The following is an 88008-nucleotide window of genomic DNA, read 5'->3' on the forward strand; positions in this document are numbered from 1 at the left end:
CGATCGCCGGCAGGCGCACCCGCCGCTGCAGCCAGGCGACGCCAAACAGGTCGACGATGCCTACCCACAGCCTGTTGTGCACGCCATATTTCGAACTGCCGCGCTCGCGGGCACGGTGACGGACCGGAACCGATACCACCGCGCCGCCGTTGCGCATCACCAGCGCCGGGAGGAAGCGGTGCATGTGGTCGAAGTTGGGCAACTGCAGAAAGGTTTCACGGGCAAACAGCTTGAGGCCGCAGCCGGTATCCGGTGTCTTGTCCTTGAGCATGCGCGAACGCACGCCATTGGCAATTTTGGACGACAGGCGGCGCAGGAAGGTGTCGTTGCGGCGGGCGCGCCAGCCCGCCAGCAGTTCCAGGTTGGCCGGCTGCGCCGGGTTGACCAGCTGGGCGAGCAGCGCCGGAATGTCGGCCGGGTCGTTCTGGCCGTCGCCGTCCAGGGTGGCGATCCATTCGTAACGCGCCGCGCCGACCCCGGTCGTCACCGCGCGGCTCTGCCCGCACGATTCACGGTGACGGATCACCCGCAGCATCGGGAATTCGCTCTTCAGCGACTGCAACCGCGCCTGCGTGGCATCGGTGCTGCCGTCGTCGACGTAGATGATTTCGAACGCGGTGTCGCCGGACAGCGCAGCCGCGATTTCGCGCACCAGCGGCTCGACGTTGTCCTGCTCGTTCTTGACGGGAACAACCACGGAAAGCCTGCCGTGGTAGGCATGTTTTGGCATGGCTATATGTGGGTCGCAGGGTTGCGGCGGCGGAAAAGGCTTCCGGGCCTGAAAATTTGACAGGCCCACATTCTAATTTATTTTCAGCGCCGAGTCCGGCGCGTCGGCTGCCTCTGCTCTGGCTCGTCAGCGACAGACACGGCGATCGACGGAATTGGACGCGCGTCCGCCCCGCTTCGGGCTGTTACAGGGGCAGCGCCGATGCAATCAGGCCCTTCCCCATCCGGCGTAGGGTGTGCAAACCCCAATCGAAAGCGACGCGCTCGATGCGCTTCGCATCGTCCCGATCCGGACAGGCGGCAAGCAACACACGGGCCTCCCCGTGTCCGGGGATGACGCAGTCCGGCGCGATTTCCAGCAGCGGCACCAGCACGAACGGACGCACGTGCATGCGTGGATGCGGCAGCGTGACGAAACTGTCTTCAAGTACCCGATCCTGGTAGAGCAGCAGGTCGAGGTCCAGTGTGCGCGGGCCATTGTGCTGGCCGCGCACGCGGCCATGGCGGGCCTCGCAGGCGAGCAGCGCGGCCATCAGCGCCCGCGGCGGCAGCGCCGTGTCGATTAGTGCCACGGCGTTGACGAAGTCGGGCTGCCCGGCGTACCCCACCGGAGCGGTGCGATACAGCGAGGAGGCACGCAGCAGGCGGGTCTGCTGCAGATCGTCCAGTTCGCCCATGGCCTTGAGCAGGCGTGCGGCGGGACGCTCAAGATTGCCGCCCAGGGCGACGAAGGCAAGGCTCATGCGGCTTTACCCAGAATGCGTTCGCGATGCTCGGTCAGCGCCTCGCTGACCAGGGGCGCGAGCGTTGTCGCGGTGCCCTGGTCGAAACCGGCGTAGAGATTTTGCCGCATACGTTTCTCCCAGAAGCGCACCAGATGATCGGCCACGCCATCGCGTGCGACGGCACGGTCGGGTTCGGCCGCAAAATAGGTGCCGATCTGGTTGGCCATCCGGATCAGGTGTTCGATATTCATGAACGTTTGTTCCTTGTTTATTCGATGATGCGTTCGGGATGCGCGTACAGCGTATAGCGCCGGTCGCGCACGAAGCCGGCCAGGGTCAGGCCGCATTCGCGCGCCAGGCGGATGGCGTAGCCGGTCGGCGCGGATACTGCCGCCAGCATCGGGATGCCGACGCCGGCCGCTTTCTGCACCATTTCGAAGCTGGCACGACTGGTGACGAGGGCGAAGCCGGTGCGCGGATCGCGGCGCTCGCGCGCCAGCGCGCCTATCAGCTTGTCCAGCGCGTTGTGGCGGCCGACGTCCTCGCGTACCGCCAGCAGGTTGCCTGCCGGATCGGCCCAGGCGGCGGCGTGCACACCGCCGGTGCTGGCATGCAACGGCTGGTTTTGCTGCAGGTGGACCAGCGCTTTTTGCAGCGATGCAGCCGCAATGGCCGGTTCCGCCGGCAACGGCGCCAGCACGCGCGCCACCTGTTCCAGGCTTTCCACGCCGCACAGTCCGCAGCCGGTGCGCCCAGCCAGCGCCCGGCGACGGTGCTTGAGCGCGGCCAGGCGCTCTTCAGCGATACGCATCTGCACGACGACGCCGCGTTCGCCCAGTTCCAACTCCAGGTCGTACAGTTCTGCGGCATGCGCGAGGATCCCCTCGCTCAGACTGAAGCCGAGGCCGAACTCCTCCAGATCGGCCGGACTGGCCAGCATCACCGCATGGGAAATGCCGTTGTACGACAACGCCACCGGCACCTCCTCCGGCACGGTGTCCACGCACCCCACGCCACCGCTATGGGTGGCCGTTTCCACCAGGGCGGGCGGCATGATCAAGGCCGGCTCGGGTAGATCACACGGGCGCATGGGCCGTCTTCGACTTCGATTCCGCCTCCAGCAGGGCCATTTGCTCCGCGCTGAAACGGGCGAACTGCTGTTGCCAGGCAGAGGGGTGCTCCACGCGGGAAACCTGCACGGCGGTCACTTTGTATTCGGGGCAGTTGGTGGCCCAGTCCGAGTTCTCGGTGGTCACCACGTTGGCTCCCGAGCCGGGCCAATGGAAGGTGGTGTAAACCACGCCGGGCTGCATGCGCTCGCTTATCCTGGCACGCAGCACGGTTTCGCCGGCGCGGCTTTGCACGCCGACCGAATCGCCGTCGCGGATGCCGCGGTCCTCCGCATCCAGCGGATGCAGTTCCAGAATGTCCTCCGGATGCCAGACGGTATTGGCGGTGCGCCGGGTCTGGGCGCCCACGTTGTACTGGGACAGGATGCGCCCGGTCGTCAGCAGCAGCGGGAAGCGACGACTGGCGCGCTCGTCCGTGGCCACGTATTCGGTGAGCATGAAGCGTCCCTTGCCGCGCACGAACGCCTCCACGTGCATGGTGGGCGTGCCGGCCGGGTGGGCCTCGTTGCACGGCCACTGGATGCTGCCCAGTTCGTCCAGCCTGGCGTAGCTGACGCCGTGGAAGGTCGGGGTGAGACTGGCGATCTCGTCCATGATCTCGGACGGGTGTGTGTAGTGCATGGGATAGCCCAGGGCATTGGCCAGCATCTGGGTCACTTCCCAATCCGCGTAGGCCGCCAGAGGGCGCATCACCTTGCGGATGCGGGAAATGCGCCGCTCCGCATTGGTGAAGGTGCCATCCTTTTCCAGGAAAGAGGCGCCGGGCAGGAAGACATGGGCGAACTTGGCGGTCTCGTTCAGAAACAGGTCCTGCACCACCAGGCATTCGAGCGACTCCATGGCAGCGGTAACGTGCCGGGTGTTGGGGTCTGACTGGACGATGTCTTCCCCCTGCACGTACAGGCCCTTGAAGCTGCCGGCGATGGCGGCATCGAACATGTTGGGGATGCGCAGGCCGGGCTCGCCGGACAGCGCCACCCCCCAGGCGGATTCGAACAGCTTGCGCGTGGCGTCGTCGGAGACGTGGCGGTAGCCGGGCAATTCATGCGGGAAGGAGCCCATGTCGCAGGATCCCTGCACGTTGTTCTGGCCCCGCAGGGGGTTTACGCCCACACCGGGCCGGCCGATGTTGCCGGTGGCCATGGCCAGGTTGGCGATGCCCATGACCATGGTGGAGCCCTGGCTGTGTTCGGTGACGCCCAGGCCGTAGTAGATGGCGGCATTGCCGCCGGTGGCGTATAGCCTGGCGGCAGCGCGCACCTCTGCCGCCGGCACGCCGCTGATTTCCTGGCTGGCTTCAGGGCTGTGGCGGGAATCGGCGATGAAGGCGCGCCACTTGGCGAAAGCCTCCGGCTCGCAGCGCGCCGCCACGAAAGCCTCGTCCACCAGGCCCTCGGTGGCGACGACGTGAGCCAAGGCATTGACCAGGGCCACGTTGGTGCCGGGCCGCAGCTTGAGGTGATGGGCGGCACGGACGTGCGGGGTATCCACCAGATCGATAGTGCGTGGGTCGGCGATGATGAGCTTGGCGCCCTGGCGCAGGCGCTGCTTCATCCGGGAGCCGAACACCGGATGGCCGTCGGTGGGGTTGGCGCCGATCACCAGGATCACGTCGGCCTGCATTACCGAATCGAAATCCTGGGTGCCGGCGGATTCCCCCAGGGTCTGCTTCAGGCCGTAACCGGTCGGCGAATGGCAGACCCGCGCGCAGGTGTCCACGTTGTTCACGCCGAAGGCGGCGCGGGTCAGCTTCTGCACCAGATAGGTTTCCTCATTGGAGCAGCGGGAAGACGTGATGGAGCCGACGGATTCCGCGCCGTACCGGGCTTGCAGGCGCCTGAATTCCGAAGCGGTGTACTGGATGGCTTCCTCCCAGCTCACCGTTTGCCACGGGTCGCGGATGGACTTGCGGATCATGGGCGCGGTGATGCGGTCGGCGTGGGTGGCATAACCCCAGGCGAAACGGCCCTTGACGCAGGCATGCCCATGGTTGGCGCCGCCCTTGCTGTCCGGCACCATGCGGATCACTTTCTCGCCCTGCAGTTCGGCGTTGAGCGAACAGCCGACGCCGCAATAGGCGCAGGTGGTGGTGACGCTGCGCTGCGGCTGGCCCAGCTCGATCACCGACTTCTCCATCAGCGCCGCCGTCGGGCAGGCCGCCACGCAGGCGCCGCAGGAGACACATTCGGAGGACAGGAAATCGTCGCCGCCCGCCGCTGCGATGCGCGACTCGAAGCCGCGCTCGGTGGTGGTCAGCGCAAACGTGCCCTGGATCTCGGAACAGGCGCGCACGCAGCGCGAGCAGACGATGCATTTGGCGGGATCGTAGGCGAAATAGGGGTTCGAGACATCCGCCGTCTCCGCCAGGTGGTTGTCGCCGTCGGCGTAGCGCACCTCGCGCAGGCCGACGCGGCCGGCCATGTCCTGCAGTTCGCAGTTGCCGTTGGCGGAGCAGGTCAGGCAATCGAGCGGGTGGTCGGAAATATACAGTTCCATGACGCCGCGGCGCAGGCGGAACAGGGCGTCGTTCTCCGTGGTCACCTCCATGCCCTCCTCCACCAGCGTGGTGCAGGAAGCGGGGAAGCCGCGCCGGTCTTTCACCTGCACCACGCACAGGCGGCAGGAGCCGAACGCTTCCAGCTGTTCGGTGGCGCACAGCTTGGGAATGTCGATGCCGGCCTCGGCGGCCGCGTGCATGACCGAGGTTCCTGCAGGCACGCGGACGGGGATCCCGTCGATGCGCAGGGTGACGTGCTGGGTGGACGTGCGTGCCGGGGTGCCCCGGTCGTGACGGCAATGCAGGCTCATGCTGAGGCCTCCTCTTGTTTCGGCGCCAGGCCGAAGTCCTCGGGATAGTGATCGAGGGCGGACAGAACCGGATACGGGGTCATGCCGCCCATGGCGCAAAGTGATCCTTCCAGCATGGTCTGGCATAGATCGCGCAACAGGGCGTCGTCGTTGCCCGGCTTCGCCCGCCCGGCCAGCATGCCGTCCAGCAGTTCCACGCCGCGCACCGAGCCGATGCGGCACGGGGTGCATTTGCCGCAGGATTCGATGGCGCAGAATTCCATGGCGTAGCGCGCCATCTTCGCCATGTCGACGCTGTCGTCGAAGGCGACGATGCCGCCGTGGCCGACCGTTGCGCCAACCGCAGCGAAGGCCTCGTAATCGAGCGGCAGATCGAAGCGCGACGCGGGCAGGTAGGCACCGAGCGGGCCGCCCACCTGCACTGCACGGATCGGCCGGCCGCTGGCGGAACCGCCGCCGTAGTCGTACAGCAGCTCGCGCAGGGTGGCGCCGAACGGCACTTCCACCAGGCCGGGGCGCTTCAGGTTGCCGGCGAGCTGAAACGGCAAGGAGCCGCGCGACCGGCCGACGCCGTATGCCTGATAGGCAGCGCCGCCGTGCGCCAGGATCCACGGCACGCTGGCCAGCGTGATGACGTTGTTGACCACGGTCGGCTGCCCGAACAAGCCTTGCAGCGCGGGCAGCGGCGGCTTTGCGCGCACCAGGCCGCGCTTGCCCTCGATGCTTTCCAGCAGCGAGGTCTCCTCGCCGCACACGTAGGCGCCGGCGCCCTTGACCAGATTGAGCACGAAACGGCGACCCGAACCGAGCACGTTGTCGCCCAGCACCCCCTCGCGCATGGCGTTGATGACGGCATCCTCGAGAACGTCCCAGGCATCCGGATATTCCGAGCGCAGGTAGAGGTAGCCGGTGTCCGCCCCCACCGCGAGGCCGGCGATGACCATGCCCTCGATCAGGCAGTAGGGATCGCCTTCCATCAGCATGCGGTCGGAGAACGTGCCGGAGTCGCCTTCGTCTGCGTTGCAGACAATGTATTTCTGGCCGCTGCCGGCGTTCAGCACCGTGCGCCATTTGATGCCGGTGGGAAAGCCCGCGCCGCCGCGGCCGCGCAGACCGGACGCTTCGACGGCGCCGACAATGTCGTCGGGCGCCAGCGCCAGGGCTCGCGCCAGGCCGCCAAGGCCGCCATGGGCACGATAGTCGTCGAGCGACAACGGATCGGTGCGACCCATGCGCGCAAAGGTCAGACGCGCCTGTTGCTTCAGATAGGGGATATCCTCGCAAGGGCCGTGACACAAGGCGTGCGCACCGCCCCGCAGCCAGCCGGCGTCGAACAGGGCGGGCACGTCCTGCGGCGCGACCGGGCCGTAGGCGATGCGCTGCCCGGCCACCTCGACCTCGACCAGCGGCTCCAGCCAGTACAGGCCGCGCGAACCATTGCGCACGATGTCGACCGGCGTGCCGTGCCGCGCCGCCTCGGCCGCGACGGCGGCGGCCACCGCCTCCGCCCCTACCGAAACCGCGCTGGAGTCGCGCGGAATGAAGATGCGCACTGTCATGCCGCACCGCCTTCCGCCAGCAGCTCGTCGAGCCGTTCGGCATCGACCCGGCCGTATAGCCTACCGTCCAGCATCAGCGCCGGGGAACAGGCGCAATTGCCCAGACAATAGGCCGCTTCCAGTGTGATCGCGCCGTCCGCCGTGGTGGCGCCGAAGCCGACGCCCAGCTTGCCGCAGGCATGCGCGGCCAGCGCGTCGGCGCCCATGGCCTGGCACGACTCGGCGCGGCACATCTGGAGGCGCCTGCGTCCCGGGGGCGTGCGACGGAAATCGTGGTAGAAGCCGATCACGCCCTCGACCTCGGCGCGCGACACGTTATATGTCCTGGCCAGATCGGCGACGGCATGATCGGGGATGTAACCGAGTTGATCTTGCAGCCGGTGCAAGGCCGGCAGCAGGCCGGCCTGATCGCTGCGGGGGGCGGATTCTTGAGACATGGAAAACACCTGATAGGGATTGCGCCGATATCAGCAATACGCATGCCAGCGCGCGCCCCCATCCCGGACGGATCAACAATTTCCAATATCAATCAAGAGCTTGAAAAGCCATTTCCAGAAACCGGCATGATTCGCCCGGCTCAAAGGCGTGACACTCTGTCACGTCCGGCCGCATCCGGCGCACAGTCCGGATTCGCGACATATTGTCACGCCCCTGAAATCCAGTCCGTCCCGCACCGCATACGGGAAAACCCTGTGCGACACCTGTAATCGATTGATCCTAAAGCAACAAAAATATTGGCATGGGAGTTGCTATAACGATGCGGAGTAGCTTCGTCCATCCCGGTCGTCACTCCGACTTCCGGAAGCGCGGCTCCTATAGGCTTTGATCAATGTTCTGTGGATTTTAAAAGGAGACTGACATGACTAAAGAAAACAACCGTTTTTCCATGAAAACCCTGGCGATCGCCGTTTCTGCCACTGTCGCTTTGGGCGTTGCCGCCCTGCCCAGCCTCTCGCATGCCGACGAGACCTGCAACTCGCCCTTCACCCCGCTGATCAAGGGGCAGGAAGACCTCGTCTACGTGTGGACACTGGGCGTGGAAGGCATCGGCGACGGTTCCGACAAGCTCGTCACCGTCGACGTCCGCCCCGGTTCCAAGACCTTCGGCAAGATCATTGCCACTCTCTCCACGGGCGACCGCGGCGAAGCGCACCACATGGGCTTCACCGACGACCGCCGCTACATGTGGGCGGGTGCGCTCGATTCGAACAAAATCTTCATCTTCGATATTCACAGCAACCCTGCCAAGCCAAAGCTGGTCAAGACGATCACCGACTTCGCCGAGAAGACCGGTTTCGTCGGCCCCCACACCTTCTACGCCCTGCCGGGCCGCATGCTGATCCAGGCGCTGTCCAACACCAAGGACCACGGCGGCCGCACCGGTCTGGTCGTCTACAACAACGACGGCGAGCTGATCAACACGATCGACATGCCGACCGGCACCTTCAATGGCGTGTACGCCGACGGCTACGGCTACGATCTGGGCATCAACCCGCAGCAGAACGTGCTGTTGACCTCCAGCTTCACCGGCTGGAACAACTACATGATGGACATGGGCAAGCTGGTCAAGGACCCCGAGGCGATGAAGCATTTCGGCAAGACCATGGCGATCTGGGACGCCAAGACCCTGAAGCCGAAGAAGGTCTTCGAAGTACCGGGTGCGCCGCTGGAAATCCGCTGGTCGCTGAAGGAGGGCGACAACTGGGCCGTTACCGCGGCTGCGCTGACCGGCAAGCTGTGGGTCGTCAAGCAGGACAGCAGCAAGGAATGGCAGGCCTACGACGTGGGCACCATCAAGACCGAAAGCCCCGTTCCATTGCCCGTCGACATCTCGCTCAGTGCCGACGGCAAGGGCTTGTGGGCCAACACCTTCCTGGATGGCGTGACACAGTACTGGGATTTCTCCAATCCCATGAAACCGAAGATGACCTACAAGAAAAAAATTGCCTCGCAGGTCAACATGGTGTCGCAATCCTTCGACGGCAAGCGTGTGTATTTCACCACTTCGCTGCTCGGCAACTGGGACAAGAAGGGCAAGGGTGACGAGCAACTCCTGAAGATGTACAACTGGGATGGCAAGAAACTTGCCGAAGTGTTCTCGATCGATTTCTACAAGGAAAAGCTCGGTCGCGCTCACCACATGAAGTTCCAGGCAATCAACCTGAAAGAGCTGCAGCCTCTCCAGGCCAGGCTCGACGGTGCAAGCACGCAGAACAAGCTTGCATTGACCGATCTGTTGAGCAAATAAACACCAAGAGGTTGTCATGTCATACCAGAGTGCCAATATCGTGATACGGGCACTCCCCCCCCCTCGCGGGGGGGGGGGAGTTTTCAAGTCTCTTTTGTCTCTGCTGTTTCCGCTTTCCCTGGCCTGCGCCTCTCTGCCTAGCCATGCGGCCGCCGTCCCGGTCAAAGACCCCAATGCAAGCGGCGAACTGATTTTCGATTACGAAATCCATCCGCCAGGAACCTATACCCTGCAAAAAATCCAGCACGCCGCCAGCGGCCAGGTTCTGGATACCGAAGGCCGCGTCCGTGCACTCGCCGATTCCTTTGGCAGCGGCAAGGTTACCCTGTTGTCTTTCATTTACTCCAGTTGCGCCGATCCCAACGGCTGCCCCTACGCCTATACGGTGTTCCACCTGATCAAGAGCCGGATGGAACGCGAGCAACCCCAACTCACCGGCAAAACCCGGCTCGTCAGTCTCTCGTTCGATCCCGAGCGGGATACGCCCGAAGTGCTCAAGCTCTATGCCGGCGCGAATGCGAACGCCGCAAAGGGTATACAGTGGGATTTTCTGACGACGGCCTCGCTGCGCGAACTGATTCCCATCCTGGACGCATACCGGCAGGATGTGTATTTCGATCTCGATCCCAAAACCGGGCAACCGCTTGGGACCATGAGCCACGTATTGAAGGTCTTCCTGATAGATCGCGCCGGAGATGTGCGTGAAATCTATACAGCTTCATACTTGAATCCGGACGTCGTTTACAACGACATTCTGACTCTCCTTCTCGAAGACGGGGCAGCACTGAAATGAAAAACATCCTTTTGATCGGGCTCGCGACCGCGGGTCTATTGCTCCCGCTCGCCATCTCGGCCGGCACCCCCATCAACCCGACGCCTCCGCTGGGCCTGCCCCCGCTGTTCATTCCCAAGGCCAACCCGCTGACCCAGGAAAAGATCGATCTGGGCCGGGAACTCTTCATGGATCGCCGCCTGTCGCACAACAACGTCATGTCGTGCGCCATGTGCCATGTCCCCGAACAGGGTTTCACCTCGCACGAACTGGGAGCCGCCATCGGTCTGCAGGGACGCAGCCTTCGCCGGAACTCGCCCGCCATGTACAACGTCGGCTACCAGCGCAGCCTGTTCCATGAAGGCCGCGAACTCCATCTCGAGGATCAGGTCTGGGCACCGCTGCTCGCCAAGAACGAGATGAACATGCCGTCCATCGGCTACGTCGTCGAGAAGATCAAGATGATGCCCGAATACAAAGGGCGGTTCGAGGCCGCTTTCGGCGGCGAAGCGACGGCCGAGCGCATCGGATTCGCCCTGGCGAGCTACCAGCGCGCCATGGTGTCGGGAAACTCCCGCTTCGACCGCTGGTATTACGGCGGCGAGAAGAATGCGCTCAACACCAGGGAGCAGCGAGGATTCGAAGTATTCCGCGGCAAGGGAAGCTGCATCGCCTGCCATACCGTCGGGGAGAAGCACGCCCTCTTCACCGACCACAAGTTCTACAACACGGGACACGGCTGGCAACGCAGCATGGCTCCGGTAAAGACCACTCACAAAGTACAGCTTGCGCCGGGGGTGTTCGTGGACGTAAGCGACGAACAACTGGACGACTTCGAGAAACCGCTGCCCGACGTCGGACGCTACGAGGTCACGCTCGATCCCAAGGATCGCTGGGCGTACAAGACCCCCTCCCTGCGCAACGTCGCCATCACCGCGCCCTACATGCACGATGGTGCTTTCTCCAGCCTGGAGGCGGTCGTCGAGTTCTACAACAAGGGCGGCGTGGACAACCCCGACAAATCTCCCCTGATCTTTCCGCTCAATCTGACGGAAGAAGAAAAGGCGGATCTCGTCGCGTTCATGAAGACCCTGACCGGAGACAATATCGACGCGCTGGCGCGCGACGCTCGCCGGGCGCGCGAGAACTATCCCGTACCGAAGCAGGATCCGAGCGATTTCTACATGGAGAGCATCGGCAACAGCCGTCCCTGAACGGCGGCAACCGGCGCGGCTCACCCAGAAGCTTTTGCGCCTCGCGCCCGAACCGCACCGCGTCCGCCGCCCCCATGGCCGCGGCCCATTTTGTAAAGGGAACCCCATGAACAAAATCGTTTTCAAGACCGGCGAGGCCACCGTCCTGGCCAGGGAAGGCCAGTACACCGACGCCATGCCGGAAATCCTCATCGGCAGCGTGGACGGCCCCGTGGGGCACGCCTTCGCCAACATGATGGGGCAGACCGCCGGCCATACCCGCATGTTCGCCATCCGTGCCTGCAACCAGCAGGTGCGCCCAGCCACGCTGATGGTGCCCAAGGTGACCATGAAAAGCATGGCCTACGTGGACCTGTTCGGCGGCACCGTGCAGGCCGCCACCGCCGACGCCGTGCTGGACTGCGTCATCGACGGTACCCTGCCGCGGGATCAGGTCAACGACCTGTGCATCGTCAGCCTGGTGTGGATCGATCCCCGCTGCGCCAGCGACCCCAAGCTGGACCACAAGGATCTCTACCGCACCAACTACGAGGCCACCAAACTGGCAATCAGGCGTGCCCTCGCCGACGAGCCATCCATCGATGAACTCATCGCCAACCGCCACGCGATCACGCACGACATGTACGATCCGACGGCCTGAGCGCCGCACCGGCCACGCAGTATCCCGCGGCCGGCCAAGTATTTTCCCCAATAGGCATTCCCCCGCCCAGGTTCAAGAATGCACGGGGTACCCGACGATGGGCGGGAATCCATTCCATTCACCAGAGAAAGAGGAAAACACCATGAAAGTTGTTTGGGACGACCAGGCTTGCTGCCACAGCGGCAATTGCGTAAAGACCCTGCCTGAAGTATTCAAGGTGGAAAACGGCCAGTTCCTGATCCAGCCGCAAAACGCCAGCGAACAGCAGGTGCGGCAGGTGGTGGCCGCCTGCCCGGCCAAGGCTCTGCGCATCGAGGCCAGCTGACCCGGAAGGCGCGCCGGCCATGCGTACAATTACGCATGGCCGGGCGTAGACATTCGGATTATCTTGAACGCGCGAGGTCGGTAGAGTCTCCCCCACATCCCCGCAACACGGGGATTGCCGCAGCGGGATCGCCCGCGCGGACGGGGTCCGGGCCCGCAGGATCAAATGGGCTCGGCAGTACTGTAAATTTGGGGTACACAGGAGATCGACATGCTCAAAACCGCTATGGAAAGGGACCAGCTGGCCCGTCCGTTCGAAAAATCCATCAAGCAGTTTGGCGAGGTCGTGATGAACGACCAGAGCCTGCTGGCCAAGCTCGACCAGACGCCGGACAAGGAAAGTTTCATCCAGCTCTATCGCGGCCTCGCTGCGGACCAGGGCATCCACTTCTCGCGGGACGATTTGCTCGTTGCCGTCCAGGAACAGAAGCAGGGCAGCAACTGGGTCATCCCTAGGGCGGTGCTGCGCATGATCGCAGACCGTTTTTAAGGGGGAACGACATGAGCGACGAAATCAAGACCAACGCCGGCCGCGTCATGGGCTACTGGGACGGCAAGCAAGCTGCCGAACTGATGTCCGAACTGGCCAACATCCGCCAGCAGATGCTCAAGGAAGGCAGCCAGGACAAACTCATCGCCCGGGAAATGCCGCACCGCGACCAACTTCCCGAGGACTTGCACAACTTCAAGGCTTATCATATCTGGGGCTGCGACGCTGGCGGCAACTGCGTAGTGGGAACCAATGCAAACCGTATCGAGCCAATACAAAAAGTACGGAGCTTCTCGCTCATCGAGCATCATTGATCGCGGGCAATGTCTTCACCCCGGCCCCTCAAACAGGCCGGGGTGAAGGCATTGGACCGGCCAACCCCAACTCGCCGCCCGGTGCGGCCCCATGCAGGAGGACTGCCCATGCAGGTGAAATCGATACGCGATCGGGTTACCGACAGGGCGTCGACGGGCACCGGGAAAAACCTCGAAGCCCTGCTGCACAAGGCGCAGGAGATTGCCCGGGAGGTGGTGGCCCCCGCTACCGAAGCGGTGGACCGCGACGCACGCTGGCCGGAGGCCGGCATTCGCGCACTGCAACAGGCGGGATTCGGCGGCCTGGTGGTGCCTGCGGCCTATGGCGGCCAGGGCCACGGCCTGCTGGCCCTGGCCCGGGTGTGCGAGGTACTGGGTCAGGAGTGTGCCTCCACCGCCATCTGCTTCGGCATGCACAGCGTGGGCGCATCGGTGATCTCGGCCAATGCCACCCCGGACCAGCAGGCCCGCTTTCTGGCGCCTATTTGCGAAGGCCGGCACATCACCACCCTGTCCCTGAGCGAGGCGGGCACCGGCGCTCATTTCTACCTGCCCCAGACCAGCCTGGAATCCCTGAGTGCCGAGCGCTACAGCCTGACCGGGACCAAGACCTTCGTCACCAACGGCGGCCACGCGGATTCCTATGTGGTGTCGGCGGTGGCGGCAGACCCGGACGCGCCGGTGGGGCAGTTCTCCTGCATCGTGGTGCCCGCCGACGCATCCGGCCTGAAATGGGGGCAGTCCTGGGATGGCCTCGGAATGCGCGGCAATTCCTCGCGCTCCATGGAACTGCACGGGGTGGAAGTGCCGCACAGCAACCTGCTGGGCAAGGAAGGCGACCAGATCTGGTACATCTTCAACGTGGTGACGCCCTACTTCCTGATGGCCATGGCAGGCACCTTCCTGGGCGTGGCCACCACCGCCCTGGAGGAGGCGCGCAAGCACCTCATGCGCCGCTATCACGCCCATACCGGTTCCAGCCTGGCCCAGACCTCGGTGCTGCAGCATCGCCTCGGTACCCTGTGGGGCATGCTCGAACGCACCCGCAGGCTCACCTACCATGCCGCCGCCAGCTTCGACGCCGGCGAGCCTGACGCCCTGATGGCGGTGATGGCGGCCAAGGTGGAGGTGGCCGACTGCGCCGTGGCGATGGTCAATGAGGCCATGACCCTGTGCGGCGGCATCGGGTACCGCAGCGGCTCGCGTCTGCACCGGCTGCTGCGGGATGCCCGTGCCGCCCATCTCATGTCCCCCACCACCGATATCCTGCGCGTGTGGATCGGCCGTGCTCTCATGGGCCAGCCCCTACTCACGGACTGAGTCCGACGAGCCATGACCGTGCCGCCCGCCGAGATTCCCGGACTGGTCAGCCTGGTAGGAGTGGATCGGGCGCTGGCGCGGCTGCTGAAAAGCCGGCTGCGTCCGGTGCTGGCGGTGGAGACCCTGGACGACCAGAACAGCCTGTTCCTCCACATGGAAGGCGGCGGCCTGCCGGTGGACGCAGTGGTCCTGGGAATGGCCCTGGAAGAACCGGTGCGGGTAGCCCAGCGCATCCACGTGCACGACAAGCACATCCCCATCCTCATCCTCAGCCGCCCCGCCGACTGCGATCAGCTCAAACGCACCCTCATGTTCAGCCCCTTCCTGGGCAACGAGGTGACGCCCTGGCCCACCGACGAACCGGACGGCCTGCCGGCAATCCTGCGCCAGGCGGCCGAGCGGCGGCGCCTGCGCATCCGCTATCAGAACGCCCTGTCTTCCGCCCAGATCCGTCTGGAGAAACTGCCCCTGCTGCAGCCCGAGGCATCCCACTACCTGGATCAGTTGCTCGACCACGCACCCATCGGCGTGGTGACCGTGGATCCGGCCGGCGCAATCCTCACGCTCAACCGGCAGGCCCAGGACACGCTGCGCGTTGCGGAACGCGGCGCGCTGGGGCGGCTGCTCGGCGATCTATTCCCGATCGCCGAACGGCAACGGCTGTGCGCCCTGCTGACCCGCTGCGCGTCGCACGGCCCGCGCCCCGGGCCCGAGGTATTCGAGTTCCACTCCGCCAACGGCACGCCCCGTTTCGTGGAGACAGGCTGCACCCCCCTGACCTACCGCACCGGCCAGCGCGGCATCATGCTCATCATGCAGGACGTCACCGACCGCATACGGGCGGAGCGGGAGCGCTGCCGGGCCGAGAAAGAACTGCGCCTGCATGCCACCGTGCTGCGCGGTTTTCACGAGATCAGCTCGGACCGTTCCCTGACCCTGGAAGAAAAGCTCAATCGCCTGCTCAAGCTGGGATGCGAGCAGTTCGGCCTGCCCATCGGCATCCTCTCCCAGGTCAACGGCGACATATTCAGAGTGCTTGACTCGGTGGGCGGAGAGGGCCTGTTCCCCGTGGGCGGCACCCGCGAACTGAGACAGACCTATTGCGGCGGCACCGTGCTCTCCAACGAGCCGGTGGCCCTGGAACATGCCGGGGCCAGCGAATGGCGCGATCACCCCAGCTATACCCGGGGCGGGCTGGAGGCCTACATCGGGGTGCGCGTCCAGGTCGAGAACGAACTCTACGGCACCCTCTGTTTCGCCAGCCCCAGCCCGCGCCCCAAGCCCTTCAGCTCGGCCGACCGCGAGATCCTCAAGCTCATGTCCCAATGGGTGGGCAGCGAGCTGCGCCGGGAACGGGCCGATGCCCATATGCGCAAGCTGTCGGGGGCCCTGGAGCAGGCCGCCGACGCGGTCATCATCACCGACCGCGGGCGCTTCATCGAGTATGTGAACCCCGCGTTCGAAACCCTCACCGGCTACCGGAAGGAAGAGGTGATCGGGCAGAAAACCTATTTCCTGCGTTCGGGCCTGCACGACGACAAGTTCTACGACGAGTTGTGGCAGGTCATCGGCACCGGCGGCGTATACCGGGGCGTCCTCATCAACCGCAAAAAGGACGGCAGCCTGTACCACGAAATGAAGACCATCAGCCCGCTCAAGGACGATCAGGGGCGCGTCACCCATTTCATTTCCACCGGGCACGACATCACCGAATTGGTGCGAGCCGAGGAGCAAGACCGCCTGCACCGTGCCGAGCTGGCGCACGTGGCGCGCCTGAGCACCCTGGGCGAAATGACCTCGGGCCTGGCCCACGAATTGAACCAGCCCCTGTGCGCCATCACCACCTACGCCCAGACCGCCCTGCGTGTCCTCACGGGTCCGGACGGCAGCGCGGAGCGGGCGCGCTACGGCCTGGAGCAGGTGGTCCGCCAGGCCGAACTGGCCGGCGAGATTTTCCGGCGCCTGCGCCATTTTGCCCGCAAGGGCGACATGAACCGCCGCCGTGTCTGCCTGAAAGAGGTGATACAGGAAGTGGCCGGATTCATCCACGCCGATGCCCAGCAGAGCGGTGTGCGGGTCGAACTGGCGGTGGCCCGCAACCTGCCCAGGGTGCTGGCCGATCCGATCCAGATCGAACAGGTGCTGCTCAACCTGGCGCGCAACGCCATGGATGCCATGGCCGGCGTCGAGGAGCCGCGCCGGCAACTGCTGATCAAGGCCCGCCGCCAAGGCATACGGGGGGTGCGGATGGAGATTCACGACCGCGGGCGAGGTTGCCCGCAGGAAGTGGCGGACCGTTTGTTCGAGCCCTTCTTCACCACCAAACCCGACGGCCTGGGCATCGGCCTCGGCATCAGCCAGAGCATCATCGAGGCCCACAACGGCCGGCTCTGGCTCGAAGGCAATTCCGACCAGGGCGCCACCTTCTGTTTCACGCTGCCTGGCGATGAGGATCAAGCGCATGCGATCCGTTCCTGCGATTAAACCCGTGGTCCACGTGGTGGACGACAACCCGGCGGTACGCGACGCCATCCGCTGGCTGGTGGAGCAGGTCGGCCTGAGCGCCCGCACCTACGCCACGGCCCAGGAATTCCTGTCGGCCTGCGATCCCGCCATGCGCGGCTGTCTGGTGCTGGATATCCGCATGCCCGGCATCAGCGGCCTCGACCTGCAGGACCGGCTGCAGGAGCAAGGCGTCCACCTGCCGGTGATCATCATCACCGGGCACGGCGACGTGCCCGTCGCCGTGCGGGCCATGAAGGCCGGCGCACTGGAGTTCCTGCAGAAGCCTTTCAACGACCAGACCCTGCTGGATGCCATCCATGCCGCGCTGGAAAAATATCATGCGATCTGGGAGCAGCAGGACCAGTGCAACCACACCACCCGCAACCTGTCCGCGCTCACCCCGCGCGAACAGGAAGTACTGGATCTGCTGCGCCACGGCAAGCCCAACAAGGTCATCGCCTACGAACTGGGGCTGTCGGTACGTACCGTGGAAGGCTATCGCGCCCGCATCATGGAAAAAATGGGCGCGCACTCCCTCGGACAGCTCATCGAGATGGTCGTGCAGGCCGTACCGAAAGGCTGAGAGGCATCGACGTCTCCGACGGCCGCATCCAACGCTGCGACCCCCGCCGCCCCGCAGCCGGGCAACTTTCCCGAACCCCCGTAAAACCACGTATCCGCGCGTAGTACTGCGGATTTTCCCGCCTACCGTTTCACCCTATAAATACGCCACAGACGGACTGCGCCATGCCATCGGGATAGCGCGGCCCGTCTCGATCCCGAACACTATCGAAAACGAAAGGAGCAAGACTATGCGCAATCTGATTTTCGGACATCTCGTCTATCTCTACACCCCATTGGGCATCCTTGCCTGCCTCCTGGGCGTGCTCATGGGCGGGGACTGGGTTTGGCTGGGCGTGGGCATTTTCGGCCTGAACATCATGCTGGACACCCTGAGCTCGGCCTTCCACACCAAGGGTGCGGCCACCAACGCAAAAGGCCAGCCCGTGGGCTCGCCCGCCTTCCTCAACCTGATGATGTACGCCCAGCTGTTCAGCTTCATCGCCTTGCAGATCGCGCTCGCCTGGCGCGTGTTCCAGTACGCGTCCGGCGCCCCCGTCGAAACCATGACGTGGAACGGATACGAATACCAGAGCGGCCTCACCGGCCTGCAACTGATCGGCGCCACCCTCTCCGTGGGCATGCATCAGGGCCTAGGCATCATGTTCGGGCACGAGCTGTCCCACACCAAGGGCTTCAGCTTCCTCATCTCGCGCGCGATGATGGCGCTGTCGGGCGCCGCCCATTTCTGCTTCGCCCACGTCTACAACCATCATCTGGAACTGGGGCGTGCCTGGATGGGACCCGAGGGCAACAAGATGGGGGATGACACCGACCCCGCCACCGCGCCCCGCGGCCGCAGCCTGTACAAGCACTTCGTGATTTCCCATATCGGCCAGTCCTACTTCGGCATCATGACCGAGAAGAAGCGCCTCAAGCGGATGGGTAAATCCTTCTTCTCGCTTTCCAATCGCTGGATCCGCGGCTATCTCCTGAGCCTGCCCACCGTGGCCCTGTTTCTCGGCGCCGGCTACCTGGCGGGAGGCGAGAACGGCCTGCTGATTGGCCTCGCCGTCATGCTGGTGGTGTGGGTGATCTCCAACTTCGAGCTCGAGGCCCTCAACTACATGGAGCACTACGGCCTGATCCGGGTCAAGGGCGAGCCCATCGAATACCGCCATTCCTGGGATAACGACAATGCCTTCACCAGCTGGGCCTTCATCGAAATCGGCCGCCAGGCGGATCACCATGACCGCGGCGAAACCCATTTCTGGGAACTGACCAGCGTGGGCAATCCGTCCACCCCGAGCGGCGCCCCCAATGCCCGCATCGGCTACTACACCGAGTTCGTCCTGGCCCTGATTCCGCCCCTGTGGCACGCGGTCTACAAGAAGAAGCTGGCCATCTGGGACCGCGACTTCGCCAGCCCCGAGGAGCGCAAGATCGCCGCCGCGATCAATCGCAAGGTGGGCTACGAAGTGTCGCCCGAGGCGATCAGCGGCGAGAAGCTGGAAGTCAGCTACGCCATGTAATCCCCCGCGCCGCCAGGCGCGACTTCGGGCGGCCGGAATGGTCCGGCTGCCCAGCCACCCAAGGAGATCGAGATGAACGCACCCACCGAAACCGCCCTGCAACAGGACACCGCCACCCTCTACGAGCGCCTGGGCAGCCGCCCCGGAATCGAGGCCATCGTCGAGGACATCTGGAACAACCACGTGAGCAATCCGCTGGTCAACAAGCGCTACGCCAATAGCGACCCGGCCACGGTCAAGCGCCTGGTCACCGAAATGTGCTGCGCCGGGTTCGGCGGTCCCGAGACCTACACCGGCAGGGACATGCTCACCACCCACAAGGGCATGAACATCAACGACACCGAATTCGTGGCCGTCTGCGACGACGTGCTCAAGGCCCTCGACAAGCACAACGTGGGCAAGCGGGAGCGCGACGAAATCCTGTGCATCCTCTACTCCCTCAAGGGCGACGTGGTTTATCAGTGAGGCAACCCGGCATCGCCTGGCATGCAGCCGGGCGATGCCCACTTATGCAGAAGGAGTCGTGACGTGTTCGGACTGTTCGCCCGCAAAGGGCCCTTTACCGCCAAGCTGTCGCCCAGTGGCAAGACTGTCGAGGTCAAGGCCGGCGACAACCTCCTCAAGGCCGCGCTGGACGCCGGCCTGCCCTGGCCCCACAACTGCCGCGTGGGTTCCTGCGGCCAGTGCCGCGCCCGCCTGGCCAGCGGCAAGATCAAACCCCTCAACGACTTCAGCTACGTCCTGGACGAGAAGGAACTGGATGCGGGCATGATCCTGGCCTGCCAGACCTGCCTGCGCAGCGACGTCGAGATCGAGGTGTGCATGGAGGAAAATCAGGCCCTGTCGCCCGCCAGAAGCGTGGTCGGCGGCATCGCCCTGTCGCGCCCCCTGACCCATGACATCCTCGAGATCCGGGTGCGCCTGGATGAACCGCTGCCCGCCTATCTGCCGGGCCAGTACGCCGAGCTTTCCATTCCCGGCGTGATCGAAAAGGCGCGTTCCTATTCCTTCGCAAGCGCGCCCGGGGATGCCCCCGTGGATCAGGTCAGCTTTTTCATTCGCCATGTCCCTGGCGGACAGATGTCCTCCTGGCTGCACGAAACCAACCGCGAAGGCGCCAGGGTTGCCGTCAATGGCCCGTTCGGCAGCTTCTGGCTGCGCGAATCGGAGGCGCCCATGCTGTGCATCGCCGGCGGCAGCGGCCTGGCGCCCGTCAAAGCCCTGCTGGAGCAGGTTTCCATGCAAGGATTCGGGCGCCGGGTAACTTTCGTGTTCGGTGCCCGCACCCAGAACGACCTGTATTGCCTGGACGATATTCAACACATCAAGGCCAGGGGCAACGGCCATTTCAATTTCATCCCGGTACTGTCGCAGGAGCCGGAGGACAGCGACTGGCAAGGCCTGCGCGGACGCTGCACTGACATTCTCCTGCCCGCGGTCCCCGATCTGGCCAGCAGCCACGCCTACCTGTGCGGTCCGCCCGGCATGATCGACAGCGCCATAGCACGCCTTACCGAGGCTGGCGTGCGCAGCGAAAACATCTATTACGACAAATTCCTGGACGCCTCCCATATGCCTGGCGGCCGGGCCTGAGCGCCACGCGCGGCCGGACCCGTGGCCGGCCGTGCGTGGATTCCCTGCCCGCGGCAGGTAGTTTCCCGAATGGCAGTTTTTCCACCGAAGTCCACAATGAAGCCTTCTTCCAGCGCTTCTTTCCGTGCCGGTTTCGACGGATGAAGTGATTGTCTGTTTTGCTTTGACGGGCCACGTCTCTTCGTATATCTCCTCCCGGCCCGTTAAATTTTGGCGGGCCCATTCCGGGCCCGCATTTTTTTGTCGCCGCGCGGAATAGCTATCGAAAGCGTCGCAGGCCTGCATCGCGGGCGGCATTCGAATGCGTAGCCGTGTTCCCGGGTTGCGGCCGCGCCGTCACGTCCGCACCTGAGTCACGTCGAAGCCAGCGCTCTTCCAGGCCTCGATCCCGCCCTCCAGAGAGGCCACGTTAAGGTAGCCCAGCTGTTTCAGGGTATGGGCGGCGAATGCGCTGCGCCCGCCTGTCTTGCAGTACACCAGGATTTCCAGCTGGCGATCGAGCAGCGTTTTCTCGCAGGCCGGATAGCCCGGGTCGACCTTGAATTCAAGCACGCCGCGCGGAATGTTGCAGGCGTTGCCAATGCACCCCTCGCCGAATTCCGCAGGCTCGCGCACGTCCAGAAGGATGATGCCTTTTCGCGCCGCCAGTGCGCGCGCGGCGGTAGGGGCATCCCATTCGGTGATCTGGGATCTTGCCTGGGCGATGAGGTCTTGCGTGGTAAAGCTCATGTGGGGTCTCCTGTAAATGAAAAACCGGCCTTCATGCTGCCAGGCCGATGTGTTTGCGATAACCGCCGGCCTCCAGCAGATGGCCGGTTTCCGCCGCTGCGGCCAGGCGGATGCGCAACACCCAGCCCTCGCCATAGGGGTCGCTGTTGACCAGTCCGGGCTCTCCGCGCAGGCGCGGATTGACCGCCAGCACGCTGCCGTCGACGGGTGCGATCATGTCGGACACGGCCTTGTGGGATTCGATGGTCCCGAGGGGAGTGTCCTGGCGAATGGCAGCGCCCACCCGGGGCAGGTCCAGGAATACGACCTCACCCAGGCTTTGCTGCGCGAAATGATTGATCCCCACCAGGGCTTCGTCCCCTTCCTGGCGCTGCAGCCAGAGGGCGTCAAGATGATACAGGCGGTCTTCAGGGTAATGTGCTGACATGATGGGTCTTCTCGCGTTTCATGGGTTTGTGCACGGCCTGGCCTAGCGCATCCTCGGCGGCTTCCAGCAGCGCTTCCGACAGAGTGGGATGGGCGTGCACGGTTTGGGTGATGGCATGCACGGTGGCGCCCTGGCGGATCAGCACCGCAGCCTCGTGCACCATGTCGGACGCGTGTGCGCCGACGATGTGGACACCGAGCAGGCGCCCGCTGACGCGGTCCGCCACCACCTTGGCCAGGCCGGTCAATTCGCCCATGGCCTGGGCCTTGCCGAGGCAGCGCAGGTCGAAGCGGCCGCAACTGACGATATGGCCTTTTTCGACGGCATCCCGTTCGGTGAGGCCGACGCATCCGATCTCCGGCATGGTGAACACGGCCCACGGGATGGCTGCTTCGTCGAGCGGCGTGGGATCCAGCCCCAGCGCGTGATCCACCGCCAGACGCGCCTGCGCCGAGGCGGCGTGGGCCAGTGCGAGGCGGCCGTTGACGTCGCCCACCGCATAAAGCCCCGCCAGGTTGGTGCGCATCAGGCTGTCGGTCATGATCTCGCCGCGCTGGCCCACGGCCACACCGGCCTCTTCCAGGCCAAGTCCCGAGCTTTGGGGGCGCCGCCCGACAGCCACCAGGGCGCGTTCGGCGGTGGCCACCAGCTGGCCGTCGGCATAGGCGGCGACGCCGCCCGGCGTGGTTTCAAGCCGTTCCACCAGGCAACCGCCGATGAATTCGATGCCGAGCTTGCGCATTTCCCGCTGCACGACGCTGGCGATATCCTGATCCAGGAAAGGCAGCGGACGCTCGCCCATGGCGGTGAGGGTCACCTGCACGCCCAGGGCGTGCATGATGAAGGCGAATTCGCAGGCCACCACGCCATCGCCGACGATGAGCAGGGAGCTCGGGAGAGCGTCCCATTTCAGCAGGTCGTCGCTGGTGGCGATGCGTTCGCCATCGACCTGGAAACTTGCCGGCCGGATGGGGCTGGAGCCGGTGCAGATCAGCACGGCGTCGGCTTCGACCATGCCGTGCCCCGGCACCTCGACGCGCCGGCCGTCGATCATGTAGCCGCGCCCCTGGATATGCGCCACTTTGCGATCCGCCATGAGGCCATCGATGCCGCGATTGAGCAGGCCGATAACCTGCCCGGCCTTGGCGCGCATCGCCGGCCAGTCAGCCTCGATGCTGCCGTTGAGGCGCAGCCCGTAGGTTTCCGCGCGACGCATCTTTTCAAGGAGATTGCAGACCTCGACCAGGGTCTTGGTGGGAATGCAGCCGCGATGCAGGCAGGTGCCGCCCAGGGAATGCGGGTCGATCAGGGTGACGTTCGCACCTTCCGCCGCGGCGTGGGAAGCGGCGACGTAGCCTGCGGGACCGCCGCCGATAATGGCGATGTGTTTGGGCATGGTGTGTCTCCTGTGTCCGTCCGCCCGCCCGGAGGCGCCGAACGAACACCTGTTTTCAGGTCAGGCCGAAAGCGCCTCGGCCTCCACCAGCTTGCCGTTGAGGGTGACCTGGCCGCTGACCTCGATGGCGCGCATCAGGCTATCCATCACCGGGCAGTGGCTTTCCACGGTCTGCACCAGTTTCATGAGCGTTTCGGTGTCGGCCGGGCTATTCACCTCGGTCTCGAAAATGATTTTCTGATAGCCCGGGGGGATGGCCCCATCCATGCCGAACAGGCCGCGCAGGTCGAGATAGCCGCGCAGATTGACCTTGACGCTATTGAGCTTGACGCCCATGACCGAAGCGTAGGCGCTGTACATGATTTCCTGGCATGCGCCCAGCGCGACCAGCAGCAGTTCCACCGGATTGGGTGCGGCGTCGGCCCCTCCCAGCTCGGGCGGCTCGTCGACGATGATGGTCGGAAAGTCGCGCACCCTGGCGCTGCAGCGCACGTCCTCTTCCAGTCGGGTATCGGCACGGAATACCACCTTGGCGGCGCCGGGGTTGCCCTGGATGCCGGCGATGGCCTGCATCAGGGCGGCTTTGACGGTTTCTTGCGACATGGTCAGTTTCCTCTCGTGTGTGGGGGGATCGGCGGCGCGCGACAGTGCATGCCGTTGACTGCATTAAATGGGATTGCGGCGATGAAAATAAGTCGGACGAGCGAGCATCCGGATGAGTAGATTCCCTTAATCCGGATTGGGTATGCAGGCGGAAACCGCCCGGCACGCGCCGCAAGGCTGCCTGTCCCTGACGGCACAGCCAGCCTTCCCGGGCAAAATGGCACGGACCGCGGCGGGCAGGTCGGTCTCAGGAAACCGGGCTGGCCTCGCTCGCCGCCGGCGTTTCCATGCGCATCCATACCTGCACCAGCTCGGGCAGGGAATTCACACGCATCTTGAACATGACGTTGGCGCGGTACACCTCGATGGTCTTCGGGCTCAGGCCCAGTTTGATGGCAATCACCTTGTTGGCCTTGCCGGCCACCACGTGCGCGGCGACTTCCCGCTCACGCGGGGTCAATTGCCGGTAGTTGGCCTGGATCCGGGCCAGCTCGCCGTGGCTGTGGCGGCGTTGCCGGCACAGTTCCAGGGCCAGCTGGATGCGATCGAGCAAGGCCTGGTCGTTGTAAGGCTTCTGCAGGAAATCGATAGCGCCGGCTTTCATCGCACGCACCGCCATGGGCACGTCGCCGTGACCGGTGACGATGATGACCGGCAGGCACCAGTCGCGCTCCAGCAGGTGACTCTGCAACTCCAGGCCGCTCATACCGGGTATGCGCACATCCAGCACCAGGCAGCCGGGGGAGGCGCCGTCGTAGACATTGAGAAATTCACGTGCCGAGGAATAGCCGCACACCCGATGGCCGACCGACTCCAGCAACCAGCGCAGCGATTCGCGCGCGGCCTGATCGTCGTCGATCACGAAAACGGTTTGCTGTTCAGCCATCTATTTCCTCCTCGTCAGCCAGGCACAGGGTGAAGCGGAACGTAAGGCCATCGCCGTTCGGGTTGGGCAAGGGAATCAGGGCACCGCCATGGGCCTCGACGATGGAGCGGCAGATCGGCAGGCCCATGCCCATGCCCGCCGACTTGGTGGTGAAGAACGGCTCGAAAATCCGGTTCTGCATTTCGCGCGGCAGCCCGGAGCCGGTATCGCGCACCTCCACCACCGCCTTCCCCTCCGCCACGTAGGTGCGCAGCGTGAGATAGCGTCGTCCGGGCGGCACATCACCCATCGCCTCGATTGCGTTGCGCACCAGATTGAGCACGACCTGCTCGATCTGGATGGCGTGGCCCAGCACGTGCGGCATGCCGGGTGCCAGATTCAGCCTGATGTCGACCTGGTGCAGCTTCACTTCCGGCCCGGCAATCAGCATGGCTTCGCGCACGATGGCATGCAGATCCTGCGGCTGGCGAGGGCTGTCCTCCTTGTTCACGAAACGGCGCAGGCTGCTGATAATGCCGCCGGCGCGCTCGGCCTGCTGGCAGACCTGCTCGATGGCCTGGGTCAGGTCTTCCACCGTGCCGCCGCCGGAACGGATGCGCCGCAGGCAGCCGCGCGAGTAGTTGGCAATGGCGGCAAGCGGCTGGTTCAGCTCGTGCGCCAGCCCGGAAGCCATCTCGCCCATCGTGTTGACGCGCGCCGCATGGGCCAGCTCGCGGTAATGCAGGCGCACCTCGTCCTCGGCGTGCTTGCGCGCGGTGATGTCGCGCGTGATGCCAAGCAGCGCGATCACGTTGCCGCGTCCGTCGCGCAGCGGCACGGCGTGGGTTTCCATCCAGCGTCGGCGGCCTTTCAGGCTGACGATCTGGAACTCCATGACGCCGGATTCGCCGGCAAATATCCGTTCGGTGAGCGCGCGGTATTCGTCGCGGAATTCCGGCGCGACCATGTCGTAGACCGAGGTGCCGATGATGTCGCCCGGCTGGCCGGCTTCGAGCAGCGCCAGTCCGGCCGGATTCATTTCCAGCAGGATGCCGTCGAGGGTTTGCAGCTTCACGCATTCCGGCTCCGAGGCGATGATCTGGCGCAGCCGGTTTTCGTTTTCCGCCAGCTTTTCTTCGGCCCGGCAGCGTTCACCGATTTCGTTTTCCAGCACCCGCTTGGAATGGCGCAAGCGCAGGTTGAGGCGGGTAACGTACAGTATCAGGCCCGCCATCAGCGTGAGAACGGTCGATAGCAGTGCCCAGGCAAACGGATTAGCGGGGTAATCCAAATGAATCGCTCCGGTCGGATCGGGTCATTCCGGAACTGTTTGGCCTGAAGCTACCGACAGCTATCCGGACGAATAACCTTATCAAGCAACAATCGAACCAATTTGCATGGCATGCCGAAAAGACCGGCCGGCACTGGATTCCGTCCCGGTTGGGCGGCCGCGATCTGTCCCGCGCTCAGGACAAGCGGATGACACTCTGTCATGCGGCCCCGCCGTCATTCCCCAGGGCGCGCGGATCGCCGGTTGGGCGCAGGCGTCCTGCCGGAATGAACGGGCCGTTTCCCTTGCACCTCTTCGGGGATCGGTTGCGCGCGCACCCGCCGTCCTCTCCAGTGCGGGCGCAGACGCCTCAGAAATGCCGTCCTACCGCCAGGCCGATCAGCAGCGGATCGAGCTTGAGGGTCTCGATCTTGGCGCCGCCGCCGCCCGGCCGCACGTCGGTTTCCAGGTAAAACTTCTTCACATCGAAATTGATGAAATAGTCCTTGTTCACGGCGTAATCGAACCCGGCCTGCAACACCGCTCCGGTATCCGCGGGAAACCCGCGCAAGCCGTCGAACGCCGGCCCGCTCTTGTCGAAGAACACGGTGTGATGGATGCCGGCGCCGACATAGGGGCTGAAATCCGACTTCGGCATGAAATGGTATTGCAGCATCAGGTGGAACGGCGCCATGCTTGCCTTGCCCAGCGTCGCGCCGCCGGCGCTGAAGGTATGGCGCGTGATCCCGGCAGCGGTGTTCAGCGCCAGGTTTTCGTTCAGGTAATAAGTCAGGTTCAGGATCGGCTTGGTCTCGTTGGTGGCATCCGCCCCGACCACAGGCGATTCGACGTCGGGACGGATGTTGACCAGCCCAAGGCTCACATCGAGCCGGTTGTCGGCATGCGCCAGCGTGGCGAACGCCGCCAGCAGCACACCTGTCAGCGCAGTGCGGGGAAAAGATTTGTTCATTGCGTCTCCTTATGGTTTATGATCCCGCGCGTCGCGCGAGGGGCCAGGCATCCATTACAGAGGCACGCCGGAGCGCCGTAAATTGGCATCAATACTGTGTCAATACAGTATTACTACTTAATCGGCGCAGGCATTCTCCGGGAGAGCAGCCGAACCGGAAGCAGCGGCCAGTTCAATCGATGGCTGCGCGTCGCGCAACCGGAAAGGAAATTCCCATGGCTCGCCTGCGTGGGGAGTGCTGCGTTGGGGGGTGCCGGGCTCGGGGAAGCGCCGATGAGCGGCGCCGGCGCAACTCGCTCTACACGGCCTCAGTCGCGCGGCGCCGGCACGGTCAATGTGATCCCGATCGTGCTCCGCTTGCCGGCGCCATCGCGCACGGTCAGCGTCATCGGCACGCTGTCACCGGCGCCGAGTGGCGCTTTCAACCCGATCAGCATGGCATGCAGGCCGCCGGGTTCCAGGCTGACGGTCTCGCCCGCGGGCAGCCTGATCGATTCCAGTTCGCGCATTTCCATCCGCTCGCCGTCCATGCGCATGAAATGCAACTCGACCGCTGCCGCCGCCGGCGTGGCGCCCGCCACCAGTTCCAGGTCGTGCGCGGCGGTGATGTCCATGAATGCGCCGGCCACCTGCTGGCCCGGCACCGTGGGGCGCGCCCAGGCGTTCTCGATCCTGACATCGGCCGCCAGCGCCGGGCCGGCGAACATCAGGGCGGTGAGCAGCGGAAGGGCATAAACACGCATGGCAGGACTCCTGGTCGGATCGAGGTCTCAGTTTTCGCTGCCCAGCACCTGCCAGACCTTCAGCGCATCCACCGTGGACGCAACATCGTGCACGCGCACGATCGCAGCGCCACGCATCGCGGCGAGCAGCGCCGCCGTGACGCTGGCGATCATCCGCTGCTCCAGCGTCCGGCCGGCGATCTCACCGAACAGCGATTTGCGCGACACCCCGACCAGCGTCGGCGCCTCGCGCGTGAAGCGGCGCAGTTCGCGAAACAGCGCGATGTTGTGCGCCGGCGTCTTGCCGAAGCCGAAACCCGGATCCAGCACCAGGCGCTCGCGCGCGATACCGGCATGGCGCGCCGCCTCGAAACGGGCGCGCAGATAATCCGCCACGTCCTGCGCCACCTCGCCGTACGCCGGCGCCAGTTGCATGGTTAGCGGCGTGCCCTGCATGTGCATCAGGCAGACGCCGCAATCGGAATCCGCCACCGCTTGCAGCGCGCCCGGCGCACGCAGGGCGTTGACGTCGTTGATCATGTCCGCGCCGGCGGCCAGCGCGGCCGCCATCACCTCGGTCTTCATGGTGTCGACCGAGAGGGCCGCACCGCACGCCGCGAGGCCGGCGACGACCGGCAGCACGCGCTGCAATTCCACCCTCGCATCGACCGGCGCGGCACCGGGGCGCGTCGACTCGCCGCCTATGTCGAGGATGTCGGCGCCCTCCTCGCGCAGCCTCAGGCCGTGCTCGATGGCGCGCCCGGCATCGGCGTAGCGGCCGCCGTCGGAAAACGAGTCCGGCGTCGCGTTGACGATGCCCATGACCAGTGGACGCGCCAGGTCGAAACGATAGCGGCCGCATTGCAGCATGATTCAGTCTCCCCCGAATTCGAGGGTTTCGCAGTTGTCGATCCAGACCTGCCACATGCGCGCCGGATCCAGGTTCTGAAAATGCCCGGCCACGGCCTGCAGCACTTCGTGATGCGTCACCACCAGCACGGCGGATTCGTTGACGCCGCGCAACTCGGCCAGAAAATCGTGCACGCGCGCCGCCATTTCGCGATAGGACTCGCCATTCGGCGCCTTCCACGCGAAAGGGTCGGGGGCGTCATGCATGGCGTTGAGGTACTGCGTCACCGGCAGCCCCTCGAAGCCGGTATTGCGGTCGTCGAGGCGGGCGTCGACATGGATCTCGGCGCAATGGCATGCGTTGACGATGGCCGCAGTTTCCTGCGCGCGGCGCAGGCGCGAGACGTAGACGCGGCCGATCGGCAGGCCGCGCAGACGTTCGGCGGCGGCCTGCGCCTGCAGCCGCCCGGCCGGCGTCAGCGCCACCGGCACGCCGGGATCGGCGTTGCACAGGCCGCGCAGGTTGTATTCGGATTCGCCGTGGCGCAGGAACACCAGTTTCATGCCGGCACCAGGATTTCGCCTTTGCCGCCGCAGGCAAGGTCGCCCATGTGGCGGCGCGCGCGCGACGAGTCCGGCACCACGCCGGGCAGGATGGCTTCGGCATGGCGGCGCAGCAGGCCGAGCCAGGACAGATCCGCCACGCCGGCATCGTTGTAGGTGGCCGGCATGGTTTCCGGCGTCCGGCCGAGGATCAGGCTGCCCCGCCGCAGACCGGGGCCGGGCACGCCGGCGCACCCCCCGGCGACCACCAGGGTGCCGGCCAGCAAGCGCGCCCCGCAGGCTGCGCCTGCCTTGCCGCGCACCAGGATCAGGCCGCGCCGCATGCGGTCGCCGAGGCGATCGCCGGCGTCGCCCGCCACCGCGACGACGCCGCCGCCCATGCCGGCTCGGTCGCCGATCAAGGCGGCGCCGAGCCAGTCGCCGGCATTGCCGGCGATGCGCAGCAGGCCGCCGCGCATGCCGTTGGCGGCGCAATCGCCGGCGTCGCCCGCGATGATCAGCTCGCCGCCCCGCAGGTCCTGGCCGGCATAATGTCCGGCCGGCCCGTCGACATGCAGCGTGCCGGACGTCATGCCCTTGCCGAGGCAATCGAGACGGCCGCTGCCGGCATCAATCCGCAGCGCGGCGCCCGCCTCGCCCGGCGTCACCGCGAACAGGTCGCCCAGCGCCACGGGGTTGCCGTCCACCCGCACGGTTTGCGCGGCGATGTCGCCGGCAGTGCGGCCGCCCAGGGTTTCGGGCAGCACGCCGCTCATGTCGATGCGGCCGGCCGGGGCGGCGCGCAAGGTCAGTGTCATGGCGCTCATGCCAGGATCTCCCGCAGACGATAGTGGAACTGTCCCAATTTGCCGCCATAGTTGCCGGCCGACAAGCGCACGATGCCGCCCGCCGCGCCGATCGCACACACTGCGTCGAGGCCGGCCTTCATGGCCGCGCGCATGTCGGCGTCGCTGACCGCGTCGATGACGATCTCCAGCACCGCTTCCACGTCGGCGCCCAGTTCCGACCGGGCCACGCCGCGCAAGGTCGGACAGAAGGCGTCGTTGGTGGACGCCGGCAACGCCTTGTACTTGGAGCCGATCTTGGAACCGGAACGCACCACGCCGCCGGGGAACGGCGCGATCGCGCCGGGCACCCCGGCGATGGCCGCCGCCGCCGCCTCGCAGGCGGCGAGTGCCTGGGCGCGGGAACGGGCGAGAACCAGGAAGTTGCCGCCGCCGACGGAACGCAGCAGGCCGGTGGATTCCTCGGCCAGGAATTCGCCATCCATCACCGGGATGCGCCAGTAGCGCCGGCCGCCGATCAGTTTGGACATCTGCCAGCCGTCGCCGAAATAGCGCAGGTTCTTGCCCAGCGGCAATTGCTCCTCGCCTTCGCAACCGGCGAACACGGCGGTGGTGGGACAGGTCAGCACGCACTGGCCGACGCGGCGTTCCAGTTGTTTGGCCAGTTCCTTGGTGGAGACCGCGAACAGCAGGCCGGCCACGCCGGGACGGCCGTCCGGGGTCTCTTCGGGGGCAAGTTCGCGCTCGATGCCCGCCTCGCAGCCGCAGGCGATCACCGAGGTGGCGAAGCCAAAAGCCGCATTGGCGGAATGCTTCGCCCAGGCCAGGCTGTCCGCGGTGATGACGATACGGGTGGCCTTCATGCCGAAGGCTTCGGCATAGGTGTCGTCGATGCTCACGCCGTTGCGGATCATGCGCGCCTCCCCGTGCAGTGGTGGGGGATCAGCTTGCTGGCGCCGCAGGCGCAGATCTCGTCGTCGCTTACCCGGATGTGTTCCATCTTCACGGTCATGTAGCGGTCGTAATATTCCTTGAGCGGTTTCTCGATCGCCTTGTCGTATTCCGGCTTCACCGCGTGCAAGGCGCCGTTGACCACCTTCACCACCCGGCCGTCGCGCACGACGAGCTGGCCGTCCTTGAACACGTACTCGGGCTTTTCGAACATCGCTTCGCGGTCGGCATCGTCGCGGTACACCACGATGTCCGCCGCCGCGCCTGCGCCCAGGTGGCCGCGGTCGGAAAGGCCGAGGGAACGGGCCGGCGCGGCGCGGGTCATGATGGCGATCTCGTACAGGCTGTATTCCCGCTCCAGGCTGCGCAGCTGGCTGTGGGCCGCCGCCTCGGCATTGATCTCGTCCAGTTTCGCGTTGCGGAATCCGCGGTCCATCAGCAGCCGGATCAGGTGGGGATAGCTGGTGAAGGGCGCGCCGTTGGGATGGTCGGTGGTCAGGAAAATGCGCCAGGGGTCGCTGACCCGCAGGAACAGCTCCAGGCCGATGGCCCATTGCAATGCGTTGACGAAGTTCTTGTCCTTGTACTTGAACGGCACCACGCCGCAGCCGGCATCGCACTCGATGTCCATGGTCACCCATTTGTCCGGGCTGGCGTGACGGTGATTGCGGTGCTGGCTCATGTTGTCGCCGGAGGCGGTGACGGTCTGGCCGAACAGGATCTGGCCGACGTCGGCCGACACGTTGCTCATGCGGTTGATGGCATCGGCGATGCGTTCCGCCTCCGAGGAGAACCTGCGCTCCCCTTCGGTGCCGTAGCTGTGGAACTGGATGTGGGTCAGGTGGATGGGCAGGCCTTCCGCCGCCGCCATGGTGGCGAGCGTGGTGTCGGCGTTGCCGGGTATGCCCAGGTTGCTGGCGTGCACGTGCAGCGGATGCGCCACACCCAGTTCGTGCACGGCCCGGGCCAGGGCGCGGATCACCTGGCGCGGGGTGACGCCGTAATGCGGGTGCGCCTCGTCCAGATCCAGGTTGCGGGCGTTGAACTTGAAAGCGGAGATGCCGCCCGGGTTCACCACCTTGATCGCCATGGCCTGGCTAGCATCCAGCGTCCAGCCGACGTAGTCGTTGATCAAGCGCTGGTCGCTGCCGGAAGCCAGCAGGCGCAGAAAGAAGTCGTCGCTGCCGAGCATGGCGTAGGCGCCCTTGTCCACCATCGGGATATCGCCCATTTCCAGATGGGCGTGGCGTGCGTTGGAGGGCAGCATGGCCGGTTCGAAACAGGCGGTATAGCCCATCTCGGCGTAGCGGTAGCCGGTGGTCCAGGTGGACGGCGCGGCGTGGCCGCAGCCGGCGTGCATCCCGCCCATGGCCGGCACCGGATCGGCGCGGTGGTCCTCCGGCAGCAGGGCGCGGGCGATGTTCATTTTGCCGCCGCCGATATGGGTGTGCAGGTCGATGGCGCCGGCCATCACGACCCGTCCGGAAAGGTCGATCTCGCTGTCGATGCGGGTTTCCGGGCCGGGCGCGGCAACGATGCGGCCATTCTCCACATAGAGGTCGCGCACCTGGCCGTCGACACCGTGCTCAGGGTCATAGAGGCGGCCGCCTTTAAGTCGCAACATGATTCATCTCCTGCTGGATCGCGGCCAGGGCCTGGGCCACGCTGGGCAGTTCGGTGGGTGTATGGCCTTGCAGCGGCAGGGCCACCACCCCGTCCATGCGGTGCATGAAGCCGGCGTGATGCACACCGGGCACGGCCACCGGAATAAATACGTCCGGCGGGTCGGCAAAGACCATGTCCGGCCGGCCCAGGACGATGCGCGGGCAGGCGGCGGCCGGTGGCACGCGTTCCGGATCGAGCGCGGCGATCCATAGCAGCGCATCCACCTCGCGCGTTTCCAGCAGACGCGCAGTGCCGAACAGCAGCGGCTGATAGTGCGGACCGGAAGCCTCGAAGGCGGTGCGCAGCGGATAGCCCGCCTGCCAGGTGCAGACCTGGGCTGCGGAAGTGTCGCCGTCGTTGCCGCCGAGCGGCAGACCCGACCAGCGCGTGGTCTGGTTGAGGTCCTTGACCAGATCGACCATGGCCTGGATCGCCAGGTCGGCGTGCGGAAAATCCAGTTCCGCCGCGTTCCACACCAGCACGCCGTAGCGCGCTGCGCGCAGCGTTTCCAGCAAGGCGTCGACCTGCTCCATCGGCACCCCGGCCACGCTGTCGGCATCGAGTCGCCGGCCGGCCAGGCGCGCGCGCAGGGCACCGCACAATTCGCCCAGGCGCGCGTTCGGGAGCGGGATGACGAGATCCGGTGAGACGGCGTGCGCCGCCTCCGGGGAAAGCCCGCTTCCCAGGACAACGAGCCGCCGGCGCAGCTCGCCGAACTGGGATTCCTGTGTCAGGCAGCGCTCGAAGAAACGCGGAAAACGGCGGGTATCGGTGCCGGCGAGCACGATCAGGTCGGCGCGGTTGCGCACTTCCGACAGCGTCGTGGTCATCCAGCCGCCATCCTGGAATGCCAGCCAGTTGCGGAACTGGGCAGCGCCGTTCATGTGCTCGACCACACCGCCGGTTTGTTCGGCCAGCGCCAGGGCGGCACGGTGGCCGGCGACGTCACAGGCCAGCCCGCCGATCAGGGGACGCTGCGCGCGCGCCAGCAGGTCGGCGGCGGCCCGGCAGGCAGCGGCAGGCTCGACAGGCTGGCCGGCGAGCCGGGCCGCCCCGCGCGCGGGCGCGGCGAACAGCTTGATAGCGCGCGCGCAGGCCGGGCTTCCGGCACGCGCGCCGGAAGCGTCGGCCGCGACGCGAAGGTCGTCGCAAACGAGGCCGCAGAAGGGACAGCAGGAATCGGACATAGAGGCGGGGGCGATGTGTGTGAAAGCGACCTCATCAAGCAGGTTCCGTGCCATACGCAAAGCACGACGGCATTTGTCTGGCGAATCAAGCGGTTTGCCGGCGCCTGCCTGCTCGCCGCACCAGCCGGATGTCACGCGGCCCGTCCGTCCGGCGTGACAGAGTGTCACACCGCGACAAACCCGAAGAAGCGCTAGCGCGCTGATTGGTATGGTTTTTTTTCATGGCATGGGGATTGCTTTCCGGAAAGTCTCAAGCAACCCCATTACATCGATCATGAAGCTCACCGCCAATCGCAGCGCAACCGTAAGAGCCCCCGCAAGGCTGCACATGGGGTTTCTCGACCTCAATGGCGGCCTTGGGCGGCATTTCGGCAGCCTGGGCCTGGCCGTGGAGGAACTTGCCACCACCGTCACCGCGCATGCCGATGACTGCATCTTGGCCGAAGGCCCCCAGGCCGACCGCGCCGAAGCCTACGCGCGTTCGGCCCTGCATGCCCTCGGCATCAAGAGCGGCGTGCGCCTGTTCATCCAGCAGGCCATTCCCGAGCACGCCGGGCTCGGTTCCGGCACCCAGCTCGCCCTGGCGGTCGGCACCGCGCTGGCGCGCCTGTACGGCATGACATGGTCGCCACGTGAGGTGGCCACCGCGCTCGGCCGCGGCGGCCGCTCCGGCATCGGCCTCGGCCTGTTCGAGCATGGCGGCTTCGTCGTCGACGGCGGCCGCGGGGAACAGGACCTGCCGCCCGCGCTGATCTCGCACCTGAAATTCCCCGCGCACTGGCGGCTGGTGCTGGCATTCGATCCCGCCTACCGGGGACTGCACGGCGATGCGGAAAAGCAGGCTTTCGCCAGCCTGCCGACATTCCCCGAGGCCAGCGCCGGACACCTGTGCCGCCTGGCGCTGATGCGGGCCATGCCGTCCCTGGCGGAAGGCGATATCGCGGGCTTCGGTGCCGCCATCAGCGAGATCCAGGAGGTGGTAGGCGACCATTTCGCGCCGGCCCAGGGCGGCCGCTTCGCCAGTCCGCGCGTGGCGCGCGCCCTCGACTGGCTGGCCGGAAACGGCGCCGCCGGAGTGGGCCAGAGTTCCTGGGGACCGACCGGTTTCGCGCTGGCGGATTCGGAAGCGCGGGCGCACGCCCTGGCTCAGTTTGCGCGCATCGAGTTCGCCGCCGACGGCCTCGAATTCATGGTTTGCGCCGGCCGCAATCGCGGCGCGGATATGCGCATCACGGCGAACACGGCGCTGGCTACGGCGCACGGTTAAGACCGCTACGGCAACCACAGACAAGAAACGATGAAGCCCATGGAAAAACCCTATCTGCTGCATTTCGCCACGCCGGGCACCCGGGTCAGCCCGTTCGACGTGAACATGGCCTACGACGCCGGCTGGAACGCGGTGATCCCTTACGCCGAGGTCGGCCTTGCCGACATCGCCGGCTTCACCCAGGACGCCATTTTCTCGCGTGGCCCCAAGGGCGTGAAGCGAACCGGCATTTTCATCGGCGGCCGCGACGCGATCCTCGCCACCGACATGCTGGACGCCGCTCACCGGGCCATGGTGCCGCCGTTTGAGGTTTCCGTGTTCGCGGACCCCAGCGGCGCCTACACCACGGCCGCCGCCATGATCGCCAAGGTGGAGCAGGCCCTGGCGCAGGTCCACGGCACGACCCTGGACGGCCGTCAGGTCGTGGTGTTCGGCGGCACCGGCCCGGTGGGCATGACAGCGGCAGTGCTGGCCGCACAAGCCGGCGCCCGGGTCACGATCCCCGGCCATGACGGCCTGGCCCGCGCAAGCGAAGCAGTGGACCTCCTCAATGGCCGTTTCGGCGTCGACATCCAGGCCGCCGACGCCGGTTCTGACACGGCCAAGCACGCCCTCCTGGCGCAGGCCGAGGTCGTGCTGGCTACCGCCAAGGCCGGGGTGCAGGTGCTCGGAGCCGCGCATCTCGGCCGTGCCACGGCACTCCTGGCGGCGGCGGACATCAACGCCGTGCCGCCGGCGGGCGTGGAAGGCATCGGCGTCATGGACGACGCCGCTCCCCTGCCCACAGCCGCTGGCAAGGCCGTAGGCATCGGCCCTCTGGCCATCGGCAACGTCAAATACAAGGTTCAGCAAGGCTTGCTGCAGAAGATGCTGGCGGCCGAAAAGCCCCTTTATCTGGGCTTCCCCGAGTGCCTCGACGAGGCCCGCCTGCATGCAGCCTGAATCCCGCCCCGAGGCTTTTCTCCTGGTCTCCCTGAGCGGCCGCGGCCTGGCGCAGGCAGCGGCACGCGCCGGCCGGATCGCGGTGGGCATGGACGGCTTCGCCGACCGCGACACCTGCGACCTGGCCCGGCTCTGGCAGCGGCTGCCGCTGGACGAAAACGGCGATCTGGCGCCCCTGGGCCTGGTCGAAGCCGCCGCGCGCCTCAGCCCGCTGGAGCATTGCCTCGGCCTGGTGTACGGCTCCGGCTTCGAGGCCCAGCCGGAGTTGCTGAAGCGGCTGGCCTGCGGTCGCCAGCTCCTGGGCAATCCCGCGGAAGTCCTGGCCGAGAGCGCCAATCCCATAGGTTTCGCCAGCCTAGCGCGCCGCCTCGAACTGCCCTTCCCCGAGGTGCAGTCCGTCCCGCCCGCGGACCCCGCCGGCTGGCTGGCCAAGCGCGCCGGCGGATGCGGCGGACACCACGTGCGCGAAGCGGCGGGTATCGCGGCTCGCCCCGGTGTCTATTTCCAGCGCCGCGTGGACGGCACGCCCTGCTCCCTGCTGTTTCTCGCCGATGGCCGGGAGATCCGGGCGATCGGTTTCAACCGCCTCCTGCCGGCGCCGGCCCAGGCGCCCGGACGCTGGGCCTACGCCGGCGCCGTGGCGCTGGACAATGCGCCAGGCGGCGTCGGCCCGGCCGTGCAGGCAGCGGCCCGCGCCCTCACCGCTGCCCTCGGCCTCAGGGGGTTGAACGGCATCGATTTCGTGGTGAACGGCAGCGACTGGAGCCTGCTGGAACTCAACCCCCGCCCCACCGCCACCCTGGAACTCTGGGATGTGAATCCGATGCCGGCCCTGTTCGACCTGCATGTCCAGTCCTGCCTCGGACGCCTGCCCGTCGCGCTGCCGAAACCGGAGGCGAGCCGCGCCGTCGCCGTGGCCTACGCCGGCGAAACCCTGCGCGTGCCCGCCGGCTTTCCCTGGCCGGACTGGAGTGCCGACCTGCCCCGCATGGACACCCTGCTGGAACCGGGCGACCCGGTCTGCACGGTGCACGCGACGGCTGCCGATGCCAACGCGGCGGAACAACAGGCCTTGAGTTTCCGCCAGCGCATTCTCGAACGTCTGTCGCGGCATGGCGAGGTCGAAACCGGCCGCGCACGCCTCCACACCCAACGCGTTTCACCTCTCCTTTCCACCACCGGGCAGAACTGAAGCACCATGACCCTGAACGCCACCCCTGCCTTGCCCAGCCTCAACCAACTCGCCGCTCCACTGGTGGAGCAACTGGTGCGTGAGGCGCAAGCACTGCGTCTGTCCGTTTCGCACCAGGCCAACGGCACCCGCATCGTCGACGCCGGAATCCAGGTGCAGGGCGGGATCGAGGCCGGCCGGCGCATCGCCGAGATCTGCCTGGGCGGCCTCGGTCGGGTCACCCTCGGCCCATCGGGCAGCTTTGCCGGCTGGCCCTGGGAGCTCGCCGTGTCGACCGCGCAGCCGGTGCTGGCCTGCCTGGGCAGCCAGTACGCCGGCTGGAGCCTGTCGCATGGCGAAGGCAAGGAAGGTTTTTTCGCCCTGGGCTCCGGCCCTGGCCGCGCCCTGGCCGGCAAGGAAACGCTGTTCCAGGAACTGGGCTACCGGGATCAGGCCGAATCCGCTTGCCTGGTGCTGGAAACCGGCAAGGTTCCCCCCATCCCGCTGCTCGACAAGATCGCCGAGCAATGCGGCGTGACGCCGCAGCAGCTGACCCTGATCCTCACCCCGACCAGCAGCCTGGCCGGTTCGGTTCAGGTGGTGGCGCGGGTGCTGGAAGTGGCCCTGCACAAGGCGCATTTCCTGGGTTTCCCGGTGGAGCATATCGTCGACGGCATGGGCACGGCGCCGGTCTGCCCGCCATCTCCGGATTTCCTCGTCGCCATGGGCCGCACCAACGACGCCATCCTGTTCGGCGGCCGCGTACACCTGTTCGTCTCCGGCGAGGAAGGGGCGGCGGAAGACCTGGCCCAGCGCATGCCCAGCGAGGCATCCAGTGACTATGGCCAGCCTTTCGCCCAGGTCTTCAAGGCGGCCGGCCATGATTTCTACAAGATCGACCCCCTGTTGTTCGCCCCCGCCTGCGTGAGCGTCACCTGCCTGACCACAGGCCGCACTTTCCGGGCCGGACATCTGAACGGGGAACTGCTGGAGCGTTCGTTCTCATGATCGGCCGCATCGCTATCTTCACTGATGACCCGGGCTGGCACGGCAAGAAGCTCGCCCGCGCCTTCGCCGCCCGCGGCTACCAGGCCGTGAACCTGTCGCTGAGCGAATGCCGGGTGGATCTGGAGCGCGGCATCGCCGGCCTGGTGCTGCCGGGTTTCGAGGATCGCCTGCCGGACGGCGCTTTCGTGCGCGGCGTGTCCGGCGGCACCCTGGAGCAGGTGATCCTGCGCCTGGATTTCCTGCACGCCCTGCCCGCCGCCGGCGTACCCGTATACAACCCGGTGCGCGCCATCGAAACCAGCGTGGACAAGGCCATGACCAGCCTGCTGCTGCACCGGGCCGGGGTGCCTACCCCGCCCACCTGGGTAATGGAGTCCGCAGCGCAGGCCCGCGCCCTGCTGATACGGGAAGCCGCCAGCGGCCACGAGCTGGTGCTGAAGCCCCTGTTCGGCTCCCAGGGCAACGGCCTGCGCCGCCTGACCGCGCCCGCCGACCTGCCGCCGGCAGCCGAATACCGCGACGTCTACTACCTGCAGCGCTTCGTCGGCTCGGCCACCGGCAACTGGGAGGACTACCGGGTCCTGGTGGTCGGCGGGCGCAGCCGCGCCGCCATGATCCGCCGTGGCGCCAGCTGGATCAACAACGTGGCGCAGGGCGCCCGCTGCCTGCCGGCGCCGGCGGACCCGGCGTTGTTCCGGATGGCGGAGGCGGCCAGCCAGGCCCTCGGCATGGCGTACGCCGGCGTCGACCTGATGCGCGACCGGGACGGCCGCCTTACGGTGATCGAGGTCAACAGCATCCCGGCCTGGCGCGGTCTGCAAACGGTCGTGAAAGACGACGTGGCCACCCTGCTGGTGAACGATTTTCTCGACCAGCACGTGAAAACCGCCTTGCGGGAGCGTTACGCATGAACGTGCGCCTGTCCCCCCTGCCCGACACCACCGAGTTTGCGGAAGCCTTCCGCACTGCCTGCGAACTCGACGTGCTCGCGTTCAAGCCCGGCAACGTCAGCGTCGAATCGCCCGGACACGGCATGCAGGCGCGCGATTTCCAGCTCAGCGCCGAAGCCGCCGCCCCGCACGTGACCGATCGCACACTGCCGCTCGGCGAACGGATCTATCGCGCGATCGCAGCGACGCGCCAGGCGGTCGGCTGCAACACCAACCTCGGCATCGTGCTGCTGGCGGTGCCGCTGATCCGTGCCGCACAGCACCGCCTGCCGCACGAATCCCTGTCGCAGCGCCTGCGCCGCGATCTCGACGAGACGACGCGCGAGGACACCGAATGGGTCTATCGCGCCATCCGCCTGGCCGCGCCGGGCGGACTCGGCAGCAGCCCGCGCCACGATGTCCACGCCGCCCCCACCGTGAACCTGCTGTCGGCCATGCGCGAAGCCGCGCAGCGCGACCGCATCGCCGGCCAGTACGCCAGCGGCTATGCCGATGTCTTTCGCTTCGGCGTGGACGCGCTGAGACAAGGGCGCACTCGCTGGGGCGAGGAAACGCAGGCGCTGACCGACGTCTACCTGGCCTACCTGAGCGGCTTCCCCGACAGCCACGTGCTGCGCAAATTCGGTGCGCCTACCGCGGCGCAGGTGCAGCGCATGGCCTGCGGCTGCGTCGCCGACATGGCGCCATGCCCCGACTGGAACCGTGCCCGGCGGCACCTCGCGAATCTCGATCGAGGCTTGAAATCGGCCGGCGTCAACCCCGGCACCAGCGCCGATCTGACCGTCGCCACCTGGCTCGCGGATCGCCTGCTGTCGGCGGCGGCAACCGACCCCGCCGAGACCAGCCGGCCCGCGGGAGGGCAACCGGATATTTGATGTTTCGAAACGTCTTCCAGGCGTTGCAACAAGCGGCCCGCCGGCGGATAACTCGGCGCCGGCGGGCCGCTCCAATCCAACCGAGTCTGTGCAATTCAAGGAGAGAGAAAGATGGCTAAAATCGATCGCGTAATGGTAGGCGAGTCCCTGGTGGGCGACGGCAACGAAGTGGCGCACATCGACCTGATCATGGGACCCCGCGGCAGCGCCGTCGAAGCGGCGTTCTGCAATGGTCTGGTCAACAACAAGGACGGCTTCACCTCGCTGTTGGCGGTGGTGGCCCCCAACCTGCCCTGCAAGCCCAACACCATGATGTTCAACAAGGTGACCATCAAGGGCGCCAAGCAGGCAGTGCAGATGTTCGGCCCGGCCCAGCGCGGCGTCGCCATGGCAGTGGCGGATTGCGTCGAAGACGGCACCATCCCCGCCGACGAGGCCGACGACCTCTTCATCTGCGTGGGCGTGTTCATTCACTGGGAAGCCGCCGACGACGCCAAGATCCAGGACTACAACTACGAAGCCACCAAGCAGTCCATCAAGCGCGCCGTTGCCGGCACGCCCACGGCAGCGGAAGTCGTGTCCAAGAAAGGTAGCGCGGGTCACCCGTTCGCCGCCCACAACTGATCGGGAGAGCGTCGTGCGTTGCCTAGAGTGCGGAACCACGGTAATGGAACTCGACAACGAGCATCTGTTCGCCTGCTGCGGTCTCACCTTGCAGGAGTACGCCCTGCGCCACGCGCTGCCGCTCGACCTGTTGGTGACGCCGGACAGGATCGGGGCGGCGGATGCCGCTCCCCTTCCGCCCATGCCCGTCGCCGTGCCGGACGAAACCGCGCGCGCGGTTCTCGCCGGCCTGCGTCTGGCCGGCAAGGTCGACGACAGCGGCGCGCTGTGCCGGGTCGAGGGCGAGATCGCCTGGCTGGATCTGCTGTTCTGCGATCTGGCACAACTCGCGCCCTACGGTTTCCGCTTCCGCCAGGAATATCACTACGCGCCCGGTACCCACCGGGTCGTGGCGAAGAACCGTCTGGTAACGCAAAAACGCAATCTGGTCGGCCCCTGGCTACCCGCCAGGGTGCCCCCGCCGGAACGGCGTATGAAATACGCAACCTATCTGGCCCATGCCGGCGAATTGCATGCCGGCTACCTATTTCTCCCCTTCGCATCGCCCGACGATGCGGAGGATGCAGCCGAATATCTGGCGCGCGAGCTGGGCGTGGCCACCCGCGCCCTGAGCCACGACCTCGGCATCGGCGCGCCCCTGCTGCGCACGCTGACACGCGCCGACACCGCGCGCCTGCTCGACGGCCTGCAGGCCGAGCTGGAGGCGATGCCCGGCGTCTGGGCGCGCCTCCATCCGGATACTCCGGAAGTGACGGTAAGCAAGGAAGTGGTATTCGATTCCGCCCACTTCCTCACCGACCATCCCGCCAAGTGCAGCAACCTGCACGGCGGCCGCTACGTGCTGCATGTGAAGGTGCGTGGCCGAATCGATCCGATCACCGGCTGCGTGCTCGATTACGGCTACCTCAAGCGGGTGGTGAACGCCCGCGTGGTCGAACGCTTCGACCACCACACCCTGAACTACGCCGGCCCGGAGCTGGCCTGGCGCTCCACCACCGAACTCCTCAGCGTCTACATCTGGGAGCGCCTGATCGATTTCCTGCCCGAGCTGTGCGAGCTCACCCTCTACGAAACGCCGCAGTCATGGTGTCAATACGCCGGCCCCGATCTGGAAACCTGGCACAGCCAGGGCAGCCAGCCCCTGCTCGGCCGCTTTACCGATCCGGCTCTGGGGCGCTCGCCCTGGCGTCAGTGGTTGCGTTCCTGGGACGATCATCATGAAAAGCGGCGAGCTCGGCGCGACTGAGCGCACCATCGTGGAGAGCCGAGGCCAGCAGCACGCCGGCCATCCCGGCCCTGGCCAGCGCGGCGAGATCCGCCGCGTGGCGCACGCCGCCGGCCGCATACAGCCGGCAGGCCGGATTCAGGCGCCGCAATTGCGCCAGGCGTGCCAGGTCGGGGCCGGCGCCGGCCCCGACCCGCGCCAGCGTCATGGCGACCACATCGTCCGGCCAGCGCGCCGCATCGCGCAACAGATCGGCCGGTCCGAGAAAATCCTTGCCGCGGTAATCCAGCGACAACACGCTGCCATCGGGGTAATCGCCGCGTGCGGGCGCTTCAGCCAGGCTCTCGCTGCCCAGCACCGGCCGCCGCAAGCCGCCGCGTCGCCAGCTTGCGGCGGCAGCGACATCGGCAAAACCGGCATCGACCCACCATTCCAGAGCCGGATGGGCACGCTGCAGACTTTCCAGCGCGGCCCGGTGATCGCCCCGGCCGAGAATGGCATCCAGGTCGGCAATATAGAACCGGCGGAACGGATACAGCGCGAGCAACCCCTCCACCACGGCCTCGGGCCGGCTGGAGCCGCACAACACGGAGCGCAGCGGCCGGTATTCGTCACGCCGGCCGGCCCGCGCGCGTACCACCTGCCCGCCCATCAGGTCGAGCACGGGAATCAGGCTTAAGAAAGCGGTCATGAAGGTTTTCGTCTTCGAATTCGTCACCGGCGGCGGCTATGCCGGACAGGCGCTGCCCGACTTCCTGGGCGACGGCGAGTTGATGTGGCTGGCGCTGGTCGATGATCTCATCGCACTGCCGGGAATGGAAGTCCTGACCCTGCGCGATGCGCGCCTCGCCATGCCGGAACGGCCCGGCCTGACGGTCGTTGCCACCGATGCGGCACGCTTCCGCTTCGATTTCACGCGCTGCCTTGACGCAGCCGACGCGGCCTGGATGGTGGCACCGGAAAGCGACGGCCTGCTGGAATCCCTCAACCGGCAGGTCGAGGCCGCCGGCAAACGGCTGCTGGGCTGCCGGCCGGACGCGGTGCGCCTCGCCGCCAGCAAGCACGCCACCGCCGCCCGCCTGGCCGGGGCCGGGGTGGCGACGGTACCCACCTTCGCCACCCCCGACCTGCTGACGGGCGCCGTGGTGGCCAAGCCCGACGACGGTATCGGCTGCGAGGACACCCTGCTGTTTGCCGATGCCGCCGCTGCGCAGGCCTGGCATGACACCCATCCCTGCGCGGTGCATGTGTTTCAGCCTTACGTCGCAGGCGCGAGCCTGTCGCTCTCCCTGCTGTGCTGCGACGGACAGGCACAACTGCTGAGCGTGAACCGCCAGCATGTCGGACTGGCTGGCGACCGCTTTGAATTCCATGGCGTGACCGTCAATGCGCTGGACGACGGCGATGGACGTTACGCCGCACTGGCCGCACGGGTGGCAGCCGCGATCCCCGGCCTGTGGGGCTATGTCGGCGTCGACCTGATCGCCGGCGCTTTCGGCCCGATGGTGCTGGAGGTGAATCCGCGCGCGACCGTTTCCTACGCCGGCCTGCACACGGCGCTCGACTGCAACCCGGCGCAACGCGTGCTCGCGCTGCCGGAGATGCGTGCCTGCCGCGGCCTGCGCCCCATCACCCTGGAGACGGCCCATGCCTGCGCCGACTGACATCACGATCGGCTGGGACGTCGGCGGTGCGCACCTGAAGGCCGCACGCATCGAGGCCGACGGCCGCGTCTCGATGGTCTGGCAGGAGCCGTGTCCGCTCTGGCGCGGCCTGGAGCATCTGCACGCGTCCCTCGACCGGGTCCTGGCCGGGAATGCCGCGTGGCCAGATTCTCCGCTCCGCCACGCCGTCACCATGAGCGGCGAGATGACCGACCTGTTCGCCACCCGCAGGGACGGCGTGCATGCCCTGGTCGAACTGCTGTGCCAGCGCCTCGGCAGCGGCGGCGTCCGCTTCTATGCCGGCGCCGAGGGCTGGCTCGATGGCGCTTCCGCGCGCCTGCACCCCTACCAGGTCGCCTCGGCCAACTGGCGCGCCACCGCCGATCTGGTGGCAGTGCGCCTGGGCGAGGCGCTGCTGGTGGATATCGGCAGCACCACCACCGACATCGTCCCGCTGCGCGGCCACAAGGTGGCCACCGCCAGTGCCAGCGACAGCGACCGCCTGGCGGCCGGCGAACTGGTCTATACCGGCATCGCGCGAACCCCGCTCATGGCCATGAGCGCGGAAGCGCCGGTGGCGGGACGCTGGCTGCCGCTCATGGCAGAACACTTCGCCACCAGCGCGGACGTCCATCGGGTGCTCGGCTGGCTGCCCGACGGCGCCGATCTGCACGACAGCGCCGATGGCGGTCCCAAGACCGTCGCGGCCAGCCGTGCCCGGCTGGCGCGCATGGTCGGACGCGATGCCGGCGACCTGTCCGATGCGGCCTGGGCGGAACTGGCCGCCTGGTTCGCCGACGCACAACTGGAACGCATCGGCCGCGCCATCCGGCAAGTGCTGTCACGCGTACCGATCGACCCGCATGCCCCCCTGGTGATGGCGGGCGCCGGCACTTTCCTCGGCCCGCGCCTGGCGGCAAGGAGCGGACGCCCGGTGCTGAACTTCTCGCAGCTGCCGGTAGCCGGCTCGCTGGTCGAGCACATCGACTGGTGCGCGCCGGCCGTGGCTGCGGGCCTGCTGCTGGCTGGAGAAAAATCATGCTGCTGACTGCCCTTCCCTACCGCGCGGACAGCGCCGAGCTGTTCGAAGCCATCGCCGACGAACCGTGGGCGGTGTTTCTCGACAGCGGCCGGCCGCGCAGCACCGCCGGACGCATCGACATCCTCGCCGCCCGCCCGAGCGCCACGCTGGTCACCCGTGGCGGCATGAGCGAGATACGCCGCCACGACGGCACCGGCCCGCCCGTCAGCCTCTCCCCCGACGATCCGTTCGACCTGCTGCGCCAGGCCCTCGCTGCCGACGGCCTGCCTGGCCCGCTGCCGTTCACTGGCGGCGCCATCGGCTACTTCGGCTACGACCTCGCGCGCCGCATCGAACGCCTGCCGCGCCTCGCGCACGACGCCGAAGCCATTCCCGATATGGCAGTCGGCATCTACGACTGGGCCGTCGTGGTCGATCACGAGCAGCGCGCAAGCTGGCTGGTCGGCGCCGGGCGCGACCCCCGCACCGCAGCCACCTGGGATCGGCTGGCCACCCTGTTCGGCAACGCCCCCGGCGCTGCCGCAGCGGCGCAGCGGCGCCCGTTCCGGGTGGGCACGGTGAGCTGCAATTTCACCCGCGACGCCTACCGCCGGGCCTTCAGCCAGATCCAGCGCTACATCGCCGCCGGCGACTGCTACCAGGTCAACCTCGCGCAACGCTTCGCCGCGCCCGCCACCGGCGATCCATGGCTCGGCTACCAGGCCCTGCGCCGGCTCAACCCGGCACCGTATTCGGCCTACCTCAACCTGCCCGACGTCCGCATCCTGTCATCGTCGCCGGAACGCTTCCTGGAAGTGAAACAGGGACACGTCGAGACCAAACCGATCAAGGGCACGCGCCCGCGCGCCGCTGCGCCCGAGGCGGATTCGATGCTGGCGCGGGAATTGCGCGACAGCCTGAAGGACCGCGCCGAGAACCTGATGATCGTGGACCTCCTGCGCAACGACCTCGGCAAGGTATGCGCGCCGGGCTCGGTGGCGGTGCCGCGCCTGTTCGAGATCGAGAGCTTCGCGACGGTGCACCATCTGGTGAGCACGGTGACCGGGCGTCTTGCCGGGAACGTGGATGCGGCGGCGCTGCTGCGCGCGTCGTTCCCGGGCGGCTCGATCACCGGGGCGCCGAAGCTGCGCGCCATGCAGATCATCGAGGAACTGGAGCCGGACCGGCGCGGCGTGTATTGCGGAGCAGTGGGCTGGCTTGGGTTCAACGGCAACATGGACAGCAACATCGCGATCCGCACCCTGGTCCTGGCGCGCGACACGCTGCGCTTCTGGGCCGGCGGCGGCATCGTCGCCGACTCGAAAGCCGACGAGGAGTATCAGGAATGCCTCGACAAGGCGGCTGCCATGCTCCGGCTGGTGTGCGAATCAGGCGGCGGAATGGCCGCCACGCAAGCGGAGGAACAATGCTCCGAGTCGTGAAACTGGGCGGCAGTCTGCACGATTCGCCGTGGCTCACCAGCTGGCTCGACGCACTGGCGCAGGCCGGCGGCCGCGTCGTGCTGGTACCCGGCGGCGGTCCGTTCGCCGACGCGGTGCGTGCGGCGCAGCGGCGCTGCCATTTCAGCGATGCCGCGGCGCATCGCCTGAGCCTGCTCGCCATGGAGCAATACGGCCTGATGCTGTGCGACCTGGAGCCGGGCCTGCTCCCCGCCGCCACGCCCCAGGTGATCACTGACGCCATCGCGCATGGCCGCACGCCGGTCTGGCTGCCTTCTAGCATGTGTCTGGGCGCGTCCGACATCCCGGAAAGCTGGTCGGTGACCTCCGACAGCCTGGCGGTCTGGCTCGCGCACCACCTCGGCGCAGAAGCGCTGGCGCTGATCAAGCACGGCGAGAGCGACGCCGGCGATATCCGGGCGCTGGCCGATGCCGGCCTGGTCGACAGCGCCTTTCCCGGTTTCGCGGCCCGCTACGCCAAACCGATCCACATCCTCAGCCACTGCGCCCCCGCCACCCTGGACGACTGGCTGGCCTGGCCGATGGCGGCCCCCGTTTCGTCGAGAGAAGCGCACGACGCCTGCAGGCATGGGCAGTAAAGCGGATCGGACATTGCCGCCAGCGGCCAGCCGCATCACCGCCCGATGCGCAGACAGGAAGCGGATGGTGCGGCGCGACGCCAAAAAGCAGGAACGAGAGAAAGTCCGATGAACCCCATGAATGAATCAACCCAGCCTGCCCCCATGAAAACAAACCCTGTCCGTACTGTCCGCGAAGGCGACCATAACCTTGCGGGCTGGAGCGTAAACCTGCTGGGCGCGCTGCTGCTGGCGCTCGGCGCATCCTCGCCCGCCGCCGGCCTGCCTCCCCTGTCCCACAGCCTGACCGCGACAGCGGCAAAAAACCCCGCCCCGGCACTGAATCTGCGGGATCTCGATGGCCAGCCCCACGACCTGGCGGCGCTCAAGGGCAAGGTCGTTCTGGTCAACTTCTGGGCCACCTGGTGCCCGCCCTGCCGCCGCGAAATGCCGTCGATGGAACGCCTGGCGCAAAAGCTGCGCGGGGATAATTTCGTCGTTCTGGCAGTGGACGTGGGCGAGGACGCCGACACCGTCCATGCCTTCAGCAGCCGGATGGAAACTCCCCCCTCCTTTCCGATCCTGCTCGACCCCCATGGCAGGACCATGCAGGCGTGGGGGGTGGCCGGCTTGCCGACCACCTATCTGATCGACCGGCAGGGCCGCATCGTTGCCGGCGCAATCGGCGGACGTGAATTCGACCACCCGGAAATCGAACGGGCGGTGCGCGACCTGCTCAAGCGCGACTGAGCGGACGGCGGCCAAGTGTCACGCCCACAGACGAGGCCTCAATCATGACATCCCGACGGAAAGCGGAACTCGAACTGCTCGACGAGGCCCTGGCAATCCTCGACGCCGGCTTCGCCAGCCTGCCGGACGCCCGTCCCGGCGCTCTCCCCGCCGGCCTGCGCGAAGCCCTGCTCGCAGCGGCAGAGCGCCTGCGCGATACCGCCCCCTATCATCACCCGCTCTACCTGGGGCACATGCAGAAGCCGCCTCATCCTGCCGCCCGGCTGGCCTACTCCCTGAGCCTCGGCCTCAACCCCAACAATCACGCCTATGACGGCGGCCGCGCCAGCTCGCGCATGGAACAGGAGGCGGTAGCCCGGATCGCAGCCATGTTCGGTTGGGACACCCACCTCGGGCACCTGTGCGGCGGCGGCACGCTGGCCAACTTCGAGGCGCTCTGGGTAGCGCGGGAACTCGGCCACGGCCGGGGCATCGCCGCCTCGGTCCAGGCCCATTACAGCCACGCGCGGCTGGCGGGCGTGCTGGGCGTGCCATTCCACCCGATTGCGGCGGATCGCCTGGGGCGCATGGACATCGCAGCCCTGGAGCGCGCGCTGGCCAAGGGCACGGTGGGAACCGTGGTGGCCACCCTGGGCACCACAGCCACCGGCGCCGTGGACCCGCTTCACGACATCCTGGCCCTGCGCCGGCGCCACGCCTTCCGCCTGCATGTGGATGCCGCCTACGGCGGCTATTTCACCCTCGCGGCCAACCTCGGCGACGATGCCCGACGCGCCTTCGACGCCCTGTCCCAAGCCGATTCCATAGCCGTGGACCCTCACAAGCACGGCCTGCAGCCCTACGGCTGCGGCTGCATCCTGTTCCGCGACCCGCATGTCCGGCAGGTCTACCGGCATGACTCGCCGTATACCTACCTGGACAGCGCCGATCCACACCTGGGGGAAATCTCCCTGGAATGCTCGCGCCCCGGCGCCGCCGCCGTGGCCTTGTGGACCACCCTGCGGCTGCTGCCCCTGGTTCGCGGCGGCGAATTCGCCCACGGGCTGGAAGCCGGCCGCAACGCCGCCCTGGCGCTACACCAGGCGCTGGCGCAAGATGAACGCTTCGTCCCGCTGTCGCCGCCACAGCTCGACGTCGTCGTCTGGGCCGTACGCGCCGACAGCGCCAGTCTGGCCTCGGCCAGGACGCGCCAGGTTTTTCAGGCCGCCCGGGAACGCGACCTGCATCTGGCCATGGTCACCATGCCCAGGGCCATGCTGGAGCCGTTCAAGCCAGTGCGTGCCTGGGATGCGGACACGATCACCTGCCTGCGCGCCTGCGTGATGAAACCGGAACACGGGGCGTGGCTGAAAGAAATCCTCGAACGGCTGGACGGGGCAGCCGGGAAATATCTGGCGTGAAAGGATGATTACATTGGCGGATAATGCCCGGCTTCGCCCAACCGACAGAAGCCCGCACCGCATGCAAAAAGAAGCCAAAGAAAAACCCCGGTACGCCGTCGTGGCGTCGGTGCAGCTGCCAGGGGTGAGCGACGTTGAATTCGAGGCGTCGCTGACCGAACTGCGCGAGCTGGCGAAAACACTGGGGTTCACGGTCACCCGCACGTTCACGCAAAAGCGTTCCGGCTTCGACTCGACGGCTTATCTGGGCGTCGGCAAGCGGCAGGAGATACGCCGCTTCGTGAACATCGAACCGGGCGACGCAAGCGAACCCGACCGCGCACCGCAGAACCCCCTGCATCGTCTCTCCACGTTCGTCGAGGGCCTGGACGACGCGGTCTCGGCCGAGCCGATCGACGTCATCTTCGTCGACCACGAAATCTCGCCGTCGCAGGCGCGCAACCTCGAAAACGAGGTCGGCTGCCAGGTGATGGATCGCACCATGGTCATACTCGAAATCTTCCACCGCAACGCGCGCTCCCCTGCTGCGCGCGCGCAGGTGGAGATCGCGCGTCTGGGCTACCTGGCGCCGCGCCTGCGCGAGGCGGCGAAACTCGCGGGACCGCAAGGGCGGCAGCGCAGCGGCGTCGGCGGGCGCGGCGCCGGCGAGTCGCACACCGAACTGGACAAGCGCAAGATCCGCGACCGCATCGCCGAACTGCAACAGGAAATCGCCGCGATGGACGTCGAGCGCAAGACGCAGCGCGCGCGCCGGCAGGCGCACCAGGGGCTCGCCAGCGTGGCGCTGGTGGGCTACACCAACGCGGGAAAATCCACCCTGATGCGCGCCCTCACCGGCAGCGAGGTGCTGGTCGCCAACAAGCTCTTCGCCACGCTCGACACCACCGTGCGCAGCCTCTACCCCGAGAGCATCCCGCACGTGCTGGTCAGCGACACGGTCGGCTTCATCAAGAACCTGCCGCACGGGCTGGTCGCGTCGTTCAAGTCGACGCTCGAAGAGGCGCTCGATGCGTCGCTGCTGCTGCATGTCGTCGACGCCAGCGACCCCGGCTTCGAGCGGCAGATCGAAACCACCGAACACGTGCTGAACGAGATCGATGCGCAGAACGTGCCGCGCCTGCGCATTTTCAACAAGATTGACCACGTCGGCGACGCCACGGCGCAAGCCGAACGCGAAGCCGCGCTACGCGCCGCCTACCCCGGCTGCATCGTGATGAGCGCGCGCCGTCCCGGCGACGTGGCGCAACTGCACCAGGCGATCGTTGCGTTTTTCCAGCGGGATCTGGTCGAGGCCGAGCTTTTTCTTCCCTGGTCGGCACAGCAACTGCGCGGGGAGATATTCGCGCGCTGCGCGGTGCTGGAGGAGCGCGCCGACGACGCAGGTGCGTTCTTCCGCGTCCGCGCCGAGCAGACAACCCTGGATAGCCTGCGCGAGCGGCTCGGCCAGGCGCGATGAGCCGGTCCATTGCCGCGGCCGGACACCAGTTCGGTTCGATATTTCCATAAGCAGCCGTTCACTGCGGGCATTCGCGGTGCTCAGCCTGAGCGCCCGCCGCCGAACGATGCTTCAGCAACCAGAGGCCGCAGCCATCGCCTGCGGCGATTACGCTCCCTGCACCGTCTCCCGCCCCATTGCCTCACTGAGCGCCGCCAGGGCGCCCGGATCCAGCGCCCAGGTGCGGGCGTGATTGCGGCAGAGGGCGCCGCGAAATCCCAGATAGTCCGCGCCGATCGGCGCGAGGACGGGAATGTCGGCCAGCCTGAGCGAGCCGGCCAGGCCGCTGAGCAGTCCCGGCTTTTTCGCCTGCGCCACGAACTGCGCCAGGCGCGCCACCGGCTGATGGGCCAGCAGGCTGCCGCCGGCCTTGTCCGCCGTGTCGAGCATGACGCCCGTGAAATCCCGTTCGGCGAGCCGCTCGATCAGGCTGAAATCCGGCTCGCGGTCGGCGAACAGCACGGCCACCAGGCGGTGGCGGCTGGCGAGCGGCGCCAGCGCATCCAGGCAATCGGCCAGCGCGGGCGACGGTAACAGGCCGATCTTGACGAAGTCGATGCCGGTGGCGGCCATGGCGGCAACGGCGTCCGCCACCGCTGCGGGGTCCATGTCCGGGAAATCGCCGATGGTGGCGCTGACCGGGACGCGCCCGCCCACCGCCGCGGCGATGGCGCGCACGGTGTCGTGCGGCAGTGCGCCAAGCGCACCGGCATGCGGGTTCTTGGCATCGACGATGGCGGCGCCGGCGGCCAGCACCTGGCGCGCCTCGGCGGCATCGGTGATGCTGGCGAGCCAGGCGGTCATGCCGCTTCCCGGTGCGCCGCGATCTTCTCCCTGAGCCAGCCCCACGCTTCCAGCTCGCGCGGCCCGGCGGTCTTGTCGATGGCGATGGCGAGGTAGTCCATTTCCCGCTGCACCTTGTCGGCAGGCAGCATGTTCAGGCGGCTGACCAGGATGCACGCTTCGATGACGGCGGCCTGGGCGCGATTGTGGCCGGGAAACGGCGCGTGGTTGCGGGCGAGCAGTTCGCGGCACAGAAAGCGCGGCCGCAGCGGATCTTCCTCGATGCGCGCCACTTCCAGCTCGATGTGGCTGAGAGCGCTTTCCAGGCGGCCGCAGGCGATGCGTTCGCATGGCATGAGCGGCCAGTCGCGCCGCCCGGTGAGGCAGCCGGCGAACACACGCGTGTCGTCGGTGTGGCTCAGGGCGGCCAGGCCGGTGGCGCGCAGGTTGTCCAGGGTGCGCGAGGGATGAAACGGCGCCAGCACGACGAACTCGCCTTCGCGCCGAAAACCCAGCGGGGCGATGTGGGTGGTGCCGTCGGACGTGGCGCTGGTGAGGATGGCTTCGAAGATCAGGCTCATGGCAATGCTCTCGTTGTATCGGCGCGGGTCGGCCCAGGGGCGCACTGCTGGCTCATGTCTTCGGCCGGGCGCGGCTGCATGCAGCCCCAGGCCAGCTGCTCGTCCTGGCTGTAGCGCTTGCCGAGCTGCCAGGCGATCTGGGCGCGGGCGAGCTCGACGCCCAGGTAGAAGGCGTGGCCGCCGTCGTGTTCAAGCTTGAGATGCGGCCAGAGCTGGAAGGGATCGGTGGCGGTATGCAGGCCGTCGCGGTTGTATATGTGCATGCCCGCCTGGCTGATCTGGATGCGGAAGCTGGGATCCTTCACCGCCGCAGCCATGGCGTCGATCTCGTCCGGGCCATAGGGGAATGGCTTGCGGTGGCGCAGCCCCAGGAGGTCGTCGGAAAAGTCGCAGGGCAGGCTTTGCGCCTCGCGGGCGGCGAACATGATGCGCCGGGCAGCATCGATCTCCCGCACCGCACTCTTGCAGTGGGGGCTGACCTGGGTGGTGAGCAGGGCCCGGATGTCGAGCTCGGCCATGATCCCCAGCAGCAGGGCATGGATGCCGGCGGTGTCGGCATCGGTAAGCTCGGAGACGTTGCCGGTGCCCATGAGGATTTCCGCCTGGGGCATGCGCCGGCGCAGTTCGTGGTAGCGCGCCAGCGATGACGCGAAACCGAACGGCAGCGGGTCGAGGATGGGGTCGGCGAGGTAAGGCCTGCCGCGCGCCTCCAGCCGTTGCATGGCGCCGACCAGGTCGTCGAGGTCGCCGTGGCGGGCAGGGATCAGCACCGGGACGGAGGCAACCTCGTCGGCCAGGTGCAGGGTCTCGGAACTGAGCGACAACAGGTAATCGGCGCCGGCGCGGCCGCCGCGCAACAGTTCGTCGGTATCCAGCGAATCCACGCTGACCCGGTGGCCGGCGGCCTTGAGTGCGCGCACGGTCTCTTCCAGATGCGGGAACGGCGTCTGCGGCAGCCCGCCGATGTCGATCACGTCGGCGCCGTCGGCGGCATAGGCGGCGGCCTGGGCCAGAATGGCCTCGATGCCCATGCGCGGTGCATCCACCAGTTCGGCGAACAGGACGACATCGTGGCGCGAGAGGTCCGGTGCGCGGCGTTTACGGCCAAAAAATCCGGGCAGGTCCATGAGTTCGTCGGGGCCGCGTTCGACGGGGATGCCAAAATGCGCGGACAGTGCGGCCAGGTCGCCGCGGCAGCGGCCGGGCACCAGAATGCGGTCGGCCCGGCCGGTGTCGGTGAGGCGGCGACGGATCATGTCGGCGGTCATCAAGGCCGCCACCTGCACGCCCAGTACCTGCACCTCCCAGGTGAAGCCGGCATCGCCCAGGTCGCCGAGCACGCGCCGGAGCTGCGATTCGGCCAGGCGGCCAGTCAGGAAAAGGATGTGTTCAGGCATGCCAGGCGCTGCTCGATGGCCGCCTTGAGTGCGGCGACGCTCTCCGTCACGAGGGTATCGGGAAAACACTTCAGGCGCCGCGTGTTTTCCAGATCGATGGGGCGCGGGTAGACCGTCACGGTACGGTCGGGTGCCTCGGTGATCATGGCCGGCTCGGTGTCGCAGGCGAACACGATGCTGGGAATGCGGCACTTGCCGGCCTGCGCGTAGAGGTTGGTCACCAGCGTGTCGGAAATGCCGGCGACACACTTGGCCACGGTGTTGGAGGTGGCCGGGCCGATGATCAGCGTATGGTAGTGGCCGCTGTAGAGAAAGCCCACCGGCACGCTGCTGGCGGTGTGGTCCTGGTAGACGCGGTGTTTTCCGCGCAGCGATTTGAGCGGGATGCCGTACATGCTCAGCACCTCGACGGCAGCGCGTGTCACGAATATATCCACGTCGGGCAGGCGATCGATCAGCTCCAGGCATTCGCGCAGATAATGGCCGGAGCCGGTCAGCCCCCAGGCGATGCGGGGCGTTTTCGGTTCAGTCATGACGCGGGTGGTGGCGTGATATCCCCCACTGGCGGTCGGCTTCCTCGACGCCGACTTCCAGCAGTTGCACGCCGGCCGTCAGATTCTCGCGGCGCAGGGCCTCCACCAGCCGCTCACCGATGTGGAAGGCAAGCAGTTCCGCCGTGACGTTGGCGATGGGCAGCACGACGCAGCCTTCCTTTTCCACCCAGAAGCGTTTGCCGAAGCTTTCCGCCTTGATCAGGCCGTCTTCCTCGGCCAGCTTCACCACCGGGCTGGTGCCGGGCAGGATGACCCGGTCGGAAAGCTCCTGGCAGATGCCGCGGGCCAGACGGGTCAGGGCGACGAAATCCAGCACATAGCCCTCGCCGCTGTCGCCACCGTGGGCAGCCACCCGGGCATGGAAGTTATGGCCGTGCAGGTTTTCGCACACCTTGCCATAGGTGATGAAGTGGGCGGAGTTGAAGCCCAGGTCGGCAGGCTCGACCCAGGTGACGAAGGGCGCGGACGGCAATTCATTCCTCCTTGTTGATGCGGATATTGAGATTTTTCATCTTGCGGTACAGCGTGTTGCGGCTGATGTCGAGATGGCGGGCAGCCAGGGTAACGTTCCAGCGGAACTTCTCCAGGTTGTGCAGGATAGCGTCGCGCTCCGCCGTTTCCAGCGACGACAGGGGCGCCGCCTCCGTGGCGCATTCCGCGTGCTGTGCACCCGGCGTCAGCCGGCTGATTTCCTCGAGCAGGTCATAGACCGTGATCTCCCTGCCCTCGCGCATCGCCAGCGCAGTGCGCAGGACGTTGCGCAACTGCCGGATATTGCCCGGCCAGGAATAGGCTTCCAGCTGGCGCAGCGCCCCCTCGCTGAGAACGGCCTCTTCTCTGGCGCCGCACTCCATGGCAAGAACGTGGCGGATCAGCTCGCGTTTGTCCTGGCGCTCGCGCAATGGCGGCAGGGTCAGGGTGATGCCTTGCAGTCGGTAGTACAGGTCTTCGCGGAAGCGGCCCTCGGCAACCAGTTCCTTGAGGTTGCGGTGGGTGGCGCTGATCAGCTTGAGGTCCACCTTGATCGGGATTTCCCCGCCCAGCGGGATGACCTCGCGCTCTTCCAGTACGCGCAGCAGGCGAGCCTGCAACATGACCGGCATATCACCGATCTCGTCCAGGAACAGCGTGCCGCCATTGGCCTGGAGTATCTTGCCGCGCCGTCCTTCGCGGTTGGCGCCGGTGAAGGCGCCCGACTTGTAGCCGAACAATTCGCTTTCGATCAGGGTTTCCGGAATCGACGCGCAGTTCACTGCGACGAAAGGCCGGTTTACGCCCGCCTGCGCGTAATGGATCGCCTGGGCAAAGATTTCCTTGCCGGTGCCGGTCTCGCCGGACAGCAGGATGGGAATGTCGTGGTCCTGTACGCGTTTGGCACAGCGCACGTTGTATTCCATGGTCGGATCGCCGAACTGCAGCTCCTCCAGGTGCACGACCTTGGGGTTGCCCGGCACCGCGACCGCAGGCGCGGCACGGCGCGCGGGCGCAGCCGCCGACGGGCCTTGCTGTTCCGGCGGGCGCATCAGGCCGAAGAAACGATTGCCTTGACGGGCTTCGTAGAGCGGAACCGGGTTGAGCCAGCTCAGATTCTTGTGGCCGATCAACGCGGCCATGCCGGTATTGAACAGGTCGCGCAACTGCAGGCCGACCATGTCGGCCGGTTTCTTGTAGCCGAACTGGAACAGCGCACTGCGGTTGGCGGCGAGGATGCGACCTTCCTCGTCCAGCGCCAGGACGCCTTCCCACAACGTACCGATGAGTTCGGGGCGGCTATGGAAACGAAGCGCATACTGGTCGCGGAAACGGCAGAGGAATGCACGGTTCTCGATGATCTGCGCCGACATGTTGACCAGCACCAGCGTGTGCTGCTGCGCCATGTGGGAGAAACTGGAAGCATCCAGAACCGCGAGCAGGCCGCCCTCGGAGTCGAAAATGGGCGCGGCCGAACAGGTCAGGCCGATGTTGCGCGACAGGAAATGTTCATTGTGGTGGACCAGGATCGGACGCTGCTCGATGGCGCAGGTGCCCATGCCATTGGTTCCCTGGTGGCGCTCGCTCCACAGGGCGCCTTCCACCATGCCGCACTCGGCGGCAGTCTTGGTGAACGTCGGGTCGCCCAGAAAATCCAGCACCACGCCTTCACGGTCGGTCAGCAGCACCGAAAAACCGGAACCAGCCAGCTGCTGATAAAGCGTCGCCATTTCGCCCTGGGCAATGGCACGCAAGCGCTCCAGCGGCTCCTGGCGTTCCTTGAGTTCGCGACTGTCGAGAACCACGACCGGCTCATCCCTCACCGGATCGAGGCCGAAGTCGTGGGCGCATCGGTTCCATGAGCGCGCGATCGCCGGCACCACTTCCACCGGTTCCATCGCCCCCCCCAACCCCACCACCGCGTTTACCTGACGGGCATGTTCCAAGATTTCTTGCCTCTCCATCACTCTCATCCTCACGAAAGCAATATCCACGCCAAACCATTAACAACGACTCTGGATGTTTATTGTTCTTAAGGCGCAGCAGATTAAGGCTCCCTACCTTGGTATTGAATATACCCGAGCCGACGAAGGGCGCGGGACAAATTGTCACGTAATCGGGACACCCAGCATGACAACGCCCGGCATTCCTTTTATCGGGCACGGCACACCCCGGCGGCAACTCCGGCCGTGGCTCCGGCACCCCGGCATCTTCATGGCATGTCTCCTGCTTGACGCTTCCCATCTTCATTCCGCAAAGGAACGATATGTTGGAGGCGCTGCGTATTTTGCTGGTCTGGCTTGCCTTGTGCCTGGCTGGCCCGTCATGGGCAACGACGACGCTGGGGGGCGATTTCATGCTGCGCACTACCAGCGGGGAGCCGGTTTCGCTGTCGTCCCTGCAGGGCAAGGTCGTGCTGCTGTATTTCGGCTTTACCTACTGTCCGGAGATGTGTCCCGCCGAACTGCTCCAGTTCCAGCAACTGCTCGCTCAGTTGCCGCCCGAGAAACGCCACCTGGTGCAGCCCATTTTCATCAGCGTCGACCCGCAGCGCGACACCCCGGACGTGCTCGACCCCTACATCAAGCACTTCGGCGGGGGAATCCTGGCCCTGACCGGTAGCGAACAGGAACTGCGCAAGGTGGCCGACCAGTATGGCGCCCAGTTCCGCTACGTGCCGACCGGATCGAGCTACACCGTTGATCACACGGTCAACACCTACCTGATCGACACCGGCGGCAAGTTGGTGAAAATCATTCCCTATGGCACGCCCGGACCGGAAGTGCTGAAACAGGTTTCCAGATTCCTGCCGTAATGGCTCCGTTTACAGAAAGCCACCCATGATTACTTGCGATACCGTCTGCGAAGCCGAACTGCCCCGTACCGCCGCGCGCCCGGGCGGCACGGCCGCTTCCATGCCCGATGTCCAGAATACGCCCGACGCACGCCGGATCGCCATCGACAAGGTTGGCATCAAGGCGGTCCGCCATCCCGTCAAGGTCCTGGACAAGACCGGCGGCGTGCAGCACACCATCGCCCTGTTCAACATGTACGTGCATCTGCCGCATCACTTCAAGGGCACCCACATGTCCCGCTTCCTCGAGATCCTCAATGGCTACGAGCGGGAAATATCGGTGGTGTCCTTCGAACACATGCTGCGCCAGATGGTGGAACGGCTGGAAGCCCGTTCCGGCCACGTCGAAATGAGCTTTCCCTACTTCATCAACAAGAAGGCACCGGTATCGGGTGTCGAGAGCCTGCTCGATTACGACGTGACCTTCGTAGGCGAAATCCGCGACGGGCGCTACCTTCAGAGCATGAAGGTCGTCATCCCGGTCACCAGCCTGTGCCCATGCTCCAAGCAGATTTCGCGCTACGGCGCGCACAACCAGCGCTCGCACGTGACCTTGACGGTGCGCACCAACAGTTTCATCTGGATCGAGGATGTCGTACGCGTCGCCGAGGACAACGCGTCAAGCCAGCTCTACGGCCTGCTCAAGCGGCCGGACGAGAAGTACGTCACCGAACACGCCTACGACAATCCCAAATTCGTCGAAGACATGGTGCGCGATGTGGCGGCGGCGCTGGATGCGGATAGGCGCATCGATTCGTACGTAGTCGAGTCGGAGAACTTCGAGTCCATCCACAACCACTCGGCCTACGCCTTGATCGAACGCAACAAGGCCGCAGCAGCCTGAAATGCACGGCCTGCGCCGACCTATTGGGAGACAGGCGCCCAATTCAGGCCCGGGCGGGAAGTCTGGAGGAAGCTGCTGAGCAGATACAGCAATGCCGTCGGCATTGCGCTACGGCCAGCCATTCGACGCCGGCATCCGTATGCTGCACACGGGGATACGCCGACACTTGGCAACTGGCGGAGAGGGGGGGATTCGAACCCCCGTCAGGATATTATCCTGAACACGCTTTCCAGGCGAGTTATTTATGAGCATCATACCCCAATATTGACGTCACATTCAAGCTGATTAACACCATTTGAATTTGCTTTCGGGCACAATTCGGGCACACTTGGAACGAAATCATGGCAACACTCCGACAACGTGAAAGTGGTTACTGGCAAGCAATCGTAAGAAGACGAGGGCGCCCCCAGGAATCCAGAACCTTTGCCACAAAGTCCGAGGCGCGCGAATGGGCGCGCCAGGTCGAAGCACTGATGGATAAAGGTGTATTTCAGTCTTCCAGCGAAGCCGAGCGGACAACATTTTCCGAAATCATCGACCGCTTCATCAAAGAATTTGCGCCTGCCCATTACCGCCTGCGGGAGGATAGCAAAGAAGCCTGGCGATTCCAATGCGCGCGCCTGAGAGAAATTTTAGGGCCTTATTCCCTCGCCGCTATCGATCAGAAGCTCGTTGCTCGCTTTCGAGACGAACGGCTGAACCCTCCCCCTTCCAGCAACCGCAAAGGCGTAGGTGAAAGTACGGTCCGCAAAGAGTTGTATCTGCTCTCCAAGGTGCTGGGGTTTGCCGAAACCGAGTGTGGAATCCTGCTTCCACGAGGCAATCCGATTGCCCGGATCAGAAAGCCCAGCGAATCGAAACCTCGTGACCGTCGCCTCACGCCTGAAGAGTGGGACAGACTCGCTTTGCAATGTCAGCGCAGCAGAAACCAGCTGCTCTACCCTGCCCTGACGCTGGCCGTCGAGACTGCAATGCGGCAAGGCGAACTGCTTGCCCTACGCTGGGAAAACATCGATTTCAGCCGACGTATAGCAATGCTGCTACAAACCAAGAATGGCGAAGTTCGCGCCGCCCCGCTTTCGAGCCGCGCAATTGATACGCTGAAAAGCCTACCGCGACAAATCTCCGGGGTTGTCCTCCCGGTTGAACGGATGACCCTACACCACGCCTTCAATGCGGCCTGCATACGCGCCGAATTGGAAAACTACACGTGGCACGACTTGCGCCACGAAGCCCTCTCCCGCCTTGCGGAACGTGGGGACTTCTCGGTGCTTGAACTGGCTGCGGTCAGCGGTCACAAAACCCTGCAAATGCTTAAGCGCTATACACACTTTCAGGCCGAACGGCTCGCAGCAAAACTTGGGTAAGGCGCTGCGCGGTCCGACCACTGAAGTACTCAGCTCCAGATTGCAGATTCGAATCAATATTGAGCGGGAATGATCCTAGCCTGACCAGGCATTGACTGTATCTCAAATGAGATACACAATAGGCAAACTCATAGGAGGGTCTAACCATGTCCGCACACACTTCGATGCTTCACGTCCGGGTGGACGATGAAACAAAGGCGCAAGCAACTGAAACACTTGCTGCGATGGGCATGTCGGTATCCGATGCTGTCCGCCTTTTTTTACGCCGCGTGGTCGTCGATCAGACATTCCCGCTCGAACTCAAGGTTCCGAACGCTGAGACGCTGGCGGCCATGGAAGAGTCTCGCGCAATGATGGCCGCTCGCCGCACCCGCTTTGCCACCGCTGACGCGCTGTTCGATGACCTCGAAAAAAACAGCCGCAAGTAAGCGTGCCTCGCTGCCGCGTGCATCGGATTACACCAAGTCTTTCCTTAAAGACTGGGAGCGCCTTTCTCGCTCGGGGCGCTACGACATGCATCGACTCAAGGAGGCCATGATGTTGCTGATTGCCAGCGATGCGCCCCTTGGCGCCGAATGGCTCGATCACCCACTCAAAGGTGAGTGGGTCGATCACCGGGAATGCCATATCGGCGGCGATTTCCTGCTGATCTATCAGCTTGATGGAAATGCCATCAACTTTGTGCGGACAGGCACTCACGCAGAGCTGTTTAACCAATGACACGACGGACAGTCCACTTCCTGATCTGAGCAGACAATTAGGCGGAAGTGCACGACAGGATCAACTTGGGATAATCATGTTCGACCTAAGCAGATGGTTGAGTGGTGTCTATCAGTTCGTGCGAGTATTCGACATGAGGTGACACTCGCATCGGTCTTGTATCTCCCTCTCGAAAAGAAGGGATGCGGCACCACCACCAATCCCTAGCGGCAGAAAACCCACGGAGCCACCTCCTCTATATTTTCAACCGCAATCTGATAGTCCGGCGCCCGCTGAATTTCCGTGTCGATCGCCGCCCGAACGTCCTGGATGAAGTAAGAAACCAGCGCCGCGCGGCAGGTTTCCACACGGCTTGCAGTCCCGTTGAAAAATTCGGTCTGGATCACCCTGGCCTGTTCGGGAGAGAGTTCAGGGTGGGCAACCAGCCGCACCTTGACCTTGGTGTTCCAGTCGGGGTCATCGAATCGGGTGCGATCCGAAGGACGCGTCAAGGGTTTCACCTCGAGGATCCGCCCCAGTGCGTAATCCCGGAATTCCTGATTGGTTTCACTGTAGGCGCGCACATGCCACCTGCGGCCGGCGAGAACCAGGCTGTGCGGATAGATCGTGCGGCGATGCGGAGCCGGTTCGCTCATCGACATGTATTCGATTTCGACGGCTTTTGCCTGTCTGATCGCATTTCCGAGGCTGGCGAATGTCTTGGGTGCCGGGGCGGTGATGCTTGGCGTCGCCGACCAGGCCACCGAACTGCCATCTTCCATGGCCGACGCATAGGGAAGCCCGACCATGGACAGGTAACGGGAAAGCGATTCGGAAATGTCTGCCTGAGAGGCCTTGGTGTACCGCTTGTAGAAATCTGGCGTAGCGAAGTAGCTCCTGGACTTGCTGTCCCATTGCATCCAGGTTGGGTTCAGGTCGCGGATTTCCTTGATCCATTGGCTGGCCCGAGGCAAACCAATGCCAAACAGCTCGCATACCCGCGAACGGTAAATACGCCCTTCCCAAACCAGCAAAAGCTCCATAAGGGTAAGGCGTTGTTGCGGGCTGTCGTTCCGTTGGTCCATGTACATTTCCGTATGTTATAGAAAAATATAACATATAAATTCTTATAACATTGACCTTGCAGCAAAAAACCCCTGGCCAGCCAACACTGTAACCAGGGGGTTGCCCCAGCATGCGTTCCGTGGGCCCGCTTCGTGCGACCGCTTTGGCCAAAGAAGCGACGGAGGGAGGCTCTCTCAGACAGGCGGGTCGTCGGCCTGAGCGGACCATTAGGTACGCCGTCGCTTCAGTCCGCTGCTCGACCCTAAGCAGACGCTCCGAATGAAAGACGCGAGGGATCGGTATGCGGCCAGAGCAGATGGTGGCGTTCTGCGCACCTAAGCCACATTTCTCTTGGCTCCATCAGTCTGGGGTCAATGCCCATGGCGGTGATGGATGTCCGGAAAGTGGGGATGTTTGTGGGTTAAGACCGCATGCCTGTGCTGATGGCTGTGCGGCTCGGTGCCATTCCAGTCGAAATCGTGCTCATGTTGGTGATGCGCGTCGTGAACATGCGGATGGGTGTGTTCGAGCGGCTCATGCGTGTGCACATGCTCGTGATGCTCGGTCAGATGCAGCCAAACCCCAATCCCCATCAGGAGGGCGGCGACCCAGAACGGCGCAGGCGTCGCTTCGCCCAACAGCAGGATGGCGATGGCGGCACCGATGAAGGGTGCCGTGGAGAAATAAGCGCCGGTGCGGGCCGTGCCCAAACTCCGCAGTGCCCGCACAAAGAGAACCAGACTCAGGCCATAGCCCAGCAGACCCACTGCCATGGCTGCGCCCGCGGTGGACCAGGCGGGTAAGGATGCGCCCAACAACAAGGCGAGGCCAGTGTTGACGACGCCTGCCGTCCAGCCCTTTGCCCCGGCGATGAACAGGGCATCCGAGCCGGAAACCCGGCGCGTCAGGTTGTTGTCGATGGCCCAGCACAAGCACGCGGCGGCGATGGCCAGGGGACCGATCCAGTCCGGGGGCTCGCTGCTGGTGCCGGGCCAGGCGAGCACTGCCCCGCCCGCGACGATGAGCAGCATGCCGAGCACGATGCGGCGGTCGGCGTTTTCCTTGAAGATCACCCAAGCCAGCACTGCCGTAAGCACCGCCTCCAGATTGAGCATGAGGGAGGCGACGCCCGCATCGGTATGGGTGAGGCCGAACACCAGCAGCACCGGCCCCAGCAACCCGCCGAAGACGATGGCACCCGCAAGCCAGCGCCATTCCCCGGGTGCCAGCCCGCTCGGTTTCCAGCCGCGATCCCGCAGCAGGCGGATCGCAGCCAGCCCGAGTCCGCTGCCCAGGTAAAGCAGCCCGGCCAGCAGCAGGGTCGGCAGCTCGCCCACCAGCAGCTTGACCAGCGGCGTGCTCCCGCCGAACAGGGCGGCCGCAGCCAGGGCTGGCCAGATGGCGGAGCGTGGATTGCTCACGGGAAACGAGGCTGGCGCATCCGGCTTATTTCAGATTGAAGGTCGCCTTCGCCGGGGTTTTCCCAGGCAGGGTCGTCGTGAGCACCACTCGCACTCCGACGCCGACCTTGAAGTTGCCCTTGGCGACCATACGGTTCTCGCCGGCCGGCTCCAGCTTGACCGTGGTCTTGTCGTTGCCGGCGTAGATCACGGCCTCCGCCTGGGCGCCCTGGGTCGGGACCGGTTTGCCGTGATCGCTGACATAAAGGGTAAGGCTGTCGGGTTTGGCGACCAGTTCATAGGCCACGTTGTGGAGTTCGCGCACCACGCCGCCGTATTTCGGCCCGTGGTCGTGGCCTGCGCCGGCGAAGACGGGGGCGGCATTCAGCGCGGCAGCAAGACCGGCGGCGGCACACAGCGAGAGGATGGAAGATTTCATGCTTGACTCCTTATCAGTTGAGAAATTCAGACGAGGTTGGTGCCATCAATGGCGCGCCGGTCAGGTGTGCCGCCATTTTCCAGCAGCTGGTGGATCGCGCCGAAGCGCAGGTAAAGCGCGGGCACGACGATCATGTTCAGCACCGTCGAGCTCAACAGGCCGCACAGGATGACCACCGCCATCGGCGCCTGGATCTCGCTGCCCGGCTGGCCGGCGGCGAGCGCCAGCGGCACCAGCGCGAGGCCGGCGGCGAGCGCGGTCATCAGGATCGGCACCAGCCGTTCCTCGGCGCCGCGCTTCACCGCTTCCGCCGCGTTTGTCACGCCCTCGTGCTCCACCAGGTGGTGGATGTGCGAGATCATCATCACCCCGTTGCGGGTGGCGATGCCGAACAGCGTGATGAAGCCGATGATCGACGCCACCGACAGCACGCCGCCGGCGGCGAACACGCCGATCACCCCGCCGATCATGGCGAGCGGCAGGTTGAGCATGACCAGCAGCGCGTCGCGCGCGGTGCGGAAGGCGATGAACAGCAGCAGGAAAATGCCCACCGTCACCGCCACCCCCAGTAGCAGCAGCGTGCGCGAGGCCGCCTCGGCGCTTTCGAACTGGCCACCGTATTCGATGTGGTAGCCGGCGGGCAGCGTGACCCCCGCCGCCACCGCCTTGCGAATGTCGGCCACCACGCTGGCCAGATCGCGCCCGGCGACGTTGGCCATCACCACCATCTTGCGCTGCACGTTCTCGCGGCTGATCGAGTAGGGCGCGCGGTCGTTGCGGATGTCGGCCAGCGCCGACAGCGGCAGGCGCGCGCCGTCGGCGGTGGTGACGAGGGTGGCGCGCACCGCGTCGATGCTGGCGCGCGTCGACGGGTCGAAGCGCAGCACCAGGTCGAAGCTCGCCTGCCCCTGCTGCACGCGGTCGACCGGCATTCCGGAGAACGCGGTCTCGATCGCCTCCGATACCTCGCGCATCGACAGGCCGTGCTGCGCCAGCGCGGCGCGGTCGAAGCGGATGGTGAGGAAGGGAATGTCGGTCTGCTGCTCGTCGGTGACGTCGACCGCGCCGGGGATCTCCTGCACGACGGACTTCACGCTTTCCGTCAGCCGGCGCAGTTCGCCGAGGTCCGGCCCGAAGATCTTCACCGCGATGTTCGAGCGGCTGCCCGACAGCATGTGGTCGATGCGATGCGAGATCGGCTGGCCGACGACGATTTGGGTGCCGGGCACGCTGGCAAAGTCGGCGCGCAGCGCGGCGAGGAAGTCTTCCTTGCTGCGTTCGCCCATCTTCAGCGTGACCTCCATTTCCGAGGCCGACACGTCCATGGCGTGCGGATCGCCCTCGGCACGGCCGGTGCGGCGGGCGGTGGCGACCACCTCGGGGTGCGACAGCAGGATGTTCTCCACCATGCGTCCGAGGCGGTCGGACTCTTCCAGCGAGGTGCCGGGCAAGGTCGCCATGCCGACGGTGAGCGTGCCTTCATTGAAGTCGGGCAGGAAGGCGCGGCCGGCGAATCCGAGCGCGACAAGGGCGACGGCCAGCGTCGCCACGCTGACCCCGGCTACGGCCTTCCAGCGCGTCAGCGTCGCGTCAAGCACTCGCCGATAGCCTGCCTTGAGGCCGTGGATGAAGCGCGGCTCGATACTCTCGCGCACGGTCTTCGAATTCGGTAGCAAGAGCGCCGCCAGCACCGGCGTCACCGTGATCGCCACCGCGAGCGAGGCGGCCAGCGACACCACGTAGGCGAGGCCCAGCGGTGCCATCAGGCGTCCCTCGACGCCGGAGAGGAAGAACAGCGGCAGGAACACCAGCATGATGATGAGCGTGGCGAAGACGATGGAGCCCTGGATCTCGCGCGTGGCCTCGTACACCAGATGCAGCATGTTGACCTGCTGCTCGGCGGGCCTGGCGCGGTTCTCGCGCAGGCGGCGCACGATGTTCTCGACCACGATGATCGCGTCGTCGACCAGCGCGCCCAGCGCGATCGCCATGCCGCCGAGCGTCATGGTGTTGATCGTCGCGCCCAGTGCCTTCATCGACAGGACCGCCGCCACCAGTGACAGCGGGATGGCGACGAGGCTGATTGCGGTCGCCCGCGCCGACAGCAGGAAGGCGAACACGATGGCCACCACCAGCACCGCGCCCTCGACCAGCGCCTTCATCAGGTTGTCGATGGAGACGCGGATGAAGTCGGCCTGGCGGAAGATGTGGCGCTCGATCTTCATGCCCTTCGGCAGCCTGGCCTGGATTTCTTCCAGCGTGGCGTCAAGGCGGTCGGTCAGCTCCAGCGTGTTGGCGCCGGGCTGCTTCTGGATGCCCAGCACCACCGCCGGCTTGCCATTGTGCGAACCGACACCTCGCGTGGGCGCAGGGCCGATGGCGACCTCAGCAATGTGGCGCACCAGCACCGGTTGGCCGGCCTGCCGGGTGACAACGATGTCGCCGATGTCGGCCAGCGTCGCGATACGGCCCAGACCCTGGATCAGGTATTCCTGCCCGCCCTCGACCATGAAGCCGGCCGAGGTGTTCTGGTTAGCAGAGCGCAGCGCGTCGGCGACCTGGTCGACGGTGAGGCCGTAGGCCGCCAGCCGCTCGGGATTCAGCGTCACCTGGAACTGCTGGGTGTCGCCGCCGATGGGCAGCACCTCGGCCACGCCGGGCACTGCCAGCACGCGCCGCTTGATCACCTGCTCGGCGGTGTTTTTCAGCGTCATGCCGTCGTGCTTGTCGGAAGCGAGGGCGATGAACAGGATCTCACCCATGATCGAGGCAGCCGGTGCCATGGCGGGCGCCGGGATGTCCTCAGGCAGCGAGGCGCGCGCCAGTTGCAGGCGCTCGGCCACCACCTGGCGGGCCTTGTAGAGATCGGTGCCCCACTCGAACTCGACCGTCACGACCGACAGGCCGATCTTGGTGCTTGATCTCACCCGGCGCACGTCGGGCGCGCCGTTCAGCGCAGTCTCGATGGGAAAGGTGACGAGGTTCTCGACGTCGGTCGGCGCCATGCCGCGCGCCTCGGTGACCACGGTCACGCTCGGCGCGGTGAGGTCGGGGAAGACGTCGACCGGTGTCTTGGCCGCCTGCCAGCCGCCCCAGGCCAGGATTAAAACCCCGGCCAAGACGACGAAAAGCTTGTTACGCAGCGACCACGCAATGATGTGTCCGATCATGTTGGCATCCCCCGATCAGTGCGCATGGCCGTGGCCAATTTGCGCGGTGCCGGTGGACGCCAGCTTGACCAGATAGGCGCCGCGCGAGACGACGCGGCTGCCTGGGGTCAAACCCTCCAGCACTTCGACCCAGTCGCCTTCGCGTGCGCCCAGGCGCACCTGGCGCCGCTCGAAGGATTCGCCGCCGATCATCACGAACACCACGCTCATGCCGCCCTCGTCGAGCACGCTCGACGCCGGAATCGCCACCGCTTCGCGCACGCTGCCGGCGAACACCTGCGCCTGCACCGCCATGCCGATGGGGAGATTCCGGTCGGGTGCGGTGAACTCGAACACCACCGGCACGGTGCGGGTGGTGGCATCCACTACACCGCCGACGGCGATCAGCCGTCCGCTCTTGCCGGGGATGATCTCGATGCTGCGTTCGTCGCCCGCCACGCGGAAGGCGGCGCCAGTCGGGTTGGCCAGCCTCGCCGCGTCGGATTCGGGAACGCGCAGTTCCAGCCACAGCTTGCTGCGGTCGGCGATGTGGAACAGCAGCGTGCCCTCCTGGGCGAACGCCCCGGGCGACACACGCACGTCTGCCAGCGTGCCGGACACCGGCGCACGGACGGGGATGCCGCCACCGGCGCCACCGTATTGACCCAGCCGCTGCTGCGCGGCCGTCAGTTCGGCGCGTGCCAAGGCTACGGCAGCACGTGCAGCGAGCACCCGTTTCTCCGGCACCGCTTCCTCACGGAAAAGCGTTTCCATGCGTGCCAGCTCTTGCTGGGCGAGATCGAGCTCAACCTGAGCCTTGTTCGCGGCCGCCCGCAGGGTGGCGAGATCGGTTTCGCCGCCCATGCGCGGCACCAGATAGGCGAGCAGTTCGCCTTTTTTCACCTGCTGGCCCAGACGCGGGAAGGTGCCTGCGGACTGCACCTGTCCCACTGCCGCGGCAGTGAGCTGGGCCTCGCCATCCGGGCGGGCGCGCAAGACACCGGTCGCGTTGACTGCCGTGCGGATCGGACGCGTCACCACCTCGGCGGTGGCGAAGTCGACTTTCCACTGCTGTTCCTTGGTGAAGCCGATGCCTTCGTCGTCGTGCGGAGCCGGCTCGGCCTCGGCGGCCTTGCGGTCGGGATACACCGTGAACGGACCGAGTTCATGCGTCGCGCTGAACTCAGGGGTGGCGACCTCGATCGTCAGATCGCGATCCCCCGCATGCTTCGGCATGGCCTCGGGGCGGAAGATGCCGGGCTGGCTGGCGCCTTCCACGCTGAACACCTCGTCGGGCTGGCCGCCGCCCGACAGCCGGACCGTGACCTTGCCGCCGGTGAGTGCCTTGAAGTCGGCCAGCGTGGTCAGGTGCGCGGCAAAGGCGGATTTCTCGCCGACCACCAGCCGCGGGAACTCGACGAACAGTTCGGTACGGTCGCTGAAGTGGGTGAGCTTTTCACCGCCAGCGCCGTGGCCGTGTGCGGCCTCAGCTTCCGCCGCAGGGGGATGGCTGCCGTCTTCGGCATGTTCGTGGTCACGGCTGCAGCCCATCAGAAAGAGGGCGGCGCAAAGGGATGCGCCAATAGATCTAATCAGGGTCTTGTTCATTGGTCGACGCTCCCGGTCAACAGGTCATATTCAATGCGGGCGTCTCGTGCCCGCTTTTCAAGTTCGAGGGCGGTGGTTTCCGTCTCCAGGGTGTTGCGGTAGGCGTCGAGCAATTCCAGCAGGCTGGATTCGCCGCCCTGATAGGCGGTTTCCGCGATGCGCAACAATTCGGGGGAAGCCGCCACTGCGCGGCTGCGATAGTCGATTGCCGTTGCGCGCAGGCCCTCGGCCTGGCGATTGAGGCCGCGCAGGTCGCCCTCGGCGCGGCTCTTTGCCAAGCGGTATTCGGCGCGCGCCTGCAGGGCTTCTGCCACCGCGCGCTGCTGCCCGGCCTGCTGGCGGTCGAACACCGGCAGCGGAACGGAAAGCGAAAGTGCCACACCGTTGTCCTGGGTGATGCCGTTATCGACATACTTGGGTCCGACCCCCACGGTCACCTCCGGAATGCCACCGCGCTTGGCGGCACGCCCCTCCAGATCGGCTGCCTCTGCACGACGGGACAGTGCCTGCAGGTCGGGCCGCTGGTCGAGGCTGGTCAATACCGTTTCGACCGGAACAGGGGCCGAAGGCAATAGCTCGCCTTTCAGGAGGGGGACTTCGGGTGCGCCGGTGAGCGCCACCAAGTGCGCCAGGGATCGATCCAGTTCGGCCCGTTCGGCCGCCAGCCGGGCTTCCGCCGTCTGCCGTTCGCGGGCAAGGCGCCGCCGGTCATAGCCGGAAGCCTCGCCTGCGCGGGCCAACTTGCCAACCATGCCCTCGACCCGAGCGAAGCGCTGCGCCCAGGTTTCGGTCACGCGGATGGTCTCCTGCCGGAACAGGACTTCATGGAAACTGCGGCGAATTTCGGCGGCCATTTGGAGTTGCCGGGTGGCGTTGCCGGCGGTGACGGCAGCCACCCGGCGGCTGGCTGCTTCACGATGCAGCCCACGACGCCCGGAAATGTCGAAGGCTTGTTCGAGCATCCAGGTTTGTTCGACCGTGTCCAGCGAGCCATCAACGCTTTCCCGGCTGTAGCTCAGGGTGGGATTGGGGAAGAGGCCGGCGGCAAGGACATCGGCCTCGGCAGCTTGCACCGCGCCGCGCTCAAGATCGGCGAAATCGGCGCGCGTCAGACCCAGGCGCACAGCCTCGGCCTCGGTAAGCGGGGTTTGTGCCCACACTGCCAACGGCAGCGCGAGCAGACATACGGATAGCGTGAATCGCATGGTCTTCCTCGTGATCAAAACAGGGGACGAAGAACACCGGCGTGCGACAGGAGAACACGGCCCAAAGCCGCGTTAGAGCAAGCGCTCGCCGGTTCAGGCGCGCGCTAGAGGGGGACGGTCGAGAAGCGGGGGGGTGCGGGACAAAAAGGCCGCGGGTTGATGAAGAATCGGCCCGCCGGACAAGGCTATATCCAGCGTGACGCCGGATTCCATAATGATGGAGGTGAAGACGGGATGGTAGTGTCCATGATGTCCGTCTTCGTTGTGATCCTGATTATCCGTGTCGCCATTGGAGTCGTGATCTGGATGAGCGCTTTCATGGTGGTCATGATCATGGGTATGAAAGCCCGAGGTGGCCACATCCTTCCCCGCATGCCCATGCAGCCCGGCCGCCGCTGCCCAGGCGAACTGGAGCGGAACGATGAGCATGATGATCAGGGCGATGAAGCGGCGCATGTGCCGGATTCTACAGATTCCAGCGTTTTCACCAAGAGTTCTATCGTACGCATTCGCCGGAGTTGGTCATTCATCGGCATTTATAGTCAATGGCCGGTGAGCGGTGCTTAGCTGACCCGACTGGCGCAGTACGCATACGGCGGCTCTGGCCGATGAAGAGACGGACGGGCGTCCCAACTTGAACTTCCGCTCCGTACCCATAGCCGTCCTTAGGCTTGTTCCGATGCGGTCATTCAACGATAAGTCACCAGCGTGCGTCAGTGCGTACGCTGCGGCGCCTTGTTGCCCGCGATCCGCTTTAACTCGCCTTCATGTGCTTCATATTCGCCCAGATGCGCGCGCATCAGGCTTTTCCAAAGTTTTCCGTGGTTTGGCACGAAGAAGTGGAGCAGCTCGTGGACGATGATGTAGTCCCATAGCTCGGGTTTCAGGCCGGGCAGTTCGTCGCTGAAATTCAAATGGCCCGCGGTCGAACACGATGCCCATTTGTTCCTCATCGGCCGCACACCCAACCAGACGATCTTTACGTCCAGCTTGTCGGCCCATAGCCGGACGCGCTGTTTGAACTGGCCTTTGTGATCGATTGCCTTCATTGCCGCTAAATCCGATCCGCCTTTTCCAGCAGCGTAAACAACTCATCCACCATCGCCGTCACCCGATTCAGGTCGTCAGTTTCCGCGAAGATGGCGAAGGTCACTTTCTTGCGGAGTTCACGGATGGCGCTTTCGCTGCGTTTCCAGTTCGGAAACTCGGTGAAGGCGTGGCGAATCTTCCGGCTGACCGCCTCTGCGTTCTGAATCTTCGCGTCCAGCAGGCTGCGGTAGACAAAATAGGTCAGGCCATCGAAAGACTTTTCGGCCTGATCCTTCTTCCTCGTTTCATTGCTTTCCACTTCACGCAGCAATTCGGCCAGAGCTTCGGCAGTGCTGGTTTGGCGGTCCTCGAAGCTCTCCTGAACCGCCCTCGCACGTTCTGCCATGGCGATGAGGTAAGGGTCGTCGCTACCTTCCTCGGCCAGTTTTTCAATGCTTTTGATCAGGTTGATGACTTTGGTGCCATCCCCGCCGCTCTTGTTCTTGATCAGCTCAATGGTATTGCCATCGATCGCGACAATCTCGCCCAGACCGCCCACGCCATAACTGCCGACCTGCTGCTGCACCAGATGGTTGGTCTTGGCCTGAAACTCGCGGTCGACCATCACGGTCCTGGTGTAGGCCTTCCGGACGATCTGGTAGATCGCCGATAAGGTTCCATAGTCGCCAATGAACGGGCGCAGGAAGGCATCGGGCGAGATGATCTCGTAGAGCATCTCTATTTCTTTGTATTCCTTGAAGAACTCCTTCCGCCGCTCCGGATCGCGGAAATGCTCGATCAGGGTGTCGACATCCTTGTCGTTGAAGTTGCGCTCGATTAAACCGAGATACTCCGGAGCCTTGGACTCCATCTTGTTTTTGAAGAGCACCTTGAGCAGCTTCAGGTCCTTGACGATGGCGTTGATCTCCTCGCTGTCGAAGGCCAGCGCCTTTTCCAGCTTGTCGAAGATGCCGACGAAATCGAGGACGAAGCCGTGGGGCTTCACCATCTCCTGCGCTTCGTTCTCGTAGGGGCGATTCACCCGGGCAATGGCCTGGAGCAGCGTGTGGTCGCGCATCGGCTTGTCGAGATACATGGCGTAGAGCACGGGCGCGTCGAAGCCGGTGAGCAGTTTCTCGGTGACGATGAGAATTTTCGGCATCTGGTCGAGTTTGCCGAAACTCTTGCGGATCTGCCGCTCCTTCTTCGGGTCGAGATGGAATTCCTTCAACAGCTTGGAGTCGTTGTTGCTGCCGGTGTAAACAACTTCGGAATACTCGGGAGGCAGAAACTGGTCGAGCGCGTGTTTGTAATGGGCGCAAGCTTCACGGTCCACGCCGACGAGGAAAGCCTTGTAGCCGAGTGGCTCGACGTTTTCGCGGTAGTGCTCCGCGACGAATTGCGCCACTTTCTGGATCCGCTCCTTGCCCTTGAGGAAGTTCTTCAGGTTCACCGCCCGCTCAAGGATCTTGTTCAACTCCTCGATGTCCGCCACGCCTTCGGCTTCGGCAAGGGAAAGGAACTCCTTGTCCAATGTCTCGTGCGGCACGAGCATTTCATTCGGTGCGAGCTGGTAGTAGAGCGGCAGTGTCGTGCCGTCCTCGATGCTGTCGGCGATGGAATACTTGTGCAGGTAGCCTTGGTCATCCTCACAGCCGAAGGTCTTGAAGGTGCCCTTGCCATACACTGTTTTGTCCACCGGGGTGCCGGTGAAGCCGAGGTAGGTCGCATTTGGCAGGCCGGCCATTAGGAAGTTGCCGAGGTCGCCGCCAGTGGTGCGGTGGGCTTCGTCGATCAGGACGTAGATATTCGAGCGCAGGTTCAGATTCGCCGGCATGTCGCGGAACTTGTGGATCATCGTCACGATGATGCCGCGGTAGTCGTCGCGCAGCAGCTGGTTGAGCCGGGCGATGCTGCTCGCGTGCTCTAGATTGCCGAGGCCAAGCGCGGCGAGGTTCTTAAGCATCTGGTCTTCCAGCTCGTTGCGGTCGATCATCAGCAGCACGGTCGGCTTGTCCGCCCCGGGTGCGCGGAAGAGCCGTTCCGCCGCCTTGATCATGGTGAAGGTCTTGCCGCTGCCCTGGGTGTGCCAGACGAGGCCGCGCGCGCGTTTAGGATCGAGGGCGCGGCTGACGGTCGCCTCCACCGCGCCGGTCTGGTGCTGGCGCAGGATGTATTTGTTCAGCTCCTCGTCTTTCTCGGCAAAGACGATGTAGTCCTTCAGGAAGGCGAGCACCTGCGGGATGGCGCAGAAGCTCTTCACCTTGGCCTCCAGCTTGCCGACTTCCTCATCCTTCCAGTTGAAAATGTTCCGCCGCACCGTGTTCCAGCTCACCCCGTAAGAAAAGCCAATGGCGTCGGTGGCAGTGAAAAGCTGTTGCGACACGAACAGCTCGGGCGTCTCGCGGTGGTAACGGCGGATCTGGTCCACCCCCAGGGCAATCGCCTCGTCCTTGTTGGCGTTCTTGCACTCGATCACCAGCACCGGGATGCCGTTGGTCAGGAAGACGACATCCTCGCGCGTGCCGTAGTGGCCGTTGTGAAAAGCCCACTCCTCGGTAACTTCGTAAACATTGCGCGCCGGATCGTCGTAATCGATCAGGATCAGGTCGCGCTCGCGCTTTTCCTCGTGGTCGAAGAACTTGCCCCGGTTGCGCAGGTGCTCGACGAATTCCCGATTGCCGTAGATGTCGGTATGCAGATGGCGAAACTGCCCGAGCAAGGCGCCCTCGGCCTCGGCGTAGCGCGGGTTGAATTCCCGCACCTTGGCGTCGAGCAGATCGTCGAAGAAGAGCGAACGGTTCCTGGCGCGGTCGGCGGGTGGCACGTCCGGATCAAAGCCGCGCCGCTGCTCGGCTTCCTCGCGGGGCACAAACGTCCAGCCGATGGCCTCGGCGTAGCCGAGGATGCGGGCTTGGACGGTTTTGTGTTCTCCGGGGGTGGGCATGGCTATTCAATCGAGTGCTTGAATGCGGGGTACTGATCCAAATCGATTTCAGGAAACCTTTCGTCCAAAGCCATCTTCAATTCCCTGTGGTCTCGCGTGGCACGGCCCCGGTAGACGGCCTGGCCGTTGTAGCATGTTTCACAACCACCAAGAAACGCTTCAAAATGCTCTTTGGAATATCCTTGGATACAAAGTTTTATGACTTCTTGGAATCTAGTATCAGCGGTGTCAAAGCTGCTGCTTTGGCAGTAAAGCCTGATTCCCGCGAGATAGACTTTATTGATCGCATCGCACGTGCTTAATGATCTGCAAAGCTGGATGAAAGCATCACCAGACAGGACCTCGCGCTCATCAATGCGTCGTATGACTTCATTCATATGAGAATCCGGGCTTTCGCTAACGAACCAGCAGCTGGCGAAATTCTCCAACGACAAATCTGCGTAATTCTGGATGGGTGTTTTGACAGCATCTGTTAGCAAAGTAAAAACTTCGGAATAGGTACGAAAGAATCCTGTCATCACGCGCAACGTGCTATCAACGAACGCTACGTCGCTGAACCATTCACGCTCAGCGGTAATTACGTTGACTAGCTCAGCACGGTGTTTTGCATAAACCACTTCCAGGGTCTGTGCATTGACAGCTCGATTAGCTTCGCATCTCGCATCCGTGGATTTGAAAGAAACACGCCACAAACTTTTGAAAATGTGAGCGAATGTCGCCGACGAGAAATGCCTGAAATATTTCGCTTCGAGATATTTCGTCAGATCATTCAGACCCAGTCCAAGATTCGCAACCTGCTCCACATCTTCGATGAAGGTATCGAATACCTTGCGTGACATGATGGGCGGTTTTGTCAGAACCCCATCAAGAACGTTTCGGATATGGGCGCGCGCAGTCTCCTTATTAGGAGAGAAAAGAGCATCACTACTCGTCATCACTGGGTGAGCAGATAGATGCCGATGCGCCTGTAGCGATTGAAGAAATGAAAGTTCAGCTGGGTCCAGCAAATCGGTGCGAGAAGCAACCTTGCTGACGAGTTCTCCCTCCCATTCCGGCGACTTAGGGTTGTTTTTCCGAAGTTCACCAATCTCAGCCAGAATGCTTTTAGCTACTGCATCGGAATATGCGTGTTCAAGTTGGTCCAACTTGAAGAGAATGTCAGTTACAACAACAGACCAAAGCATGACGACCGCCGAACGATAGTGGCCTATCGTGTAGTTTCCATAAACCTCCGCAAAATACCGCTTCGTTCTGGGGTCAACTATGCGCTCAGCAGCTAGCTCAATTGAATAGTCACTCATTTGGTTTGCTCGTGAGTTTCGAAAAGGAAGACGGCCAGCGTAGAAGCGGCCCCGACTGCCAGTTTCGCGTGGCGAGTTGTGAGTCCAGAGGTTGAACCGTGCTGTCCGTGACCTGTGCCATAAAGGCCGCGCAGTTCGGCCAAGCCATGGCCGATTGTCGATAGATTGCTCAAGAGACGTTTGATCACATCCGCGCCACGCGCTGCGTTCGGAACTCCTTCAGGAACGAGGTTCAGTTCCTTCAATGTGGCCTTCGTTAGCGTAGGAATGTCAGGGGTACCGGAAATCTCTTGTCCGCGTTCAGAGAGGATTGTTTTGCAGCAGGTCTCGATGAGTTCCTTAGCTGTGCCGATGGCCAGGCTTGGATCAGTCTCGACCGAGTCCTCCATACGGCGAATCTGTTCCGCAAGATGATTCGCATCGAGGGACTTTGCTTTCTGCTTCAGATCATCGAGGCTCGGGCCACCGGCAAGGAGGCGGCTTGCGATTTCTCGGGCACGTTCCGCCAACTTTTTGGCTTCTTCAGTGGGTTCGCGAGCAGTATCTTGCGCGTAGTCGATTAACGCGTTCAGCAATCGCCCCACAAGGTAGTCAGACTCGACTTCCCAGAAAGCGCGCAACTTCTTGGCCTTTGATGAACCGTGAATCGAGTATTCATCCGAGTGAATCTCGATATCGACGGCTTCATGGACGAATTCGCCGAAGGTACGGTCGGAAAAATTCAGGACGTAGCCCCCGCCCATGCCGAGAAAATCTTCGAGAACCCGCTTCTCTCGCATGTTCAGTGAACTCATATGGAGTTGCCTCCCGTTGAAAATTCAAGTTTGTGAACGCGGGTCTTCGCGGTCATCAGTTCGTAAAGGAGGGTGCGGAATAAGTCTTGGAGTTGGGTTTGCTTGGCTCTGATTTGGTTGAGGCGGGTGTCGATGGTCTCAAAAGCATTCGCGAGTTCGTCTTGTTCTTCGCGAGGCGGAAATCCGAACTTCACCCGGTTAATGATTCCTTGGGTGATCAGCGGCTGCCCCATCTTGTTGCTGTATTGGTTGAGGTTGAGGTACTCGAAATGAGTCCGAGCGTAACTGCGATTCACGGACCGCTTCTCCTCCTTCGTGTAGAGCGCGTTATCAGTCACCCACGAGACCGGCGCTGTGAGGTGAGCGCATCCACAGTATTCGCCAACCCTCCCGAGAATTAGCACATCCTCATCAAGTAGGCTCTGTGCCGAGTAGCCCAGCACCCCGTTTCCTCCATACACGGGGACTGTCCGCTCAGCGGAAGGCTCGGGGGCAGTGTCCGTCGGCTTGGTTTTCCCGCTGGTGAATTTGAAGACGTCACCGATCTCCACCACCTCCCAGCTCTCAGGAACGGGGCCGATTTCGGTTTGTTTTTGGGGTTCGTTGCGGAGGCCTTCGGTGAAGAGCTTGTGCATGAGGGCCTTTTTCAGCTCGGTGGTGGTCTGAATGATCCCCTCCTGCGCCTCGATCGCCCGCTGCACAGTCGAAAGGATGCGCGCGATCTTCTTCTGCTCGGGGAGTGGGGGGAGTGCTATTTCCAGCGCGCTTAATTTCCCCTTATTCAGAGTCTGGCCTTTGATCGCGGTGTCTTGGTAATCCTTGTAGTTGATCTGCGAGAGGTAGTAGCTGATGTAGTCGTCGCTGAGTTTCTCTGGATCAGGTTGAAACGAGATTATCGCTTCATTGTGAAACGCAGGAACCCCAAGCCGTGACATCCGGCCAATTGTCAGCTTAAACGACATCAACAGACTTCCTTCCGGAACAAGCCTCCCACGAAAGACCGTGTCGTATGCTTCCTGTGAGACCTTCTCGGCAGTCTTCGTGACTACGCCGTGAGGAGTCATATCCGAGATGCTGACCCAAGGATATTTGCCTTCCTTCCAGTAGATAGAGCTGGCACGCGGGGGGGTTTTTCCAAGCTTGTAGTCGACGAGATTGCCGAAGAAATCCGCCGACCAGTGAGACGGCAGCGAATCGGTTTTGAGGTTTTTGAACTTACTACTCATACCCCAAGCTTCTTCAGGATCTCATTCAAGGCCTTGTCCGTCTCCCGCGCTTCGGCCTCGATGACTTTCAACTCCTCGACGATCTCCGTAATGGGACGGTAGGTTTCGGCGTCGCTCGTGTGGATGTAGCGGCTGGGGGAGATGTTGTAGTCGTTTTTCTTCAGCTCGGCGTGATCGACGATGCGGCTGAATTTTTCCTCTTCCTTCCACTGGATGAGGGTGTCGGCGATGCGCTGCATGCCTGCGTCGGGGATGAAGTTTTTGGGGTCTCCCTTTTCGAAGACCTGGCTGGCGTTGACGAGGAAGACCTTCCCTGCCCGGGTCTTGGGCTTATCCCTGTTGATGAAAAGGACGATGCCCGGGGCGGAGGTGTTGTAGAAGAGGTTTCCGGGCAGGTAGAGCACGCTCTCGATGAGGTCATGGTCCACGAACCATTGGCGGATGTCCCTTTCCTTGCTAGTGCCGGCATTGCCCGATCCGCGGGAGGCGGCGCCGGTGTCGAGGACGACGGCGGCGCGGCCCTTGTCATTGAGGCTGGCGTGCATGTGCTGGACCCAGCCCCAGTCGGCAGAGGATTTGCCGGGAAAGCCGGCCCCGGCGGGGAAGCGGTCGAGTTCGTCGTTGTCGTAGTCGGCCTCGGTGAACCAGTCCTGGTTCCACATGGGATTGGCGACGACGCGGTCGAAGGTTCGGAGCTTGCCCTGCTTGTTGCGGAATTTGGGGTTCTTGAAGGTGTCGCCGATTTCGATCTGGCCCTCCATGTCATGAATGATCATGTTCATGTTGGCCATGGCCCAGGTCTCGGGCGTGAATTCCTGGCCGAACAGTTTCAGGGGCGCGACGGTGCGCTTTTTGCCCTGGGCGCTTTCCTCCATGGCGATCTCGCATTTCACGAGCAGGCCGCCGGAGCCGCAGGTGGGGTCGTAGATTTCCATGCCGGGCTCGGGCTGGAGGACGCGGGACATGATGGTGCCGACCTCGGGCGGGGTGTAGAACTCGCCGGCGCTCTGGCCGCCGCCCTCGGCGAATTTGCGGATCAGGTATTCGTAGCTCTTGCCGATGATGTCGGCCTCGACGTCCTCGAGCCCGAGGCGCTTGGTGCTGATGGCCTCAATGAGGTTGGAGAGGCGGTCGTCGTCGAGGTCGCGCTGGCCGTGGGTGGTGGCGTTGAAGTCGACGCGGTCGATGATGCCCTGCAGCAGCGGGTTTTCCCGGGCGATGGCCCGCATGTGGGTGGTGACGCCTTCGCCGATCTTGTCGGAGAGCTTGCGGATGACGGACCAGACCGGCTGCTCGGGATCGTCCGGCACGAGGGGGAGGTAGAAGCGCACCAGCTTGTGGTCGGCCTTCGCGAGCTGGAAGGCCTTCTTGCGCGAACCGACTTCCTTGGCGATGCGGTTCACTTCATCGTCGAAGACGTCGCACAGGCGTTTTGTGAAGATGAGGGGGAGGATGTAGTCCTTGTATTTCGGCGCATCCTTGGCGCCACGGATGGAACACGCGGCGTCCCAGATCCAGGACTCGAGAGATTTGTCTTTACCGTTATTGCTTGCCACCAGCCCTAAGCCCTTTTTGTCTGTCGATCTTTTCATTGGGACAGAGTGAGAACGGAGCAACCCGCCATTACCCAAACTGAAAGGTATCTCTGAAGAACGGCTTTATGCCGATTGCAGACTATATCAAAGCGGGCATCATTAGACTGCTAAGGCTAACAACTTGCCGTTCATGCCAACCCTAAGACCGGCAGATTTCTGGTCTACGCCTGCCGCCCAGTAACATTTTCCCCCGCCTCGTCAGTACCCTTTCATGGCCAACAACCGCCCCAGGCAGTCGAAGCCGCTTTGTGGCTGCATGGCTCAATTGGGAATAGCCGTGGGCCAGTCGATCGATCACTCTATCGAAGGCCATGGTCCTGGCCCTCTCCACAACAGATTCCGTAACCCTGAAATTAAGACATTGCCAGCAGCCCGGGGATTCACAATAATCCGCAACGGACTTGTCCACACTCACCAACGGAGATTACAAACATGAACAGAAAAGAACTCATCGACGCACTGGCCTCTCAGACCGATTCCACCAAGGCGGATGCTGAGCGTGCAGTCGCCGCGCTAATCGACATCATCTCGGGCACTCTCAAAAAAGGTGACTCCCTCACGCTGGTTGGCTTTGGCACGTTTGAAGTGCGCAAGCGCGCCGCGCGCATCGGCCGCAACCCCAAGACCGGCGAAGAGCTGAAAATCAAGGCGTCCAAGGTTCCCGCGTTCAAGCCAGGCGCGACGCTGAAGGGCCTGGTGAACGGCGTCAAGAAGTAAGCGCTGTTTCGCTTCCCGTGACAACGGAAAGTCTGGCATCCACATTAAATATTGATGGTTTGTTATGGAGCTGGAGATGACTGAGGTGGTGGGCCTTGCGGGTTTCCAGTGCCCGGCTGGCAGCATGGCCATGCACCCCATGCATGGCCTGGTTGAGGTCTATGCACAGGACGGCTGGATGCGTGGCGTGCTCTACGAGCACCCTGTGCAACTGAGCCTTGCCGACGAGGCCGAGGAAAGGGTTGTTTCCGAGAGCATCGAGATGCGCGAGACTTGGGTACACGTCCGCGAATTGGCCGAGGCCAACCTTGCAAAAGATATCGAAAATCTTCGCCAGCGCGGGCAACTGCTGTTCGACACGATGGACTGACGCGAGGGACGGAGTGAATACGCAGTGCGTATTGACACTCCAAAAACTTTTCGGCAATCTGAAGACCGATGTTTCACTGCTGGCTGTCAGTATCAGCTCGACCGATGCGCGTTACGCATTGCCCTTCAATGCCGTTCAGTTCCTGAAAACGGCGGGTCTTCGGATCTGGAATTCCATCGTGGTTTACCCCCTCAAAAGCTCCCACCAAGGGAGCGCCCCTCGCTCCTTTCAGTCGGCGTTTTTCATGCACACCAACCGGGTGCACCCTGCCCCACACGAAATGCTGTCCTCAGTTTTCGTGTGGCGGAGTATCAATCAATGCTTGTATCAATCAAGCCCAGTTGATGCAGCACGCCCGTCTCTGTGCCCCGGCACAGAGACGGGCGCCGACGGCACCCGGAATCGCCCGCCCAACGGGCGATTCCAAGCAATCAACCGCGCGTGAAAACGCGTGATCGGACGAACAGCCAACCTGCCCCTGATCGTGGACCTGGAGCCCGACCGCATATTGCGCGGTCGGCGAGCCTGACCCGCACCAGCGAGATCAGCGAACTACGGCATATCAGGACTAGAGAGCGCCAGGCCGCGCTATAGAAACTGCCACCCCCCACGTTTGCCGCGAACGCATCGCGAGCGAGTAACACTCACCGTGCATCAAATGGTCTTGGGGTGAACCGGAATACCGCTGCAAGCCTGCGTTGCATGAGCCAAAAGCCATTGCACTGCGGATGCGGGTTCCTATTGAAACAGGAACGCTGCCCATGCCACAGCTCAATGCTATGGAGATGGGCCGGGAGAAGAAAATATGTCCCGAAATTACGGGCTGGGTACACGCGACATGTCGAGCGCAGGCCGGATCGCGCTCGATCAGGCGGTGGGGCGCGGGGAACTGTCATTTGCGTCGGTCGATGCGATCGCGGATCGCTTCTCGAAGTTTGCCAGCTACGCGAAAGAAAAAGGGATTGGGCGCATGGAGCGTATCGACGCCGAGCAGGTGCGCGAGTACGGGCGCAAGCTGGCCGACCTTGTGCAGCAGGGCGATATGGCCGCCAGCTACGCCCAGAACCTTGTCAGCGCAGTAAACACAGTTATGACGCAAGCCACGCGTGGTGAGTGGCAAAGCGTGTCGCCGACCAGGGAATGCGGCATCGAGCAGCGATCTGCCATCCGCGAGGATGCGCCGGTCGGTGTCGATCGACAGACGTTCAGCCGGGCGGTGGAAGCGATGCGCGAGTCCGGGATGGTGCGCCAGGCGTGCATTGCGGAACTCGCCCGGGAGTTCGGGCTGCGTTCCAAAGAGGCAAGCCTGCTGGATACCCGCACCGCCCTCGCGGAAGCCAGAAGAACCGGCACCGTGACGATCAGCGAGGGGACCAAGGGCGGCAGGACACGCGAGATTCCGCACTCGTCTACTATGCAACTTGAAGTACTTTCGCGCGCCGCCGAGGTGCAAGGCAACGGCCGAAACCTGATCCCGACCGAGGCTTCATGGCGGGAATGGCGCGAGGGCGGGTTGCGCGATGGCCGCGAGGCGATCCAGACGCACGGGATCGATGGTTACCACGATCTGCGTGCCGCCTATGCCTGCGAACGCTACGAGGCTCTGACCGGCCGCGCCGCCCCGGTGATGGGCGGCCATATTGAGGATCGTCAGGTCGACCGCGATGCCCGCGAGCAGATTAGCCATGAGCTTGGGCACGACCGCATCGAGGTCGTTGCCGAATACATAGGGGGTCGGGGAACATGAAGCTGATCAAGGAGGCCGAGTTCTTGACCCGGGGTTACGGCCGCACGGGTGGCAAGGACAACCGCCGCCAGCAGCGGGCACGCATGCTCGCTTTCGCCGAGCATTGCGCCTCGCTGGGTGCACACTCATTCGGCCAGGTGGGCAGAAACCACGTCATCAGCTACTGGAAGGTCCACCGGGCACTCTCACCAGCAACCGCATACTCGCACTGGCTCGCCATCCGCGAACTATGGCGGCTGGCGGGCAAGTCAGGTGTGCCGCCTGAGCCCAGGACTGCTCGAACAGTGGAGCCCGATTGAAGGTCACCCTATCCGCCACATTGCCCCAACTGCGGATGCGCTAATCACCGGGCTCCATACGTTCCAAGCCGACGTATCGATCGACTCCATCGGTGAGTGGATCGGCACGGCGCACCTAGGTCAGGCACACCACCTCACCGAATTTCACCATGCGCCAGCCCAGGTTCATATTTTTTCAGCCACGTTCGGCACCCATCTCCTGCCAGGCGGCAAATTCCAGTGGGCGCAAGCCAAAGCGAATGGCATTGCCGGCGTGAAGGGTTTTGAATTCCTCCAGTGCCAGTGCGACAAAGCGCGGCCGATCCGCCTGCACCACCGTCGTGGGCATGATGGCGAGAATCGCTGTTTCGACGGAGGGCTGTCCATCGCGAACGATGGCGCGCACAGTCTCGGCCAGTTTATTTGGCGCGCAACGGCTTGATTGCGCCACTTAAACTGTTTGTTTGGCGCGAATCATGAGAATCGCGCCAAATAATAATGGCTTTTCTCAGGCTGTCCAGGCCAGGATTTCAGCCCCTGTGCGCCTTGGGGTTTCACTCTTGGGCATCATGCGCACGTCCTCCCGAACGCACGCTGGAAAGCAGCTTCTCACCATTCGCCACAATATCGGCACTGGCTTCGATCCGCTCCTGCATATCCTGAATGATTCGTGCGCGTAGCTCTGTTTGACGGCCCGATCCAGCCTTCGCCTCCATCAATCGCTGGATGGACTCCTCAACGATGCCAGGCAAAGGCTGCCGACCGTCCTTTTGGGCTGACTCGATTCCTGTCGCAACCAGTTCGGACGAATACGCAAGCTCGATGCGCTGCGCTTCGGCTTCATCGTCAGCTGTCCAGGTAACAATCCCTGTAGGTCGGCGTCTCCTCCGCTTTTGAGACGATCCGCCAGGCGCAGCAGAATCTCCAGCCTGCCGCAGGCGGCATGCTGCTTCCTTTGCAGAATCTTGCGTAGCAGAACCTTGAGCTTGCTGAACCTTAGCAGTTGCCAATCCGTGGTTCGGAAAACCCGAACTACGGGAAACCCGATCTTCGGTTTCCATGTTCGACGGTTGGCTTTTCAGGGGTGCTTCGTTTGCCCATTGCTCTGGCGTGTAAAGAACCCATCGACGCCCGGCAAAAGTGCCATCGTGCGTCTTGATCGACTCCATACGCATTGCACCGACGCGTTCCAGCTCCCGTATCAAGGAGAGCACAGCTTCTCGCCCTTTTGGGTTCATCGTGACCAGATGGGCCAGATTCGGCTTCCAGCCTTTCGGCAAATCCCACAAAAAGGCAAAGAGTCCACGCGCGCCGAAACTTAACCTGACATCGCGCAACAATGCTCGAGCCATCGGCTTGGAATAATGAACCTCCCCTATCCGGACCAGCTCGTCGCTCATAGCGCAGCCTCCATCTTGCGAGGACGGCCACGGAGCCGTTTTGGCTTGGCTCGTAACAAGGGGGCCACTGCACCGCTTGGGACAGGAGTACTTGGTGTGCCAAGTCCGCCAATCCAAACCTCGATGTCTGCGCGGCGATAACGGAGCAACCGTCCAACTTTGATAGGAGCGGGGAATCCTGCTGGTGCTGGTTTGCGGCCATAGGCCCAGTTTTCGATGGTTGCCGGGCTTAGTTTGATTAATTTTGCGACATCATCGATGTCGAGCAATAGAGAGAGCATCTGCGTGCCTCCAGTGAGGACGCAGCCCAGGCTATGAAAATACTGGATTGTTTGCGCGCGCCAGTGGATGCGCCAAGGGTGGGCTGCTACGCCCTAAGCCGCATCACGCGCGGCTAAACCTATTGGGGCGGAAGAGCTTGTTGGCCAGAGTGGCCTTGGGAATCCCCAGTTTGCCGTAAGCAATGCCAAGAGAGTGAGCGGTATAGCGGTTTGACTTCTGACCGAGCAGGCGGAACATGTTGACAGCAGCCTGCGCCAACGACCGCCCCTCTGCCCACCCCTGTCGGAGCAGCCAATTGAATGCATGGGATGATGCACAAATTTTCCTGGCGGCGCGTCTTGCCATCCATATGAGGGCAAACGCGATCACCATTCCTGCCGCTCCAGCAAAAGCAATCGCACCAAAGCAAGATGCACAGAAAGTCAAACAGACGGCGTTGAGCGTCCAAACGCTCCGAACCTCTTTTTGTCCGGAATCGCCAACAAAATATAGAGCCAGATTGTCTATGTCGTAGCCAAGCATGGCCTGACTATGGCCGCACTCGCCAGTGCCTGTCAAGCAATCACAGGCACAAATTCGCCGCACAAATCCGTCACATCAAGTGAGGACAACAACAGGACAACTCCGGCACAATTCGGGCACACTTCAACTTGATATAGTCCTGTTTTCGGCTTTCTCGCAGTCAACCTCAAGCAAGCTGTCCTGCAAAATAAAAACCCCGTAAACGATTGAAATTTACGGGGTTTTTTGCATAATGGCGGAGAGGGCGGGATTCGAACCCGCGTTAGGATATTATCCTAAACACGCTTTCCAGGCGTGCGACTTAAACCACTCATCCACCTCTCCGGGAGCCGCGCATCATACCGGAAGCCCCCGCGCGCAGCAAATCGAAATGCGCCCCGCCCCGTCCGGACAGCGGCGATGAAAAAATACTGCCCCCCTATTGAATCCGCCTGGTTCGGCCCCACTTACCCGCGAGAACAATTGGGAGCCCAGATATGCAGGACGACATCAAAATCAATGCGGAAGCGGCCGAAAGCCATCCCGTCAAGGAAATCATGCCCAGCCCGGAAGAGCTGCTGAAGGCAGCCGAGTTGCAGGCGGCCGAGCATCACGACGCCTGGCTGCGCGCCAAGGCGGAGACCGAGAACATGCGCCGCCGCGCGGCGGAAGACGTCGACAAGGCACGCAAGTTCGCGGTGGAAAACTTCGCCGGCGAACTGCTGGCGGTGAAGGACAGCCTGGAAGCTGCGCTGGCGGCCGACTCGCCAAACGTGGAGAACATGAAGGACGGCGTCGAGCTGACCCTGAAGCAGTTGGTTGCGGTATTTGGAAAGTTCAATTTGCACGACATTGATCCGATGGGCGAGAAGTTCGATCCGCATCTGCATCAAGCCATCCAGGTGGTCGAGTCCGAGCAGCCCGCCAATACGGTCGTTACCGTGCTGCAGAAAGGCTATCGCCTGCACGAGCGCACCCTGCGGCCGGCGCTGGTGATGGTGGCCAAAGGCAAGGATTGAGCCGGCCCGCCCGGCATCAGCCTTGAAATGGGCGCCGCCCCCCCCACATTTAAATCAATTAGAACTTTTTTAGAAGGAACGCATCATGGGACGCATTATTGGCATTGACCTGGGTACCACCAACTCCTGCGTGGCGGTGATGGAAAACGGCACGCCGAAGGTGATCGAAAACGCCGAAGGCGCGCGCACCACGCCGTCCGTCGTGGCCTACACCGAAGATGGCGAAATCCTGGTCGGCGCGCCGGCCAAGCGCCAGGCGGTCACCAACCCGAAGAACACCCTGTTCGCGGTGAAGCGCCTGATCGGCCGCCGCTTCGAGGAGAAGGAAGTGCAGAAGGACATCGGCCTGATGCCCTACAAGATCGTCAAGGCCGACAACGGCGACGCCTGGGTCGAGGTGCGCGACAAGAAGATGGCCGCGCAGCAGGTGTCGGCCGAGACCCTGCGCAAGATGAAGAAGACCGCCGAGGACTACCTCGGCGAGGAAGTGACCGAAGCCGTCATCACGGTGCCGGCCTATTTCAACGACAGCCAGCGCCAGGCCACCAAGGACGCCGGCCGCATCGCCGGCCTCGAAGTCAAGCGCATCATCAACGAGCCGACCGCGGCCGCACTGGCCTTCGGCATGGACAAGAAGGAAGGCGACCGCAAGATCGCCGTGTATGACCTCGGCGGCGGCACCTTCGACATTTCGATCATCGAAATTGCCGAGATGGACGGCGAGCACCAGTTCGAAGTGCTGTCGACCAACGGCGACACCTTCCTCGGCGGCGAGGATTTCGACCAGCGCCTGATCGACTACATTGCGGAAGAGTTCAAGAAGGAACAGGGCGTCGACCTGAAGAAGGATGTGCTCGCGCTGCAGCGCCTGAAGGAAGCGGCGGAAAAGGCCAAGATTGAGCTGTCGTCTGCACAGCAGACCGAGGTCAACCTGCCCTACATCACGGCGGACGCCTCCGGTCCCAAGCACCTCGCGGTGAAGATCACCCGCGCCAAGTTCGAGAGCCTGGTCGAAGAGTTGATCGCGCGCACCATCGAGCCGTGCAAGATGGCGCTGAAGGACGCCGGCCTCTCCACCTCGCAGATCGACGACGTCATCCTGGTCGGCGGCCAGACCCGCATGCCCAAGGTGATGGATGTGGTGAAGGACTTCTTCGGCAAGGAGCCGCGCCGCGACGTCAACCCGGACGAGGCCGTGGCCGTGGGTGCCGCGATCCAGGGCGGCGTGCTGCAGGGCGAAGTGAAGGATGTGCTGCTGCTCGACGTGACGCCGCTGTCGCTGGGTATCGAGACCCTGGGCGGCGTGATGACCAAGCTGATCCCGAAGAACACCACCATCCCGACCAAGGCCAGCCAGGTGTTCTCCACCGCCGACGACAACCAGAGCGCGGTGACGGTGCACGTGCTGCAGGGCGAGCGCGAAATCGCCTCGGGCAACAAGAGCCTCGGCCAGTTCAACCTGTCCGACATTCCGCCGGCGCCGCGCGGCATGCCGCAGATCGAGGTCACCTTCGACATCGACGCCAACGGCATCCTGCACGTCTCGGCCAAGGACAAGGCCACCGGCAAGGAAAACACCATCCGCATCCAGGCCAGTTCCGGTCTGAGTGAGGAGGAAATCCAGCGCATGGTGAAGGACGCCGAAGCCAACGCCGCCGAGGACCACAAGGCGCTCGAACTGGCCACTGCCCGCAACGCGGCGGACAGCATGATCCATTCGGTGAAGAAGTCGCTGGCCGAATACGGCGACAAGGTGTCGGCCGACGAAAAGGCGGCGATCGAAGCCGCGCTGAAGGAGTGCGAAGACGCCGTGCGCGAGGGCGACAAGGACGCCATCGAAGCCAAGACCAACGCACTCGCCACCGCCAGCCACAAGCTTGCCGAGCAGATGTACAAAACCGAGCAGGCCCAGGCGCAGCCGGGTGAGGCCGCCGGTGCCGGCGGCGCGGCGGACGACAACGTGGTCGACGCCGAATTTGAGGAAGTGAAGGACAAGTAAGGGGCTAGGGGCTAGGATCTAGGGGCTAGGGGAAGTCGCGCGTTGCGCGGCTTTTCCTTTTCCGGCTCCACCCTAGCCCCTAGATCCTAAATCCTAGCCCCTAGATCCTAGAAAATGAGCAAACGCGACTACTATGAAGTCCTCGGCGTCACCAAGAACGCCTCGGACGAAGAAATCAAGAAGGCCTACCGCAAGCTGGCCATGAAGCATCACCCCGACCGCAACCCGGACGACAAGGGCGCGGAGGAGAAATTCAAGGAAGCCAAGCTGGCCTATGAAATCCTGTCCGACTCGGACAAGCGCGCCGCGTACGACCAGTTCGGCCACGCCGGGATCGACCAGCAGGCCGGCATGGGCGGCGGCTTCGGCGGCGGCGGATTTTCCGATGCCTTCTCCGATATCTTCGGCGACATCTTCGGCGGTGGCGGCGGCGGCAGCCGCCGCGACCGCGTGTATCGCGGTGCCGACCTGCGCTACAACCTGGAAATCGGGCTGGAAGAAGCCGCGCACGGCACCGAAACCAAGATCCGCATTCCGACCCTGGAAGAATGCGGCGTGTGCCACGGCAGCGGCGCCAAGCCCGGCACCCAGCCGACTACCTGCACCACCTGCGGCGGTCACGGCCAGGTCCGCATCCAGCAAGGCTTCTTCTCGGTGCAGCAGACCTGTCCGCGTTGCGGCGGCACCGGCAAGATGGTGGCCGATCCCTGCACCGCCTGCCATGGCGAAGGCCGCGTCAAGAAACACAAGACGCTGTCGGTCAAGATTCCCGCCGGGGTCGACAGCGGCGACCGCATCCGCCTCGCCGGCGAAGGCGAAGCCGGCGTCAACGGCGGTCCGCCGGGCGACCTCTATGTGGTGATCCACCTCAAGGATCACCCGGTATTCAAGCGCGACGGCGACGACCTGCATTGCGAGATGCCGATCAGCTTTGCCACCGCCGCGCTCGGCGGCGAAGTCGAAATCCCCACCCTGGACGGCCACGCCAAGATCAAGATTCCGGCCGAAACGCAGTCGGGCAAGGTGTTCCGCCTGCGCGGCAAGGGCATCAAGGGCGTGCGCAGCCACGCGCCGGGCGACCTGCTGTGCCACATGCTGGTGGAGACGCCGGTGAACCTGTCCGAGCGTCAGAAGGAACTGCTGCGCGAGTTCGAGGCATTAAGCCCTGGGCGCAACAACAATCCGCGCGCGCAGTCGTTCATGGACAAGGTGAAGTCCTTCTTCGGGCAGTAAGCGGCGAGCCGCACGGCCGTGCGGTTTCAGTCCGGCCGTGCAGCGGCAAACAGCCGGAAGAAGTTCTGCGTGGTGGCGTCGCCCACCGCTTCGGCGCTGATGCCGCGCACCCGCCCGATTTCCTCCGCCACGTGCCTGACGAAGCCCGGCTGGTTGGTCTGCCCGCGATGCGGCACCGGCGCCAGGTAGGGCGAGTCGGTCTCGATCAGCATGCGCTCCAGCGGGATGGCCGCCGCCACCTCGCGCAGCGCGGCGGCGTTCTTGAAGGTGACGATGCCGGAAAACGAAATGTAAAACCCCAGCTCGATGGCGGCTTCCGCCACCGCCAGGCTTTCGGTGAAGCAGTGCATCACCCCGCCCGCCTCGCCCGCCCGTTCCTCGCGCATGATGCGCAGGGTGTCGTCGGCCGCGGCGCGGGTGTGGATGACCAAAGGTTTACGACAGGCCCGCGCCGCGCGGATATGGGTGCGGAAGCGCTCGCGCTGCCATTCGAGGTCGCCGTTCAGCCTGAAATAATCCAGCCCGGTCTCGCCGATCGCCACCACCCTGGGGTGATCGGCCAGCGCAACCAGTTCCTCCACCGTCGGTTCGGTGCAGTCCTCGTGGTCGGGGTGCACTCCGACCGAGGCATACACATTCGGATACGCCTCGGCGAGCGCGCGGATTTCCGGGAATGTTTCCAGTTCCACGCCGATGCATAGCGCATGGCTCACCCGGTTGGCCGCCATGAGGTCGAATATCTCGGGCAGCTTGCCGGCGAGGTCGGGAAAATTGATGTGGCAGTGGGAATCGACGAACATTTCAGGTACAAGATTCAAGGCACAGAGTGCAAGATCCAGGTTCTTGAAGGCGCGTGAGCGCCGCTCTTGTCACTTGGGTCTTGCACCTGCCCTACATGGTGTGGGTGGGACGCGCCGATTTTAACGAACCGCCGAGCAAACCTTCAATCTTGTTTTGCGCCGCCTTGCCGCTTTCGTTGGCAGCAAACTGCACTCCGACGCCCTGGGTGCGGCTGCCATGGGCGCCGGCGGGCGTCACCCACACCACCTTGCCCGATACCGGCAGCTTGGCGGGGTCTTCCATCAGGGTCAACAGCATGAACACTTCCTCGCCCATCTTGTAGCTTTTGTTGGTGGGGATGAACAGCCCGCCGCCCTTGATAAAGGGCATGTACGCCGCAAACAAGGCGGACTTTTCCTTGATCGACAGCGAAAGCACACCGGGGCGCACTTGTCCTGTCAGGTCATTGGCTACTGCTTTCATGGTCGACTCTCTTC

The 88008-nt window shown here is 64.4% G+C and carries 87 protein-coding genes and 1 tRNA gene; 40 read left to right on the forward strand and 48 right to left on the reverse strand.

Annotated features, from left to right (window positions below; genetic code table 11):
• From BGO62_RS08290 to BGO62_RS08320, 7 genes are all read right to left on the reverse strand, one after another.
• Positions 1–697, reverse strand: a 697-nt coding sequence (locus BGO62_RS08290) for a glycosyltransferase family 2 protein (protein ID WP_296641178.1), incomplete at its 3' end; no start/stop codon positions are given.
• Positions 698–914: 217 nt separating this feature from the next.
• The gene (gene folK / locus BGO62_RS08295) at positions 915–1472 is read right to left on the reverse strand and encodes a 2-amino-4-hydroxy-6-hydroxymethyldihydropteridine diphosphokinase (protein WP_296641181.1); all 558 of its coding nucleotides are present in this window, start codon (positions 1470–1472) and stop codon (positions 915–917) included.
• On the reverse strand, positions 1469–1705 hold the full coding sequence (locus BGO62_RS08300) for a formate dehydrogenase subunit delta (RefSeq protein ID WP_296641182.1): 237 nt from the start codon (positions 1703–1705) through the stop codon (positions 1469–1471). The genes folK and BGO62_RS08300 overlap by 4 nt, the downstream gene beginning before the upstream one ends.
• A gap of 17 nt (positions 1706–1722) precedes the next feature.
• On the reverse strand, positions 1723–2508 hold the full coding sequence (gene fdhD / locus BGO62_RS08305) for a formate dehydrogenase accessory sulfurtransferase FdhD (protein ID WP_296641185.1): 786 nt from the start codon (positions 2506–2508) through the stop codon (positions 1723–1725).
• A gap of 22 nt (positions 2509–2530) precedes the next feature.
• The gene (fdhF, locus tag BGO62_RS08310; protein ID WP_296641188.1) at positions 2531–5392 is read right to left on the reverse strand and encodes a formate dehydrogenase subunit alpha; all 2862 of its coding nucleotides are present in this window, start codon (positions 5390–5392) and stop codon (positions 2531–2533) included.
• The gene (locus BGO62_RS08315) at positions 5389–6951 is read right to left on the reverse strand and encodes a formate dehydrogenase beta subunit (RefSeq protein WP_296641190.1); all 1563 of its coding nucleotides are present in this window, start codon (positions 6949–6951) and stop codon (positions 5389–5391) included. The genes fdhF and BGO62_RS08315 overlap by 4 nt, the downstream gene beginning before the upstream one ends.
• Entirely contained in the window at positions 6948–7388 is a 441-nt protein-coding gene (locus BGO62_RS08320; RefSeq protein ID WP_296641194.1) for a formate dehydrogenase subunit gamma, read from the reverse strand. Before BGO62_RS08320 ends, BGO62_RS08315 begins: the two co-directional genes overlap by 4 nt.
• A 422-nt stretch (positions 7389–7810) precedes the next feature.
• Between BGO62_RS08320 and BGO62_RS08325 the strand changes: the two genes are divergently transcribed.
• The 13 genes from BGO62_RS08325 to BGO62_RS08385 all read left to right on the forward strand — a co-directional run bounded on the left by BGO62_RS08325 (position 7811) and on the right by BGO62_RS08385 (position 20464).
• Entirely contained in the window at positions 7811–9199 is a 1389-nt protein-coding gene (locus tag BGO62_RS08325) for a selenium-binding protein SBP56-related protein (protein WP_296641196.1), read from the forward strand.
• A 94-nt stretch (positions 9200–9293) separates the two neighbouring features.
• Complete coding sequence (locus tag BGO62_RS08330; RefSeq protein WP_296641200.1) at positions 9294–9992, forward strand: SCO family protein; 699 nt, start codon at positions 9294–9296, stop codon at positions 9990–9992.
• Positions 9989–11185 (forward strand): cytochrome c peroxidase, encoded by a 1197-nt coding sequence (locus BGO62_RS08335; RefSeq protein ID WP_296641202.1) that lies wholly within the window; start codon positions 9989–9991, stop codon positions 11183–11185. The genes BGO62_RS08330 and BGO62_RS08335 overlap by 4 nt, the downstream gene beginning before the upstream one ends.
• Before the next feature lie 106 nt (positions 11186–11291).
• Positions 11292–11825 (forward strand): formaldehyde-activating enzyme, encoded by a 534-nt coding sequence (fae, locus tag BGO62_RS08340; protein ID WP_296641204.1) that lies wholly within the window; start codon positions 11292–11294, stop codon positions 11823–11825.
• A gap of 142 nt (positions 11826–11967) precedes the next feature.
• Positions 11968–12150 carry a (4Fe-4S)-binding protein gene (locus BGO62_RS08345; protein WP_296641207.1) on the forward strand — a complete coding sequence of 61 codons (183 nt, stop codon included), beginning with the start codon at positions 11968–11970 and terminating at the stop codon, positions 12148–12150.
• A 210-nt stretch (positions 12151–12360) separates the two neighbouring features.
• The gene (locus BGO62_RS08350; RefSeq protein ID WP_296641208.1) at positions 12361–12639 is read left to right on the forward strand and encodes a Nif11-like leader peptide family natural product precursor; all 279 of its coding nucleotides are present in this window, start codon (positions 12361–12363) and stop codon (positions 12637–12639) included.
• Positions 12640–12650: 11 nt separating this feature from the next.
• Positions 12651–12953: a hypothetical protein gene (locus BGO62_RS08355; RefSeq protein WP_296641209.1), complete on the forward strand. Its 303-nt coding sequence runs from the start codon at positions 12651–12653 to the stop codon at positions 12951–12953.
• A gap of 108 nt (positions 12954–13061) precedes the next feature.
• Positions 13062–14273 (forward strand): acyl-CoA dehydrogenase family protein, encoded by a 1212-nt coding sequence (locus BGO62_RS08360; RefSeq protein ID WP_296641212.1) that lies wholly within the window; start codon positions 13062–13064, stop codon positions 14271–14273.
• Between the two features lie 12 nt (positions 14274–14285).
• Complete coding sequence (locus tag BGO62_RS08365; RefSeq protein ID WP_296641213.1) at positions 14286–16757, forward strand: PAS domain S-box protein; 2472 nt, start codon at positions 14286–14288, stop codon at positions 16755–16757.
• Positions 16735–17361 (forward strand): response regulator transcription factor, encoded by a 627-nt coding sequence (locus BGO62_RS08370; RefSeq protein WP_296641216.1) that lies wholly within the window; start codon positions 16735–16737, stop codon positions 17359–17361. Before BGO62_RS08365 ends, BGO62_RS08370 begins: the two co-directional genes overlap by 23 nt.
• A 229-nt stretch (positions 17362–17590) precedes the next feature.
• On the forward strand, positions 17591–18871 hold the full coding sequence (locus BGO62_RS08375; RefSeq protein WP_296641217.1) for a fatty acid desaturase: 1281 nt from the start codon (positions 17591–17593) through the stop codon (positions 18869–18871).
• Between the two features lie 72 nt (positions 18872–18943).
• Positions 18944–19336 carry a group 1 truncated hemoglobin gene (locus BGO62_RS08380; RefSeq protein ID WP_296641218.1) on the forward strand — a complete coding sequence of 131 codons (393 nt, stop codon included), beginning with the start codon at positions 18944–18946 and terminating at the stop codon, positions 19334–19336.
• Positions 19337–19399: 63 nt separating this feature from the next.
• Positions 19400–20464 carry a 2Fe-2S iron-sulfur cluster binding domain-containing protein gene (locus BGO62_RS08385; RefSeq protein WP_296641220.1) on the forward strand — a complete coding sequence of 355 codons (1065 nt, stop codon included), beginning with the start codon at positions 19400–19402 and terminating at the stop codon, positions 20462–20464.
• 336 nt (positions 20465–20800) lie between these two features.
• Here BGO62_RS08385 and BGO62_RS08390 read toward each other — a convergent pair whose 3' ends face one another.
• The 14 genes from BGO62_RS08390 to BGO62_RS08455 form a co-directional block, all read right to left on the reverse strand.
• Positions 20801–21193 carry a rhodanese-like domain-containing protein gene (locus BGO62_RS08390; protein ID WP_296641222.1) on the reverse strand — a complete coding sequence of 131 codons (393 nt, stop codon included), beginning with the start codon at positions 21191–21193 and terminating at the stop codon, positions 20801–20803.
• 31 nt (positions 21194–21224) lie between these two features.
• The gene (gcvH, locus tag BGO62_RS08395) at positions 21225–21620 is read right to left on the reverse strand and encodes a glycine cleavage system protein GcvH (protein WP_296641225.1); all 396 of its coding nucleotides are present in this window, start codon (positions 21618–21620) and stop codon (positions 21225–21227) included.
• Positions 21601–23016 (reverse strand): dihydrolipoyl dehydrogenase, encoded by a 1416-nt coding sequence (gene lpdA, locus BGO62_RS08400; protein ID WP_296641227.1) that lies wholly within the window; start codon positions 23014–23016, stop codon positions 21601–21603. Before lpdA ends, gcvH begins: the two co-directional genes overlap by 20 nt.
• A 60-nt stretch (positions 23017–23076) precedes the next feature.
• Positions 23077–23619: an OsmC family protein gene (locus BGO62_RS08405; RefSeq protein WP_296641230.1), complete on the reverse strand. Its 543-nt coding sequence runs from the start codon at positions 23617–23619 to the stop codon at positions 23077–23079.
• Positions 23620–23866: 247 nt separating this feature from the next.
• The gene (locus tag BGO62_RS08410) at positions 23867–24505 is read right to left on the reverse strand and encodes a response regulator transcription factor (protein WP_296641232.1); all 639 of its coding nucleotides are present in this window, start codon (positions 24503–24505) and stop codon (positions 23867–23869) included.
• Positions 24498–25775 (reverse strand): ATP-binding protein, encoded by a 1278-nt coding sequence (locus BGO62_RS08415; protein WP_296641235.1) that lies wholly within the window; start codon positions 25773–25775, stop codon positions 24498–24500. Before BGO62_RS08415 ends, BGO62_RS08410 begins: the two co-directional genes overlap by 8 nt.
• Positions 25776–26124: 349 nt before the next feature.
• Entirely contained in the window at positions 26125–26724 is a 600-nt protein-coding gene (locus tag BGO62_RS08420; protein ID WP_296641236.1) for an OmpW family outer membrane protein, read from the reverse strand.
• A 308-nt stretch (positions 26725–27032) separates the two neighbouring features.
• Positions 27033–27467, reverse strand: a complete 435-nt coding sequence (locus BGO62_RS08425) for a copper chaperone PCu(A)C (RefSeq protein WP_296641239.1) — start codon at positions 27465–27467, stop codon at positions 27033–27035.
• A gap of 27 nt (positions 27468–27494) precedes the next feature.
• Entirely contained in the window at positions 27495–28316 is an 822-nt protein-coding gene (folP, locus tag BGO62_RS08430) for a dihydropteroate synthase (protein WP_296641242.1), read from the reverse strand.
• Between the two features lie 3 nt (positions 28317–28319).
• Positions 28320–28859 carry a histidine phosphatase family protein gene (locus BGO62_RS08435; RefSeq protein WP_296641245.1) on the reverse strand — a complete coding sequence of 180 codons (540 nt, stop codon included), beginning with the start codon at positions 28857–28859 and terminating at the stop codon, positions 28320–28322.
• Positions 28856–29665, reverse strand: coding sequence for a formylmethanofuran dehydrogenase subunit C (locus BGO62_RS08440; RefSeq protein ID WP_296641248.1), 810 nt, complete (start codon positions 29663–29665; stop codon positions 28856–28858). The genes BGO62_RS08435 and BGO62_RS08440 overlap by 4 nt, the downstream gene beginning before the upstream one ends.
• Positions 29662–30558 carry a formylmethanofuran--tetrahydromethanopterin N-formyltransferase gene (fhcD, locus tag BGO62_RS08445; RefSeq protein ID WP_296641251.1) on the reverse strand — a complete coding sequence of 299 codons (897 nt, stop codon included), beginning with the start codon at positions 30556–30558 and terminating at the stop codon, positions 29662–29664. The genes BGO62_RS08440 and fhcD overlap by 4 nt, the downstream gene beginning before the upstream one ends.
• On the reverse strand, positions 30555–32219 hold the full coding sequence (locus BGO62_RS08450) for a formylmethanofuran dehydrogenase subunit A (protein WP_296641253.1): 1665 nt from the start codon (positions 32217–32219) through the stop codon (positions 30555–30557). The genes fhcD and BGO62_RS08450 overlap by 4 nt, the downstream gene beginning before the upstream one ends.
• On the reverse strand, positions 32206–33447 hold the full coding sequence (locus tag BGO62_RS08455; RefSeq protein WP_296641256.1) for a hypothetical protein: 1242 nt from the start codon (positions 33445–33447) through the stop codon (positions 32206–32208). The genes BGO62_RS08450 and BGO62_RS08455 overlap by 14 nt, the downstream gene beginning before the upstream one ends.
• Before the next feature lie 274 nt (positions 33448–33721).
• Between BGO62_RS08455 and BGO62_RS08460 the strand changes: the two genes are divergently transcribed.
• The 8 genes from BGO62_RS08460 (at position 33722) to BGO62_RS08495 (ending at position 41530) form a co-directional block, all read left to right on the forward strand.
• Complete coding sequence (locus tag BGO62_RS08460; RefSeq protein WP_296641257.1) at positions 33722–34714, forward strand: beta-ribofuranosylaminobenzene 5'-phosphate synthase family protein; 993 nt, start codon at positions 33722–33724, stop codon at positions 34712–34714.
• Positions 34715–34753: 39 nt separating this feature from the next.
• Positions 34754–35656, forward strand: coding sequence for an NAD(P)-dependent methylenetetrahydromethanopterin dehydrogenase (locus BGO62_RS08465; protein WP_296641260.1), 903 nt, complete (start codon positions 34754–34756; stop codon positions 35654–35656).
• Positions 35646–36848, forward strand: coding sequence for an ATP-grasp domain-containing protein (locus BGO62_RS08470; protein ID WP_296641263.1), 1203 nt, complete (start codon positions 35646–35648; stop codon positions 36846–36848). The genes BGO62_RS08465 and BGO62_RS08470 overlap by 11 nt, the downstream gene beginning before the upstream one ends.
• Before the next feature lie 6 nt (positions 36849–36854).
• Positions 36855–37835 carry a methenyltetrahydromethanopterin cyclohydrolase gene (mch, locus tag BGO62_RS08475; protein WP_296641265.1) on the forward strand — a complete coding sequence of 327 codons (981 nt, stop codon included), beginning with the start codon at positions 36855–36857 and terminating at the stop codon, positions 37833–37835.
• Entirely contained in the window at positions 37832–38746 is a 915-nt protein-coding gene (locus tag BGO62_RS08480; RefSeq protein WP_296641268.1) for an ATP-grasp domain-containing protein, read from the forward strand. Before mch ends, BGO62_RS08480 begins: the two co-directional genes overlap by 4 nt.
• Positions 38743–39660: a triphosphoribosyl-dephospho-CoA synthase gene (locus BGO62_RS08485; protein WP_296641271.1), complete on the forward strand. Its 918-nt coding sequence runs from the start codon at positions 38743–38745 to the stop codon at positions 39658–39660. The genes BGO62_RS08480 and BGO62_RS08485 overlap by 4 nt, the downstream gene beginning before the upstream one ends.
• Positions 39661–39771: 111 nt before the next feature.
• Positions 39772–40284, forward strand: a complete 513-nt coding sequence (fae, locus tag BGO62_RS08490) for a formaldehyde-activating enzyme (protein WP_296641274.1) — start codon at positions 39772–39774, stop codon at positions 40282–40284.
• A gap of 43 nt (positions 40285–40327) precedes the next feature.
• Entirely contained in the window at positions 40328–41530 is a 1203-nt protein-coding gene (locus BGO62_RS08495) for a 6-carboxytetrahydropterin synthase (RefSeq protein ID WP_296641276.1), read from the forward strand.
• On the opposite strand, the gene BGO62_RS08500 is transcribed toward BGO62_RS08495, so the two are convergent.
• The gene (locus BGO62_RS08500) at positions 41439–42200 is read right to left on the reverse strand and encodes a HisA/HisF-related TIM barrel protein (RefSeq protein WP_296641278.1); all 762 of its coding nucleotides are present in this window, start codon (positions 42198–42200) and stop codon (positions 41439–41441) included. The genes BGO62_RS08495 and BGO62_RS08500 overlap by 92 nt on opposite strands.
• Between BGO62_RS08500 and BGO62_RS08505 the strand changes: the two genes are divergently transcribed.
• From BGO62_RS08505 to hflX, 7 genes are all read left to right on the forward strand, one after another.
• Entirely contained in the window at positions 42199–43173 is a 975-nt protein-coding gene (locus BGO62_RS08505; RefSeq protein ID WP_296641281.1) for an ATP-grasp domain-containing protein, read from the forward strand. The two genes, BGO62_RS08500 and BGO62_RS08505, sit on opposite strands and share 2 nt — an antisense overlap.
• Complete coding sequence (locus tag BGO62_RS08510) at positions 43157–44221, forward strand: hydantoinase/oxoprolinase family protein (RefSeq protein WP_296641284.1); 1065 nt, start codon at positions 43157–43159, stop codon at positions 44219–44221. Before BGO62_RS08505 ends, BGO62_RS08510 begins: the two co-directional genes overlap by 17 nt.
• Complete coding sequence (pabB, locus tag BGO62_RS08515) at positions 44212–45636, forward strand: aminodeoxychorismate synthase component I (RefSeq protein WP_296641286.1); 1425 nt, start codon at positions 44212–44214, stop codon at positions 45634–45636. Before BGO62_RS08510 ends, pabB begins: the two co-directional genes overlap by 10 nt.
• Positions 45621–46253 carry an aspartate/glutamate/uridylate kinase gene (locus BGO62_RS08520; RefSeq protein WP_296641288.1) on the forward strand — a complete coding sequence of 211 codons (633 nt, stop codon included), beginning with the start codon at positions 45621–45623 and terminating at the stop codon, positions 46251–46253. Before pabB ends, BGO62_RS08520 begins: the two co-directional genes overlap by 16 nt.
• A gap of 144 nt (positions 46254–46397) precedes the next feature.
• A complete protein-coding gene (locus BGO62_RS08525) occupies positions 46398–46982 on the forward strand; it encodes a TlpA disulfide reductase family protein (protein ID WP_296641290.1) in 585 nt (194 codons plus the stop codon).
• A gap of 44 nt (positions 46983–47026) precedes the next feature.
• On the forward strand, positions 47027–48382 hold the full coding sequence (locus BGO62_RS08530) for an aminotransferase class V-fold PLP-dependent enzyme (protein ID WP_296641293.1): 1356 nt from the start codon (positions 47027–47029) through the stop codon (positions 48380–48382).
• Between the two features lie 61 nt (positions 48383–48443).
• On the forward strand, positions 48444–49838 hold the full coding sequence (hflX, locus tag BGO62_RS08535; protein ID WP_296641295.1) for a GTPase HflX: 1395 nt from the start codon (positions 48444–48446) through the stop codon (positions 49836–49838).
• Positions 49839–49985: 147 nt separating this feature from the next.
• Here the strand turns inward: hflX and BGO62_RS08540 are convergent, their stop codons facing one another.
• The 6 genes from BGO62_RS08540 to BGO62_RS08565 are packed head-to-tail and all read right to left on the reverse strand — an operon-like array spanning position 49986 to position 55609.
• A complete protein-coding gene (locus BGO62_RS08540; protein WP_296641297.1) occupies positions 49986–50681 on the reverse strand; it encodes a (5-formylfuran-3-yl)methyl phosphate synthase in 696 nt (231 codons plus the stop codon).
• Positions 50678–51241: a DUF447 domain-containing protein gene (locus BGO62_RS08545; RefSeq protein WP_296641299.1), complete on the reverse strand. Its 564-nt coding sequence runs from the start codon at positions 51239–51241 to the stop codon at positions 50678–50680. The genes BGO62_RS08540 and BGO62_RS08545 overlap by 4 nt, the downstream gene beginning before the upstream one ends.
• Positions 51238–52638, reverse strand: coding sequence for a DUF6513 domain-containing protein (locus BGO62_RS08550; RefSeq protein ID WP_296641301.1), 1401 nt, complete (start codon positions 52636–52638; stop codon positions 51238–51240). The genes BGO62_RS08545 and BGO62_RS08550 overlap by 4 nt, the downstream gene beginning before the upstream one ends.
• Positions 52614–53171, reverse strand: a complete 558-nt coding sequence (locus BGO62_RS08555; RefSeq protein ID WP_296641304.1) for a flavoprotein — start codon at positions 53169–53171, stop codon at positions 52614–52616. Before BGO62_RS08555 ends, BGO62_RS08550 begins: the two co-directional genes overlap by 25 nt.
• Positions 53164–53664 carry a 6-carboxytetrahydropterin synthase gene (locus BGO62_RS08560; RefSeq protein ID WP_296641306.1) on the reverse strand — a complete coding sequence of 167 codons (501 nt, stop codon included), beginning with the start codon at positions 53662–53664 and terminating at the stop codon, positions 53164–53166. The genes BGO62_RS08555 and BGO62_RS08560 overlap by 8 nt, the downstream gene beginning before the upstream one ends.
• A gap of 1 nt (position 53665) precedes the next feature.
• The gene (locus tag BGO62_RS08565; protein ID WP_296641308.1) at positions 53666–55609 is read right to left on the reverse strand and encodes a sigma-54-dependent Fis family transcriptional regulator; all 1944 of its coding nucleotides are present in this window, start codon (positions 55607–55609) and stop codon (positions 53666–53668) included.
• Between the two features lie 320 nt (positions 55610–55929).
• Between BGO62_RS08565 and BGO62_RS08570 the strand changes: the two genes are divergently transcribed.
• The 5 genes from BGO62_RS08570 (at position 55930) to BGO62_RS08590 (ending at position 59448) form a co-directional block, all read left to right on the forward strand.
• On the forward strand, positions 55930–56478 hold the full coding sequence (locus tag BGO62_RS08570; protein WP_296641310.1) for an SCO family protein: 549 nt from the start codon (positions 55930–55932) through the stop codon (positions 56476–56478).
• Between the two features lie 100 nt (positions 56479–56578).
• A complete protein-coding gene (gene folE2, locus BGO62_RS08575; RefSeq protein WP_296641405.1) occupies positions 56579–57361 on the forward strand; it encodes a GTP cyclohydrolase FolE2 in 783 nt (260 codons plus the stop codon).
• Positions 57362–57702: 341 nt separating this feature from the next.
• On the forward strand, positions 57703–58728 hold the full coding sequence (locus tag BGO62_RS08580; RefSeq protein WP_296641311.1) for a site-specific integrase: 1026 nt from the start codon (positions 57703–57705) through the stop codon (positions 58726–58728).
• A 146-nt stretch (positions 58729–58874) separates the two neighbouring features.
• The gene (locus BGO62_RS08585) at positions 58875–59156 is read left to right on the forward strand and encodes a type II toxin-antitoxin system RelB/DinJ family antitoxin (protein ID WP_296641313.1); all 282 of its coding nucleotides are present in this window, start codon (positions 58875–58877) and stop codon (positions 59154–59156) included.
• Complete coding sequence (locus BGO62_RS08590) at positions 59128–59448, forward strand: type II toxin-antitoxin system YafQ family toxin (RefSeq protein ID WP_296641315.1); 321 nt, start codon at positions 59128–59130, stop codon at positions 59446–59448. The genes BGO62_RS08585 and BGO62_RS08590 overlap by 29 nt, the downstream gene beginning before the upstream one ends.
• 203 nt (positions 59449–59651) lie before the next feature.
• Here BGO62_RS08590 and BGO62_RS08595 read toward each other — a convergent pair whose 3' ends face one another.
• The 13 genes from BGO62_RS08595 to BGO62_RS08655 form a co-directional block, all read right to left on the reverse strand.
• Positions 59652–60512 carry a WYL domain-containing protein gene (locus tag BGO62_RS08595; protein ID WP_296641321.1) on the reverse strand — a complete coding sequence of 287 codons (861 nt, stop codon included), beginning with the start codon at positions 60510–60512 and terminating at the stop codon, positions 59652–59654.
• 351 nt (positions 60513–60863) lie between these two features.
• On the reverse strand, positions 60864–61913 hold the full coding sequence (locus tag BGO62_RS08600; RefSeq protein ID WP_296641324.1) for a DMT family transporter: 1050 nt from the start codon (positions 61911–61913) through the stop codon (positions 60864–60866).
• A gap of 25 nt (positions 61914–61938) precedes the next feature.
• Entirely contained in the window at positions 61939–62331 is a 393-nt protein-coding gene (locus BGO62_RS08605; RefSeq protein ID WP_296641327.1) for a hypothetical protein, read from the reverse strand.
• A gap of 26 nt (positions 62332–62357) precedes the next feature.
• A complete protein-coding gene (locus tag BGO62_RS08610) occupies positions 62358–65501 on the reverse strand; it encodes an efflux RND transporter permease subunit (protein ID WP_296641329.1) in 3144 nt (1047 codons plus the stop codon).
• A gap of 15 nt (positions 65502–65516) precedes the next feature.
• Entirely contained in the window at positions 65517–67031 is a 1515-nt protein-coding gene (locus tag BGO62_RS08615) for an efflux RND transporter periplasmic adaptor subunit (RefSeq protein WP_296641331.1), read from the reverse strand.
• Between the two features lie 53 nt (positions 67032–67084).
• On the reverse strand, positions 67085–68293 hold the full coding sequence (locus BGO62_RS08620) for a TolC family protein (RefSeq protein WP_296641333.1): 1209 nt from the start codon (positions 68291–68293) through the stop codon (positions 67085–67087).
• A gap of 93 nt (positions 68294–68386) precedes the next feature.
• Complete coding sequence (locus tag BGO62_RS08625; protein WP_296641364.1) at positions 68387–68749, reverse strand: hypothetical protein; 363 nt, start codon at positions 68747–68749, stop codon at positions 68387–68389.
• A gap of 257 nt (positions 68750–69006) precedes the next feature.
• Positions 69007–69342 carry a M48 family metallopeptidase gene (locus tag BGO62_RS08630; protein ID WP_296641366.1) on the reverse strand — a complete coding sequence of 112 codons (336 nt, stop codon included), beginning with the start codon at positions 69340–69342 and terminating at the stop codon, positions 69007–69009.
• A 5-nt stretch (positions 69343–69347) separates the two neighbouring features.
• Positions 69348–72269, reverse strand: a complete 2922-nt coding sequence (locus tag BGO62_RS08635; protein WP_296641367.1) for an HsdR family type I site-specific deoxyribonuclease — start codon at positions 72267–72269, stop codon at positions 69348–69350.
• A gap of 2 nt (positions 72270–72271) precedes the next feature.
• On the reverse strand, positions 72272–73570 hold the full coding sequence (locus BGO62_RS08640; protein ID WP_296641369.1) for a hypothetical protein: 1299 nt from the start codon (positions 73568–73570) through the stop codon (positions 72272–72274).
• Positions 73567–74364 carry an abortive infection family protein gene (locus BGO62_RS08645; protein WP_296641372.1) on the reverse strand — a complete coding sequence of 266 codons (798 nt, stop codon included), beginning with the start codon at positions 74362–74364 and terminating at the stop codon, positions 73567–73569. Before BGO62_RS08645 ends, BGO62_RS08640 begins: the two co-directional genes overlap by 4 nt.
• Positions 74361–75590, reverse strand: a complete 1230-nt coding sequence (locus BGO62_RS08650; RefSeq protein ID WP_296641374.1) for a restriction endonuclease subunit S — start codon at positions 75588–75590, stop codon at positions 74361–74363. The genes BGO62_RS08645 and BGO62_RS08650 overlap by 4 nt, the downstream gene beginning before the upstream one ends.
• Positions 75587–77146 (reverse strand): class I SAM-dependent DNA methyltransferase, encoded by a 1560-nt coding sequence (locus BGO62_RS08655; protein ID WP_296641379.1) that lies wholly within the window; start codon positions 77144–77146, stop codon positions 75587–75589. Before BGO62_RS08655 ends, BGO62_RS08650 begins: the two co-directional genes overlap by 4 nt.
• Positions 77147–77617: 471 nt before the next feature.
• On the opposite strand from BGO62_RS08655, the gene BGO62_RS08660 reads away from it, so the two are divergent.
• The 4 genes from BGO62_RS08660 to BGO62_RS08675 all read left to right on the forward strand — a co-directional run bounded on the left by BGO62_RS08660 (position 77618) and on the right by BGO62_RS08675 (position 80318).
• The gene (locus BGO62_RS08660; protein WP_296641382.1) at positions 77618–77902 is read left to right on the forward strand and encodes an HU family DNA-binding protein; all 285 of its coding nucleotides are present in this window, start codon (positions 77618–77620) and stop codon (positions 77900–77902) included.
• 64 nt (positions 77903–77966) lie between these two features.
• Entirely contained in the window at positions 77967–78272 is a 306-nt protein-coding gene (locus BGO62_RS08665; RefSeq protein ID WP_296641386.1) for a hypothetical protein, read from the forward strand.
• A gap of 805 nt (positions 78273–79077) precedes the next feature.
• A complete protein-coding gene (locus tag BGO62_RS08670) occupies positions 79078–80019 on the forward strand; it encodes an integrase domain-containing protein (RefSeq protein WP_296641389.1) in 942 nt (313 codons plus the stop codon).
• Positions 80016–80318, forward strand: a complete 303-nt coding sequence (locus BGO62_RS08675; protein ID WP_296641391.1) for a hypothetical protein — start codon at positions 80016–80018, stop codon at positions 80316–80318. The genes BGO62_RS08670 and BGO62_RS08675 overlap by 4 nt, the downstream gene beginning before the upstream one ends.
• 175 nt (positions 80319–80493) lie before the next feature.
• Here BGO62_RS08675 and BGO62_RS08680 read toward each other — a convergent pair whose 3' ends face one another.
• From BGO62_RS08680 to BGO62_RS08695, 5 genes are all read right to left on the reverse strand, one after another.
• On the reverse strand, positions 80494–80703 hold the full coding sequence (locus BGO62_RS08680; protein ID WP_296641394.1) for a hypothetical protein: 210 nt from the start codon (positions 80701–80703) through the stop codon (positions 80494–80496).
• A 148-nt stretch (positions 80704–80851) separates the two neighbouring features.
• Positions 80852–81697, reverse strand: a complete 846-nt coding sequence (locus BGO62_RS08685; protein ID WP_296641397.1) for a hypothetical protein — start codon at positions 81695–81697, stop codon at positions 80852–80854.
• Positions 81694–81978, reverse strand: coding sequence for a helix-turn-helix domain-containing protein (locus BGO62_RS16375; RefSeq protein ID WP_363924062.1), 285 nt, complete (start codon positions 81976–81978; stop codon positions 81694–81696). Before BGO62_RS16375 ends, BGO62_RS08685 begins: the two co-directional genes overlap by 4 nt.
• 103 nt (positions 81979–82081) lie before the next feature.
• Complete coding sequence (locus BGO62_RS08690; RefSeq protein WP_296641398.1) at positions 82082–82501, reverse strand: hypothetical protein; 420 nt, start codon at positions 82499–82501, stop codon at positions 82082–82084.
• A gap of 233 nt (positions 82502–82734) precedes the next feature.
• A tRNA-Ser gene (locus BGO62_RS08695) sits at positions 82735–82825 on the reverse strand.
• A gap of 152 nt (positions 82826–82977) precedes the next feature.
• Here BGO62_RS08695 and grpE point away from each other — a divergent pair.
• From grpE to dnaJ, 3 genes are all read left to right on the forward strand, one after another.
• Positions 82978–83499 carry a nucleotide exchange factor GrpE gene (grpE, locus tag BGO62_RS08700; protein WP_296641400.1) on the forward strand — a complete coding sequence of 174 codons (522 nt, stop codon included), beginning with the start codon at positions 82978–82980 and terminating at the stop codon, positions 83497–83499.
• A gap of 85 nt (positions 83500–83584) precedes the next feature.
• Positions 83585–85498, forward strand: a complete 1914-nt coding sequence (dnaK, locus tag BGO62_RS08705; RefSeq protein ID WP_296641402.1) for a molecular chaperone DnaK — start codon at positions 83585–83587, stop codon at positions 85496–85498.
• Between the two features lie 114 nt (positions 85499–85612).
• Positions 85613–86731 (forward strand): molecular chaperone DnaJ, encoded by a 1119-nt coding sequence (gene dnaJ, locus BGO62_RS08710; RefSeq protein WP_296641404.1) that lies wholly within the window; start codon positions 85613–85615, stop codon positions 86729–86731.
• A gap of 26 nt (positions 86732–86757) precedes the next feature.
• On the opposite strand, the gene BGO62_RS08715 is transcribed toward dnaJ, so the two are convergent.
• Both BGO62_RS08715 and BGO62_RS08720 read right to left on the reverse strand, forming a co-directional pair.
• Positions 86758–87531 (reverse strand): TatD family hydrolase, encoded by a 774-nt coding sequence (locus tag BGO62_RS08715; protein WP_296641408.1) that lies wholly within the window; start codon positions 87529–87531, stop codon positions 86758–86760.
• Positions 87532–87622: 91 nt separating this feature from the next.
• The gene (locus BGO62_RS08720; protein WP_296641409.1) at positions 87623–87994 is read right to left on the reverse strand and encodes a PilZ domain-containing protein; all 372 of its coding nucleotides are present in this window, start codon (positions 87992–87994) and stop codon (positions 87623–87625) included.
• Positions 87995–88008: the final 14 nt, after the last annotated feature.

The sequence above is a fragment of the Thiobacillus sp. 65-1402 genome (assembly GCF_001897685.1).
In the GTDB taxonomy this organism is placed as follows: domain Bacteria; phylum Pseudomonadota; class Gammaproteobacteria; order Burkholderiales; family Thiobacillaceae; genus Thiobacillus.

Bases quoted from the DNA above. Each gene is read 5' to 3' on its own strand.
- folK (WP_296641181.1), bottom strand. From the start codon at position 1,472: ATGAGCCTTGCCTTCGTCGCCCTGGGCGGCAATCTTGAGCGTCCCGCC.
- BGO62_RS08300 (WP_296641182.1), bottom strand. From the start codon at position 1,705: ATGAATATCGAACACCTGATCCGGATGGCCAACCAGATCGGCACCTAT.
- fdhD (WP_296641185.1), bottom strand. From the start codon at position 2,508: ATGCCGCCCGCCCTGGTGGAAACGGCCACCCATAGCGGTGGCGTGGGG.
- fdhF (WP_296641188.1), bottom strand. From the start codon at position 5,392: ATGAGCCTGCATTGCCGTCACGACCGGGGCACCCCGGCACGCACGTCC.
- BGO62_RS08315 (WP_296641190.1), bottom strand. From the start codon at position 6,951: ATGACAGTGCGCATCTTCATTCCGCGCGACTCCAGCGCGGTTTCGGTA.
- BGO62_RS08320 (WP_296641194.1), bottom strand. From the start codon at position 7,388: ATGTCTCAAGAATCCGCCCCCCGCAGCGATCAGGCCGGCCTGCTGCCG.
- BGO62_RS08325 (WP_296641196.1), top strand. From the start codon at position 7,811: ATGACTAAAGAAAACAACCGTTTTTCCATGAAAACCCTGGCGATCGCC.
- BGO62_RS08335 (WP_296641202.1), top strand. From the start codon at position 9,989: ATGAAAAACATCCTTTTGATCGGGCTCGCGACCGCGGGTCTATTGCTC.
- fae (WP_296641204.1), top strand. From the start codon at position 11,292: ATGAACAAAATCGTTTTCAAGACCGGCGAGGCCACCGTCCTGGCCAGG.
- BGO62_RS08345 (WP_296641207.1), top strand. From the start codon at position 11,968: ATGAAAGTTGTTTGGGACGACCAGGCTTGCTGCCACAGCGGCAATTGC.
- BGO62_RS08350 (WP_296641208.1), top strand. From the start codon at position 12,361: ATGCTCAAAACCGCTATGGAAAGGGACCAGCTGGCCCGTCCGTTCGAA.
- BGO62_RS08355 (WP_296641209.1), top strand. From the start codon at position 12,651: ATGAGCGACGAAATCAAGACCAACGCCGGCCGCGTCATGGGCTACTGG.
- BGO62_RS08360 (WP_296641212.1), top strand. From the start codon at position 13,062: ATGCAGGTGAAATCGATACGCGATCGGGTTACCGACAGGGCGTCGACG.
- BGO62_RS08365 (WP_296641213.1), top strand. From the start codon at position 14,286: ATGACCGTGCCGCCCGCCGAGATTCCCGGACTGGTCAGCCTGGTAGGA.
- BGO62_RS08370 (WP_296641216.1), top strand. From the start codon at position 16,735: ATGCGATCCGTTCCTGCGATTAAACCCGTGGTCCACGTGGTGGACGAC.
- BGO62_RS08375 (WP_296641217.1), top strand. From the start codon at position 17,591: ATGCGCAATCTGATTTTCGGACATCTCGTCTATCTCTACACCCCATTG.
- BGO62_RS08380 (WP_296641218.1), top strand. From the start codon at position 18,944: ATGAACGCACCCACCGAAACCGCCCTGCAACAGGACACCGCCACCCTC.
- BGO62_RS08390 (WP_296641222.1), bottom strand. From the start codon at position 21,193: ATGAGCTTTACCACGCAAGACCTCATCGCCCAGGCAAGATCCCAGATC.
- gcvH (WP_296641225.1), bottom strand. From the start codon at position 21,620: ATGTCAGCACATTACCCTGAAGACCGCCTGTATCATCTTGACGCCCTC.
- lpdA (WP_296641227.1), bottom strand. From the start codon at position 23,016: ATGCCCAAACACATCGCCATTATCGGCGGCGGTCCCGCAGGCTACGTC.
- BGO62_RS08405 (WP_296641230.1), bottom strand. From the start codon at position 23,619: ATGTCGCAAGAAACCGTCAAAGCCGCCCTGATGCAGGCCATCGCCGGC.
- BGO62_RS08410 (WP_296641232.1), bottom strand. From the start codon at position 24,505: ATGGCTGAACAGCAAACCGTTTTCGTGATCGACGACGATCAGGCCGCG.
- BGO62_RS08420 (WP_296641236.1), bottom strand. From the start codon at position 26,724: ATGAACAAATCTTTTCCCCGCACTGCGCTGACAGGTGTGCTGCTGGCG.
- BGO62_RS08425 (WP_296641239.1), bottom strand. From the start codon at position 27,467: ATGCGTGTTTATGCCCTTCCGCTGCTCACCGCCCTGATGTTCGCCGGC.
- folP (WP_296641242.1), bottom strand. From the start codon at position 28,316: ATGCTGCAATGCGGCCGCTATCGTTTCGACCTGGCGCGTCCACTGGTC.
- BGO62_RS08435 (WP_296641245.1), bottom strand. From the start codon at position 28,859: ATGAAACTGGTGTTCCTGCGCCACGGCGAATCCGAATACAACCTGCGC.
- BGO62_RS08440 (WP_296641248.1), bottom strand. From the start codon at position 29,665: ATGAGCGCCATGACACTGACCTTGCGCGCCGCCCCGGCCGGCCGCATC.
- fhcD (WP_296641251.1), bottom strand. From the start codon at position 30,558: ATGATCCGCAACGGCGTGAGCATCGACGACACCTATGCCGAAGCCTTC.
- BGO62_RS08450 (WP_296641253.1), bottom strand. From the start codon at position 32,219: ATGTTGCGACTTAAAGGCGGCCGCCTCTATGACCCTGAGCACGGTGTC.
- BGO62_RS08455 (WP_296641256.1), bottom strand. From the start codon at position 33,447: ATGTCCGATTCCTGCTGTCCCTTCTGCGGCCTCGTTTGCGACGACCTT.
- BGO62_RS08460 (WP_296641257.1), top strand. From the start codon at position 33,722: ATGAAGCTCACCGCCAATCGCAGCGCAACCGTAAGAGCCCCCGCAAGG.
- BGO62_RS08465 (WP_296641260.1), top strand. From the start codon at position 34,754: ATGGAAAAACCCTATCTGCTGCATTTCGCCACGCCGGGCACCCGGGTC.
- BGO62_RS08470 (WP_296641263.1), top strand. From the start codon at position 35,646: ATGCAGCCTGAATCCCGCCCCGAGGCTTTTCTCCTGGTCTCCCTGAGC.
- mch (WP_296641265.1), top strand. From the start codon at position 36,855: ATGACCCTGAACGCCACCCCTGCCTTGCCCAGCCTCAACCAACTCGCC.
- BGO62_RS08480 (WP_296641268.1), top strand. From the start codon at position 37,832: ATGATCGGCCGCATCGCTATCTTCACTGATGACCCGGGCTGGCACGGC.
- BGO62_RS08485 (WP_296641271.1), top strand. From the start codon at position 38,743: ATGAACGTGCGCCTGTCCCCCCTGCCCGACACCACCGAGTTTGCGGAA.
- fae (WP_296641274.1), top strand. From the start codon at position 39,772: ATGGCTAAAATCGATCGCGTAATGGTAGGCGAGTCCCTGGTGGGCGAC.
- BGO62_RS08495 (WP_296641276.1), top strand. From the start codon at position 40,328: ATGGAACTCGACAACGAGCATCTGTTCGCCTGCTGCGGTCTCACCTTG.
- BGO62_RS08505 (WP_296641281.1), top strand. From the start codon at position 42,199: ATGAAGGTTTTCGTCTTCGAATTCGTCACCGGCGGCGGCTATGCCGGA.
- BGO62_RS08500 (WP_296641278.1), bottom strand. From the start codon at position 42,200: ATGACCGCTTTCTTAAGCCTGATTCCCGTGCTCGACCTGATGGGCGGG.
- BGO62_RS08510 (WP_296641284.1), top strand. From the start codon at position 43,157: ATGCCTGCGCCGACTGACATCACGATCGGCTGGGACGTCGGCGGTGCG.
- pabB (WP_296641286.1), top strand. From the start codon at position 44,212: ATGCTGCTGACTGCCCTTCCCTACCGCGCGGACAGCGCCGAGCTGTTC.
- BGO62_RS08520 (WP_296641288.1), top strand. From the start codon at position 45,621: ATGCTCCGAGTCGTGAAACTGGGCGGCAGTCTGCACGATTCGCCGTGG.
- BGO62_RS08525 (WP_296641290.1), top strand. From the start codon at position 46,398: ATGAAAACAAACCCTGTCCGTACTGTCCGCGAAGGCGACCATAACCTT.
- BGO62_RS08530 (WP_296641293.1), top strand. From the start codon at position 47,027: ATGACATCCCGACGGAAAGCGGAACTCGAACTGCTCGACGAGGCCCTG.
- hflX (WP_296641295.1), top strand. From the start codon at position 48,444: ATGCAAAAAGAAGCCAAAGAAAAACCCCGGTACGCCGTCGTGGCGTCG.
- BGO62_RS08540 (WP_296641297.1), bottom strand. From the start codon at position 50,681: ATGACCGCCTGGCTCGCCAGCATCACCGATGCCGCCGAGGCGCGCCAG.
- BGO62_RS08545 (WP_296641299.1), bottom strand. From the start codon at position 51,241: ATGAGCCTGATCTTCGAAGCCATCCTCACCAGCGCCACGTCCGACGGC.
- BGO62_RS08550 (WP_296641301.1), bottom strand. From the start codon at position 52,638: ATGCCTGAACACATCCTTTTCCTGACTGGCCGCCTGGCCGAATCGCAG.
- BGO62_RS08555 (WP_296641304.1), bottom strand. From the start codon at position 53,171: ATGACTGAACCGAAAACGCCCCGCATCGCCTGGGGGCTGACCGGCTCC.
- BGO62_RS08570 (WP_296641310.1), top strand. From the start codon at position 55,930: ATGTTGGAGGCGCTGCGTATTTTGCTGGTCTGGCTTGCCTTGTGCCTG.
- folE2 (WP_296641405.1), top strand. From the start codon at position 56,579: ATGCCCGATGTCCAGAATACGCCCGACGCACGCCGGATCGCCATCGAC.
- BGO62_RS08580 (WP_296641311.1), top strand. From the start codon at position 57,703: ATGGCAACACTCCGACAACGTGAAAGTGGTTACTGGCAAGCAATCGTA.
- BGO62_RS08585 (WP_296641313.1), top strand. From the start codon at position 58,875: ATGTCCGCACACACTTCGATGCTTCACGTCCGGGTGGACGATGAAACA.
- BGO62_RS08590 (WP_296641315.1), top strand. From the start codon at position 59,128: ATGACCTCGAAAAAAACAGCCGCAAGTAAGCGTGCCTCGCTGCCGCGT.
- BGO62_RS08595 (WP_296641321.1), bottom strand. From the start codon at position 60,512: ATGGACCAACGGAACGACAGCCCGCAACAACGCCTTACCCTTATGGAG.
- BGO62_RS08605 (WP_296641327.1), bottom strand. From the start codon at position 62,331: ATGAAATCTTCCATCCTCTCGCTGTGTGCCGCCGCCGGTCTTGCTGCC.
- BGO62_RS08610 (WP_296641329.1), bottom strand. From the start codon at position 65,501: ATGATCGGACACATCATTGCGTGGTCGCTGCGTAACAAGCTTTTCGTC.
- BGO62_RS08615 (WP_296641331.1), bottom strand. From the start codon at position 67,031: ATGGGCTGCAGCCGTGACCACGAACATGCCGAAGACGGCAGCCATCCC.
- BGO62_RS08620 (WP_296641333.1), bottom strand. From the start codon at position 68,293: ATGCGATTCACGCTATCCGTATGTCTGCTCGCGCTGCCGTTGGCAGTG.
- BGO62_RS08625 (WP_296641364.1), bottom strand. From the start codon at position 68,749: ATGCGCCGCTTCATCGCCCTGATCATCATGCTCATCGTTCCGCTCCAG.
- BGO62_RS08630 (WP_296641366.1), bottom strand. From the start codon at position 69,342: ATGAAGGCAATCGATCACAAAGGCCAGTTCAAACAGCGCGTCCGGCTA.
- BGO62_RS08635 (WP_296641367.1), bottom strand. From the start codon at position 72,269: ATGCCCACCCCCGGAGAACACAAAACCGTCCAAGCCCGCATCCTCGGC.
- BGO62_RS08640 (WP_296641369.1), bottom strand. From the start codon at position 73,570: ATGAGTGACTATTCAATTGAGCTAGCTGCTGAGCGCATAGTTGACCCC.
- BGO62_RS08645 (WP_296641372.1), bottom strand. From the start codon at position 74,364: ATGAGTTCACTGAACATGCGAGAGAAGCGGGTTCTCGAAGATTTTCTC.
- BGO62_RS08650 (WP_296641374.1), bottom strand. From the start codon at position 75,590: ATGAGTAGTAAGTTCAAAAACCTCAAAACCGATTCGCTGCCGTCTCAC.
- BGO62_RS08660 (WP_296641382.1), top strand. From the start codon at position 77,618: ATGAACAGAAAAGAACTCATCGACGCACTGGCCTCTCAGACCGATTCC.
- BGO62_RS08665 (WP_296641386.1), top strand. From the start codon at position 77,967: ATGGAGCTGGAGATGACTGAGGTGGTGGGCCTTGCGGGTTTCCAGTGC.
- BGO62_RS08670 (WP_296641389.1), top strand. From the start codon at position 79,078: ATGTCCCGAAATTACGGGCTGGGTACACGCGACATGTCGAGCGCAGGC.
- BGO62_RS08675 (WP_296641391.1), top strand. From the start codon at position 80,016: ATGAAGCTGATCAAGGAGGCCGAGTTCTTGACCCGGGGTTACGGCCGC.
- BGO62_RS08685 (WP_296641397.1), bottom strand. From the start codon at position 81,697: ATGAGCGACGAGCTGGTCCGGATAGGGGAGGTTCATTATTCCAAGCCG.
- BGO62_RS16375 (WP_363924062.1), bottom strand. From the start codon at position 81,978: ATGCTCTCTCTATTGCTCGACATCGATGATGTCGCAAAATTAATCAAA.
- BGO62_RS08690 (WP_296641398.1), bottom strand. From the start codon at position 82,501: ATGCTTGGCTACGACATAGACAATCTGGCTCTATATTTTGTTGGCGAT.
- grpE (WP_296641400.1), top strand. From the start codon at position 82,978: ATGCAGGACGACATCAAAATCAATGCGGAAGCGGCCGAAAGCCATCCC.
- dnaK (WP_296641402.1), top strand. From the start codon at position 83,585: ATGGGACGCATTATTGGCATTGACCTGGGTACCACCAACTCCTGCGTG.
- dnaJ (WP_296641404.1), top strand. From the start codon at position 85,613: ATGAGCAAACGCGACTACTATGAAGTCCTCGGCGTCACCAAGAACGCC.
- BGO62_RS08715 (WP_296641408.1), bottom strand. From the start codon at position 87,531: ATGTTCGTCGATTCCCACTGCCACATCAATTTTCCCGACCTCGCCGGC.
- BGO62_RS08720 (WP_296641409.1), bottom strand. From the start codon at position 87,994: ATGAAAGCAGTAGCCAATGACCTGACAGGACAAGTGCGCCCCGGTGTG.